The 87,727-nt window shown below is 65.5% G+C and carries 70 protein-coding genes and 6 pseudogenes; 30 read left to right on the plus strand and 46 right to left on the minus strand.

Translation table 11 applies throughout. The annotated features are described in order from the left end of the window. Positions 1-784: 784 nt before the first annotated feature. Together EET13_RS15410 and EET13_RS30920 are read right to left on the minus strand one after the other, a co-directional pair. Positions 785-1,876: a DUF2804 family protein gene (locus EET13_RS15410; RefSeq protein ID WP_244603928.1), complete on the minus strand. Its 1,092-nt coding sequence runs from the start codon at positions 1,874-1,876 to the stop codon at positions 785-787. Positions 1,877-2,104: 228 nt separating this feature from the next. Then, the gene (locus EET13_RS30920) at positions 2,105-2,683 is read right to left on the minus strand and encodes a hypothetical protein (RefSeq protein ID WP_211189075.1); all 579 of its coding nucleotides are present in this window, start codon (positions 2,681-2,683) and stop codon (positions 2,105-2,107) included. 501 nt (positions 2,684-3,184) lie between these two features. Here EET13_RS30920 and bioB point away from each other — a divergent pair. From bioB to EET13_RS31535, 8 genes and pseudogenes are all read left to right on the plus strand, one after another. Further along, positions 3,185-4,276 (plus strand): biotin synthase BioB, encoded by a 1,092-nt coding sequence (gene bioB, locus EET13_RS15420; protein ID WP_244603929.1) that lies wholly within the window; start codon positions 3,185-3,187, stop codon positions 4,274-4,276. After that, complete coding sequence (locus EET13_RS15425; protein ID WP_122443111.1) at positions 4,273-5,964, plus strand: FAD-dependent monooxygenase; 1,692 nt, start codon at positions 4,273-4,275, stop codon at positions 5,962-5,964. The genes bioB and EET13_RS15425 overlap by 4 nt, the downstream gene beginning before the upstream one ends. A 38-nt stretch (positions 5,965-6,002) precedes the next feature. Continuing rightward, positions 6,003-6,185, plus strand: coding sequence for a hypothetical protein (locus EET13_RS15430; RefSeq protein WP_122443112.1), 183 nt, complete (start codon positions 6,003-6,005; stop codon positions 6,183-6,185). A gap of 92 nt (positions 6,186-6,277) precedes the next feature. Continuing rightward, positions 6,278-6,772: pseudogene (locus EET13_RS15435) on the plus strand (enoyl-CoA hydratase/isomerase family protein); the annotation flags it as partial. Positions 6,773-7,225: 453 nt separating this feature from the next. After that, positions 7,226-7,459: a hypothetical protein gene (locus EET13_RS15440; protein ID WP_122443169.1), complete on the plus strand. Its 234-nt coding sequence runs from the start codon at positions 7,226-7,228 to the stop codon at positions 7,457-7,459. Then, entirely contained in the window at positions 7,449-7,760 is a 312-nt protein-coding gene (locus EET13_RS15445) for a type II toxin-antitoxin system PemK/MazF family toxin (protein ID WP_122443114.1), read from the plus strand. The genes EET13_RS15440 and EET13_RS15445 overlap by 11 nt, the downstream gene beginning before the upstream one ends. Positions 7,761-7,931: 171 nt before the next feature. Further along, positions 7,932-8,243, plus strand: coding sequence for a hypothetical protein (locus EET13_RS15450; protein ID WP_122443115.1), 312 nt, complete (start codon positions 7,932-7,934; stop codon positions 8,241-8,243). A gap of 282 nt (positions 8,244-8,525) precedes the next feature. Beyond that, positions 8,526-8,594, plus strand: a pseudogene (locus tag EET13_RS31535) (helix-turn-helix domain-containing protein); the annotation flags it as partial. A gap of 24 nt (positions 8,595-8,618) precedes the next feature. Here EET13_RS31535 and EET13_RS32320 read toward each other — a convergent pair. Then, positions 8,619-8,753 carry a hypothetical protein gene (locus tag EET13_RS32320; RefSeq protein WP_280177708.1) on the minus strand — a complete coding sequence of 45 codons (135 nt, stop codon included), beginning with the start codon at positions 8,751-8,753 and terminating at the stop codon, positions 8,619-8,621. 38 nt (positions 8,754-8,791) lie between these two features. On the opposite strand from EET13_RS32320, the gene EET13_RS15460 reads away from it, so the two are divergent. Continuing rightward, the gene (locus EET13_RS15460; RefSeq protein ID WP_122443117.1) at positions 8,792-9,304 is read left to right on the plus strand and encodes a hypothetical protein; all 513 of its coding nucleotides are present in this window, start codon (positions 8,792-8,794) and stop codon (positions 9,302-9,304) included. A 1,091-nt stretch (positions 9,305-10,395) separates the two neighbouring features. Here the strand turns inward: EET13_RS15460 and EET13_RS15465 are convergent. Beyond that, entirely contained in the window at positions 10,396-11,121 is a 726-nt protein-coding gene (locus EET13_RS15465; RefSeq protein WP_122443118.1) for a haloacid dehalogenase type II, read from the minus strand. Between the two features lie 351 nt (positions 11,122-11,472). Then, positions 11,473-11,850: a nuclear transport factor 2 family protein gene (locus EET13_RS15470; RefSeq protein ID WP_122443119.1), complete on the minus strand. Its 378-nt coding sequence runs from the start codon at positions 11,848-11,850 to the stop codon at positions 11,473-11,475. Between the two features lie 412 nt (positions 11,851-12,262). Between EET13_RS15470 and EET13_RS32820 the strand changes: the two are divergent. From EET13_RS32820 to EET13_RS15480, 3 genes and pseudogenes are all read left to right on the plus strand, one after another. Beyond that, positions 12,263-13,060 (plus strand): annotated as a pseudogene (locus EET13_RS32820) (PPE family protein); the annotation flags it as partial. Positions 13,061-13,072: 12 nt separating this feature from the next. Further along, entirely contained in the window at positions 13,073-13,618 is a 546-nt protein-coding gene (locus EET13_RS32825) for a hypothetical protein (protein WP_425294246.1), read from the plus strand. A gap of 270 nt (positions 13,619-13,888) precedes the next feature. Next, positions 13,889-14,500 carry a TetR/AcrR family transcriptional regulator gene (locus tag EET13_RS15480; RefSeq protein WP_122443121.1) on the plus strand — a complete coding sequence of 204 codons (612 nt, stop codon included), beginning with the start codon at positions 13,889-13,891 and terminating at the stop codon, positions 14,498-14,500. Between the two features lie 122 nt (positions 14,501-14,622). On the opposite strand, the gene EET13_RS15485 is transcribed toward EET13_RS15480, so the two are convergent. Further along, positions 14,623-15,483 carry an alpha/beta hydrolase fold domain-containing protein gene (locus tag EET13_RS15485; protein WP_244603930.1) on the minus strand — a complete coding sequence of 287 codons (861 nt, stop codon included), beginning with the start codon at positions 15,481-15,483 and terminating at the stop codon, positions 14,623-14,625. Positions 15,484-15,852: 369 nt separating this feature from the next. Between EET13_RS15485 and EET13_RS15490 the strand changes: the two genes are divergently transcribed. From EET13_RS15490 to EET13_RS15505, 4 genes are all read left to right on the plus strand, one after another. Next, positions 15,853-17,334, plus strand: coding sequence for an NAD(P)-binding protein (locus EET13_RS15490; RefSeq protein WP_280177709.1), 1,482 nt, complete (start codon positions 15,853-15,855; stop codon positions 17,332-17,334). Beyond that, positions 17,318-18,082, plus strand: coding sequence for an acyl-[acyl-carrier-protein] thioesterase (locus EET13_RS15495; RefSeq protein ID WP_122443124.1), 765 nt, complete (start codon positions 17,318-17,320; stop codon positions 18,080-18,082). Before EET13_RS15490 ends, EET13_RS15495 begins: the two co-directional genes overlap by 17 nt. Positions 18,083-18,194: 112 nt before the next feature. Then, complete coding sequence (locus EET13_RS15500; RefSeq protein ID WP_122443125.1) at positions 18,195-19,523, plus strand: acyltransferase family protein; 1,329 nt, start codon at positions 18,195-18,197, stop codon at positions 19,521-19,523. A 130-nt stretch (positions 19,524-19,653) separates the two neighbouring features. Further along, positions 19,654-20,574: a universal stress protein gene (locus EET13_RS15505; RefSeq protein WP_122443126.1), complete on the plus strand. Its 921-nt coding sequence runs from the start codon at positions 19,654-19,656 to the stop codon at positions 20,572-20,574. 402 nt (positions 20,575-20,976) lie between these two features. Here the strand turns inward: EET13_RS15505 and EET13_RS15515 are convergent, their stop codons facing one another. Next, positions 20,977-21,648, minus strand: a complete 672-nt coding sequence (locus tag EET13_RS15515) for a TetR/AcrR family transcriptional regulator (RefSeq protein WP_168991287.1) — start codon at positions 21,646-21,648, stop codon at positions 20,977-20,979. Positions 21,649-21,828: 180 nt separating this feature from the next. Here EET13_RS15515 and EET13_RS15520 point away from each other — a divergent pair, with 180 nt between their 5' ends. Together EET13_RS15520 and mbp1 are read left to right on the plus strand one after the other, a co-directional pair. After that, positions 21,829-23,631, plus strand: a complete 1,803-nt coding sequence (locus EET13_RS15520; protein ID WP_122443127.1) for a thiamine pyrophosphate-requiring protein — start codon at positions 21,829-21,831, stop codon at positions 23,629-23,631. Between the two features lie 368 nt (positions 23,632-23,999). After that, complete coding sequence (gene mbp1 / locus EET13_RS15525) at positions 24,000-24,233, plus strand: microaggregate-binding protein 1 (protein WP_036395802.1); 234 nt, start codon at positions 24,000-24,002, stop codon at positions 24,231-24,233. A gap of 63 nt (positions 24,234-24,296) precedes the next feature. On the opposite strand, the gene EET13_RS15530 is transcribed toward mbp1, so the two are convergent. The 4 genes from EET13_RS15530 to EET13_RS15545 form a co-directional block, all read right to left on the minus strand. Beyond that, the gene (locus EET13_RS15530; protein ID WP_122443128.1) at positions 24,297-25,004 is read right to left on the minus strand and encodes an HAD family hydrolase; all 708 of its coding nucleotides are present in this window, start codon (positions 25,002-25,004) and stop codon (positions 24,297-24,299) included. An 8-nt stretch (positions 25,005-25,012) separates the two neighbouring features. Then, positions 25,013-25,396, minus strand: coding sequence for a hypothetical protein (locus tag EET13_RS15535; protein WP_244603931.1), 384 nt, complete (start codon positions 25,394-25,396; stop codon positions 25,013-25,015). Between the two features lie 169 nt (positions 25,397-25,565). Beyond that, positions 25,566-26,234 carry a UdgX family uracil-DNA binding protein gene (locus tag EET13_RS15540; protein WP_122443129.1) on the minus strand — a complete coding sequence of 223 codons (669 nt, stop codon included), beginning with the start codon at positions 26,232-26,234 and terminating at the stop codon, positions 25,566-25,568. Positions 26,235-26,371: 137 nt separating this feature from the next. Beyond that, positions 26,372-26,758 (minus strand): MerR family transcriptional regulator, encoded by a 387-nt coding sequence (locus tag EET13_RS15545; RefSeq protein ID WP_122443130.1) that lies wholly within the window; start codon positions 26,756-26,758, stop codon positions 26,372-26,374. A 146-nt stretch (positions 26,759-26,904) separates the two neighbouring features. Between EET13_RS15545 and EET13_RS15550 the strand changes: the two genes are divergently transcribed. Next, positions 26,905-27,342, plus strand: coding sequence for an Hsp20/alpha crystallin family protein (locus EET13_RS15550; RefSeq protein ID WP_122443172.1), 438 nt, complete (start codon positions 26,905-26,907; stop codon positions 27,340-27,342). A 777-nt stretch (positions 27,343-28,119) separates the two neighbouring features. Continuing rightward, the gene (folE, locus tag EET13_RS15555) at positions 28,120-28,842 is read left to right on the plus strand and encodes a GTP cyclohydrolase I (RefSeq protein WP_244603932.1); all 723 of its coding nucleotides are present in this window, start codon (positions 28,120-28,122) and stop codon (positions 28,840-28,842) included. On the opposite strand, the gene EET13_RS15560 is transcribed toward folE, so the two are convergent. After that, positions 28,839-29,726, minus strand: coding sequence for a universal stress protein (locus EET13_RS15560; RefSeq protein ID WP_122443131.1), 888 nt, complete (start codon positions 29,724-29,726; stop codon positions 28,839-28,841). The two genes, folE and EET13_RS15560, sit on opposite strands and share 4 nt — an antisense overlap. Positions 29,727-29,872: 146 nt before the next feature. After that, a complete protein-coding gene (locus EET13_RS15565) occupies positions 29,873-30,757 on the minus strand; it encodes a universal stress protein (protein ID WP_122443132.1) in 885 nt (294 codons plus the stop codon). A 286-nt stretch (positions 30,758-31,043) separates the two neighbouring features. Here EET13_RS15565 and EET13_RS15570 point away from each other — a divergent pair, with 286 nt between their 5' ends. Next, the gene (locus tag EET13_RS15570; protein ID WP_211186447.1) at positions 31,044-31,301 is read left to right on the plus strand and encodes a cold-shock protein; all 258 of its coding nucleotides are present in this window, start codon (positions 31,044-31,046) and stop codon (positions 31,299-31,301) included. 11 nt (positions 31,302-31,312) lie between these two features. Here the strand turns inward: EET13_RS15570 and EET13_RS15575 are convergent, their stop codons facing one another. The 8 genes from EET13_RS15575 to EET13_RS15610 form a co-directional block, all read right to left on the minus strand. Then, entirely contained in the window at positions 31,313-32,188 is an 876-nt protein-coding gene (locus EET13_RS15575) for a formate/nitrite transporter family protein (protein WP_122443133.1), read from the minus strand. A 38-nt stretch (positions 32,189-32,226) separates the two neighbouring features. Then, positions 32,227-32,781, minus strand: a complete 555-nt coding sequence (locus tag EET13_RS15580) for a flavin reductase family protein (protein WP_211189076.1) — start codon at positions 32,779-32,781, stop codon at positions 32,227-32,229. Beyond that, positions 32,778-33,044 carry a hypothetical protein gene (locus tag EET13_RS15585; RefSeq protein ID WP_122443134.1) on the minus strand — a complete coding sequence of 89 codons (267 nt, stop codon included), beginning with the start codon at positions 33,042-33,044 and terminating at the stop codon, positions 32,778-32,780. Before EET13_RS15585 ends, EET13_RS15580 begins: the two co-directional genes overlap by 4 nt. Next, positions 33,041-33,655: an RNA polymerase sigma factor gene (locus EET13_RS15590; RefSeq protein WP_122443135.1), complete on the minus strand. Its 615-nt coding sequence runs from the start codon at positions 33,653-33,655 to the stop codon at positions 33,041-33,043. Before EET13_RS15590 ends, EET13_RS15585 begins: the two co-directional genes overlap by 4 nt. Positions 33,656-33,674: 19 nt before the next feature. After that, entirely contained in the window at positions 33,675-34,742 is a 1,068-nt protein-coding gene (locus EET13_RS15595; protein ID WP_122443136.1) for an acyl-CoA dehydrogenase family protein, read from the minus strand. Next, on the minus strand, positions 34,739-35,215 hold the full coding sequence (cynS, locus tag EET13_RS15600; protein ID WP_122443137.1) for a cyanase: 477 nt from the start codon (positions 35,213-35,215) through the stop codon (positions 34,739-34,741). The genes EET13_RS15595 and cynS overlap by 4 nt, the downstream gene beginning before the upstream one ends. A 10-nt stretch (positions 35,216-35,225) precedes the next feature. After that, a complete protein-coding gene (locus EET13_RS15605) occupies positions 35,226-35,750 on the minus strand; it encodes an OsmC family protein (protein WP_122443138.1) in 525 nt (174 codons plus the stop codon). A gap of 182 nt (positions 35,751-35,932) precedes the next feature. Beyond that, positions 35,933-36,769, minus strand: coding sequence for a DUF3097 domain-containing protein (locus EET13_RS15610; RefSeq protein WP_122443139.1), 837 nt, complete (start codon positions 36,767-36,769; stop codon positions 35,933-35,935). 213 nt (positions 36,770-36,982) lie between these two features. Between EET13_RS15610 and EET13_RS15615 the strand changes: the two genes are divergently transcribed. From EET13_RS15615 to EET13_RS15625, 3 genes and pseudogenes are all read left to right on the plus strand, one after another. Continuing rightward, the gene (locus EET13_RS15615; protein ID WP_122443140.1) at positions 36,983-37,306 is read left to right on the plus strand and encodes an ArsR/SmtB family transcription factor; all 324 of its coding nucleotides are present in this window, start codon (positions 36,983-36,985) and stop codon (positions 37,304-37,306) included. Further along, positions 37,303-37,767 (plus strand): annotated as a pseudogene (locus EET13_RS15620) (SRPBCC family protein); the annotation flags it as partial. The gene EET13_RS15615 and the pseudogene EET13_RS15620, both read left to right, overlap by 4 nt. Before the next feature lie 30 nt (positions 37,768-37,797). Next, on the plus strand, positions 37,798-38,436 hold the full coding sequence (locus EET13_RS15625) for a maleylpyruvate isomerase family mycothiol-dependent enzyme (RefSeq protein ID WP_122443176.1): 639 nt from the start codon (positions 37,798-37,800) through the stop codon (positions 38,434-38,436). Positions 38,437-38,562: 126 nt separating this feature from the next. On the opposite strand, the gene EET13_RS15630 is transcribed toward EET13_RS15625, so the two are convergent. From EET13_RS15630 to EET13_RS15665, 8 genes are all read right to left on the minus strand, one after another. Beyond that, positions 38,563-39,522 (minus strand): alpha/beta fold hydrolase, encoded by a 960-nt coding sequence (locus EET13_RS15630; protein WP_211189077.1) that lies wholly within the window; start codon positions 39,520-39,522, stop codon positions 38,563-38,565. A 10-nt stretch (positions 39,523-39,532) separates the two neighbouring features. Next, positions 39,533-40,507 (minus strand): patatin-like phospholipase family protein, encoded by a 975-nt coding sequence (locus EET13_RS15635; protein WP_122443177.1) that lies wholly within the window; start codon positions 40,505-40,507, stop codon positions 39,533-39,535. Between the two features lie 47 nt (positions 40,508-40,554). Beyond that, positions 40,555-41,625, minus strand: a complete 1,071-nt coding sequence (locus tag EET13_RS15640) for an ABC transporter ATP-binding protein (RefSeq protein ID WP_122443141.1) — start codon at positions 41,623-41,625, stop codon at positions 40,555-40,557. Positions 41,626-41,629: 4 nt separating this feature from the next. Then, on the minus strand, positions 41,630-42,472 hold the full coding sequence (locus tag EET13_RS15645; protein ID WP_122443142.1) for a carbohydrate ABC transporter permease: 843 nt from the start codon (positions 42,470-42,472) through the stop codon (positions 41,630-41,632). Next, on the minus strand, positions 42,459-43,418 hold the full coding sequence (locus EET13_RS15650) for a carbohydrate ABC transporter permease (protein ID WP_122443143.1): 960 nt from the start codon (positions 43,416-43,418) through the stop codon (positions 42,459-42,461). The genes EET13_RS15645 and EET13_RS15650 overlap by 14 nt, the downstream gene beginning before the upstream one ends. Further along, entirely contained in the window at positions 43,415-44,731 is a 1,317-nt protein-coding gene (locus EET13_RS15655; protein ID WP_122443144.1) for an ABC transporter substrate-binding protein, read from the minus strand. The genes EET13_RS15650 and EET13_RS15655 overlap by 4 nt, the downstream gene beginning before the upstream one ends. A 151-nt stretch (positions 44,732-44,882) precedes the next feature. Further along, a complete protein-coding gene (locus EET13_RS15660) occupies positions 44,883-46,142 on the minus strand; it encodes a ferritin-like domain-containing protein (RefSeq protein ID WP_122443145.1) in 1,260 nt (419 codons plus the stop codon). 16 nt (positions 46,143-46,158) lie between these two features. Continuing rightward, positions 46,159-47,298, minus strand: coding sequence for a ferredoxin--NADP reductase (locus EET13_RS15665; RefSeq protein ID WP_122443146.1), 1,140 nt, complete (start codon positions 47,296-47,298; stop codon positions 46,159-46,161). A 143-nt stretch (positions 47,299-47,441) separates the two neighbouring features. On the opposite strand from EET13_RS15665, the gene EET13_RS15670 reads away from it, so the two are divergent. Next, positions 47,442-48,071, plus strand: a complete 630-nt coding sequence (locus EET13_RS15670; RefSeq protein WP_122443147.1) for a TetR/AcrR family transcriptional regulator — start codon at positions 47,442-47,444, stop codon at positions 48,069-48,071. A gap of 23 nt (positions 48,072-48,094) precedes the next feature. On the opposite strand, the gene EET13_RS15675 is transcribed toward EET13_RS15670, so the two are convergent. Further along, positions 48,095-48,892, minus strand: coding sequence for a ketosteroid isomerase family protein (locus EET13_RS15675; RefSeq protein WP_122443148.1), 798 nt, complete (start codon positions 48,890-48,892; stop codon positions 48,095-48,097). Next, positions 48,892-49,452, minus strand: a complete 561-nt coding sequence (locus tag EET13_RS15680; protein ID WP_122443178.1) for an isochorismatase family protein — start codon at positions 49,450-49,452, stop codon at positions 48,892-48,894. Before EET13_RS15680 ends, EET13_RS15675 begins: the two co-directional genes overlap by 1 nt. Positions 49,453-49,548: 96 nt before the next feature. On the opposite strand from EET13_RS15680, the gene EET13_RS15685 reads away from it, so the two are divergent. After that, positions 49,549-50,397 (plus strand): DoxX family protein, encoded by an 849-nt coding sequence (locus tag EET13_RS15685; RefSeq protein ID WP_122443149.1) that lies wholly within the window; start codon positions 49,549-49,551, stop codon positions 50,395-50,397. On the opposite strand, the gene EET13_RS15690 is transcribed toward EET13_RS15685, so the two are convergent. Genes EET13_RS15690 through EET13_RS15700 form a run of 3 tightly spaced genes read right to left on the minus strand, consistent with a single transcriptional unit; the run spans position 50,366 to position 54,383 of the window. Further along, a complete protein-coding gene (locus EET13_RS15690) occupies positions 50,366-50,872 on the minus strand; it encodes a gluconokinase (protein WP_122443150.1) in 507 nt (168 codons plus the stop codon). The genes EET13_RS15685 and EET13_RS15690 overlap by 32 nt on opposite strands. 17 nt (positions 50,873-50,889) lie before the next feature. Then, positions 50,890-52,875 carry a DUF7064 domain-containing protein gene (locus tag EET13_RS15695; RefSeq protein WP_122443151.1) on the minus strand — a complete coding sequence of 662 codons (1,986 nt, stop codon included), beginning with the start codon at positions 52,873-52,875 and terminating at the stop codon, positions 50,890-50,892. A 2-nt stretch (positions 52,876-52,877) separates the two neighbouring features. Beyond that, positions 52,878-54,383: a carboxylesterase/lipase family protein gene (locus tag EET13_RS15700; protein ID WP_122443152.1), complete on the minus strand. Its 1,506-nt coding sequence runs from the start codon at positions 54,381-54,383 to the stop codon at positions 52,878-52,880. 78 nt (positions 54,384-54,461) lie between these two features. Between EET13_RS15700 and EET13_RS15705 the strand changes: the two genes are divergently transcribed. Further along, positions 54,462-55,184, plus strand: coding sequence for a hypothetical protein (locus EET13_RS15705; RefSeq protein WP_122443153.1), 723 nt, complete (start codon positions 54,462-54,464; stop codon positions 55,182-55,184). A 23-nt stretch (positions 55,185-55,207) separates the two neighbouring features. On the opposite strand, the pseudogene EET13_RS15710 reads toward EET13_RS15705, so the two are convergent. From EET13_RS15710 to EET13_RS30925, 4 genes and pseudogenes are all read right to left on the minus strand, one after another. Beyond that, a pseudogene (locus tag EET13_RS15710) lies at positions 55,208-56,420 on the minus strand (HNH endonuclease signature motif containing protein); the annotation flags it as partial. 75 nt (positions 56,421-56,495) lie between these two features. Further along, positions 56,496-59,117, minus strand: a complete 2,622-nt coding sequence (locus EET13_RS15715) for a sugar epimerase family protein (RefSeq protein WP_122443154.1) — start codon at positions 59,115-59,117, stop codon at positions 56,496-56,498. Between the two features lie 43 nt (positions 59,118-59,160). Next, entirely contained in the window at positions 59,161-71,646 is a 12,486-nt protein-coding gene (locus EET13_RS15720) for a type I polyketide synthase (RefSeq protein WP_122443155.1), read from the minus strand. Between the two features lie 369 nt (positions 71,647-72,015). Further along, on the minus strand, positions 72,016-72,417 hold the full coding sequence (locus tag EET13_RS30925) for a hypothetical protein (protein WP_122443156.1): 402 nt from the start codon (positions 72,415-72,417) through the stop codon (positions 72,016-72,018). A 148-nt stretch (positions 72,418-72,565) separates the two neighbouring features. Here EET13_RS30925 and rbpA point away from each other — a divergent pair, with 148 nt between their 5' ends. Further along, on the plus strand, positions 72,566-72,901 hold the full coding sequence (rbpA, locus tag EET13_RS15730) for an RNA polymerase-binding protein RbpA (RefSeq protein ID WP_007170328.1): 336 nt from the start codon (positions 72,566-72,568) through the stop codon (positions 72,899-72,901). Here the strand turns inward: rbpA and lnt are convergent. The 3 genes and pseudogenes from lnt to EET13_RS15750 all read right to left on the minus strand — a co-directional run bounded on the left by lnt (position 72,858) and on the right by EET13_RS15750 (position 77,911). Beyond that, positions 72,858-75,728: pseudogene (lnt, locus tag EET13_RS15740) on the minus strand (apolipoprotein N-acyltransferase). The gene rbpA and the pseudogene lnt overlap by 44 nt on opposite strands. Next, entirely contained in the window at positions 75,721-77,316 is a 1,596-nt protein-coding gene (locus EET13_RS15745; protein ID WP_425294247.1) for an amidohydrolase, read from the minus strand. The pseudogene lnt and the gene EET13_RS15745 overlap by 8 nt, the downstream one beginning before the upstream one ends. A gap of 52 nt (positions 77,317-77,368) precedes the next feature. Continuing rightward, complete coding sequence (locus EET13_RS15750) at positions 77,369-77,911, minus strand: FxsA family protein (protein ID WP_122443160.1); 543 nt, start codon at positions 77,909-77,911, stop codon at positions 77,369-77,371. Between the two features lie 72 nt (positions 77,912-77,983). On the opposite strand from EET13_RS15750, the gene EET13_RS15755 reads away from it, so the two are divergent. Further along, on the plus strand, positions 77,984-78,685 hold the full coding sequence (locus tag EET13_RS15755) for a dienelactone hydrolase family protein (protein ID WP_122443161.1): 702 nt from the start codon (positions 77,984-77,986) through the stop codon (positions 78,683-78,685). A 37-nt stretch (positions 78,686-78,722) separates the two neighbouring features. On the opposite strand, the gene EET13_RS15760 is transcribed toward EET13_RS15755, so the two are convergent. The 5 genes from EET13_RS15760 to cobN form a co-directional block, all read right to left on the minus strand. Then, on the minus strand, positions 78,723-80,072 hold the full coding sequence (locus EET13_RS15760; RefSeq protein WP_122443162.1) for a PPE family protein: 1,350 nt from the start codon (positions 80,070-80,072) through the stop codon (positions 78,723-78,725). Then, positions 80,069-81,418 (minus strand): PPE family protein, encoded by a 1,350-nt coding sequence (locus EET13_RS15765; RefSeq protein WP_483237990.1) that lies wholly within the window; start codon positions 81,416-81,418, stop codon positions 80,069-80,071. Before EET13_RS15765 ends, EET13_RS15760 begins: the two co-directional genes overlap by 4 nt. A gap of 467 nt (positions 81,419-81,885) precedes the next feature. Next, entirely contained in the window at positions 81,886-82,275 is a 390-nt protein-coding gene (locus EET13_RS15770; RefSeq protein ID WP_122443164.1) for a PPOX class F420-dependent oxidoreductase, read from the minus strand. Positions 82,276-82,372: 97 nt separating this feature from the next. Continuing rightward, complete coding sequence (locus EET13_RS15775) at positions 82,373-82,801, minus strand: hypothetical protein (protein WP_136623168.1); 429 nt, start codon at positions 82,799-82,801, stop codon at positions 82,373-82,375. Positions 82,802-82,809: 8 nt separating this feature from the next. Then, positions 82,810-86,409 carry a cobaltochelatase subunit CobN gene (cobN, locus tag EET13_RS15780; protein ID WP_122443166.1) on the minus strand — a complete coding sequence of 1,200 codons (3,600 nt, stop codon included), beginning with the start codon at positions 86,407-86,409 and terminating at the stop codon, positions 82,810-82,812. Between the two features lie 624 nt (positions 86,410-87,033). On the opposite strand from cobN, the gene EET13_RS15785 reads away from it, so the two are divergent. Next, positions 87,034-87,727, plus strand: a 694-nt coding sequence (locus EET13_RS15785) for a PE family protein (protein WP_136623169.1), incomplete at its 3' end; no start/stop codon positions are given.

Raw genomic sequence — 87,727 nt, forward strand, 5'->3', positions numbered from 1 at the left:
CAAGGAAAGCCCGCCCCACCCCGCGACACGGGACACCCCTCCATGCCAGCACGCGAAAATACCTACCCAGCAACACAATTCAACGACTGAGCGCCCTCAGCATCAATTCGATGCAAAATCGAGGCTAGCACCGGTAATGACGATCGTCCTTGCTGACACGCTGGGAGCATATCGCGGCACCTGACGCCAGAAGACGACAATGCTGTTCAAATACCACTGGCGAAATCCGTCAATCTCGGCCGGCCGATCGGGACGACCTGGCCTTTCACGCTGGACGGTAGGGGAGTCCCCGCCAGCAAACGGCGCTCGTGATGGCTGGGCCACGGAGCGTCAGCAGGTCGCGGGTAAGTTCGGGCGGTTAGTGCTATGGCTCCGACATAGAACCGTGTCTATCAGACATGAAACGGAGAGATTTACTGGTAACCCGCCATATTCGTGTCCGTCGTATTGTTGCCCGAGCAGTCCCGCGGCTTTTGGCGCGTCGATCGAGAAACTCTGCACAATCCAGCCCAACCCGCGCGAGAACTTGGCGCATGTCGTACCGAAAGCCTGCACGCGCGTTCGTTTACTTGACGCCAGAGACAATCCTCGAGCGACCGGATCGGCCGACGGTCATCATCCCGATTACACCGCCAGTTACCGGCTGCGAAGCCGTGCCGAACTTGCGCCAGAAAGCAGCGGGCTAGACCTTAGCTCTTTGCTCGCTGCGACCGACCGACCGACCGACCGGCTCAGCTCAGCCCTCGTGATGAACAACCCAGCCCTGCTCCCGGGGTCCGCTGGTTCAGACGCGGATGAACTTCTGTTCGCCCATGCCGAACATCCCGTCGACGGAAAGGTCGACGTCATCGGTGTGGATCCGGCCTTCGTACCAGCCGAAGGGGCCGTAATACTCGGCAAGCCATCGGCGCGGGCCGACGTGCAGCTCGGAACGGACGGTCGGCGTGAACCGCACCTCGACCTGCCCCGACCCGTCGGCATCGCGCACGATCCAGGAACCCCAGGGCCCGTCGGGCCGTTCCACATGGACGGCGGGCAAGCGGTGGACCCGGTCGCCGAGCCAGACGGCGTTCTCGTTGTAGCGCTGCGGGTCGCGCACCTGGTTGTCGGTCAGGTTGAAGCCCTCGATGCGGCCCTCATCGCTGCGGCGCACCGCGGTCACCCAGTCGTACTGCATAGGCGAGGGGTAGTCCCCGTGGTGGTCGTCGAGGATCATGAACGAACGGTCGGGGTCGAACACGGTGAGCTCAGCGCCGGCGCGGAGCGTGCCGGCGAACGGCATCATCGTCTTGTGCGAGTAGAGCGCACGATCGTCGGCGAAGGGGTGGCAGATCACTAGGTGTCCCGCCTCTCCGGGGCCACAGCGCCCGGCGCCGTGCAACTCCAGCGGCGGTAGCGCGCCGCGCCCAGGGTGGCTGGCGTCCACCGCGACCACGCCCGAGTCCATCTCGTTGGTCAGCTGCAGCGAGAAGCGTCCAACGTGACCGTGAGACCGGGTGTGGTTCAGGCCACGAGCGACGTGCACCATCGAGGTCGGCACCTTCTGCTCCCACCGACGGATCGTGGCCGCCTGCTTGTCAACGACCAGCACTTGCAGCAGCGAGATCGACTTCGTGTCGTAGACGGCGCCGAGCACGAACACCGCGTCGTCACCGAGCTGGAACGCCTCCCACTCCTTGAGCCGGGCGTTGCGCGCAGCGCGTTGCAGGCGACCACGAGCTCCGGTGGCGGCGACAACGTCGAGTGGGTTGATCCGCGCGATCGGGCCGTTGTAGGTGCCGAACCGGTAGCGACCATCGAGCACCAGCTGGGCAGGTGGCGGCTCGTGCGTGCGCACCAGGTCGGACGGGCCGGTGTGCGGGGTCTCGGTGTCCACCGCCGGAGCGTACCGGAGAGGCAGTACCTATGGCGCCATGGACACCTACGGCCGACTCGGGCACGGGTGATTCATCCGATGAACACGACGACGTTTACTGGATATCGGCGATACCAAGATTTGTCGAATTCCTCGGCGCTTGCATATTCACCCGTTCTTGCTGCGAAATGCTCGAAGCGGAAGGCCGCAGCAAGGTAGGTGCCGACCGATCGGGCGATCGCGCCGTCGTCAAATCGCTCGATGCCCGGGCGGGGTCGCGTCTTCGCCGAGGCGTACCCGGCGCACACGGGATCGCAGTTCGGGGTCGGGGTGACGTAGCAACGCGTCCGCGAGCCCAATTGGCCCACCGACACAGCTCCAGTCGTCGTCCCAGAGAGTCGAGACCAGCCAGGACCGGTCCGCAGGAAACATCAGTTCGGGCAGAAGGTAGGGCCGAGCCCGCCTGGCGCCCGAATGGTGCCAGCTTGCGGCTTCGTTGGGGCCGGCCAACACCAGCACGTACGACCAGCCCACGTAAACCGTAACCCTAGGTGCGCCGGGAACAACGATGTCACTCCCGCCGCGATCGAGATATCCCAGCCACCAACGGCGGTCCGGCGACTGGCTTTTGAGAACCGCCATCATCTGCCAATCAGGTTGGGCTTGATCCGCAGCATTTTTGGGCATCACGACAGTTGCGTAATCATCGAATACCGGCGGAATCCCCGCGGTGATCGTCAAGCCGACCGACGTCCCTGTGTTGATCCACGCGACATCCGATGCTGTGCCGACCTGCCAGCTGCGACCGTCCCGAATGACTTCCTCCACGGCTCAAGCATGAACCAACTGCCGTCAAGGCCCCAGTCGACCGCGAGACGCTTGCCTATGACTGGCCCACCTTCGTTGGTGCTGGTGGCCACGGCACGCGATGGCACGAAGGGGAATGCCTGCGCTCTGTTATCGGCGCGGACTGTGCATCGAAACACATTGTGGCACTGAATAATAACGACTAAGCCACCCGTTCGTGTAATCCGCCCTATTCGATCCCGCGGTCCCTCTCCGACTAGAATCGCGAATCCGCCGGGGTCGGTGGGGGATTGCGTCCGCACGTCATGGCAGCAGCGCGGGTTCGGAGCATCGCGCAGAGCAGGGCCTGGTTTTGCAGGTCGCTCGCGTACTTACGCTTGGGCCAATCGACACGTCTCATCTTACCGTGACCTTACTTTTCTCTAAGTTTTCTTAATTTTGGTGTACGGTCACTCGTCGTGGCGAGGCCATCACGGTTTCGGACACCGGATCCACCGCAAACCCGAGGAAGGACGAGCCGGCGTGACTAGTCAGACATGTGACGAGGTGTTGCTCGCGATCGAGGCGCAAGCGGTGTGCAGGGACCGTGTGGACCGTGACAATTTGTTGGCGGTGTTGGCCAGCGGTGATGATGACTTGCTGGATGTGATCGCCGCGGCGGGACGGGTGCGCCGCAAGTTTTTTGGACGCCGGGTGAAGCTCAACGATCTGGTGAACATGAAATCGGGGATGTGCCCAGAGAATTGCGGATATTGTTCACAGCGCCTCGCGTCGAGCGCCGAGATCCTGAAGTACTCCTGGATCGACACCGATGAGGCCGCCCAACACGCGCAATGCGCGATCAATGCCGGAGCCAAACGCATCTGCCTGGTCGCCGCGGGCCGGGGGCCCGCTGATCGTGATCTTGAGCGTGTCGCCGAGACTGTTGCTGCGATCAAGGATTCTGCCCCAGCCGCGCAGGTGTGCGTTTGTCTTGGGCTGCTTAAACGCGGACAAGCCGAGCGGCTGGGGCAGGCCGGCGCTGATGCCTATGACCACAACCTGAACACCAGCGCCGAGGACTACGCGCAGATCTGCTCCACTCACACCTTCGACGACCGAACCGCCACCGTGACCGCAGCCAAAACTGCTGGGCTATCGCCATACTCGGGCGCGGTCGTCGGGATGGGGGAATTTGATGCTGACATTGTCGATGTCGCGTTAGCTTTACGCGAACTCCAACCGGACTCTGTGCCGGTGAACTTCCTCATCCCTTTCCAAGGCACGCCGCTGGGCGAGCATTGGGAGCTGACCCCGCAACGCTGCCTACGCATTCTGGCGATGTTCCGGTTCGCGTTCCCCAATGTCGAAGTCCGGATCGCCGGCGGCCGCGAAATACATTTGCGCACACTGCAACCACTGGCCTTGCACCCGGCCAATTCGATGGTCCTTGGTGACTATCTCACCAGCCAAGGACAGTCCGGTGACGCCGATCGGGCGATCGTCGCCGACGCCGGCTTCGTGATCGAAGGCCTCGACGAACCCAACCCTGCCGATCGAGCGCCACGACCTAGTCCTGGCGCGCCGATGCGGCGCTGGCACCACCATCCCCGCCAATACCTAAACCGCCGATGACGTCGCACAACGAGGTGGACCCAACCATGGCGCACATACCGGTCATCATTGTCGGGGGCGGCCCCGTGGGGCTGGCGGCCGCCCTTGAACTCGCCAGATTCGGCGTTCCCAGCGTGGTTGTCGAGCAACATGATTCGACGTCTTGTCATCCCAAGACCCGCAACCTGAACACGCGGACCATGGAGATCGCCCGAGGATGGGGGAGCGCGGTGTATCACCGGCTGCACGGCATTGATACCCCGCCGGGCTGGAAGAGTCCGATCAGGTTTATGTACACCGCTGCCGGGCAGGAGGGCGCTCAGATCGAGACCCGAGGGTTCGAAGGTCCCGGCCCGACGATTAGTCCGGCACTGCCGATCATGTCGTCGCAGGATCTCATCGAGGCCATCCTTCGGGACGCCGCGCAGGCGACCGGACTTGTCGATCTGCGCTTCGGGCACCAGGTCACCGACGTGCTGACCGGCGGGACCGAACACGACACCCAAGCGGCAGTGGCGGTGCGTATCAGTGCGACGGGGGAAACCTACATGCTGGCCGGGGAAGCGTTGGTGGCCGCCGATGGTGTGCACAGCACGGTGCGCACCCAACTGGGCATCGCGCTGAACGGCGAACGGGCCCTGCATCATTTCGCCAACTGCTACTTCCGTGCCGATATTGAACGCCACCTCGGAGAACGCCGTGCCGTGTTGTTCTTCGTCGCGAACTCCGAGGCCGTTGGAGCGTTGCAACCACTCGACGCGCGCGGGCGCTGGTTGTGCCAGATCGGGGTGCAGCCCGCGGAGTGGGTCCGCGAGCTCTGGGACGATGAGAGGGTACGGCGCTGGGTCCGCGGCGCGGTTGGCGTGTCTGACCTCGATGTCGAAGTCAACGGCGTGGGGCTGTGGCAGATGAACGCCACGGTCGCCGAGCGCCTGGTCTCGGGGCGCGTGGTGTTGTGCGGCGATGCCGCCCACCAGTTCCCGCCCACCGGGGGACTGGGAGTCAATACCGGATTACAGGGCATGCACAACGCCATGTGGAAGCTAGCCTTGTGCGTGCGCGGTCTGGCTGGGTGGTCATTGCTCCAGACCTATGACGACGAACGTCGAGGGCCCACCATCACCACGCTCGCCCAGTCTTTGCAGAACTACCGCAATGTCGGGCGCATCGCCGCGGCGGCCTACGATCCGGCGGGCAGCGACCTCAGCCCCGAGGAACTGCTGCGGGAGACCCGGCGCTACGGCAATCACCTCGGCGTCGAATTCGGCACCGTGTATCGCTCGGCCGCCGTGATCGACGACGGCACAACGCCTCCAGCTGTCGAGGACGGCTACAGCGACTACGTGCCCTGCGCGACGCCGGGCTGCCGGGCCCCGCATACATGGCTGGGCAACGAGGATGAGCCGCTGTCGACACTCGACCTGTTCGGCTCCGGCTTCACCGTGCTCGCCGGCCCAGGTGGGGACGTCTGGCGCAGGGGAGCCGCCGATGCAGCGCGCCAGCTTCGCGTGCCAATCGCCAGCTATGTGATCGGAGATCCCGGCCTCGCCGACGCCAACAACAGGTTCTTCGATGATTACGAGATCGGCCGCGATGGTGCGGTCCTTGTGCGTCCCGACGGATACGTCGCCTGGCGCAACCCCACGGGACACTGCGATGGCGCACCACTGATCCAGGCCGTCGCCCAGATCCTGGATCGCCGCCCGTAACGGGACTTTCCGGACCAGCCGACAAGAACGGAGGGTTTGTGGCCGAGCATGCGGTAGTCGTTGCCGGGGCCGGTCCGACCGGCCTGACGCTGGCCGTCGCGTTAGCGCTGACCGGGTCAGACAATTTGCGCACGTTGTGCCTTGATCGCTGGATTGATCGCTGGATAGGTAGCCATTGGGACGGCGGCGCGTGCCGCGTGGATGTTCATGATCTGGGTTGAGCAGCCAAGCACATCTGATGAACACGGCGACGTCTACTGGTAACCCGCCATATTCGATTCCGCCGTATTCCTGTCGTTGGTGGCGCCTGTAGATGGACGCCGTTTTGATCACCGCCGTCAACGGCGTCACCGCCGGCGCGGGTTTCTCGATCGCAGCCAGCGGCGACATCGTCGTGGCCGCCGAATCGGCGACGTTCACCATGGCCGCCTACACCCGTGTCGGCTTGACACCCGACGGCAGCGCGTCCTACTACCTGCCGCGACTGAACGGCATGCGGCAGACGCAAGAGTTGATGCTGACCAACCGCACCCTGACCGCGCAGCACGCCGCCGAATGGGCGATTGTCACCGAAGTCGTCCCTGATGAGCAGATCGGCACACGGTCAGATGAGCTCGCCGAACTTTTCGCAGCTAGCGCCACGAAATCCAATGCGGGTGTCAAGAAACTGCTCTTGTCGACGTTCAGCAATGGTTTGGAAGAGCAGATGGAACTCGAAGGTCAGATGATCGCCGCGCTGGCCGCCTCTAAAGACGGCCGTGAAGGGGTAGACGCCTTCCCGGACAAGCGAGACCCGAATTACCACTGAAGAACTTTGTTGCAACCCGTGAAACGAAGCGTCGTCGACGCGTGTCGCGGCGGCTGCATCGGCACCGGAGCGTACGAGCCTGGCACAACCTGCTGTAAGCCATTGGTAGCGAGGCACTTTGGCCGAATCAGCGCGATGGGGCAGGCTTCGGATGCCACATGATTCATCAGATGAACATGGCGTACTTTACTGGTAACCCGCCATATTCGATTCCGTCGTATTTCACCTGAATCGAGCATGCGAGCGCTGGGCCAGGGCTGGAGCCCTTGGTCTTTATAGTGGCACGGGTGCCACTGAGAGCAATGGCCGAGACGATCCAGACCCCGCATGTTGTGTTTGCTACCGGCCACACCGGTTGTCGGTGGGTAGGCGCTGCTGGAGTTGCGGCTGGTGGGTCAAAAAACGCTCATGTGGATCCAGCGACCGTCTTACAAAACGTCGTACACTGTTGCAATGGCTGACACAATCACCTTCAGGCCCGACGAAGACACATCGAAGGCGCTGGAGGTCTTGACCAAAGATGGAACCCCCGTGTCCGTAGCCGTTCGATCTGCTCTTATCGATGCCGCACGACGGAAGGCCGGCGCGGCGATTCGCGCCGAGGCGAAAAGGCTTGCTGAAGACGAGTCCGACCGCGCTGAGGCCATGCAGGTGCTGCGCGACATGGAGACGTTGCGTGCGTGGTGAGGTCTTTCAGTTGCGTGCCCCGCGGGGGAGTCACGGCCATGAGCAGTCCGGTTCCCGCTACGCCGTAGTAGTCCAGTCAGATCAACTGCCCCTGTCGACGTGGCTGGTTGCACCAACATCCACGTCGGCTCGTGCCGCCAGCTTTCGTCCCGAAGTTAAAATCAGCGGCGTAAACAACCGCGTGCTTGCCGAACAGGCCGCCGCAGTCGACCCGGGCCGACTCGGCAAGAGCGTCGGGTTCCTAAGCTTCGATGAGATGCGCCGCGTTGATGCGGCACTGCGCATCGTCCTCGATCTATGAGCGTCGGACAGCCTCGATAGCCAATGGGTGTGCGGTCTGCAGTGCAGAATCAAACCGTGGCTCAGCTGGGCGACGACGATTTCGACGAGGGCGTTGAAACCTTTTGGCGACTATTCGCCGCCAATCTCGGTGAGACGCAAACAGAAAACTATCACGTTGTGGTTCCCGAGAGTGGAGTTCACCGGGGGATCTGCTGCCGGCTACGATCTCGACATCACGGGCTGGCGCGGCAGCATCGCCATGTATGTAGAAGCCGATGGCGTCGCCGAGGAGACCAGCCTCGAGATCGGGTTTCTGGAGCTGTTCACTCTTCCGTTGCACGCCTGCACCGCGGAGTCGCTGGATCGCGTATCAGCAGACACAGCAGCGTATCTGGCGCTGCTGTCTCAGGGCGACGTATCTGATCAGATGAAACGACGTACTTTACTGGTAACCCTCAGTATTCGATTCCGCCGTATTGCTCAATCGCATCGCAATAGTTGAGCGACCGTAAGCGCAGGACCCTCCAGCGGTGCCGCCGGAGGATTCGCGGTGCCGCGGGCCTCGGCGTGCGGACGCTAGCACGGCGCGACATGTTTGCTGGCTACCTGAGCGAACACCTGCAGCTGATCGTCGAGGACGCAACCAGCAGGGCCGGTAATGAACCCGACCGAATGATAGCCGATCGGCTATCATTCGATTATGGCAACGATGGGAACCGCGACAGCCGGCCAAGTGGAACGGCTCGCGGGCAATCTGCTACGAATCGCCCGTGCGCGGGTGGGTATGTCACAGCGAGAGCTCGCTGAAGCTGCAAACGTGCCCCAGTCAACGGTTGCACGTATCGAGTCAGGGGCCCGGCAGCCGTCGCTACCGGTGCTAGCGCGAATCCTGGCCGCCGTCGATTTGGAGTTGCGGATCAATCTCGACACGTACGATCCGCACGATGATGTCCTTGAATTGCACAACGCGCGATTGGATCCGGCAGAGCGCGCTGCTCGCCAGCACGTGCAAGACGCGCTCACCTCGAAGCTGCGCCCGATTCCTATGCCATGACCGCCGACGATGCCTTCGATCCGCGCCGAATCATTGAGGTGCTGAACCAGCACAACGTGGAGTACGTACTTGTCGGGGGATACGCCGCTCGACTGTACGGGGCGCGCAGGCCAACGTACGACATTGATATCGCGCCGTCGATGGAGCTGGACAATTTGCAGCGCCTCTCCGCGGCGCTGCGTGAACTCGGCGCGGGGATCCGCGTCGACGATCTACCGGATGGGCTGCCATTCGACTGCTCCGGCGAATCTCTACGAGGCATGCGGATGCTGAATCTGCGCACACCGGTCGGTGATCTCGATCTGACGTTTGCACCGGCGGGATATCCCGACGGCTATCACGGTTTGCTGCCTGGAGTCCAAGAGCGTGTGATTGACAGCGTCAGAGTCAAGGTGGCCGCATTGGATGACGTGATCGCGTCAAAAACTGCGGCGGCGCGGCCCAAGGATCTCGATGCGCTACCGGAATTGATCGACCTCGCCAGGCGTGATCGGAAAGACAAGTCCTAGGTCGTCTCATTTGATAAATCATTGAATCATCTAATGAATCACTATCACATCGGTGCTGGTAGGTCCATCGTGAAACGAAGGTTCGTCAGCGCGTGTCGCAGCAACCACGCCGGAAGGGGTTCGTGCAGACTCGACCGAATCGACCATAAACCGTTGACGTTCAGGCGAATTGACCAAGTCGACCCAATGAGGCGGGTGAGGGTCACTCAGAACGTCCGTGATTCATCTGATGAAAACCGAGTACAGTACTTGACATAATGTCGCTTATCGGCAGAACTGAGACAAGTTGCATTAGACGAAAAGACTCGCATCCCTTGACGATTGGATGAGTTCTCAGTAGACCTGCGCCGGTGCGACCAGCCGATGCAACCCGCTGCTAGCACGCAACATCGTCGCCGAGAAAAGGATGCAAGGCCCCTGCATGCGGCCCCGGACACCGTCTGGTTCTCGCCGAATCCGGTGCGCGTCGGCCGTGCCCGCCTGCGTGGCCTGCCCGCGGAGGTTCGCCCCCTCTCCCCGCAAAGCTTGCAATACGTCACTGTGACGAATTGCCTTCGGAAGGCATGGCTTTCTGACCAATGCATTGAATAGGCCATTAGGTCCGCAACGGACCCGAAGATGCCCGCTGGCCGGCTCTATGGGCGGGCTGGCGACATGGCTGATGAGCTTCCCGGGTTTACTGCACAGGTCTGCGTCGCGATGACGTCGCGCTGCTATTGCGCACAGAAGGTATCGCCTAAGCGCCCGTAGCCAATCGGGGGTAAATTGACGCGACCCGTCTTATGTGATTGGCCACTGTGTGGCGCGAGTTCCTGTGCATCCGGCTCAGTTTTCTTCGTCGCCAATGGCGATCGAATCTGCACCGTTGCCGACGGTGAGCAGCGGGGCGGTCATGCCGCGGCGGCGGCAATCATGCAGCAGATCGGGCCACTGCGGGGTGGACTCCCGATATTCATCGGTCCTGAGTCAGGACTTGATGTTGTGGACGATCCTTCGGATCATGGCGGCGCGCATCCGGACCGCGGTGTTGAAATATGGTTTGCGCGATCTAACAGGTTGCCTTTGACGTCGCGAGTGACGTAACCGCTGCGTCAGCGGGCAGCGAACTCTTGGAAACAGGCTTCGGCAAAGGCCAACATCGACGGGAACTCCCAGTCCGGCCTGACCGAGGTGTCGGGGCCGGGGGTGGCGCCCCACCCTGGCCGGTCGTGACGGCGGTTGATCCAGACTGTCGCAAGCCCGGCGGCTTTAGCCGGGACGTGGTCATGGAACAGGCTCTGCGCAACGTGCAGCAGCTTGTCGCTGCCAACGCCGCGTTGAGCGGCACAGGCGAGCAGCGCTTCGAAGTTCCGCGCCGACGGTTTGTATGAGCCGACATCTTCTGCGGTGATGATTTCGGTGAACGACACACCGAGGCGCTGATTGCTGCCCGCGAAGGACACGCGGTCAACGTTGGATAAGACGAACAACTTGTAGTGTTCGGCCAACGATGCCAGCGCCTCCTGGGAGTCGGGGAATGCCGGCCAGTCGGGAACCGACGCCGCAAGTTGCCCTGCCTCTGCCCGGTCTACCGGCACGCCGAGATCTTGCCCGACCGCCATCATGGTTCGCGCCACGATGTCGGGGTACGGGGCAGTCGGATTCTGCGCCTCCATTCGTGTTTCGTGCTCGCCGTAGATGGTCAGCAATCGTTCGTCGTCGATGTCACTGCGGTGGCTGCGCGCCCATGGCCCCAGCACGGCGGAGATGCCCTTCTCCCAGTCGATAAGCGTCCCATAGCAGTCGAAGCTCAACGCCTGAAATCCGGACAACATCATTGCACTTCCCCTTGATCCGTTGCGGCGTTCGCGCAGTCTCGCAAATCAGTCAGAATACCTGTGACGCCGGATGATTCGTTGATACTAGGCGCTCAATGAACAAGTGCGGCGTCAGGAACCGCCAGCCCTTCGCGGCCGCGTCGTCGTCCCAGCGCGGTCGTATTGATAGCCGCAGAGATCTTCGCACGATTCACACCTGTTCGATTGTGCTATCACGACTTTCATGGACATACTCCGACAGATCTCCGAACCGCAACGGCAACCGCTCCCCCTGCCCGCGCAATTCACGAGCATACATCACGTCATCGTGACGGAATATGCGCTCGATTCCATCTCACTACTACGACTTGGCTAACTTCCTTGTGGCCGTTGACTGTCCGGGCATAAGTAGGTCGCGTGACCTTCTCGGACGAGGTCACCATCGAAAATCAACACTTCGTTGACGAGCGGGCCGCGCTGGTTTCGGTAATTGACGACGATCGTCTCAATTCCTAGATAGACGGCTTCCACCTCAAAAAGCAGGTCAGGCAGACGCTCAAGGCCGATGGACCAGTATTCGCGCAACCCGTGCTTGCCGTGGATGACGCCGCAGCTATCGGGCAGCCACTCCGCGGCGAATGGCGAGGTGAAAACGATGTCTTCGTGGAAGAAGGCAAGGACCGCATCGAGATCCCGAGCATTCCACGCCGCAGCCCACCGTCTGCAAAAATCGGCCGGATCAGGTGGCATCCATTGATGCTAACTGCCCGCGTTCGACGCACCGCCTAATCAGCCGTTAGGATGCAATGTCCCGAAGTGCGGCGCCCAAAATGCAAGCGTAACAGAGCAATTGCGTCATGCACTCACAGCCGCGTGACATCACCGATCGTGCAGGCTCGCTCCGGCTCGCGAGATCGCCTGAGGACCCACGTGCACTCCACTGTCGGGCCTGGCCCAATGACTTCGATCGCGCCTGGCCGATGCCGACCGTGGTCATGAACCTCGTGCGCCCGAAATCTCGCTACGTTAGCACATCGTATATGTTTACGCATCATATTTGATAATATATCGAATACAGCTACAGATCGGATTTGTACTTGTATCGTGGCGATGACGGCCTCATCGGGGGGCTGCGAGATCGGGCGAGGAAGGTAAGCGAGCAATGAACTTCTCGGTGCTGCCACCAGAGATCAACTCCGCACGGATGTTCTCGGGCGCCGGCTCGGCGCCAATGTTGGAGGCTGCTGCAGCCTGGAATACGTTGGCATCCGAGCTCGATTCGGCGGCAGAGTCGTTTTCCTTGATGACCTCGGGCCTGGCGGCCGAGGCATGGCAGGGTCCGGCGTCCACGGCGATGCTGGCCGCCGCCGCGCCGTATGCAGGCTGGTTGAGAACAGCGGCGTCCCAGGCCGTGGGGGCCTGTGCACAGGCCCAAGCCGTCGCGGGCGCGTTCGAGTCGGCGCTAGCAGCCACGGTCCACCCCGCGGCGGTAATGGCCAATCGTTCCGACTTAGTGTCCCTGGTGTTGTCGAACCTCTTCGGTCAGAACGCGCCAGCCATCGCGGCCGCCGAGAGCGTCTACGAAGAAATGTGGGCGCAGGACGTGACCGCGATGGTGGGCTATCACGCAGGAGCGGCGGCCGCTGTTGCCCAGTTGGTCTCGCCCGCGCAAGCACTACAGAATCTGCCCAACTTCGGCTACGGCAACACCGGCCAAGGCAACATCGGCTTTTTCAACGACGGCACCCTCAACGTCGGCATCGCCAACCTCAGCCCCCACTTCACCCCCACCGACCCCATCACCACCTTCGGCGGCGTCGGCCTGGCCAACACCGGCACCGAAAACCTCGGCGCCTACAACAGCGGCACCCAAAACGTCGGCGCCTGGAACCACGGCATGCTCAACCTCGGCATCGCCAACACCGGCACCGCCAACAGCGGCCTACCCCTGAGCCTGCTGCAAACCCTGGGCATCGCCAACCACGGCACCTACAACCAAGGCCTGCTCAACACCGGCAACCACAACATCGGCATCGCCCTGACCGGCGACCACCTCATCGGCATCGGCCCCCTGCACATCAGCGACACCGCCCTACCCGCCGCCGCAACCACCCTGCCCAACTTCGGCTACGGCAACACCGGCCAAGGCAACATCGGCTTTTTCAACGACGGCACCCTCAACGTCGGCATCGCCAACCTCAGCCCCCACTTCACCCCCACCGACCCCATCACCACCTTCGGCGGCGTCGGCCTGGCCAACACCGGCACCGAAAACCTCGGCGCCTACAACAGCGGCACCCAAAACGTCGGCGCCTGGAACCACGGCATGCTCAACCTCGGCATCGCCAACACCGGCACCGCCAACAGCGGCCTACCCCTGAGCCTGCTGCAAACCCTGGGCATCGCCAACCACGGCACCTACAACCAAGGCCTGCTCAACACCGGCAACCACAACATCGGCATCGCCCTGACCGGCGACCACCTCATCGGCATCGGCCCCCTCCACCTACACAGGTAGATACGGCTCAGAGCTGTCGCCTCAATGCGTTAGCAACGATGCCGCGCGCGGAATGCGATGCCGCAACCGTCGCCCGACAATCGAAACCGCTTGGCCTGTCGGGCGCCTCGGCGGAGGCCTATGGTCTCGGTGGTTCCCGATGTGGGAGTTGCCCATGCACAGCTCCGAGTTTCAGAGTGGTTCTGGGGCGCCCACCGCGTCGGAATGGCTCGTCACGTATCCGATGTGGCAATGTATCGGTTTACACCACCCATTCGGAGGCGAGTACCGATGCCGTCAACGACCACCAGCGCCAAGCCCGTACGGGTCACCAAACGCCGCGCCGAGACCCGCGGCCGCCTCATTGAGGCGGCATTCCGGGTGTTCGCCGACAAGGGATACGGACACGTGACCATCGAGGACGTGTGCGAGGCCGCCGGATACACCCGAGGCGCGTTCTACTCCCAATTCGACAGCCTCGAGGAACTGTTCTTTCTCCTCTACGACCAATGGGCGGCCCGCACCGCCGAGCAAGTCCACGCCGCGATGGAAGGCAGCGAACCCGTCACCGACCTGCCCAGCGTGGTCGAACGCATCGTGGATACCCTGCTGTTCGAACGCGACTGGCTGCTCATCAAAATCGATTTTCTGCTGCACGCTGCCCGCCATCCCGACCTCGCCCACCGCTGGGAGCGCCACCGCGCGCAATTGCGCAAGGTGATCGAAGAGCGGCTGATTGCCAGCGGCATCGAATTCAACCAGTCCCTCAACACCGTCGCCGACACGGCCCGGGCAATCGTCGCGGTATACGACGGCGTCAGTATCCAGCTTCTGCTCGACAGCGATCAGACCGCCGCACGCGCCTGGCTCACCCAACTACTCAACGTGGTCCTGAGTCGCTGAGCCAGAGGACGTTTGCAACGGTGCCGAAGGCAGATGCGGCGCCAAATGGCTCTGCATATCCGATGAGATTGTGACGCAAGGCTTCTGAGATTCAGAGCGTGGCAGACATCAAGCGGAGCGCATCAGTGCGCGCGCAGACGCTCGACGATAACTTCCCGCGCGGCACGGCCTTCCGGGATCGGCATCAGCGGGTAGACATGCAACAAACCAGGTCGCTCGTAATAGTCAACGTCCACACCGGCCGCGGTGGCCTTCTGGACCAGCGCGCGCGCGTCAGGGTTGAGGATGTCGCGCGTTCCGCTGAAAACAGTCAGCGGGCCAAGACCGGCCAGATCCGCCGCCAGCGGACTGACGCGCGGATCGAACGGGACGAGATCGCCACGCCAACACTCCCCGAACACCGACAGCGCTTCGCGCGCCAGCCAAGGATCGGTCAACGCGACCGAGTTGATCATCGGGTTGCTCAACGATATGTCCAGGGCCGGCGAGATCAACACCGTCTGGGGCAGCACCACGCCCTGGTCGTCACGCAGCGACAACGCCGCCGATAAAGCGATTTGACCGCCCGCAGAGTCGCCGGCCAAGCACACGCCGTGCTCGGTCGAGATGTTCTCAGCCGCCAGTTGGGCGACCACGGGCACGACATCGGCAGCCCTACCAAACGGAATCAACGGATAGATCGGTACGACAACTTTCACGCGCGCCCCGGCGGCGATGTAAGTCACCAATCGCCATTGGTGTGAGTTGATTTCGTTGACCCACGCACCGCCATGGAGGTAGACGACGGTGTGCGTGTACGCGTCGTTCTTGGGCACCACGGAATAAATGGGCCAGCCGGATCGACGTGCTACCTCGACCGTCACGTCGGAACGCAGCCGCGCCGGCGGTCCGTACGGCGACGGACGCAGTGCGCGGGCCGTGATGTGTTTGCGGGCATCAGCGGCGGTGGTGTACTGGCGGGTCTTGCCCGTGACGCGAAGCATTGCGGGCATGGTTCGGCTTGCCCAGCTGGGCCCAGCTGTCACGGCTCGTTCCTTTCGCTGATCTCAAGCAGCGGTGTCCCCTCCGCGCCACCATCCAGTGTGGACGTACACCGCCATCTCCGAGTGACTGAAACCTCGCCGCTAGTACCTATCAGACCGTCATACACCGCGATAAGGGGTACGGCCCGCCCCGCATAGCTGGGAGGCAGCCCGGTGCATGCACCGCTTACGGCCAATCGCCGATCGGCCGCGGCGGCGGGCTTAGACTCCATTCGGCCCTGTTACAGCAACACAGATCGTTCCGCGACGGCGCGAACCGGCTCGCTTACCGCTAACGATCGTGCTATCCCAATGGTCGAAGGAGTGCCCGTGAATGAACTAGCGCATGGGGCTAAACATGGGGCTAAACATGGGCTAACGACAGCCATCGACACCGACTACCTGGTGGTAGGTGCCGGCGCAATGGGGATGGCGTTCACCGATACGCTTATCACCGAGTCGGAGGCGACCGTGGTGATCGTCGACCGGGCACATCAACCTGGTGGCCATTGGACCACCGCCTATCCATTCGTACGGCTGCACCAGCCTTCGGCCTATTACGGCGTCAACTCAAGAGCCTTGGGCAACAACACTATCGACGCCGTCGGCTGGAACCAGGGACTCAACGAACTCGCGCCCGTCGGCGAAATCTGCGCCTACTTCGACGCCGTGATGCAACAGCAGTTCCTGCCCAGCGGGCGGGTCACCTACTTTCCTATGAGCGAGTACCTCGGCGACGGTCGATTCCGGACGCTGGGCGGCGCGGAGTACACGGCGCGGGTCCGTCGGCGCATCGTCGACGCGACCTACCTGCAAGCCGTCGTGCCGTCGATGCGGCCAGCCCCGTACTCGGTGGCACGCGGCGTCAACTGCGTTGCGCCCAACGACTTGCCGAAATTCCGCGCGCGCGACCGATACGTGATCATCGGTGCCGGCAAAACGGGAATGGACGTCTGTCTATGGTTGCTGCGGAACGCCGTCACCCCCGAGAAGCTGACCTGGATCATGCCGCGCGACGCCTGGCTCATCGACCGCGCAACGCTGCAGCCGGGCCCGACGTTCATCAAGCAGTTCCGCGACAGCTACGGCGCCACGCTCGAGGCCATCGGCAACGCGACCTCGATCCAGGACCTGTTCGACCGGCTGGAGACGGCCGGAACGTTGCTCCGGCTCGACCCCGCGGTGCGCCCGACCATGTATCGGTGCGCGACCGTGTCACAACCCGAATTCGAGCAATTGCGCCGCATCGACGACATCGTCAGGATGGGCCATGTCCAACGCATCGAGTCCACGCAAGTCGTGCTCGACGGCGGTTCAATGCCCTCTGGTCCTTCGGCCCTGTACATCGACTGCACCGCCGACGGAGCACCGCAGCGGCCGGCCACACCGGTTTTCGACGGCGACCACCTCACCTTGCAGGCGGTGCGCGGCTGCCAGCAGGTGTTCAGCGCGGCATTCACCGCACACATCGAACTTGCCTATCCCGACGATGCGGTGAAAAACGAGCTCTGCGTGCCGATTCCACATCCGGACTCCGATCTGGACTGGCTACGGCTGACCCATTCCGATCTGCGCAACTTTCAGCGCTGGCTCGCTGACTCCGAACTGACCGACTGGCTCGGTTCGGCTCGGTTGAACCTGCTCGCCGAGCTGTTGCCGCCGCTGTCGCACAAGCCACGAGTGCGCGAGCGGGTGGTGTCGATGTTCCAGTCGAGGTTGAATGCGGCCAGCGAGCGACTGGAAAAGCTGCTGAACGACCACGCCGGCGGCGGCGCGGCAACATTAAGGAGCGGGCGTGCTCCGGCACACTGACGTCGACGCACCGCTGGTAGAGGTGCCCGGCTCCGGATACGTCTACCGGACAAGCTGGCGCCTGGCCACCACCGACATCGACGAGCAGCAACGGCTGCGTCTGGATGGCGTCGCACGCTATATCCAGGAAGCCGGCGCGGAGCACCTGGCCGATGCGCAGCTGGCCGAAGTCCATCCGCATTGGATCGTGTTACGCACGGTCATCGATGTCATCGAGCCCATCGAGCTACCCAGCAACATCACCTTCCGCCGTTGGTGCGCGGCACTTTCCACCCGCTGGTGCAACATGCGCGTTCGCCTCGACGGCTCGGCTGGCGGGCGGATCGAAACCGAAGGCTTTTGGATTTGCGTGAACAAGGACACGCTGACGCCGTCGCGACTCACCGATGAGTGCATCGCCCGCTTCGGCAGCACCACCGACAACCACCGGCTCAGGTGGCGACCCTGGCTCACCGAGCCGGTAACCCATGGAATTCAAACGCCGTTTCCCTTGCGCCGCACCGATATTGATCCTTTCGAGCACGTCAACAACACCATTTATTGGCACGGCATAGTCGAGGTACTCGGCCAACTGCCGGCCGGTGCAGACCTGACTGCCGCTCCCTACCGCGCCGTGCTCGAGTACCGCAGCCCGATCAAGTTCGGCGAAGCTGTCACCATTCGTTCCGAGCAACGCGAAGGCCGCATACGCATGGACTTCATGGTGGCTGACGACGTACGTGCGGCGGCTATGGTCCGCAAGCGTTGACCGGTGCTGGATCGGGTGCCCACCGACGCGTCGAAACGGTGTCCGCGCCGATTGTGCGGGTGCCGCCGAGTACCCTCGCGCTAGTGCACGGCGCTGAGCTTTCCCCAATCTGATGGTCCACGCAGGCACCGACCGGCCGGCTCGCGATCTGGCAGTCGACTTCTACCGGGTTTCGGGCGTGGTGGTCATTGTCTTGGGCCATTGGCTGGCCGGGTCGGTGACGTATCACGACGGGCAGTTCGGCCGGCAGAATCCACTTGTCGACCAGCCCTGGACGCAGTGGCTGACGTGGCCTTTTCAGGCCGTGCCGGTCTTCTTTCTGGTGGCCGGTTATGCCGGTGCCGTGTCATGGACGCGCCATTGCGACGACGCCGGTGCGTCGCGGCAGTACTGGCTTCGGCATCGCGCGGCGCGAGTGCTCGGACCCACCGCGGTGTACGTGGGGCTGGTCTCGGCGGTGGTGGTGGCTCTGCAGGCCTACGGCCTGCCCGCTTCGGTGCTTGAGTATGCGGGCTGGGCGGTGGCGATGCACCTGTGGTTCCTCGCGGTGTATCTGGTGGTGGTTTCGCTGACACCCGTTGCGGTAGCCGCGCACCGGCGGTGGGGACTTCTGGTACCGGCGGCACTGGCAGTCGCGCTGGTAGCGGTGGACGTCGCTTCGTTAGCCGGTCATATGCCATCGCTGGGACGCCTGAACTATCTGTTGTGCTGGGGTCTGCTGTACCAGCTCGGGATCTGTTGGCACGCAGGGCTGTTGACTGGCCATCGACCGGTGGTGCTAGCCGGCGGATCGGCGGTCGCGCTGGCCTTGTTCATCTGGGTCGGCCCGTATCCGGTCAGCATGATCGGCGTTCCCGGCCAAGCAGTACAGAACACCATGCCGCCTTCGGCGGCAATGCTGGCGTTTGCCGGCACGCAGGCCGGCATCGCGGTGGCGATAGCACCCGCGCTCAACCGGGCACTTTCTCACGACTCGCTGCGGCGGCTGTTGTCCGCCGTCAACAGCAATGTAATGGCGCTCTACCTGTGGCATATGGTGCCGGTCGTGATCGTCGCGGTCGTCGCCTATCCGGCCGAGCTGTTGCCGCAACCGGCCCAGGGAACGACGGCGTGGTGGCTGGGCCGGCTGGAATGGGAAGCCGTCCTGAGCGTGGTGACGGCCGTGGAGATGGTGTTGTTGTGGTGGCTGCGGCGATTTTTCGCGGCACCGTTGCCGACAGTTCGGATGCCGCTGCCCAACCCGTGGGCCGAACCGGTCTTGCTGGTGGGCGTTCTGATGGCAGCCGCGTTCCTGTGGCTGGTCGCCGCGGCAGGGTTTGCTCCCTCCGGGCAATATCCATGGCTGACCGCGTTGGTGTTCGCGCTCGGATTGGCGCTGGTGGTATGCCGGCCCGACCAAGCCACCCGGCGCTCGATCGATACCGCGGCGGGGACCAATTGAGCTCGAGGCCACGTCTGGACCGGCGGACAAACATCAAAGGGGCCTGAAGACCCACCGACAAAGGACCAATTCCTCGTTCCGCAATGCCGCTGAACCCCTAGCGTTCAAGCGCAAAGGAATGAGGAAACGGATGTCCCAGATCGACAGCCATCGGGGAATCGTCGTCGGCGTCGACGGCTCGCCGGGCTCCCACGCGGCGGTCCGATGGGCTGCCCGTGACGCCGAATTGCGCAAGGTTCCGCTGACCTTGGCTCATGTTCTGCCCGCGGCAGCGGGGACACGGCTGGCCTCGTCGGTCGCAGCCGGGCGAACCCGCGGCCGGATTGACGCCGGGCAGCAAGTGCTCGACGCGGCGCTGCGGATCGCCGAGGAGAGCTGTCAACAGGGTCTAACTCAGATCTATCTTGAAATGCCTAGCGGTACAACAGTTTCCACTCTGACCAAACTGTCCAAAGATGCCCATCTGGTGGTGGCTGGTTGCCGCCGTGTCGGCTCGTTGCGGGGCCGGCACTTGGGTTCGGTGAGTTCAGGGCTCATCCATGACGCGCGGTGCCCCGTGGCGGTCATCCATGACGACGTCCAAATGGCTCCCGATTCTGAGCGTGCCCCCGTGCTGGTGGGCATCGACGGGTCGCCGGAGTCGGAGGTGGCGATCGCCGTCGCGTTCGAGGCAGCCTCACGTCGCAAGGTGGACCTGGTTGCCGTGCACGCCTGGAAAGCTCCCGGCGTGATGGATCCCATCGTCAGTTTGCCTGGTCCCGGCTGGCCGGAACTGAGATCACACGAGGACAAGATCGTCGCTGAGCGCCTGGCTGGCTGGGGCGAACAATACCCCGACGTCGTTGTCCGACGAATGATCGCGCGCAACGATGCAGCCCCCGAACTCGTCGGTACGTCCAAGTCTGCTCAGCTGGTGGTGGTCGGCAGTCGCGGAAGCGGCGGATTCGCAGGGATGTTGTTCGGCTCGGTCAGCGCCGCCGTGGTGATGTTGAGCCATGTGCCGGTCATCGTCGCACGCAAGTCGGTGGCCGAATCAGTGGCAAAGCACTGAATCTACCCGCGAGTTTGACCCGGCGGCCCTGCCGGCACCGTCCCGAACCCGGTTTGGTCAGCTACATACGGGAAGCCTCCTAACTAATCGCAGACGAGGGCTGATTGCACCATGCCGCCCATCGATCCGCACGCCGACGCTTCCCGGCGCGCCTGGCTACCCTGCCCGAATTGCAACTGGGGCCGCAGCTCGTGTTCGCCAGTGCCGCGGTAGCCGTAACCGCACCACCCACTGGCAGTATCTGCTGAGTAACCGCGCTACCGAACTGCACCTGCAGTGCCTCGGTTGCACCGCGTTATGGTCCACCGACACTCGAAATCATCGACAGCGCAAGCAATTTGGCTATCGATGACGCGGCGACCGCACCGGCCACCTTTCCATGCCGGCACGGTGGCACCGACGTCAGACAACAGACCCTGTTTGGCCCCGGGCATCGAGGTCGGGAAGCGGGCGCCGGCAGATGGCACGGGCCTCCTCGGCGCTGAGCCCGAACAGACGCAATAGCCTCTCGGTGACCATGTCGGCGGCCAGCGCACCGTCGCGATGCGGATCCGCGCGCAACAACGCACCCAGTCCCAGCAACGCGCCGCCGGCCGTCACCAGCGCCAGCTCGGGGTCCGCCACCTCAAACCGCCCGGCCTCGGCGGCCGCCTTGATGTCCCGCAGGGCACGAGGTGCCAGTCCGTGCTCAGATGACAGCAGGGCGGGTCCGGTGGCCAGCAGGATGTCGGTCTCCAGCGGCCGCTGGCCAAACAGCCTGCCAGTCAGCCGGAAGCTGACGGCGAACGTTTCAGCGGGGTCCTCGACCGATGCCGCGAGCCGGTCCAGCAACACCCCATGGGTGTCGAGCACGTCGGCTACCGCGGCAGCGAAAAGCTGCTCCTTGCTGTCAAAGTGGTTGTAGAACGAACCCATACCGACGTCGGCGGCCTGGGTGATCTCAAGCACGGGCGCATTGAGCCTTCCCGCGGCAATCAGCCGCTGCGCCGCCTTGATCAGCGCCGCCCTGGTGCGCTGTTTGCGCCGCTCGAGACGATTCGGCGGTTCGGCGGGACCATCACTGAAAGTCGTCACTACAGCAGTATGACTCGATTATGAGGATATCGTCAGAAATCTGCGTCGTGGCGAACCACCTGATTGCCCTATTCGGGGCATCGCGCGCGGCCCGTCACCGTACCTGGACACAGGCGTCTAATCGTGTCCCCGAATGGGTAACCCCTGTCCGGTAAGGCTGGCAACGGAAAGAGGTGTGCAATGGCGGCGACCGAGGTGAGCGACTTTCTGCTGGAGCGACTCCGCGACTGGGGAGTGGAACATGTGTTTGCCTATCCCGGCGACGGAATCAACGGACTCCTGGCAGCGTGGGGCCGGGCGGACAACAAGCCGATGTTCGTCCAGGCGCGACACGAAGAGATGGCCGCCTTCGAGGCAGTCGGTTATGCGAAGTTCAGCAACCGCCTTGGGGTATGCGCGGCGACCTCGGGCCCGGGCGCTATCCATCTGCTCAACGGCCTGTACGACGCCAAACTTGACCGGGTGCCGGTGGTGGCGATCGTCGGACAAACTAACCGCAGCGCGATGGGGGGCTCCTACCAGCAGGAGGTGGACCTGCTAAGCCTGTATAAGGACGTGGCCAGCGACTACGTCCAGATGGTCACCGTGCCCGAACAGCTGCCCAACGTTTTGGACCGGGCCATCCGCACGGCGTTGACCAGGCGAGCACCGACCGCGCTGATCATCCCGTCCGACGTCCAAGAGCTGAAATACTCCCCGCCCGCCCACGAATTCAAGATGGTCCCGTCCAGCCTGGGGTTCCAACGGCCAGCGGTGGAGCCCGCGCGCGACGGCCTGCAACGGGCGGCCGACGTGCTCAACGCCGGCGAGCGGGTCGCGATGCTGATCGGATGCGGGGCCCGCAACGCCGCCCGGGAGATCGTCGAACTCGCCGACGTCCTTGGCGCCGGAGTTGCCAAGGCGCTGCTGGGCAAAGATGTACTATCCGACGAATTGCCCTTTGTGACAGGCGCCATCGGGTTGTTGGGCACCCGGCCAAGCTATGAAATGATGCGCGACTGCGACACCTTGCTCACTATCGGGTCGAGCTTTCCCTATACGCAATTCCTGCCACCGTTCGGAGCGGCTCGGGGCGTGCAAATCGATATCGACCCCGCGCTGATCGGGATGCGATACCCCAATGAGGTGAACCTGGTGGGCGACGCCGCCGCCAGCGTGCGCGCGTTGTTGCCACTGCTGCAACGCAAATCCAACCGAGCTTGGCGGGAAACCATCGAAGGGAATGTGGCCCGCTGGTGGGAGACCATGGCGATGGAAGCCGAGGTGGCGGCCAAGCCGATCAACCCCATGCGGCTGTTCGCCGACCTGTCACCCAAACTGCCGGACAATGCGATTGTCACCGCCGATTCGGGATCGTCAGCGAATTGGTATGCCCGCCAACTGAAATTCCGCGACGGCATCCGGGGTTCGCTGTCCGGCAACCTCGCCACCATGGGGCCCGGAGTACCCTACGGGATCGGCGGCAAGTTCGCCCATCCGGACCGTCCGGTGATTGTCTTCGCCGGAGACGGAGCGACGCAGATGAACGGCTTGGCCGAGTTGATCACGATCGCACACTATTGGAAGCAGTGGTCCGATCCGCGGCTGATAGTGGCGGTGCTGCACAACAACGACTTGAACCAGGTGACCTGGGAAATGCGTGCCATGGCCGGGGCGCCGAAATTCGCTGAGTCGCAAACGCTTCCCGATGTCGACTACGCCGGGTTCGCGGCCAGCCTGGGCCTGGGTTCGGCGACGCTGACTGACCCCGAGCACATCGCATCGGCCTGGGATAAGGCCCTGCAGGCCGACCGGCCGACCGTGCTGGATGTGCACTGTGACGCGGACATCCCGCCAGTGCCACCACACGCCACGTTCGATCAGATGAAAAGCGCCGCCAGTGCCGTGCTGCGCGGCGACGAAAATGCCTTCGGCATCATCAAGGAGGGCGTCAAGATCAAGGCGCAGGAGTCCCTGCCGCACCGCGAAACCAGCAAGCGATAGGCACCTCAGCCGGTGCCCGCCGCAATCGCCGATTGCGGCGGGCACCGGCTGCGTGTTGGAGCAGCCTGCCTGCCGATGAGCTCCCGCGCGGTCCGGTTCAACGTCCCGCGGGTGAAGCGTGGGCTGCCAGCCGCAATCGGGCGGGGGAAAGTTCAGCTGGGCGTGCCGCGGCGGTGGCACAAGCCACATGATTAGGGCCACATGTGTGAGGCCACATGTTTGAGGCCAGAGCGATTCGGAAACCCTTGCAGTGCAGGGAGATTTTGCCTGGGCACGGACAACCGAGGCTCAGTTTGCACCCTGTTGGCTGAGCGCAATCGAGCGAGCGCGAGGTCGCCATGCGAGTAGTAACCGATAGGGAGGAATTCATGGCGGAGAAGAGTGGCCCCCAAGAGGGCGTCGAGGGCGTCGTCGAGGGTGCTAAAGGCAAGGCCAAGGAAGTCTTTGGAGCCGTGACCGGACGCGATGACATGAAGCGCGAGGGGCAGGCTCAGCAGGATAAGGCCGACGCCCAGCGCGACGCGGCCAAGAAGGAAGCCGAAGCCGAAGCCGCTCGCGGCAGCGCCGAGGCGTCCGAGCAGCGTCAAGAAGCCAATCAGTAGCCTGAAAGAGAATGGGCTCGGTCCGAAGTCGGGCCGAGCCCATTCGCTTGCCGGACCGACCCGTTAGCGCAACAGATGCGCGATCGGAGTCTGCCCGAGATGGTCAAGCAAATTTGCAGCGTTCTCGAATACCATTGCTGCACCAGCGTTTTCGAGTTCCTCACCGGACACGCCGCCACTGAGCAGCCCGATGCTCGGCACGTGGGCGCGGGCGCATGCTTCGGCATCCCACACCGCGTCGCCGACGAAGACAGCGCGGGTGTTGTCGACGCCCGCGCGTCGCAGCGCCACATGGATGATGTCGGGCTTGGGCTTTGCGGTATCGACGTCGCCGGCTGACGTGACTTCGGCGACGACATCGTCACTATCGAGTACCCCACGCAGGAGCGCCAATTCGTCTTCTGGGGCCGAGGTGGCCAGCACCACATTGAGGCCGAGGCTTGCCACGCGGTGCAGCAAAGCGCGTGCGCCCGGCAGGGGTCGCAGCAAGTGTGATGATTCGTTGTAGTACCGCGAGTGAAGGTCCTTCAGGCGTTGCTGGATGTCCTCGGGCGCATTGCCCGACAGCGATTTCACCAGCGTCGAACCGTCCGTCCCGATGGACCGGTGGATGCGCCATGTCTCGACGTCGATTCCGACCTCAGCGAAGGCACACTGCCAGGCGTCGACGTGCAGGTAGTTGGAATCGACCAAAGTGCCGTCCACGTCGAACAGGACGGCCGGCGGAGCCGGGCGGGCATCCGCGTGGATTTCGCTGTCCGACAATGCCATTGATCGGCTTAGCTTCTGAACAGGATGGCCGTGACTGCGATGTCGACGGCCAGCAGGGCCAATGCGGACAACGGAACGACAAAACCGCGTCGCCGCGATGCGGTGAAAAAGGAGACGCCGAGCGTTACAGCAGCCACCACCACGGCCCCATACAGCAAGACGCCGTACAGCAAACCGTTGGGGCCAAGGTCAGGACACTGGGCCGAACTACATGCGGCCATGCTCATCGCCGCGCCGATGGCAAATATCATGACCAGCACAGCCGCGGGCACCGTCAGCAACGCCAGTAACCAATTCATCAGGACGCGACGCATCCGGCTGTGATCACCACCCGGTGGCGGCGCGCTGGCATCGGCGATGACTTCGCTGGGCTCTTTGTTCTGCAGCTGCATCAGCGCCTCCCTCCCTGAGATTTCGCATAGCATCCAGCGCCGCAGTAAGTGGCGGCGCACCCCTGATCGCTTCCTGCCCGACTACCCGCGTGGGCGGTAGCGAAACATCCGGGCACGCGATCCATGGCAGTGGCCGGGTTTCTCGGCGCCCCGACGCCTGGCGGCCCAATCAGCGCCTGGCCGGAAAGTCCACGCCGGCCCGCGCGCTCTTGAGATCCTCGACGAACAGCGCGTAGGCCTCGCGGCGGCGCTGGCTACGATCCCGCAGCACCGCCGACGGGTGAACCGTTGCCGTCACCAGCGGTTCAGGGTCGACGTCGAATCGCAAGGCCGACGGCAGGCGCAATCGCTCACCACGATGCGCGGTCACACGAAAGGTACTGCCGAGCAACGATTGCGCGGCGGTCGCACCCAAGCAGACGATCAATTGTGGCCGTACTGACTCGATTTCGGCGATCAGCCAGGGTTTGCAGGCCACCACTTCGGTCCGGGAAGGCTTCTGATGAATGCGCCGCTTGCCTTCCCTGCGGAACTTGAAGTGCTTGACGGCATTGGTCTGATAGGTCCATCCGGGGGCGATGCCGGCGTCATCGAGAGCCCGCTGCAGAAGTCGACCCGCCGGGCCCACGAAGGGAAGTCCCTCTTGGTCCTCGCGATCGCCCGGCTGTTCCCCGACCAGCATGAGCGGCACACCACGCGCGCCATGACCGAAGACCGTCTGGGTAGCGTCGACGTAGAGCGCGCAACCCCGGCAGCGGCCCGCCGCGTCCTCCAAAGCCGTCAATTCCAGATCGTCGGGTAGGAAGCTTCCGGCTCCTGCGGCAGGTGCCGTAGTCATAACCGCCTCCGGCCGGCTGCGCCGGCGTTGACCTCGCTACCTTCGTCCACCGGTATTCCTTCATCGAACGTCCACGTGTCGGGATACCCTCTTCGGCGGTACGCAATCGGGCGCACCAACCGGCGCAAATCCAATCCTCAGGCTTCTCCGCTGGTAGCGACGCGTTTGGACCGTGTCGATTGTGCGGATGCCTTCGCAGCGTTGCGCAGCGAGCGGTTGCTGGCCTGCAAGTCGTTGTTCGCGGCAGCCAGTGCCGCGTTGTCGTCTTCGAGGCTGAGGATGCGCGCTATTCCGGCCAGATTGATTCCTGCGTCGACCAGAGCGCTGATGCGCTGAAGTCGGGCCAAGTCGGCGGCGCTGTACCGCCGTGTCCCACCGTCACTACGAGCCGGCGTCAACAATCCGTAGCGCTCATACAGCCGCAGCGACTGCACGGCAAGACCGGAGAGCTCCGCTGCCACCGAGATGCCGTACACGCCCTGATCGGGCGCCGGGGCACCGACTTCGTCGGGACGGTCAGCCATACACCCTCCCCTCGACCACTAATCGCATAGAAAACCTGTCTATCACACTTGCATTCTTATGTCGATAGTGATATATGAAATCTATGTCGTTAGACATAGATCAGTTCTTCACCGTACCCAGCAGATTGGAGTGAGAGGTGACCACCATGCTGATGCGCACCGACCCGTTCCGCGATCTGGATCGCATCGCCCAGCAGGCGCTGGGCACGGCCGCCCGGCCAGCGGTAATGCCCATGGATGCGTGGCGGGATGGCGAACAATTCGTCGTCGAGTTCGACCTTCCCGGCATCGACGCCAACTCCTTGGACATCGATATCGAACGCAACGTGGTGACCGTGCGAGCAGAGCGGCCCGGCGTCGATCCGAACCGGGAAATGCTGGCCAGCGAGCGGCCGCGCGGTGTATTCAGCCGCCAACTGGTGCTCGGCGAAAACCTCGACACCGAGCGGATCGAGGCGTCCTACCAGGAAGGCGTCCTGAGACTGGTGATCCCGGTGGCCGAGCGGGCCAAGCCGCGCAAGATCTCCGTCGCCCGTGGCAACGGACATCAGGCCATCGACGAGGCTGACCCGAACTCGAGGTGATCGAAGCCTGACCGGGGGATGGCGCGGCGACCGTCAGCGTTATCCAGATACGCCGGGCCGGTCGCCGCGCCGCCGCCAGCTGCCATGTAACGAATAGCTCGACGCGACTGCTAATTCGGCGTGCCGGGCAAACCTGGCGCACAGTCCCTACGCGTTGTTTTCAAGCGCCGTCGGCGTCGGCCACCAGCGCCGTGTATCGCGATGGCGCCGATCTGTGGCCCAGGTCATGCTCCGTCTTTCTCGTGTGCGCACGTTGCGACGGCTGGTCGCGTCCAACGAGCACACTCCGAGGAGGCGATGTTCGCAATGACCCGGACTGGTGACGGCCAGTCGCCCGGCATCGAGCAAGCTTGCCAACGTCAAGCTGCGGCAACTGGCCGAGCAAGTCTGTCGAGATTTCCGCACTGTCAATCAACCGTTCTCGTCGTCGCCGCAATTGGGTCGACTGCTGCGGACCGCGCATCGGCGCCTCGCGGCGCAGACCGGCAAGCGGTGACGCCGCAGGCCGGCCTAATCGGCGCCCGGTGGCTCATGCGGCGCCGGTTTCCCTCGATCGGGGGACGGCAGATTCATCCGGGCGGTGGCCGGTCGGCTGACAGACATCGCCGCAAGACGACGGCATCGTGATTGCCGCAGCAGTCTCCACGTCGGATCCTGCCGCCAAACACCGCGAGCCGGAAGGGTGCACCGTGAAGGTTGGGGCCGGGTCGACCGCCGGACGGGAATCGAAATGAGCAGCTTCGCAATTGCCCCTCAGACCGCGATCCAGTGGGCCGCATGACGGCTATCCCCTCTACGCCGCGCCAGGCCCGCTACCAGATCCCGACGCTCTGGGCGATGACCAACGACGAAGTGGTACCCGGGGATGCCGTGTACCCCAAAGACATTGGTGACCAGTCAGCGGATTCGCCACCGTGGTGGGACACCAACGCGGACGTGGAGCTGCAGCGGGCGGTACAGCAGCTCCTTGCCGCGCTGGGTGTCGACGAGGGCGAACACACCGCCAACACACCCGCACGCGTCGCACGCGCATGGCGGGAGATGCTGTGGGGATACCACGAGGTGCCAGAAGACCACCTTGACACCGATTTCCCCGCTCCCGACGACCCCGGGCTGATCGTGATGCACGGCATCTCGTTTGCCTCCACCTGCGCGCACCACCTGTTGCCGTTCTCGGGCACTGCCACCATCGCCTACCGCCCCCATCCCGGGCAGCGCATCGTGGGCCTGTCCAAGCTGGCCCGGCTGGTTCACGGTTATGCCGCGCGACTGCAGGTGCAGGAGCGCATCGGGCACCAGGCGACGGCAGGGATGATGCGCAAGCTCAACCCGTCCGGGGCCATGTGTGTCATCACCGCGCGACATGACTGCATGCGCTTGCGCGGGGTCCGCGAGCCCGCCGCCGAGGCCACCACCGAGTCCCGCAAAGGCATGTGGCTGGATCGTGAAATAGCGCTGGTCCACCGCCTGCATGCCAGCGGCCGGCCCGGTGCGGGTTAAGCCGACCGCGCCACGATCAGGGGCATCCGCACGGCATGCACCACCGCGTTACTCACCGAACCCAGCAGCATGCCGGTGACGCCGCCGCGTCCATGACTTCCGACCACAACCAGCTGAGCTGTTTGCGACCGCTCGACCAGCTGTCGTGCCGGGCGATCACACACGACCACTCGGCGCACGGTCACATCGGGATAGCGCTCCTGCCAGCCGGCCAGCCGTTCAGCGAGCAGCACCTGGGCTTCTGCTTCCACCGCCGACCAGTTCAGTCCGGGCAGTTCGACCACCTCGAGGTCGCTCCACGCATGCAGCGCGATCAGCTCCGCCCCCCGCCGGGAGGCTTCGTCGAACGCCACCGCCACCGCAGCCTCCGACGCCGGTGACCCGTCGATCCCGAGCAGCACCGGGGCGTGCAACGGATCCGGGATCAATAGGTCTTGGTCACGGATGATCGCGACCGGACACCGGGCGCGTCGCACCAGGCTCGAACTGACCGAGCCGAGCAAGACCCGGCCCAGCGCACCACGTCCGGAACTGCCCACGACGATCATCTCCGCCTCGGCCGACATTTCGACCATGGTGGGCACCGGCGTGGAAAACACGATCTCGCTCTTGACGGTGAGCTTGCGCTCCCCCGCGACCGCCTCGTCGGCGATCTTGTGCGCAGCGGCGAGGACCTTGCGCCCCTCGTCTTCCTGCCACACCGCCCAGGTGTCCGGGTACGGCATCGGAGGCCAGGTCGCCACATCGGTGCTGACCACATGGACGATGGTCAGCTGAACGTTGCGCATCGCGGCATCGCGGGCCGCCCAACATACCGCGGCATTCGAGGCGGGTGAGCCGTCCGCTCCGACGACAACGCCGAGACGCTTTTCCAAAATCGACATTTCGTTGCTCCTCCGATTACCTGACGTGTGTCGGCAAAGCTAAAGCCAAGCTACAGAACACATCCCGCTATGGCGTCTTCCGAACGGCCTGACCACCAGGGACCAAAGACCTTTGTTTCGGGTGTTGCGGGGCACGGGGGCGGCGATCAGGAGGGCCTGACGACGATGACAGGAATTTTCGCCGAGTGTGCCACCGCTGAGCCGACCGAACCCAGGAGCATGCCGGGAAATCCCCCGCGGCCGCGACTTCCCACTACCAGCAATTGCGCGTGCTGCGCCTCTTCGAGCAGCCAGTGCGCGGGCTTGTCGCAGACCAGCGAGCGGCGCACCTGGACGTCCGGATACTGCTCTTGCCAGCCTGCGAGACGTTCGGCGAGCACCTCCTCTCCTTGGTTCTCGCGATCGCGCCAGTCCATTCCGAGGACGGGGAAAACCCCCACGTCACTCCATGCGTGCAACGCGACCAGAGCTACCCCACGACGGGATGCTTCGTCGAAGGCCAAGGCCGTCGCGGCTTCCGAAGCCGGTGAGCCGTCGATGCCCACCACAACCGGCGCGGTGGTGTCGGCAACCACACCGTCGTCGGAATGAATGACCGCTACCGGGCACTGCGCATGGTGCAACAGCGCCGAACTCACCGAACCCAGCAACGTGCGGCCCAGCGCCCCCATCCCCTGACTTCCGACGACGGTCATCCACGCGTCGTTGGAGGCTTCGATGAGCGCCGGCACGATGTTGGAATACACCACCTCGGCGCGGACATCCGGCGAGCCGGATCCGCCCAGGCTATCCCGCAGCGCCTGGTGTGCCCGCTTGATCACAGCGTGCGATTCGTCTTTCTGCCACTCGGGCATTTCGGTGTACAGCTGCCCCACCGGCCAGCCGACAACGATGGGGGCGACACCGTGCATCAATGTGACGGGCAGCTGGTGCAAGATCGCCTCGCGGGTGGCCCAGGCTACCGCCGCGTCGGATTGCTTCGAGCCGTCAACGCCTACCAGAATCCCGTATCGCGTTGCATCCCTTGACATTTCACCCTCCTTGCGGTGGCACCTCGTTACCGGCGGAGACCGGGCCGAATCCTCACCTCAGCGGGGTCCGGGCGGTCGCGAGGCTCGACCTGACGGTATACGACGGCCGACCGGTCCAGCAGAGACCATGGACCTCACTTTGCCGCATTTGGTCCCCGATGGGCTCGCCGGTAGGCCGAATAGCTCACCAAATCAGAGTCGAAGGACCCTACGCCGAGTCCCCTTTCGATCGATACCGTCGGGCACGTCGGGGTCCACCGGCAGTAACGAGGGGAAGGCTGTCACAATGCCCGTCACCAACAGCTACGACGTCGAAGCGATGCTGGATTCGATGGCGACCGTGTCGTATGGCGTTATCAACTGGTTCGATGACGAGCGCGGATTCGGATTCGTTCAACCCGCTGACGGTGAGCGCGACGTCTTCATCGACTCCTCTGAGATCGTCGATTGGCCTGCCGGCGGCGTTCATGAAGGTCAGCATGTGAGCTACCAAACCGGGGGCACCCGGCACTGGCCGCTCGCGCAGGCCGTACACATCCTCTGACGGCGCGCCGGCTACTGCTCCCGCGGCTGAAGCCGCGCGATGACGTAAAACGGCAGCGCCACAAAAACCGTGCCGCCCACCAGATTGCCGAGGCTGGTGACGCAGATATTGGTGACCAAGCCATGGGCTCCCCAGCCCCAGCCGATCCCGCAATGTGGCGCATTCGGGTGAAAAGCATTGAGCAGCAACGGCAATCCCAGGAATCCGACATTGGCCACGACATGTTGGTCGCTGCCGATCACGAACGCGAAGGGCCCGTAGAACGCAAAGCCCATCCGTGCGACGTCGCTGCGTGCCTTGTAATACATGCACATGGCGGTTTGCAGGAACCACGTGCACAGCACCGCCAACAGGAACGCGGTCCAAAAGGGCTGCCCTGCTTTCTGGGCGCCGACGATTGCCGCACGGGTGGCGAACGCACCCAGGTAGGGACCGCCTGCCGCGGCGCACACAGCGACAAAGACCAGTGCGCCAACGATATTGCCGCTCAGGCCGATGATCAGTAACTGTAGGTAGCAGCTGATACGCATGCGTCCTTGAAGCACCGCAAAAAAACCCGCTGCCATGTCAGCGGTGATCAGCGAGGCTCCGGACACCAGGATGAGAACAAAGGACATGCCGAAAGCCAGACCCATCAGCAGGCTGGCGATGCCGGGCGTGGCGACCCCGGTGCTGACGACCAGCGACAGCAACGCGCCGAAGCCCACCATTGCCCCGCCGACCAGTGAACGGATCAGGAAAGCCCACGGGTGGGCGGACTTCTCGAGTGCCATGTCCGCTATTCGGGTCACCATGGCCGGGACGGCGAGTGGCTCGAACACATCGCCGGTGCGTCGATCGTCGCGCACGGGGGCCACGAGGTGTGGGCCCCAATCAAGCTGGGACATGGAGTGCCTATCGGTAAGTTTGGAAAGTGTTGTGTCGCTTAAGACGTCACGGGGCGCACGGTGTCTGACCAGTCGTGCATCCGCCCCGAGTAGTAGAGCAGCGGCAGGCTGCCGCTACGGTGAACGGAGCCGGCGCGGATGAGGAGGATGACGTGGTCTCCCGCGTCATAGATCCGGTCGATGAACCCGCTGATCCAGGCAGCCGCGCCGGCAAGCACCGGGCACCCGCCGGCATCGGTGCCGAATTCGACTCCGGCGAAACGATCCTCGACTTTGCTGGCGAAGCGCCGAGCCAGGCCCGCTTGGTCTCGGGCCAGCACGTTGACGGCCACCGGACTGCCCATCCGAAACGCCGGAAGACTGCCCGCGGTGCGCGCCACGCACTGCAGCAGCAGGGGCGGGTCGATCGACACCGAGGCGAACGAACTGATGGTGATGCCGACCGACCTGTCGCCGAGGCGGGCGGTCAGGACGGTGACGCCGGAGGGAAAGGCGCCCATGGTGTTTCGCATCGAGGTCGAGTCGACGCATCCGCCGGGCGGCCGACTGCCATGGCGGTCCGGTAGCAGCGGCGGGGTGTCGGCGTTGGTCATGGTCGGCCTTTCCTGAAGGTGTTGATCGCGTCGATGACCCCCGTAACGTCAGCATCGCTGAGCTTTTCCCCATTGAAGACGTGGTCGAGCAGGATCTTCAGATCCAGCATTTGCTGGAGATACACCAGGCACGGTGGGCAGTCGTGGAGGTGTTTGGCCACGATCGCTCCCCAGTCGCGCGGATCCGAGTCGACCAGGTCGTCGACGAGTCTGACGAAGTCAACGCAGTCGATGGCGGGAACCGTGTTGTCGTGGACGGTCATCGTTGGTACCGCTTTTCCAATTCGTTTCGGAGGTTTCCTCGGGCGCGGTAGAGCAGGGCACGTTGCCCCTCGGTGGACAGCTCGAGAATCTCGGACGCCTCTTCGGCGGAGGTACCGACCAGGTCGCGCAGGATAATCAGCTGGCGCTGCCGCGGCGGCAGCGCATCCAACGCCGTCCGCACCAACTCGACGAGCTCCTGTGCGACAGTGCGGTCCTCGGGCAGGAACCGCCGCGACGGCGGCACCCTCCAGTGCCCCGCATCGGGGTGACCGGCGGGGTGCATGCGACCCGACAGCGGGTCGGCGTCCTGGGTGGCCAGCACCTCATGCTCGCGGATCCGAGACTCGCGGCGCCGGTGCCGCGACGCGGTGTTCTTGACAATCCCGAACAACCAGGTGACCACCGACGAGCGGCCCTCGAACGAGGCCGACGACTGCATCACCTGAATCCATGCTTCCTGGACCGCTTCTTCGGCCGCTGCCGGTGAATTCACCATTGTGCGCGCAAAACTCACCATTTGGCGGTGGTAGTCGCGCGCCAAGCCGGCCAGCGGAATCCCGCCGACCAGGTGCTCGGATGCGGATCCCGGGGGAACCGCGCTCGGGGTCACCGTCGACCCGAGCGGTTGCTCAACGGCATCCCCCCAGTTCCCAGCGCAGCTGAGCCTCAGACGGCGACTGCACGGGCAGAAATGCGGCCTCCCGGTATCGGCGGCTCGCCGGGGTCCTACTGGCGTAACCCTTGCCACCGGCGGTCCGGATCTCCAGCGCGGCACTGGCGCTCGCGATTTCGGCGGCGCTGAGGCGTAGCGAGAGCAACTCCTTCTTCCTCGGCGGTTGCGGGCCGCCCACCGATGCGGCCACGCTGGCCAGGGTGGTCTCGGCCAGGGCGAGCTTTCCCGCAATCAGGTCGACGTCGGGGACGAAGACCGAATTCACTCCGGTGAGCCCGAGCCTGCTTTGGGTCACCGTGGTCTTGGCCAGCCCGAGGCACATTGCCGACTGCAGTACCAGGAAGGTGGGTCGAACCGCGTCCAGAAACCCGTCGAAGTTGGTGGACAGCACCTGCTCGGCAGCGACGTGCACATCGGTCAACTCCAGGTATGACGAGGCGGTGCTGCCCATGGCCAACAGCTCGAAGTGGTCGCCGATGGCGATACCTGGTGTGCTCAACGACAGGGCCAGGATCAATTTGTCGCCGCGGTCGGTGCGCGCCGCGGTCACCAGCACCGAGTCGGGGTACAGGTTGCTGGCCCACCTGATCGACCCGCTGAGCCGGTAGCCACCCGGGACGGTTGCGGCGGTGAGCTCCAGACTTCCGCAGCCGGCCGCGTCTTTGAAGGCTGCCGCCATTCCGGTGATGCCTAGCTTGGTGCCGGTCAGCAGCGGCTGGACCGCAGTCATGCTGTATTCCGTTGCGGCGGTAAGCAAATACTCAATCACCATCCGGTTGGCCCACACGCAGAACCCGGTGCTCATGCACTCGCCGGAGATCATTCGGATCACGTGGGCCATCTGCGGGAGGCGTCCGTCGGTGTTGCCGGGCGCGCCGACCCCGAGCAGTCCTACGGCGCCCAGTCCCGCAAAGCTGCGACGGGCGGTGTCGTCTCCGCGGTCCAGCACACCGGCGTGCGCGCGGATGTCTGCCAGCAGCTCCGAATCGAATAAGTCGATCGCGGCGTCCACGGTCGCGGTCACGACATCACCTCCTGTTCCGTGTTGTTCCATGTGTAGTCGAGAAACTTGCCGTCGAAGGTCACAATCACTCGATCGCCCTGCGGGTCCGGACGACGCTGCACACTCATCCGGAAGTTGACGGCGCTCATGATCCCGTCGCCGAACTCCTCGGCGATCAGCTCCTTAAGCGCGGGCCCGTAGAGCGACAGCGCTTCATGGAACCGGTAGATCGCCGGATCCGACGACCCCGAAACGCCGGTTCCCCGGTACGGGGTCGACCGCAGCATGGCGACCGCGTCGTCGTCGAGGTCAAGCAGTGCTGCCACGGTCGAGGCGTCGCTACCCGACAGCGGGTGCTGGCCGAGGAGTGCCGCGACGGTCCATACCCGGTCCTTGCCGATCGCGTCGGCGATCTTGGTCCAGGTCAATCCCTTTGCCGCCCGGGCCAGCCTGATGGTTGCGGCGAGCTGCAGCCGGGCCGCGTTATACGTCACGTCGCGACTCCTAGTCGACGGTCAGGGTCGAGTCGACCGTCGCCGGCCGGCGGAAGGTGTTCACCACCGGCGACCAGGCGATCGCGGTGTCGTGGATCTCCTGCAACGTCTCGGGGTCGGCATTCCCGGCCAGGGTGACGTGACAACGCACCCCGGTGAAGCCGAGCACCTTGCCGGCCGGCGTGTCGCCGACGCCCCACACGGCGGAGATGTCGATGTCACCTTCCATCTCGACCTCGATCTTGGTCAGCGTCACGCCACGGTGGGTGGCGTTGGCCAGCAGGCCTACGGAGATGCAGGACCCCAGGGCCGCCAACGTCGTCTCGGACGGATTGGGCGCCGAGTCGTCGCCCAGCAGCGCGGGCGGTTCGCCGACGAGCATCGGTGCCAGGTCGCGGATGTAAGTCATGTTGCGGAAGCCGCTTTCACACACCGTCTTGGCTTTCAGCGTCTTCTTACCCGTGCTGGGATCGGCCTTCGCGTTGCACGATAGCCGGTCCAGGCCTTCGGCATCGATGACAAGCATGTCGGTCATGTCGACTCCTCCAGTTCCTTCCAATTATTTCTCGGGCGGATAGTTTCTTCCGTCATGCTTTAGTGCTCGGCGGTTGTGCATGCGTGACGACGATCGGCAGGCTTTAACACGATCGACACAAAGCTCACATGCGCGAAACATGGCGGGCCGCAGCGTTGCTGCCGCAGACGGAAGTCCGCCGGCTAGGCGGCCGGCTGGGTGACGAAGTCGATGAGTTCTTCGACCCGGCTGATCAGCGCGGGCTCCAGGTCGTTCCAGTCGCGTACCGCTGACCGGATGCGCCGCCAGGCCGTGGCGATGTCTGCCTGATTGGCGTGCGGCCAGCCGAGTGCGTCACACACACCATGTTTCCATTCAATGTGCCGCGGCACGCTCGGCCACGCCTTCAGGCCGAGCCGGTGCGGTTTGACGGCCTGCCAGATATCGACGTAGGGATGACCCACGACCAGGGTGTCCGCGCCACCCGGCCCCTGGCGCACCGCATCGGCAATGCGGGCCTCTTTCGACCCCGGGACGAGGTGGTCCACAAGTACACCGAGCCGACTGCGCGGGCCGGGCCGGAAATCGGCGACGATGCGCACCAGGTCGTCGACGCCACCGAGGTGCTCCACCACAACACCTTCGATGCGCAGGTCCGCCCCCCAGACCTGTGCGATGAGTTCGGCGTCATGACGACCCTCCACGTAGATCCGGCTGGCACGGGCGACGCGGGCGCGGGTCGCGGGGACGGCAACCGATCCGGATGCGGTTCGCTTCGGCGTGACCGGCGCCGGGCGGCGCGGCGCGGTGAGGATCACCGGTCGACCGTCGATGAGGTAACCGGGTCCGAGCGGAAAAGCGCGGGTCCTGCCGTGGCGGTCTTCGAGGTCGATACGGCCGTATTCGACTCGGACCACGGCGCCGACATAGCCGGTTTCGGCGTCCTCGACCACCAGGCCGAACTCGGCGGGATGCTCCACCGACCGCGGGGTGCGCCGACCTGCCCCGGACAAGACGTCGCTTCCATATCGATCGACCACGCCGCCATCCTAGGCAGCCGGTCGTCTGACATGGTGACGGCGCGCCGCGGTTTCCCATCGAAAATGCCTGTACCGGAGCAGGATTGATCCTGCCGCAGGGCGCGGACCGGGCCGGCGGCCATCGACGCGAATCGGCGGCCCAGGCTGCCGTCGCGCCCTCCCGAAAGAGCCGGATCTTGAATCGCCATATCAGTAAGCCTATACTTACGGTTCGTGGTCACTTACGAATCCGGGGCCCAGGCCTGGCAGGCACTGGCGGACGGGACCCGGCGGGCCATCATGGAGCGTCTTGCTCACGGCCCGTTGGCCGTCGGTGACCTGGCTCGCGGCCTGCCAGTCAGCCGGCCCGCGGTATCCCAGCACCTCAAGGTGCTCAAGGCGGCCGGGCTGGTCTGCGACCGCGCCGCGGGTACGCGTCGCGTCTACCAGCTCGACCCGACGGGTCTCGAGGCGTTGCGTGCCGACCTGGACCGGTTCTGGACGCAGGCCCTGACCAACTATGCACAAACCATCGACAGGGAGGGAGACGACGTATGACACGTCCGCACAGCACGGCGATCCACCACCAGATCGTCGTCAATGCCCCGATCGAGCGTGCCTTCAAGGTGTTCACCGCTCGGTTTGGCGACTTCAAGCCCCGCGAGCACAACCTGCTCGGGGTGCCGATCGCCGAAACGGTATTCGAATGTCATGCGGGCGGGCACATCTACGACCGCGGCGTCGACGGCAGCGTGTGCAAGTGGGCACGCGTGCTAATTTGCGAACCGCCCGATCGGGTGGTGTTCACCTGGGATATCGGCCCTACCTGGACACCCGAGTCCGACCTGTCCAAGACCAGTGAAGTCGAGGTTCGCTTCACCGCCGAGTCCACCGAAACGACCCGGGTGGACCTCGAACACCGTCACCTCGACCGGCACGGCCCGGGATGGGAATCGGTGGCAGACGGCGTCAACGGCACGGCCGGTTGGCCGTTGTACCTGGACCGCTATGCCGGCCTGTTCGGGGTACTCGATCTGGGGGTACACCCGATGAGCGCTGACGGTGATGGCGAAGCCACCTTGATGGACATGGCCCGCGCCGAGCGCGCAGAACTGACGAAATTTCTGGCGACTCTGACCCCTCAGCAGTGGGCCACACCCAGTCTGTGCGACGGGTGGAGCGTCAAAGATGTTGTCGCGCATATGTTCAGCTACGAAGAACTCAACGCATTAGGGCTGCTGAAGCGGTTCGTCAAGGGCCGGGTGGTACGGGCCAACGAGGTCGGCGTCCGAGAACTTTCCGCGCTCACCCCGCCGGAACTACTTGAGTTTGCCGGCCGGCACCTCCAACCACGCGGTCTGACAGCAGGTTTCGGCGGAATGGTGGCGCTGGTCGATGGAATGATCCATCACCAGGACATCCGGCGTCCGCTCGGACTGCCCCGCGCCATTGCTCCCGGGCGACTCGTACGCGTGCTGCAGCTGGTGCCGAAGAACCCCCGGCTCGGCGCCCGACCACGCATCAAAGGACTGCGGCTGCGGGCAACCGACGTCGACTGGGCGCACGGCAGCGGGCCCGAAGTCACCGGACCCGGTGAGGCATTGCTGATGGCGATGGCGGGCAGACCGGCGGCGGTGGCCGACCTTGACGGCCCCGGACAACGCACGCTCGCACAACGGCTGAACTGATTGCGTTGTGAGCTGGGTAGCCGAATGACCAACACCCTGGCCCGGCTCGACGCTGCGCTGAGCGACCGGACAGCTAACGTCACGATCGCCACGCGGCGCGGCGACCCATGGATCCTGATGCCTCGCTTAGTGCTTGTCTCCTGATTCAACGACCGCCTTAGCTTGCATCGACGCTTGCTGTTGTGCCTGTTGCATCAGGGACGAATATGGGCATCCGCGCGATCGTCTCCACTGGCGCCCGAGGAGAAGGCGTTGATCCGATCGGGCACATCGCGGCGTCCAACGATCATCTTCCAGCTGTGGTATCTCAGGACGATCGTTACGATCCGCCCCGGTCGTGGCCAGGATCACCTTCGCAACTAGCTGCGGGGCATCGATAAACGCATTGTGGCCGGTACCCGGCAGATCGACCCACTTTGCGCCAGGCAGACGATCGCGGGCGATGCGCCCATAAGGCTCTGCTGGGACGAAGCGGTCGTGTTGCGCCCACGCGAGAGTGATCGGGCAAGGCGGTGGATCGAGCAGCTGGATCTCGTCGGGCTCAACTTCATTCATGATCGTGCAGCCCAACGGATCTTCGAAGAACAGCGCGTACGCGCGTTCCGGACTCAGCCGTTCGCCGTGGCAGACGAAGTTGCGTAGCGCGAGACGCCGGCCCAGGGGTGTTCTCAGAAGCAGCGGTGCCACTGGAGCCATCACGCGAAATACTCTGCCGCCAAGACGAACTAGTCTGATCACGCGGGCCGCGGAGCCGTCGCTTGTGGACCAGAATCCGGCTGGTGAGATGGCACAGACACTGCTCGCCCGCCCGCGGCGGGCCAACTCGATCGCCGCCCCGGCGCCGCCAGAATTTCCGACGAGGTTGGGCCGGTCCAGGTTGTTCTCGTCAAGCCAACGCTCGGCGTCGTCGTAAAGGTCCGCGGTGGTGACTGGCCGACGCTGAGGCGTACGCCCACCCCGGTGGCCAGTGCCAGTCGGCGCGTATACCGTGTGATGGTCCGACAGTAGCGGCACCAGCTCATCCCAGATGCGTCCCGAACTGGTGAACGGATGCAGCAGTACCAGTGGCGGCTTCTGTCCTGTCACCGCGCTTAGCTTAGGCCAACGGCGTGGCGGGGCCGCCGCACGCCGCGATGTAATCGTGGTAGTTCCAAGTCTTCAGAAATTCCTGACCGGCTTGCAAACCGCGCTGGTACAGGGCCTCGCGTTGTTCGGCAGTGATCGTAAAGTCGATCGGACTGACGGTGTCGGCCGGGACGAAGATCGTGCGCCGCACGGTACACGGGTCGTCGATGTAGGCGTTGTCCTGATTGCTGACCAGCGTCTCAATCGCGGCGATTCCCAACGACACCGGCCCGTGCACCGGATGCGTGGGCGGAACGCCCGGATGTGACGACAGCCGGATCCCGAAGGTCGGCCATTCCGGTCCGCCGTCGGATCGATCGAACAACCCCACCGGAAAGTTCGACAGCAATGCTCCGTCGACCCACGTCGCGCCGGCTACCCGAACCGGCTCGAACACGAACGGAATCGCCGAGGAGGCATGGACCGCGCGGGCCACCGAAAAGTCGTCCGGGTCAATGCCATAGGAATCCAGATCCCATGGGATGCGAACCAGCCGGCGCCGCGACAAGTCGCTGGCCGTGACCACCAGCGACCAGGCGAACTGTTCGGGTTGATCGCCGGTACGCAGATCAGCGAACGTGCGCACGCCCAGGTCGGCGAGCAAGCCGCTCAGCAGCTGTTCCAAGTAGGCTCCCTGATACACACCATCCGATGTCAGCAGCGAGAGCACCCCACCGATCAACGGCACGTGTCCGACCAGACTGCGGTCCAGGAACTTCGGGTAGTCGATGCTGCGCATGATCTCGGAAAGACGTGTCAGCGGTTCCCCCGCAACCTGCAATGCGGCGACCAGTGACGCGACGACCGCACCGGCGCTGGTCCCTGCGACGCGGGGAAACGTGTAACCGGCTGCGCCCAGCGCGTCAACCGCGCCTACCAGACCGATCCCCCGGACCCCTCCGCCTTCACAGACGAGATCGACACGTTGCGTGCTCACGACCGTCACCATAGCCGCATCGGTCGGGACCGCCGTTTCACGGCAGCACACCGATGTCAGGCGATCCGGCGGCCGTCGGCCCCGAAGAAGTGCAGCTGACCGGGTCGCGGACGCAGACGCACGCGGCTGCCGCGCGAGGGTGGATCGCGGCCGTCGGTGCGCGCCACGACGGCCGTGCCGCTCGCCTCGTCCGGCCCCACGATCCGGCCGTACAGGTAGGCGTCGGCGCCGAGTTCCTCGACCACCTCGACTTCCATTTCCGCGCCGGCGTCACCCACCTCGAAATGTTCGGGACGCACACCGACGCTGATCTCGCTTGCGGCGGAAGCGATTTCGCGCGGGACGGCGATGAGCCAATCTCCCAGCGACACCGACGAGTCGACGATGGGCAGGGTGAACAGATTCATGGCCGGAGAGCCGATGAATCCGGCGACGAACACGTTCGCCGGGTTGCGGTAAAGCTCCCGCGGCGTCGCGCATTGCTGCAACACTCCGTCGCACAGCACCGCGACGCGGTCACCCATCGTCATGGCCTCCACCTGATCATGAGTCACGTAGACGGTGGTGGTGGCGAGTTGGCGTTGCAAGGCCGCGATTTGGTTGCGGGTTTGTACCCGCAGCTTGGCATCGAGGTTGGACAGCGGCTCGTCCATCAGGAACACGTGCGGACGGCGCACGATGGCGCGCCCCATTGCCACCCGCTGGCGTTGTCCGCCGGAGAGGTCTTTGGGTTTGCGGTCCAGGTATGGTTGCAAGTCAAGCAGTTTCGCTGCCGCCAGCACTCGTTCGCGGATCTCGGCCTTCGGCGTCTTGGCAACCTTCAACGCGAATCCCATGTTCTGCGCCACACTCATGTGGGGATACAGGGCATAGTTCTGGAACACCATCGCGACATCGCGTTCTTTGGGATCGACGGTGGTGACGTCACGGTCGCCGATCAGGATCCGGCCCGAATCCAGTTTTTCCAATCCGGCCACCAGCCGCAGCGAGGTGGTCTTGCCGCATCCGGACGGGCCGACCAGTACGACGAACTCGCCGTCGCCGACAACGAGATCGAGACGGTCCAGCGCTGGCCGGTCCGCACCCGGGTAGCGGCGGGTCGCCGCCTCGAAACTCACCGAAGCCATCGGATCACCCGCCGAGCCCGGTCGCGGCGATACCGCGGATGAAGGAACGCTGCGCCACCGCGTAGACGACTACCAACGGCAGCAGGATCAGTATCGACGTCGCCATGAATACCGGCCAGCGCGCCACGTACTCGCCGCGCAACCGCACCAGGCCAAGTGTCAGCGTAGCCAGGCTGTTGCGCTGGATCATCAGCAGCGGCCACAGAAAATCGTTCCACACATTGACCCAGGTGAGCACCGCCAGCACCATCACCGCCGGTCTGGCATGCGGCAACAGGATCCGCCAATAGATCTGCCAGGGCGAACACCCGTCCAGAATCGCCGCCTCTTCGAGGTCGTTTGGGAGAGTGAGGAAGAACTGCCGCATGAGGTATGTGCCGAAAGCGCTACCGAACAAGCCCGGCACAATCATCGCCCACGGCGTATCCACCCATCCCATGGTCCGCATGAGAATGAATTGCGGGATCACGGTGACCGTCAGCGGCACCATCAACGTGCCCAGATACATCACGAACAACGTGTCGCGGCCGCGAAACTGCAGTCGCGCAAAGGCGTATCCGGCGAGCGAGCAGAAGAACACTTGGCCGGCCGTGACGCATCCGGCATACAGCACGGTATTGAAGAACATTCGCCAGAACGGCATCAGCTTGAACACCTCACCGTAATTGGACCACTGCGGGTGGGCAGGAACCAGCCGCGGTTCACTGACCTCCCCGTCCGCCTTCAGCGAACCCGACAGCGCCCACACGATCGGAAACAGCGCGCACCATGCGATGCCGATCAGCGCGATGTACACCGCGGCCGCGCGAAAGATGTTGCGCGTGACCACCCGATCAGCCGAGCCCACGCGCAACCTCCCAGGAGCGCCGCCGGGTGAGGCGCAGTTGCAGCACGGTCAGCACCAGCAGGATGGCGAACATCACCCACGCCAGAGCAGACGCGTAGCCGAATTCCAGAAATCCGAAGGCATTCTGGAAGAGCATGATGCCCAGCACATAGGTCCCGGTTTCCGGTCCGCCGTTGGCGCCGGTGAGGACATAAACGAGGTCGAAGGCCTGGAACGCGTGGATGATCGAGATGACGACCACAAACGACATGGCGCCCCGGATCAACGGCGCCGTGATCGACGCGAACTGGCGGATCTCACCGGCTCCATCGATTTTGGCCGCTTCGTAGACGCTTTCGGGCACCCCCTGCATGGCGGCCAGCAGGACGACGGTCGCGAACGGCACGCTGCGCCATACGCTGACCAGACAGAGCGAGACCATCGCCCACCGGGGCTCGATCAGCCACGGGATCGGGCCGACTCTCAGCCAGCCGAGCATGATGTTGAGCAATCCGTTGTTGGTGTCGAAGACGAACTGCCAGATCACCGCCATCACCACCGACGAGATGGCCAGCGGCAGGAACGCGATGATGCGAAAGATGCTGATTCCCTTAACTTTCCGGTTCAGCACGCCCGCGATGACGAGGCTGATGAGCAGCGTCGGCAGCACCGTCCCGAGGGTGAAGATGAGCGTGTTGCGCACCGCGATCAAAAACAGCGGGTCAGCGGTGAACAGGTGCCGGAAGTTCCGCAGACCGACGAACCTGGGCGGGGTGAACAGGTCCCAGCTCTGAAAGCTCATGTACAGCGAGAACCCGAGCGGAAAGAGCATGAACACCACGACCGCAACCAGGTTCGGGGCGACGAACAGCCGGCCGGCCCATGACCGTCGGCGCCAAAGGCTATGCCTCCCCGTGCGTTTCGCGGCTACCGGCTCGGGTAGGCGCGGCGACCTGATCGAGCTCATGGACTTCGCAGTACCTCGTCGACGGCGGGCGCCAGCCCGGCCAGCGATGCCGCCGGGCGCGACCCGCGCAGCACGGGTCCGAAGGCGCGTTCCATCAGGGCGTAGACCTTTGGCCACACCGGCGTGATCGGCAGCCCTTGCGAATGCCCCGGTCCACCGGTGAGCACGGCGAGATTGTCGACCCTGCGGTGCGCTTCGGCAAATCCGGCGGAGTCGATCGCGGACCACAAGACCGGTACGAAGAGCTTTGTCTCACCGATCAGTGCCTGGCCGACGGGTCCGGTTGCGAACTTGACGAATTCCCAAGCCTGCTCGGTGCGACGGCTGGTGGCCGCAATGGCCAGTCCGGTGGCGCCGATATTGGAACACGACGCGTGCCCGTTGCGGCCAAGGGGAAGGGTGGTGACGTTGAAGTCCAGGCCGTCGGCCCGGTCGAAAGTCTGGTAGCGCCAATGGCCGCCCAGCGCCATCGCCGCCCTACCCGAGGAAAAAAGTTCGGGCGTGGCCGTCGATTGCAATTCGGATGCGGTGGGCGCCACTTTGTGCGTGGTGATCAACTCGGCGTAGAACTGGACGGCCTCGATGAAGGCGTCCTGATCGAAATTGAGATGGTTCGGGTTCATCTGCGGCGAGGACCACGGTACGCCATTGTTCATGGCGAACAGTCCGGCGGAGAGGGCGGGAACGAAGGTATCGACAAACCCCCACTGGCTGACCCGTCCGGTGGCGTCGCGCTTGGTGAGCGCGCGAGCGGCATTGAGGAATTCGGCGAAACCCCACGGCTGCTCCCAGCTCGTGGGCGGCGGCCGAACCCCCGCCTCGGCGAAGAGTCGCTTGTTGTAGTAGAGGTAATTCCCCGACCACTGCTCCGGCAGGGCGTATTGGGCTCCGTTGTAGGTGAAGGTGTCATACAGGTTCACGATGCTGTCCGACTTCAGCTCCGCTGCGAAACCGCGGTCACGCGCCAGCATGGTGTTGAGGTCCAGAAACGCACCCCGGTCGGCCAGCCCGGCGTGGCTCAACTCCCACGCCATCAGCACATCGGGACACTTCCCCCCCGCGCAAAACGTCGATATCTGCTGCAGGGGTCCCGGCCCGGACAGCAACGCTCGCACCCTGATGTCGGGGTGGCGGCGGCAGAACTCCTCGATGATGCGCATCCGGGCGTCTGCTTCTTCAGGGTTGGCGGCGAAGAAGAAGGTCAGGGCGTCGTCGTCGGAGGCGCAGCCGGCCGTCCACGATGCCAGCGGTGTCGCGGCGAGTGCTCCCGTCGCCTGCAACAGGCGCCGCCGTGCGAACGGCTTGTCGAACATGCTGCTCCCGGTTCTGGGCCTCGATTCCGGTGCCGACTGTATGTGATGGGCACCGATACTGCTGCGGTCTTCCCGGGATGACGATGCGCGGGTGGATTTCCCGTCCGGCGGGTCAGTACCGGCCCACGGGCGCGATCTGCGCCACCCGGCTTTAGGCCGAGGTTCCCGCGGCCAACTCCTGCAATTCCGCGGGCGTGTCGTCGTGGTCGTAGCCGTGACTCGCGTCCACGGTCAGATCGTCCTCGCTGAGCTGCGTGGCGTTCTTGCCACCCAGATATTGGGTGAGGCCGGACTTTTCGTAATGGGTCTTGATCCGGTCACTCATCAGCCCGATGTATTCGAGGTTGGGTACGAGCCGTTCGAACATGATGCTGCGGAACTTGACCATGCTTGGCGAGTCCAGCATCTGTTCGTCCCAGACCTTCAGCGGCACCTTGTGGGAGAACCACTCTTCGTACACCTCGTGCATCAGGAACCGGTTGCGCATCAGCAGCGCCACCTCATAGACCCAGTCTTCGCGTTCGCGGCGTTCCTTCTCCGAGATGTTCTGGGTGATGTGATCGCGCAGGGCCAGCACGCCGTAGTGCACATGGCGGGCTTCGTCCTGGATCACCATCTTGAGCAACTGTTTGAGCAGCGGCTCGCGCGTCTGCTGGTAAATGGTGGTGAAGGCGCCCAACGCCAGGCCCTCGATCATGATCTGCATGCCGAGGAATTTGAAATCCCAACGGCCGTCGGTCATCAGCTCGTCGATGAGGACGAACAGATTGTCGTTAACCGTGTAGATCTTCTCGAGCTTGGTGTCCAGATAACGCAGGAACACCTCGAGGTGCCGGCCCTCGTCCATGACCTGGGTTGCTCCGTAGAGCTTCGCGTCGGTCCAGTGCACGCACTCGGTCACCTGAGCCGAAGCGAACAGCGCGCCTTGCTCGCCGTGCATGAACTGGCTGAGCAGCCACGCCGCGATGTCCCACGTCAGCTTGCGCTCCTCCAGCGCCGTCAGCCGCACGCCGAACCCCTCGATTTCGGTGAACGGTACGAAGCTGCGCGGCAGGATCTGCGCGTCCGGGTTGTCCGGGGTGACGTCCAGCTCCCACGGCAGGTCGGCCTCACCGTCCCATTGCTTGGATACCGCGCGCCGGTACAGCTCGTACATCTCGGTGAAGTCGCTTTGGTAGTTGAGCCGGAAATGGGCGCTGTGGTGGGCCGGCATGTCCACGTGGTCACCACGCTTGCCTTTGCCCAGCACCAGTCCACGCACGGCCGAAGGCGCCATGGAGAGAGCGACTTTCGGGTTCTGCACCGACAGCATCACCCCCACACTGTCGAGGGTTTTGTGAATCTTGTTCTGCGCCTTGATCGGCAGGCCGCGCACCATCGATTCCACCGAAGTCTTCACTGCCGAAGTCATCTCCAACCTCCTGCGGTCACGCGTCGAGGACGACGCTTTCTTGGGCGTATGCCGAGCAGCTGAGGATGTAGCCTTCCGACCGTTCCTGTTCGCTCAGGCAGTTCGGTTCGTCGACGGCCACCGCGCCGCTGATCACCTTGAGCTTGCATGCGGCGCAGCCACCGACGGTGCAGCTGAAGTTGAGCTTCAATCCGCCGCGCAGGCCCGCCTCCAGAATCGTCTCGCCGGGCTGCTGGGTAACGGTACGGCCCGAGGCGCGGAACTGAACGTCGTGCGGTTGGGTCGGCACCGTGCGGGTGTGCTGGGGCGCGGCATAGAAGCGTTCTCGATGGATGCGACTGACCGCGACGCCGGCGTCGGTCAGCGCTGCCGTGGTACTGTCCATCAATCCTGTTGGGGCACAAAGAAATATCTGGGCATCCCGGCGTGGCGCCAAGAGCGCGGCGGCACGCTCGCCGGTGAGCCGCCCGGCCTCCCCCGGCCATTCCGGCGCTGGCTGCGAGAGCACGTGCACCACCCGCAGCCGCGGATGAGCGGCGGCCAATGCCGACAGCCGCCGCGCGAAGATGATCTCGCTTTGCCGCCGCGAGGCATACACCAGCGAGATCTCGCGTTGGGGCTGCTGTCGCAGCTCGGTTTCTATCATGCTGATCACTGGTGTAATGCCGCTGCCGGCGGCCAAGAATGCCAGCGGCACGGAGTCATTTTCGTCGACGTCGGGAAGGACGAACTCGCCCGTTGGCCCCAGCACCGCGTACTCGTATCCGGCAGCGACCTTGCGGTGCACGAAGCCCGACACAACGCCGCCGTCGATCGCCTTGACGGTACAGGCCAGCCGATCACCCTCGGCGGCGCAGATCGAGTATGCCCGTTTGACGGTCGCGCCGTCGATGTCGAAGCAGTGCGTCAGGTACTGCCCGGCGCGAAACTCCAGTGGGCGGCCGTCGGTCACCTCCAGCACCAGCGTCACTGCATCGACGGTCTCGTGGATCACCTCGGCAACGCGGACGTGACGTCGCGCCGGCGTCGTCGCCGACTGTGCCCACCGCCGAGAGGGGCCATCGGGACGCGCCACGGTGACCGGAAGTGGCTTCCTGCGGTGTAACTGGGCAACCCGTGCAGCCAACGATCGCGGCACGGTGGGAAGGCTCGGCATCGGGTCCCCTGCCACAAAGTAGGAACGGAATCGTTCCGACAATATTGACAGGTGTCATGTTTTGGCCGTAGGGCCGAAAGTCCCTAAAGCGGACGCCTCGGTCCCAGCAACTCAGGCGTGCGACGCTGTGCCAAGATGGCGTCGTGATCCCCGTCGTGCGGCCATTTCGCGGCGTCAGCGCGGAGGCGCGACGCGATCAGCGCCGCAATCAGTTGCTCGATGCGTGCCTGGAAGTCGCCGGGACCGCCGGGATGGCCGCAACGACCGTCGAGGCGGTCAGCCGGCAGGCCGGTCTGTCGAAGCGGTACTTCTATGAGAGCTTCCGCACCCGTGACGAGCTTTTCGAGGCCCTGGCGCAGCGTTTGCTCGCCGAAATCACCGGCGGCGTCCTCGATTCGATGGCCGATTCGGCCGCGGAGCTGATAGATCGCGCGCGGGTCGGCATCGGGCGGGTGATCACCGTGCTGACCGATGATCCGCGCAAGGCGCGCTTGTTCACCGAGCTGATCGGCGGTGAGTTGGTCAAGGACACCGTCGGCGGGGCCGAGCACGAACTGGCCGAGCTGCTGACCCAGCTGCTGCTCGCCGGGACCGGCAGCGACAAGAGCCAATACCATCGTCTGCGGCTCGCCACCCTGGTGATCGTGGCCGGCACCGCCAAGGCCGTCACCAGTTGGCTCGACGGAAAGCTCACCGTGTCGCGCGACGACCTCATCGAAGAGATCGCGCAGATGTCGGTCGCCGCGGCACACACCGTGCGCAGCGACCTGTGAGAGCTACCGACGGCCTGACCGAATCACGCTGGAAAGTACCGGATCCGGTTGATGTGGTTGCCGCGCCTCGATAGCTCGGCAAACAGTATCCCGCGCCCGTGATCGGATGCCAGCGACACCGTCACCGTTGAGCCGGCGCCGTTGATCTTCGTCGAGCTGGCGCGGTCGAGCTGGTGTGCCAGTTCGGCCGGGTCCAGTATGTCGTCATCGCCCAAAGTCATTGCCGCAGTTGGCGACAGCATATGTCCCGCGGTGTCCGTGTCGCCGCGTCCCACCGCGTCGAGAAAGGTCGTCACCAGTTTTTTGTGCCGCGTCCCCGCCCGGCGAAATCCGGTCAGGAAGCCGGCGGTGCCACGCAGGCCCTGGTTGCCCAGCAGCCCCTGCGACAGCTTCAGCGCGGGCAGTATCGCAGGTGATCCGGTTCGCAGAAACTGCAACATCATCGCCGGTAGGTCCCAGTAGGCCCGCAACACGGCAATCTTCCAGTCGCCGTTGACTTTTCGCAGATCGTAACGCAGAAAGGCGGGCACAAACATGGTCACCGCGGGAGCCATTGCCACCTCGAGTTCGAGGTCGCGCAGGACGACCGAGCCGCAGACGATGTCGAGGTCGCGATGAAATTTGATATCTCGCGGGGCGATGAACGTGTCGAAGAACCGGCCGATCTGCGCGTGGCCCACGTGCGGCTGCGAACCCACCGGGTCGTAGACCCGGCCGTCGCTGGTAAACAGGCCCACCCAGCCGTCGCGGTCGTGGGCAGCGGCGGCCCGGGGCGACCGCTCGACGGTAGCCAGCAGTTCTTCGCGATCCGGCCGTACCATCAGCGGCTCCGGACCAACTCGATGCCGGCGGTATGCAGCTGGCTCAGCGCCTCGTTGGTGGTATCGGGCGAGGCGCCCGCAGTCAGGTCCAGCAGCACCCTGGTCGTGAAGCCTGCCCGGGCCAGGTCCGCGGCGGTGTGCCGCACGCAATGATCGGTGGCGACACCGACCACGTCGACCTCGTCGACACCGCGCTGGCGCAGCCATTCCGGCAGCGTGACGCCGTGCTCGTCGACACCCTCGGCTCCGCTGTAGGCGGCGCCGTAGGCTCCCTTGTGGAAGACGGCCCCGAGGTGGCCGGTATCGAGCTCGGGATGAAAGTCGGAGCCGCGGCTTCCGGCACGGCAGTGCGCCGGCCACGACGACGAATAATCCGGGTGTTCGGAGAAATGCCCACCGGGATCGATATGGAAGTCCTTGGTGGCCACCACGTGCTCGTAGTCCGGCCGGCCGGCCAGGTAGCCGTTGATCGCGTGCACCAGCCGGTCGGCACCGGGCACCGGCACCGAGCCGCCGTCGCAGAAATCGGTCTGCAGGTCGACGATGATCAGCGCTCGCACGATGTCCACCCTAATCCCAGCGGTTGCGGGCCGCCGCGGGCTCCGGCGGCCGGCGCTGTCGGTTTGCCGGCAGCCGGACCGGGGAATACCCCGCCCATGTTGATTCGCAGAATCGCACGACCCATGTTGTCAGCGGCGTTCATCGGCCAAGGCGTGGAGTCGCTGCTCAACCCCAAGCCCGCGGCGGAAGCCGCCCAGCCCACCGTGAGCGGACTCCGGACACTGCCGGATCCACTCGGCAGCAGTATTCCGTCCAATGCCGAGACCTTCGCTCAGATCAACGCGGCCGTACAGATCGGGGGCGGCGTGCTGCTGGCTACCGGCCGGCTCCCCCGCCTCGCTTCGGCGGCGCTGGCATTGACAGTGATACCGGGAAACCTTGGCGCCCACATGTTTTGGAGTGAACCCGATCCGACGCTCAAGGCGCAGAAACGCCGCGAATTCCTGACCGACCTGAGCTTGCTGGGCGGGCTGATCATCGCGTCGGCAGACACCGCGGGCAAGCCATCGCTGGCGTGGCGCGGCCGGCGCGCCGCGAGCCGGCTCTCCGAAGCCGTGTCCTCCACGCTGCCGGGATCCGACGACATGCCGTTGGGAGCTGAGCTCGGCGACAAGATCGTCCACGGCCTGAAGGCCGGAGCCGAGCGTGGCCGGGAACTGGCCGAAACAGCTGCCGAACGCGGCGCGCCGTACGCCGAAGCTGCGCTGGAGCGCGGTCGCCACCTGGCCGGAACCGCGGCCGAAAAAAGCGCGCCACTGGCCGAGGCGGCGCGGGCGCGCGGTGAAAAGCTGGCCAGTAAGGCTCGCTCGCGCGGCCTGGAGCTCGCCGAGACCGTGCGTCATCAGGGCTCCCAACTCGCCGACACCGCCGCGGCACGCGGCGGCCACGTTGCCGACACCGCACGTGAACAGGTCAAGGGCCAGGGCCGGCGCCTTTGGCGCTAGCCAAGAAGCTTTCGACGATCGCGCTGACGTCCTGGTCTACGTCCACGACCACGCCTGACTCGTCGCCGCCGAGCGGTTCGAGCGTGTCCTGTTGCGATCGCAGGAGCTCAACCGGCATGAAGTGCCCGGCCCGGTTGGCCGATCGGCGGCCGATCACATCCGCGGAGCCGCCCAGATGCAGAAATTCCAGCTGGGGACAATGGGCTCGCAGTTGATCGCGGTAGCTGCGTTTGAGCGCCGAGCAGCTGGCCACCCCACCTCCGCGGTGGGCGGCCAGCCACTGCCCCACCCGCTGCAGCCAGGGGTGGCGATCGTCATCGTCGAGGGGTTCACCGGCGGCCATCTTGGCGATGTTCGCCGGTGGATGCACGGTGTCGGCGTCCAGGAACGGCACCCCCAACCGCCGGGCCAGCGCCGCACCCACCGTCGACTTGCCAGACCCCGAAACACCCATCACCACAACGGGACAACGCATCGGCGACCTGCCCGTGCTCACGCCTGATTGCGGTTCCATTCCAGCCAGCCCACACCACTGCGGCCGTCGGCGGTGCTGACGCCGACCCAGGCACGCGGGAAGTGGCTTACCCGGCCGTCGGCTGCTAACAGCAACACCGGTGCTTGCGCGTGTACCTCGACGTTCGCGGTGAGCTCACCGGGATCGAAGCTCAGCGTCGCGTGCAGCGGTAAACCGTCGGGGCCGAAGCTATCCCGGACGCTCACCGTCTGCAGCTCGGTGAGCCGCCCGGCAGCGTCTTGGATGTAGCCGACGCTGAACGCCGGTGCGCCCGGGATCTGGATCCGGACACCGTGCAGGTGGGCGCCGTCGTCGAGGTGCACGGCACTCCACATCCAATCCATGCTCCACCAATCGCGTACTCCCCAGGAGTGGTCGCGTTGCCCAGGAACGGCGTCAAGACGATAGTCTGCCCCGCCGACGGTGACGAAACCCGAAACGGTGCAAGGGATTTCGTACCGCGACGTCATACGATACTGATACGGAATTCCGTCGGTTGTCCAGACCAGGTGCACCGTCACCTCGACCGGATCTCCGGGCTCACCGCGCAGCAAGGCCGCGGGGTCGGCGTATGCATGACCGCGCGCCCGCAAGTCGACACGATAGGTCTGCAGCGGGGTGGTGACCGCGTGCGCCAGCTCAATGGCATCGGTGCGCACCGACCACGCATCGTCGGGCAGCGGAACGTCGACGCCGACGACGGCCACGGTCGGCAAGCCGGGCCCGCATAACAGCGCGTGCACCCATGCGGTGTGCTGATTGGCAATCCGGCCCAGACGGAACCAGCCGCCCAATCCCTGTGGCGCGTCGACGAAGTCGGCGTACCAACTCTCACTCCACAGCGGTTCGTCGGTCGGTGTGTGGGCGAGTTCGTCGTTTTCCGAAGGCCGCAGCGGCTCAGGTCGCTCCGCTGCCGCCAGTATCGCCAGGGCATCGGTGTCGAGCACGTGATCGCAATGGCGCTGCAGCATCGTCATGAACAAGCGGTCACCCCGCTCGGTGCGTTCGACCAGCATCGACGAGACGATTGCCATCATGACGCCGAAAAAGCTTTGCCCACGGACACCTTCGGCGACATCGGCCAGGCTGATCGACGGTTCGGGCCCCAGGGCTTCGTGATAGGTCCGCAGCAGGTCCTGGTAGTGGGTCCGGCGGTCTGGCGTCGGTAGCGCACAGCCGAGAAAGTAAGCCAGATCGGTCATCGCCGGTCCCCAGGAAACCGTCTGCCAGTCGACCACCGTCAAAGGCCGCTCGGCTCCGACTGCACCGAAAAGCAGGTTGTCCAAACGGTAATCGCCGTGGACGAGCCCCTGGATTCCGCGTCGGACAGCCTCCTGGTAGCCGTCGAACGCGGCCACCAACCGGTCACAGACTGCACGGCACTCGGCAGTGATCTGGTCGCCATAGCGCTCGACGAAGGCGGCGTAGAGTGCGGCGATCATAGCCTGGTTCAGTGGGGCGTCACGGTGCAGCCACGGCGCTTCTGCCAGCGCCGCGTCACCGAGCAGCGGCCCATGCAGCCGTCCCAACTCCCTGACCGCCAGGCGAGCTTGTTCGGTTGTAGCGCCTACGATCTCGTCGCCGACGACAGCCGGTCCGGCGTCACCGAGCAGCAGGTCGAACGCGCCGGTCGAGGCGTCGACCGCCGCGTGATAACAAGGGGCTACCGGTCCGTCAAGGCGTGGCGCGATGTCGCGGTAAAACCGGACCTCACGTTGGTAGAGGCCAAGCGACTGGCCGGTCTGCCGGCTCATCGGATCGGTGGCCGCAACCTTCAGCACCACCGACTGCGGGCCGGCGGCTGCTGCGTATGCCGGCACGACGCGGTAGCACTCGCTCATCTGCCCGGTGCCGATGCGCTCGACGGTGAAATCGGTGACGGCGCCGGCACCGATCATCGCGGTCAGCCACGACGCGGTGAGATCACCCGGTCGTTCAATGACGCGCTCGCTGTCCGAATTCATGATCACTGCACCAGCGAAAAGCCGTCCCAGACCAGCCGGCGGTGCTGGTGCGGATCGAACTCGACGCGGCACTTGCGGTCGATCACCAGCACTGCTCGCCGGTTGCACGTATAGGCCGGCCAGTCGTCGCCTGGCACACCGGTCTGGCTGAAAGACCGCCAGCGGCTCATGACTTCGTCGCTGACCCGCAGCGCATGTCCCCGGTCGGCGGCAGCGGTCAGCACCGCGCCGAAGGTGGTCCGGTAGATGTCGAAGACGGCGAGCAGCTCGGTCGCGTGCGTTGCACCGAAACCAGACCAGCGCAGGGTCCGCGGGGCGTAGTCGTAGCGGTAGAGATAAGTAGGAGCGTGCGCGCCGTGCGCTTCGGCAATCTGCCAAGCCGCCGCGTTGAACGCGAAATCCCCGCCAAGTTGAATGCATGCCGACGGCTTGGGATAGTCCGGGTAGGCCGAGGTTATGCGTTCCCTGGTGGCCGGTTCCGTGTCGGCCAGTAGTTCGTCGATCATCGCCTTGGTGGTCGGCAGCATCTTGAGGAAGCGGGTGAATAACCGGCCCTCTTCAGCGTTGGTGCCCACGATCAGTGGCACCTGGTGGGATTGCCCGGACCGCATCGCCTCGACGGGTTCGACGGGCAGGCAGTCGTCGCCGAAGGTGGGGCCAAGGGGGAAGGCGCCCAAACGTTTCTGCATGCCTTGCTCGATCAGGCGGTGCTGGGCTTGCACCAGCTGGGCCGGGGTTGCCCGCATGAGTGCGCTGGCGGCATCACGCGCACGGGCGCCCAGCAGATCGGCAAAGCGTGCCGCGAACTCGGCGGCCGTCTCGCGGGGACGCACCATTCCCGCTGCGGGGCTTTCTGAAATAGCCTGTGCAAAAAGCCCTTTCGCGGCCGGCACGGCCAGCAATGTAGCGGTGATATGCGCGCCGGCACTCTCCCCGAAAATGGTGACGTTGTCGGGGTCACCACCGAATTGGGCGATGTTGGCCCGGATCCACTGCAAGGCCAGCACCAAGTCGCGCAGATACAAGTTGCCCTCGATGCTGGTGTCGGCCGTCGACAGCGACGACAGGTCCAGACAGCCCAGCGCACCCAACCGGTAGTTGACCGACACGTAGACGCAGCCCCGGCGGGCCAGCGCGGCGCCGTCGTATATCGGAGTGGCCGAGCTGCCCATAATGTAGCCGCCACCATGGATGAAGACCATGACCGGTAGTGATTCCGACGCGGGGGCTTCGGGTGTGACGACGTTGAGGGTGAGGCAGTCCTCGCTTATCGGCTGATACCTGCCCACGCCGAGCATCGTGTAGCGGCGTTGCTGGGGCGCGCAGTTGGTGAACCCGTGGCAGTGCCGCACACCGGACCAGGGTTGCGCCGGCTGCGGCGTCCGGAAACGCAACGGCCCCACCGGCGGCCTGGCGTAGGGGATGGATCGCCAGCGATGCACGCCGTCGCGGGTGAAGCCTTCGACAATGCCGGTGGCCGTGCGTGCGCGGACGGTGCGCTCGTGCATAACCCGACGTTAGCGGATTCTTTGGGCACACCGGATGGGCAGCACCTTTAGCCACGCCGAGGCCGCTAGCCTGAATCGATGCGGATCGCCGTCCTGGTCGCAGTGCCATTGCTGGTTGCCGGGTGCTCGCACGACATCGGCAGCCACCCAGGGCTATCGCGAACCAGCACGCCAACCAGCACGCCAACCAGCACGCCAACCAGCACGCCAACGTCGCCGGTGTCGTCGGCTTCGGCGGCGGGCAAACCGCCAGCCGGGTCCGCCGCGTCGTCGCCGCCGGCGGCGGGTGCCCCGATCTCGGCTGTCATCGCCTGGATAGAAGCAGGTCATCCAGCCGATCCCCGGCGCTACCACAGCATGATCCGCGACGGCGTGACCACCGAACTGGGCGACGACATCGCGTTTGCCGCCCAGGCCGGCAAAGTGTTGTGTCTGACGGACTCCAAGCACACCGGCAGCGCACTGCTCTGCCTGGTCAGCCTGTCTAATCCCCCGCCGGCTCCGGCCACCGCCTACGGCGAATGGAAAGCCGGCTGGGTCAACTTCGACGGGACTACGGCGCAGGTCGGAGCCGCCCGCGGCGATCCGGGGCCGTTCGTCAACGGCAACGGGCCCGAGCTGGCGAACGGGGACTCATTGTCGTTCGGCGATTACCGCTGTCGTACCGATCAAGCCGGGCTGTTCTTCATGAACTACGCCCACCAGTCCGCGGTGCGATTGAGCGTTGGCGGCGTCGAACCGTTTGGTTGCCCGCGCACGGTGCCGCCGCCGGATGGAGTGGGTACGGCCTTCAGCTGTTGACTGCGACGGCGCTCTACGGCGGGGTCGTTTGCATCGTCGTCGGTGAGTACCTTCTCTGGGTGGTGGAAACCATTGGTTCGTGGTTGCCCGTGATCAAGATGCGGCGGCAGCAGCCACTCGATGTCGCCGTTGGCGCGTTTCCGCGTAATCCAACCCTTATCGAGGAGTTTGTGGTCGGGTCCGCAGGCAGGGTGAGTTGGTCGATGTCGGTGCGAGCGGTGCTGGCCCATTCCCGCACATGATGGAACTCGCAGCGATACCCTGGCACGTCACAGCCGGGCGGCGAGCGGGGCGCCGTGCAGCACGATCCTTCGCGTACAAGACAATTCGCTGTCCCGGTGACGCCAGGCGCTTACTGCGATAAAGCGCCAGGGCTTGGCCGCCGTCGAAGATCGCAAGGTAATGATTCGCGTGACGAGCCAGACGCATCACATCTGACATCGGCAACAGGCTGCCAGCGCCGGTCAATCCCTTACCGGATGCCGATTCGAGGTCTTTGAGCGTGGTGGACACGATGATGCTGGCCGGTAAGCCGTTGTGCCACCACAGATTCCGGCTGGCCAACCGCGCGCGCAAGACGGTCATGATCGCGCTGGGCGGTGTTACGGGTGTCGCGTTACGCCACCTCTTCGGGAGGCGGACCATCGACCACCGGACTCTCGTCCTCCGGGATTACACATGCCCGCAGCGGCCAATTTGGCCAACACCGCCTCCGACGTGGCGCGCGCTTCCGGCGCCAGCCAGCCGCTAAGGCACGACATTCCGTCAAGGCCTTGCTTTCCCAAGGTCAATCCGCGTCGCCGTGCCCGGTCCTTATCGGTGAAGGTGCCGTCGAGGTTGAGGCAGTCCATCAGCCGCTGGGCTAGTTTGGCCAGCTGGTCAGGGCCGAACCGGGTCGCCAGGCGGGCCAGATGAGCTTCGGCTTTCTCGCGAATCTCGACGTCCACCTCGACAGGCAGGTGACGAAAGAAGTCGCGGATCACCCGCAGGTGGCCCGCGCCGATATGGCCGTCGCGCTGGGCGGCAGCGGTGGCGCCCAGCTCCTCCTCGCTAGACTGTTCGCCGATCTGGTTGATCAGGGCATGTTGGGCTGCCGGCAACCGGCGCGCCGAGCCTCTCGAGCAATCGCAACCGCTCCGGAGTTGTCAGCGCCTCAAACGACAACTCAGTCAAGTCGTCGATCGCATCGTCGAGCCGGTCAAGCACCGCGACCACCGACTCGCTATCCGAGCGCATGTTCGAATGCTGTCTCGGTGTATCGACAAAATTCCCCGGCCCGAGACTCCTGAAACCATAGTGACGCAAGTGATTTCAGTCGCTCGCCAAGCCCCCGCAAGCCAACTCGAGCACGTGAATCTCCCCCGTGCCGCCGTCGACCTCGACGAGTGCGCCCGGCTGCAGGTATCGCGTTGCGCCCTGGACGTCGACCACACACGGGAAGCCGAACTCGCGGGCCACGACGGCCGCATGGGACATCGGGCCGCCGAGTTCGGTGACCACGGCAGCGGCGTAACAGAAGGCGGCGGTGTAGCCGACGTCGGTGACCTCGGCCACCAGAATTTCGCCCGGCTGCAGGTCATCGATGGTTTCCGGACGCACGATCCGCACCCGGCCGCGGACCCGGCCACCACAAACGCCGACTCCACGCAATGTGTCCCCCGCTCCCAATGCGGACGATGACCCGGCCGATGGTTCCCAACGCCCGCTGAACACAGTAGGCGGAACGACGGCGGTCAGCCTGCGTTGTTCGGCCCGGCGTCGGGCCACCAGCGCGGCGACGTCGTCAGGCAGCGCATCGAGTTCGTCGACCAGCAGATAGAACACGTCCTCGGGGCTTTCGACGACACCGGCCTCGGCCAGCCGGCGCCCATACTCGCGCAGCAGAGCGCGAAGCACCCAAATCGCCCGGACCATCTTGTCGCGCCGGACTTCCCGATCACGCAGTTGGCGCGCCGCGAGCATCGCAATAGCCTTGGCCCGCAATGGGATTGTTGAGTGCTGAGGTTGCGGCGCCGGCGCGCTCAATGCCTTGGCCACCATTCCGACCAGCAGCTGGGGGTTGTCTGCATAGCTGGTCGACAGCATCTCCACCTCGGCCGGACCGCGATGGCCGATCAACGAAAGCTCTTGCCACACCAGGGCGTGAAACTCAGGTGCCGCCACGGCGAGCTTGCCAAGGCGATCCCCCGGCTCGGCCAGCACTCGCAGCACACCGGGGTCCCGCCGGGCCGCCGCCACCAGTCGCTGCACGGCTTCCACCGGACGTGCGCTGACCAATTGCGGTCCGGCGGCCGGCGCGGTGTCTCGACCACACAGGGCGCGCAGCAACACGTTGAAGGCAGCACACAGCATGAATGACCCGGAGGCCAAGACCCAGCCGTGAACCACGTGGTCCCGCGCCAGCAAGATCAGGCTCAGCAGCCGGCGGTCATCCAACTGCGAGATGTCGCGGGTCAAATGTTCTAGACGGTCGACGTCGTCGAGATAGTCGCTGGTGTCACGCGACGAACCGGCACTCAACCCGACGAGGTTGACACCGAATACCCCGATGTTGCGGATGGTGCGCAACAGCCTGTGGGCGCGGCGTGATTCCGACGGCGGGCGCTCCTCACCGAAGATGGGAAGCGAGGCCATGCTGGGGCCGAAGAATCCGCTGTTGCTGACGATCATCGCGGGTTTGGCGAACGGCACGGTCTCGGCCATGAAATGCGCCGACGTGATGGCCCCGTACAGCCGGTGGGCGAACACCGCCACCGTCCGCATCGCGATTTCGCGTTGGATCACCCCGCCCGGCCGCAACCGTTCGGCTATACCCACACCGCCGGCACGAAGGCCGCGCACGGTGACCGACGCCGACGACGGCGAGAACGGACCGGGCAGCGCCTCGGATAAGTTGGTCGCCAGGAAGGTCGGGAACCGCGGGTCGATCGGGGTGTCGAACTCGCCGTTAGCCCCTTGCGGTCCAGCCAGTCTGGGAACGACGCCGTCTTCGGCCGGGGCGTCGACGGCGGGAAGGTCCTGGATAGTGGCCAGCCGCCAGGGCAGGGCGAGCACCCGGCTGCCTACGGAGACCCGGCCGCGCACCGCCAGGACGAAGTCGTCAACGGCCTCCACGGCCACCCATGCCGGCCGGAAACCCCACTCGTCGTTCAGCCGTGACGTGTCCATCGTCGGAACTCGTTGCACCAGTGCAAGTTCGGCGCAGGACGAGATACGCTGTAACGCCCCGGCGGCCACCGGCAGAAGTGGGCGTCCCAGCGCGGCAGCGATCTGGCGGAACGTCGGCTGACCCGCAGCGGCCAGGTTCACCGCACCGCTGTCGGCTCTCAGGATCGCCCGGATCAGTAGCCGAACCACGTCGTCAACGTGGACCACCTGCACAACGGAATCGCCTGATCCGCAGGGGAATACCGGCAAAGCCCAGACCCGGCGCACCCAATTGTCGACGCTGCGGCCGACAATCAGCGCCGAGCGGACCGACACCCACTGCACTCCGGAGTCCGCCAGCATCTGCTCGACCCGCGCTTGGTGTTGGCCCTCAATGGAATTCGGTGCGAGGTCGTCGGTTTCGGTGGCCGGGCTCTGCCCCTGACGGTAGACGTGGGCCGAACTGACGAACACAATCCGTCCCGTCCCGGAGTTGCTCATCGCTTCCAGGACGTTGCGTGTGCCATCGATATTGACCTGCGCACCGATGCGGCTGTCCGGACCCGGACTGCTGGCCCATGCGCAGTGCGCGACGACGTCGGCGCCCGTTATCGCACGCTCGACCGCAGCTGCATCGCGGATATCTGCTGTGATGAAATCGGCTGCACTGAGCCAGCTTTCGGGCCGATGACGGGCGACACCGACAACCTGGTGGCCCTGGCTCAGCAATTTGGCGGCAAGACCCCGGCCGAGTACTCCGCTGGCCCCGGTGATCGCGACTCTCATCGAGCAGTTCGCCCCCACTGCCTCATCGCCGGTTCTCGCATGGCTATTCGTTGTCGTCTTCCATGAACGCGGCGTTGACCAGGTCATCGAGGTCCATGTCGGCAATGTCCTTTTCGACGGTCGCTGCCGGCGTTATGGCCTGACCGTTCACCTCGGTTTCCTGGGCCAGCGCGAGCAACAGGTCCAGCACTCCCGCTTGCCGAAGCCGCTTGATCGGAATAGACGCCACCACACGCTGTAGTTCGGCCTCACCGGGGGCGGTGACCGGGGCCTCGTGCGGCGCCGAGCCCACGAGTTCGCGGTGCATGTAACCGGCCAGTGCAGCTGAGTTGGGGTAGTCGAAGATGAGCGTGGGCGAAAGCGCCAGGCCGGTAGCTGATTTGAGCCTGTTGCGCATCTCGACTGCGGTGAGCGAATCGAAGCCCAGTTCCTGGAACGCCCGGTTCGGGTCAATGGCTTCCGGGCTGGAATTGCCCAGCACCGTCGCGATGTTGGACCGCACCAGGTCCAACAGGATGGCGTGCTGCTCGTCTTCGGCCAAGCCGTCCAGGCGTTGCAGCAGAGCCGATTTCGACTTGGCCGCGGCCAGTGAGTCGTCGACTTGGCGCCGCGCCGGCGCGTTAATCAGGTCGACGAACATCGGTGGCAGGGTGCCGCCGTCGAACTTGACCCGCAACGCGGCAAAGTCGATGTGTGCGGGCAGCATGAAGGGGTCGTCGACGATCATGGCGGTGTCGAGCAATTCCAGTGCTTCTGCTGAGGACATGGCCACGACGCCGTCGCGGGCGAACCGCTTGAAGTCGACGCTCGCCAGCCCTCCAGTCATGGCACTGGCCTGATTCCACAGACCCCAGCCGAGCGATATTGCCGGCAGCCCGCGCGCCCGCCGGTGCACAGCCAACCCGTCCAGGAAGGAATTGGCGGCCGCATAGTTGGCCTGACCCGACGACCCGACCAGCCCGGCCATCGACGAAAACATCACGAAGGCAGACACATCCAGGTCGCACGTCAGCTCATGCAGATTCCATGCCGCATCCACCTTGGCCCGCAACACCGTTTCCATCCGCCCCGGTGTCAGCGAAGTCACCACGGCGTCATCGAGCGCGCCGGCGGTGTGGATCACGGCCGACAAAGGATGCTGGACCGGGATATCGGCAATCACCTTTGCCAACGCCGCCCGATCGGCGGCATCACAGGCGACCACGTGCACCTGCGCGCCGGCGGCACCCAATTCGGCCAGCAGCTCGTCAACCCCGGGTGCGTCCGGACCGCGCCGGCTGACCAAGACCAGTTGACGTACCCCATGACGAGTCACGACATGGCGGGCCAGCGCCGAGCCCGCCATACCGGTGCCGCCGGTGATCAGCACCGTGCCCGTCGCCCACGCGTCCGGCATGGTCATCACCACCTTGCCGACGTGGCGAGCTTGGCTCAGGTACCGCAACGCCGCAGGGGCGCGACGCACGTCGAACGTCGTGACCGGCAACGGCCGCAGCGCCTCGTCGTCGAACAGTGCGGCCAGCTCCGCGAGAATTCGTGCGATGCGGTCCGGCCCGGCCTCGAACAAATCGAAGGCGCGGTAACGCACGCCTGCGTGCTGCTGGGCGACGGCGTCGGCGTCGCGGATGTCGGTCTTGCCCATCTCCAGGAAGACCCCGCCCGCGACAACCAGGCGCAGCGACGCGTCGACGAAATCACCGGCCAGCGAGTCCAAGACCACGTCCACACCGCGCCCCCCGGTAGCAGCGCGGAACTTGTCCTCGAAGTCCAGGCTGCGCGAGTCGGAGATGTGGTTGTCGTCAAAGCCCAAGGCCCGCAACGTGTCCCACTTGCCCTTGCTGGCCGTGGCGAATACCTCCAGCCCCCAATGCCGGGCCAGCTGTACCGCAGCCATACCAACACCGCCGGTGGCGGCGTGCACGAGGATCCGTTGCCCCGGCTGCACTGACGCCAAATCGCGCAGCGCGTAATAGGCGGTGGCGAACACCACCGACGTGGTGGCCGCCGCGGTATGCGACCAGCCCGCCGGGATCTTGACCAGCAGCCTGTGGTCGGTGGTGGCGATCGTTCCGGTGCCTTCGGGGAACAGGCCCATGACCCGGTCGCCGACGGCGAAACCGCCGCCGCCTGGGCCGGTTTCGAGGACCACACCGGAGCCTTCCACGCCCATGACCGCATCGGGATCGGGATAGAGCCCCAGCGCGATCATGACGTCCCGGAAATTCGCGGCCATCGCCGATAACGCCACCCGAACATGTCCGGGCTGCAGCACTGCGTCGGCGTCGGGAATCGGTTCGAGCCTTAGATTTTCGAAGGTGCCGGCTGCGCTCATGCCCAACCGCCACGGGCCGTCGCCCGGGGGCACCAATAGCCCGCCGACCGCGCGGCTGCCGTGGACCCGCGCGATGTAGACCTGCCCACCACGCCACAGCACTTGTGGCTCGCCGGTGGCCAGCACCGCCGCCACAGCCGTTTCGTCCAGGGGCGCATCGGTATCGGCCAGCACGATGCGTCCCGGATGCTCCGTCTGCGCCGAGCGCACCAAACCCCACACTGCCGCGCCCGCCAGGTCGGTGATGTCCTCGCCGGGCAGCGCAACCGCGCCCCGCGTCGTGACCACCAACACCCCGGCGCCGTCGCGAGCGAGCCAGGACTGCACTACGTCGAGGACCGCGTTCGTGGCTGTATACACAGCCGCCACGGCATCCCCGGCCACCGGTGCGGACTCGAAGACCACTGTCGACGGGTCGTTGCCGGCCGTTGTGCCCCAGGCCTGTACGGGCACCGGTTCCAGGTCGGCCGACGGTTGGGCCGACCAGTCCACCTGGAACAGCCGGTCGGGGCCCGACCCGGCAACGGCGGCCCGCAGCTGCTGATCGGTGACGGGCCGTGCCAGCATCGAAGCGACCGACAGCACCGGTAATCCGAGCCCGTCAGCCAGCTCGATCGACACCGCCTTGGAGGCACCGGACGCGCCCGCCGGCGCGATCCGGGCCCGCACCGACGACGCGCCCGCGGCGTGCAACGACACGCCCTGCCAGGAGAACGGAACAAGCACCGAGCCCTCGGCAACCCCGAAATCTCCGGCACCGTTGGACGCCAGAATCACCGCGTGCAACGCGGCATCCAGCAGCACCGGGTGAACCCCGAAACCGGTGACCGACGCCCCGGCGTCCGCGGGCAGGGTTACCTCCGCGAACACTTCATCGCCGCGTCGCCACATCGCGGTCAGCCCGCGGAACGCCGGACCGTAGCCGTAGCCGCGCTCGGCCAATCGCTCGTACCCGTCGGCGACCTCCACGGGCACCGCGCCGACCGGTGGCCATGCCGACAAGTCGGTGCTCGGCTGCGCAGAACCGGTGCCCAGCGTTCCCTCGGCATGCAGCACCCAACTGGCGCCAGCCTCCGCACGGGAATACACCGACACCGCGCGAGCTCCGGACTCGTCCACACCGGCCACGATCACCTGGATGGCAACCGAATTCCCCGTCGGCAACACCAATGGCGCTGCCAGGGTCAACTCTTCGACCACAGCGCAGCCCACTTCGTCGCCGGCACGAATCGCCAACTCCACGAAACCCGCTCCCGGGAAGATCACCACGCCGCCGACAGCATGGTCGGCCAACCAGCCCTGGGCGCGCAGGGACAACCGGCCCGTCAGCACGACACCACCGGAAGCCGGCAGCTCCACCACCGCACCCAGCAGAGGGTGTTCGCCGGGGTCTAGTCCCAGATCGGCGGCGTCGGCCGCTACGGCGTCACTGGACAGCCAGAACCGCCGCCGCTGGAACGCATACGTCGGCAGCTCGACGAAGTTCGCCTGCCCCGCCACCGCGCGCCAGTCCACGCTGACGCCGGAGACGAAGGCTTGGGCCACCGCGTTCGCCAGCGTCACCGGCTCGGGACGATCCCTGCGCAGCGCGGAGATGGTCACGACGCCGGTATCCGGCAGCGATTCCTCAATGGACGCGGTGAGGCCGCTACCCGGGCCGACTTCGAAGAAGCATGTGGCGCCGGCCGATTGGGCAAATCGGACGCTGTCGGCGAACCGCACCGCCTCCCGGACGTGGCGCTTCCAATAGGCGGTGGTGCCGTAGTCGTCTGCGCACAGCTGCCCGGTGACGTTGGAGATGATCGGGACGGTCGGTTGTCCGATCGCCAGACCGCTTGCAACGGTACCGAATTCGTCGATCATCGGATCCATCAGTGGCGAGTGGAAGGCGTGCGATACGGCCAGTCGGTGCACCCGGCGCCCCTCAGCGCGCAGCTGGTCGGCGACCGCGAGCACCGTGTCCTCGACACCCGAAATCACCACCGAGGACGGGCCGTTGACGGCAGCGATGCTGACCTCGGCGCTCAGCAGGGGCGCAACTTCGGCTTCGGTGGCCGCCACCGCGACCATCGCTCCGCCGGGCGGCAGAGCCTGCATGAACCGGCCGCGGGCGGCGACCAGCACCGCGGCGTTTTCCAGGGACAGGACGCCGGTGATGTGTGCTGCCGAGATTTCACCGACTGAGTGGCCCATCACGAAGTCGGGTCGCATTCCCCAGGATTCCAGCAGCCGGTACAGCGCAACTTCCACCGCGAACAGCGCTGGCTGTGCGAATTCCGTTGTGTTCAATAGACTTTCGTCGTGTCCCCAGATGACTTCGCGCAGCGGACGCAGCAGGTGACGGTCGAGTTCGGCGACGACGGTGTTGAAGGCCTCGGCGAACACCGGATAGCCGGCATGCAATCCCATTCCCATGCCCAGCAATTGGGAGCCTTGGCCGGGGAACACGAACACCGTCTTGCCCGCCGGTGTCGCGGTGCCGCGAACCACCGACACCGCCTGCCCGCCGGCCAGCTCGTCCAGCCCGGCCAGCAACCGGTCCCGATCCCCGCCAACCACCACCGCCCGATGCTCAAACATCGAACGCCCCGCCAACGACCACCCCACATCGGCCACATCCAGCCCGTCATGGGCACGCAGGTGCTCGGCCAACCGCGCCGCCTGCGCACACAACGCCGCATCCGACTTCGCCGACACCACCCACGGCACCACCACCGGGGCCGGCCCCACCTCCCGCGACTGCTGCGACGGAACCGCCTCGACAATCACATGCGCGTTAGTGCCACTGATCCCAAACGACGACACCCCCGCCCGCCTGACATGCCCATCAGCCGGCCAGGGCTGCGGCTGCGTCAACAACGACACCGCACCCGCCGACCAATCCACATGCGGACTGGGCTCATCGACATGCAACGTCGCCGGCAACACCTCATAGCGCATCGCCAACACCATCTTGATCACACCCGCCACCCCCGCCGCGGCCTGCGTATGACCCATATTCGACTTAACCGACCCCAACCACAGCGGCTTTTTCCCCGGCTCCGCCCGCCCCTGCCCATAGGTCGCCAACAACGCCTGCGCCTCAATCGGATCCCCCAACGTGGTCCCAGTCCCATGACCCTCGACCACATCCACATCCGCCGCCGACAACCCCGCATTAGCCAACGCCGCCCGCACCACCCGCTGCTGCGACGGACCATTAGGCGCCGTCAACCCGTTCGAGGCCCCATCCTGATTCACCGCCGAACCACGCACCACCGCCAACACCGGATGCCCCAACCGCCGCGCATCCGAGAGCCGCTCCACCACCAAGATGGCGCCGCCCTCGGACCAGCCGACGCCGTCGGCCGCGCCCGCGTAGGCCTTGCAGCGCCCGTCCGGGGCCAGGCCCCGGTGCCGGCTGAACTCCACGAAAACCGTTGGCGTGGCGTTGACGGTGGCGCCGCCGGCCAGCGCCAGGTCGCACTCACCCGAACGCAACGACTGCACCGCCATATGCAACGCCACCAACGACGACGAACACGCCGTATCCACCGACACCGCCGGGCCCTCCAACCCCAGCACATAGGCCACCCGGCCGGAGGCGACACTTGACAGCTGGCCGGTCAGCCTGAAGCCCTCTACCGGCTCGGCCGCGAACATGCCGTAGCCCTGGGTCATTACTCCGGCGAAGACGCCCGTGGCGCTGCCGCGCAGGCTGCCGGGCTCGATTCCAGCTCGCTCCAAGGCTTCCCAGGACAACTCCAGGAACATGCGTTGCTGCGGGTCCATCGCCAGCGCCTCACTGGGGCCGATGCCGAAAAACGCCGGATCGAAGTCGCCTACCCGCTCCACGAAACCGCCGGTGCGGGTGTAGCAGGCGCCGGGAGTGTCAGGATCGGGGTTGAACAGCCCTGCCACGTCCCAGCCCCGGTCGTCGGGGAACTCGGATAACACGTCGCGGCCCTCAACCAGTATGTCCCACAGGTCATCTGGTGACTCGACACCACCGGGATAACGACATGCCATGCCCACGATGGCAATCGGGTCGTCACCCGCTGCGCGTACGGCCGGTACGTGCTTGATTTCCTGGGGAACACCGGCGAGTTCGCCGCGAATGTAGCCGGCCAGGCCGTTGGGGGTTGGGTAGTCGAAGATGAGCGTGGGTGAAAGGCTAAGACCGGTAGCTGTTTTGAGCCGGTTACGCATTTCGACCGCGGTAAGCGAGTCGAATCCCAAATCCTGGAACGCCTTGTCGGCGTCGACGGCCTCTGGAGTGATGTTGCCCAGGACGGTGGCGATGTGAGAGCGCACCAAATCCAGCACCACGGCGTGCTGTTCGGCTTCGGGCAGTCCGTGCAGTCGATGCGCCAGCGCCGATTTCGACTTGGCGGCAGCCAGCGCGTCGTCGACCTGGCGCCTCGTCGGTGCATTCACCAGATCGCTGAACATCGCGGGAACTGCCACCGCGTGGGCCCGCAGCGCGCTCAGGTCGATGCGGGCCGGCGCCAGGAGCGGCTGATCGACAATGAGCGCTGTGTCGAACAATTCCATCGCCTCGTCCGAGGACAATGCCAGCACACCTTCGCGACCCAGCCGGGCACGGTCGCCGGCACCCAGTCCGCCGGTCATGTCGCTGGCCTGCTCCCACAGGCCCCAGCCCAGCGAGATCGCCGGCAACCCGTGTGCCCGCCGGTGCGCGGCCAGCCCGTCCAGGAAGGTGTTGGCCGCCGCGTAGTTGGCCTGACCCGACGAGCCCACCAGCCCTGCCATCGACGAAAACATCACGAACGCAGACACGTCCAGTTCGCGGGTCAGCTCGTGTAAGTTCCACGCCGCAGCCACCTTGGCTCGCAGCACCGCCTCGAGGCGATCCGGTGTCAACGACGTGATCACTGCGTCGTCAAGCACCCCGGCCGCGTGAATCACGGCGGACAACGGCTGTTGCGCCGGGATGCCGGTGATCACCTCGGCCAGTGCGGCACGATCGGCGGCGTCACATGCCAGCACCTGCACCTGTGCGCCGGTGGCGCCCAGCTCGGTGACCAACTCCGCGATCCCGGGGGCATCGGCACCGCGCCGGCTGAGCAACACCAGGTGACGGACCCCATGGCGGGTCACCAGGTGACGCGCCAATACCGAACCCGCCATGCCGGTTCCACCGGTGATCAGCACGGTACCGGCAGCCCAGGCGTCCGGCATGGTCATGACGACCTTGCCGATATGGCGCGCCTGACTCAAGTACCGCAAGGCCGCCGGCGCCCGGCGGATGTCGAACGTCGTCACCGGCAACGGTCGCAGCACCCCGGTGTCGAACAGTGCGGCCAGGTCGAGCATGTACTGGTGCATGCGGGGACGACCGGGCTCGAAGAGGTCGAAGGCGCGGTAGCGCACACCCGGATATTCCTGCGCGATCACGCCGGGGTCACGGATGTCGGTCTTGCCCATCTCGAGGAATACCCCGCCCGGTCCGAGCAGGCGCAGCGAGGCGTCGACGAATTCACCTGCCAGCGAGTCCAATACGACGTCCATGCCGCGCCCGCCGGTGACCGCACGGAATTTGTCCTCGAACTCGAGGCTGCGCGAATCGGAGATATGGTCTTCGTCGAAGCCCATGGCGCGCAGGGTGTCCCATTTGCCCTTGCTGGCGGTGGTGAACACCTCCAAGCCCAGATGCCGAGCCAGCTGCACGGCCGCCATCCCCACCCCGCCGGTGGCGGCGTGTACCAGCACCCGCTGGCCGGGTTGTACGTCGGCCAGATGGACGAACGCGTAATACGCAGTGGTGAAAACGGCCGAGATGGCGGCGGCTTCAGCGTATGACCAGTCGGCGGGCATCGGCAGCAGCAACCGGATGTCTCCGGCTACCAAAGTGCCGCTGCCGTCAGGGAAGAAGCCGTACACCGAGTCGCCGACGGCGAATTCGGTGACTCCGGGGCCGACCTCGACGACGACGCCGGCGCCTTCGCCGCCGATCAGCGCGTCGTGGGTGAACATACCCAGGGTGATCATGATGTCGCGGAAGTTCGCCGCGATGGCGCGCATCTCCACCCGAACCTGGCCGGGACCCAGCGGCGCGCCGGCGTTGGGAACCGGTTCCAGCCGCAGGTTCTCGAAGGTGCCCGCACTGCTCAAACCCAGCCGCCACGGCCCGTCGCCCGGCGGCACCAGGATGTCGTCCACGGCCCGGCTGGCGTGCACCCGCAGGGTATAAGGCTGCCCGTTGCGCAGCAGCACCTGCGGTTCACCGACCGCGATTACCGCCGCGGCCGTCGAATCATCCAGCGGCACATCGGAGTCCACCAGCATGAGTCGACCGGGATTTTCGGTTTGGGCTGAGCGCACCAACCCCCAGACCGCGGCACCCGCCAGATCGGTGACGTCCTCACCCGGCAATGCCACGGCACCGTGGGTGACCACCAGCAGCACTCCTGAGGCATGCTCGCCCAGCCACGCCTGTACCGCCGCCAGCGCCTGGCGCGTGCGCTCATAGGTCGCGGTCACCGGAGCATTAGCGGCGGCAGCGCATTCGAAGACCTGATAGGAAGCTGGTGCATCGGTGCTCGTGGCGGTGGCCGGTGACCAGATGACCTCGAACAGGCGGTCCGGACCCGCGCCGGACAATACGGCGCGCAGCTGTTGCTCGCTGACCGGCCGGGCCACCATCGCGGCGACGGATAGCACCGGCAGCCCGAGGTCGTCGGCGAGCTCGACGGACACCGCTGCGGGTCCGGCCGGCGCGATCCGCACCCGTACCGCCGATGCCCCGCTAGCGTGCAACGACAACCGTTGCCAGGAGAACGGCAGAACCAGTTCGGCGTCCGGGTTCGCCATCACGGCGGCGTGCAACGCCGCGTCCAGAAGTGCGGGGTGCAAACCGAATCCGGTGGCGCCGCCGGCCGCCTCGGGCAACCTCACCTCGGCGAACAGCTCGTCACCGCGGGCCCACATCTCGGTCAGACCGCGAAATGCTGGGCCGTACCCGTACCCGCGCTCCGCCAGCCGCTGGTAACCGTCCGAAACGGCTACGGCGGCGGCGCCCGCAGGCGGCCAGACCGACAGGTCGGCCGCGGGCTCGACGGTGCCGGTGCGCAGCGTCCCCTCGGCATGGCACACCCACACCGATCCGGTGTCGACGTCGGCACGCGAATAGACGGAGACACTGCGCTTCGCCGACTCGGTCGCGGCGCCGACGACCACCTGCAGTGCCACCGATCCTGACGCCGGCAGCAGCAACGGCGTCCGCAGGGTGAGCTCCTCGACCACCGAGCAACCGACTTCGTCGCCGGCGCGGATCGCCAATTCGACGAATCCGGTGCCGGGGAACACCACGACGCCGGATACGGCATGATCGGCCAGCCAGGCCTGGGAGCTGCTGGACAGCCGGCCCGTCAATACGACTCCACCCGATGCCGGCAGTTCCACCACGGCGCCCAGCAATGCGTGCTGGCCGGCCGCCAGTCCCAAACCGGATGCGTCGACGCCCAGACCCTCGCCGGAGAGCCAAAACCGGCGCTTGTCAAAGGCATACGTCGGCAGCTCTACGAACTGCGCCCCGTCCAGTAGCCCACGCCAATTCACCTGCACACCCGAGACGAACGCTGACGCCGCCGACAACAGGAACCTGTCAAGCCCGCCCTCCTGGCGGCCGAGAGTGGGCACGACAACAGGTTCGGAGTCAGGTGCGCAGTCGGTGGCGGTGTCCTCGATACCGGCGATCAACGCGGGGTGCGGGCTGGACTCGATGAAGGTGCGGTAGCCATTCGTACATGCGCTACGCAGCGCCTGCTCGAATTGGACCGTCTGGCGGATATTGCGGTACCAGTAGTCGGCATCCAAATCCGCTGTGTCCAAACGATTTCCCGTGACCGACGAGAAGAAGATGGTCCGCGAGGAACGTGGCTCGATACCCGCGAGAGCGGCGACGAGCTGGTCTCGAATGGCTTCGACCTCTGCCGAGTGGGAGGCATAGTCCACCTCGATCCGTCGGGTGCGCAGCTCACGGTCGGCGCAAACTTGGATCAGCTGCTCGAGGGCAGCCACCTCACCCGAGACCACGACAGCCGAGGGGCCGTTGACGGCGGCAATACTGATCCGAGAGCCGAAGGGCGCCAACAACTCCTGCGCCTGTTCGGCACCACAGGCCAGCGATACCATGCCGCCCGGGCCGGCAAGCCCGGTCAGCAATGCGCTGCGCATGGTCACCACCTTGGCGGCGTCGCGCAGGGAAAGTGCACCGGCGACGTAGGCGGCGGCGATCTCGCCCTGCGAATGACCGATAACGGCATCCGGACGCACGCCGATCGACTTCCACAACTCTGTCAACGACACCATCACCGCAAACAGCGCCGGCTGCACCACGTCCACCCGGTCCAGGCCCGGGGCGCCGGGAGCGCCCCGCAGCACGTCGGTCAGTGACCAGTCGACGAATTCGGCGAACGCCTCACCACACGCCTGGATCTGCTGTGCGAATACCGGTGCGGTCTCCAGCAATTCGACACCCATACCGATCCACTGGGAGCCTTGGCCGGGGAACACGAACACCGTCTTGCCCGCCGGTGTCGCGGTGCCGCGAACCACCGACACCGCCTGCCCGCCGGCCAGCTCGTCCAGCCCGGCCAGCAACCGGTCCCGATCCCCGCCAACCACCACCGCCCGATGCTCAAACATCGAACGCCCCGCCAACGACCACCCCACATCGGCCACATCCAGCCCGTCATGGGCACGCAGGTGCTCGGCCAACCGCGCCGCCTGCGCACACAACGCCGCATCCGACTTCGCCGACACCACCCACGGCACCACCACCGGGGCCGGCCCCACCTCCCGCGACTGCTGCGACGGAACCGCCTCGACAATCACATGCGCGTTAGTGCCACTGATCCCAAACGACGACACCCCCGCCCGCCTGACATGCCCATCAGCCGGCCAGGGCTGCGGCTGCGTCAACAACGACACCGCACCCGCCGACCAATCCACATGCGGACTGGGCTCATCGACATGCAACGTCGCCGGCAACACCTCATAGCGCATCGCCAACACCATCTTGATCACACCCGCCACCCCCGCCGCGGCCTGCGTATGACCCATATTCGACTTAACCGACCCCAACCACAGCGGCTTTTTCCCCGGCTCCGCCCGCCCCTGCCCATAGGTCGCCAACAACGCCTGCGCCTCAATCGGATCCCCCAACGTGGTCCCAGTCCCATGACCCTCGACCACATCCACATCCGCCGCCGACAACCCCGCATTAGCCAACGCCGCCCGCACCACCCGCTGCTGCGACGGACCATTAGGCGCCGTCAACCCGTTCGAGGCCCCATCCTGATTCACCGCCGAACCACGCACCACCGCCAACACCGGATGCCCCAACCGCCGCGCATCCGAGAGCCGCTCCACCACCAAGATGGCGCCGCCCTCGGACCAGCCGACGCCGTCGGCCGCGCCCGCGTAGGCCTTGCAGCGCCCGTCCGGGGCCAGGCCCCGGTGCCGGCTGAACTCCACGAAAACCGTTGGCGTGGCGTTGACGGTGGCGCCGCCGGCCAGCGCCAGGTCGCACTCACCCGAACGCAACGACTGCACCGCCATATGCAACGCCACCAACGACGACGAACACGCCGTATCCACCGACACCGCCGGGCCCTCCAACCCCAGCACATAGGCCACCCGGCCGGAGGCGACGCTGGAGGTCATGCCGGTCAACCGGTAGCCCTCGATCTCCTCGGCGAACATGCCGTAGCCCTGGACGATGAGCCCGGCGAAGACGCCGGTGGCGCTGCCGCGCAACCGGGTCGGGTCGATCCCGGCTCGCTCCAGCGCCTCCCACGACAGCTCGAGAAGCATCCGGTGCTGCGGGTCCATCGCCAGCGCTTCGCTGGGGGCAATGCCGAAAAACGCCGGATCGAAGTCGGCGACACCGTCGACGAACCCGCCGGTACTCGCATACGACTTGTGGGGTGTGTCGGGGTCGGGATCAAAGAGGCTCGCCAGGTCCCAGCCGCGGTCCGTGGGAAACCCCGACATGACATCGCGGCCGTCGGCGACCATCTGCCACATGGCCTCCGGGGTGTCGACTCCACCGGGGAAGCGGCACGACATCCCGACGATCGCGATCGGCTCGCTCGACCGCTCCAGCAACGCGCGGTTGGTCCGCTTCAGTCGCTCAACCTGGACCAACGCTTTCCGCAGTGCTTCGGTTGCATGCTGGAGTTGATCAACCATTACTAACCTCGCCTAACCCTCGCCTAACCCTCGCCTAACCCTGGTCGACCCCGACCAGGGTGCGGCCGTCGCCGAATCACGGAAGTTGCAGCACGAAGCGCCCTCGCCGTTTCGCCGACCAGCGTCGCTTTTTTGATCGGCGTCGTGCTGCGCTCCGAGCGAAGAATGTCGCTGGTGAGTATCGCCAACTGCGGCAGGATTTCAAAACGTCCGATACTCCCAGGTATGAGCGAGCGGGCCGGATGCCCTAGAAGCCGTGTCAGACGCCCTAGGCACCGTCGTGACCCTGCACTGGATTCTTGATGCGCCGCGGCCGCCTGGGTACACCGAACCCGCGGTCCATGGCGCGACTTTACCCGGTTCGCCCGGCTAAACACCCACCCGGCGCCAGCCGTCGGCGGCGCCGGCCGCCCGGAGCAGCCCGTCGCACAGCTCACGCAGTTCGGCCGCGCCGGCACCCTCGTCGAGCGCGATGGCGATGTCCTCCGCCGCGCACCGCACCTGGTAGATGCGATCCGACAGATCAGCCGCCTCATCGGCCGTCAGCACCACCGCGTCGGCGGGCAGGGCCAATGAGGCCCCGGCGTCGCCCCGGGTCATCATGGCCCGCTGCTCGTAGGCCCGCTGCCGGCACGACTGGCGGCAGTACTGGCGGCGACGGCCCATTCCGGCGTCGGCCACGTCGCGTCCACACCAGCGGCACGGCTGGGGCCGGGCTCTTTGACGTCTGGCCGGACTCACGCCTGCCGACTCTAGTCCGATTGGGGCCATGATCCCGGTATCATCGATGGTCGCGGATGGTCGCGTCGCATGTTGGGCGCCAGCCCGGGAACTACGTGGGCGGTTGCGGCGTTCGCTAAAGCGAAGAGAAACACCATACGGAGCCGAACAGCTCAACGAATCCAGAGGAGTAGCGTCGATGGCTGATCGCGTCTTGAGAGGCAGTCGTCTGGGAGCCGTGAGCTACGAGACGGACCGCAACCACGACCTGGCACCGCGTCAGATCGCCCGGTACCGCACCGAGAACGGCGAGGAGTTCGAGGTTCCGTTCGCCGACGACGCCGAGATCCCCGGCACCTGGCTGTGCCGCAACGGCATGGAGGGCACCCTGATCGAGGGCGACCTGCCCGAACCGAAAAAGGTGAAGCCCCCGCGCACCCACTGGGACATGCTGCTGGAGCGTCGTTCCGTGGAAGAGCTCGAAGAGCTGCTCAAGGAACGCCTCGAAATAATCCGGACGCGTCGGCGCGGCTGAACCGGGCGTTACCCGGCCGGCCGGGAGCGGTCGTGAGCGGGGCCGCCCCGAAGGTGTTCACGCCTGCCCTCAATGCCCCACCGGGTCACCTTGAACAATGCCTCGCGGATGTTGGATCCGCTCATCTTTGACACGCCGATCTCGCGCTCGGTGAAGGTGATCGGAACTTCGGCGACGACGAAGCCGCTGTTCACGGTGCGCCAGGTCATTTCGATCTGGAAGCAATAGCCCTTGGAGTCGACGCTGTCGAGATCGATCGTCTCGAGCACTTCGCGGCGGTATGCCCGGTAGCCGGCGGTAATGTCATGAACCCCGACACCCAATGCGAGCCGCGAATAGGTGTTGGCCGTCTTCGACAGCGCCAGCCGGCGCCATGGCCAGTTGCGCACGGTTCCTCCGGGCACGTAGCGAGAACCGATGGCCAGATCGGCCCCCGCCGCCACGGCGTCCAGCAGGCGGTGCAGCTGCTCCGGCGCGTGGCTGCCGTCGGCATCCATCTCGACAAGCACCGCGTACTCCCGGCTGAGGCCCCAGGCGAATCCCTCTAAATAAGCCGCCCCCAAACCGTTCTTGACGGTGCGATGCAAGACGTGGGTACAGCCCGGGTCGGCCTGCGCCAACTCGTCGGCGAGCTGACCGGTGCCATCGGGGCTGTTGTCGTCAATGATCAATACGTGCACGTCAGGGCAGGCGTGTTTGACCCGCCGATGAATCAGCGGCAGGTTCTCCCGCTCGTTGTACGTCGGAATGATCACCAGCACACGCTGGCCGAGACGATTGCCCGGTACCTCGGGCACGGGTTGGCCGCTGGTCATGTAGCTCCTTTAGGTCGCCCCAACTCATGGTGGCCACCCGCGTCGGGCGGCTCCTCCTGCGCGGTCTGCAGGTTGTCCCCGGAATCGTTCCGGAGCTCCGCGTCCACCTCGTCGCCGTCGTCCGGGGTCCCGCCCGACTCGTCAGATCGATGCGGATGCCCGGACAACCGACGCCTTGGACGCATAAGACGTCTTAGGCGTCGTAGCCGCGGGAACCACCCATTGTGCCGTATCGCGACGAGAACGACCGCGCCCGCCGCCCCGGCCAGAATCCACTGCAGCAGCGGACCCCAGCGAGTCGCCGGCGTCAGCCTGGTCTTCAGCCGCACCTGGGTGTCCAGATAGGCGGGCTCGAAAAAGTCGGTACGGACCAGTTCGGCGCCATCTGGGGCGATCACCGCGCTGATGCCCGTGGTACCGGCGACCACGACGTATCGGTCGTGCTCGACGGCCCGCACCTTGCCGAACGCCAGCTGCTGCTCACTCATCGTCTGGTTGAAGGTGGCGTTGTTGCTGGGCACCGTCAGCAGCTGTGCGCCGTTGAGCACCGCCTTGCGCGGGGCGCGGTCGAAGATGATCTCCCAACAGGTCGAGACGCCGACCGGCACCCCCGCGATGCGCACCACCCCGGAGCTCGTGCCGGGAACAAAGTTGCCGGCACGGCTGGCGTATCCGGAAAGGTGGCGGAAAAGCCACGGCATGGGCAGGTACTCGCCAAATGGCTGCACAATTTCCTTGTCGTGGCGGTCGGCGGGCCCAGTGTTCGGATTCCAGACGATCACAGTGTTGGTGAATGCCGAGTCCCCTTGCAGCCGGCCCGGCGCGTCGAGCACGGTTCCGACCAGGATCGGCGCGCCGATCGCCGCCGCCGCCTGCGAGATCTGCTGGGCAGCGTCGGGGTTGAGAAACGGATCGATGTCCGACGAATCCTCCGGCCAGACGACGAATTGCGGTTGCGGGGCACTGCCCGCGCGGACATCCTCGGCCAGCCGCAGCGTCTCCTGAACGTGGTTGTCCAGGACCGCTCGCCGCTGTGCGTTGAAGTCCAGACCAAGACGCGGCACATTGCCCTGCACGACCGCGACGGTGACCCCGGGTTCGCCGCCCGCTCCCGCGCCGGAGTGCCGCACCTGTGGCCACACGATTGCGGCGGCGAACAGCACCAGGCAGATGCACACACCGGGCAGCACCACCGCCGGCGGCGCGGCGGTATCGGCGGTCCGGGTTGTGCCCCCGGTTCGCCACCACTTCTCGATTTCCAGCGCGATTGCGGTCAGGCTGCAGCCCACCAGCACGATCCCCGCTGACAGCAGGGCGACCCCGCCCAGCTGTACCAAGGGCAGCAGCGGACCTTCGGCCTGGCCGAACGCCACCGAGCCCCAGGGGAAGCCACCGAAGGGGAAGATCGATTTCAACCACTCCTGCCCCGCCCACAGCACCGCAAACCAGACCGGCCAGCCTGGCAGCGGACGTACCACGACGGCCAGCAGGCCGAAAAGGCCGGGAAAGAGTGCCGACAACGTCGCCAGCACCAGCCACGGCATCGGTCCCACCAACGAGCCGATCCACGGCAGCAACGGCACATAGAACGCCAGACCGAACACGAAGCCGTAGCCCAACCCGCCGACCGGCGTGGTCGCCCGGTGCATCAGCACCCAGGTCAGCAGCGCGAGCGCGACAATGGCCGCCCACCACCAGTTGATCGGCGGGAAGCTGGCATACAGCAGCAATCCGGACGCGACCGAGACCAGCAGGCGGGGCAGCCGCGGCGGCACCGCGGCCCACAGCTTCGGTAGCCGCGCCACCGCCGCGGTGCCCAGCCCAGACAGACGCTGACGGGCGGCGGCACCCAGCGGCGCGGCCGCGGTCGCAGCGCCGACATCAGCGGGGTGGCCGTCGGATTCCGCGTCCTGGTCGGGATCGGTGTCGGTGGGCTCGAGGTCCGTGCCGTCGGTCGCGGAGTCTTGGCCGTCGATACCCTGCGCTTCGCGGCCGGTCCATCCCTTAGCCATAGATGACCGCACCCCGATGCACGGTTTGACGGCAGCGCGGCAGCACGCCTTGCGGGCTCAACCGCGGCAGCGCGGGCACCCGGGACCGCGGGTCGGTAGACCAGCGCTGAACCGTATCGCGCGGCGCGCTGACCTCAAGTGCGTCGGCCTCCCACACGGCGTATGAGGCCGGCGCCCCCGGGACCAGGGTGCCGGCCTTCCCGTCGCGGACACCGCCGGCCCGCCAACCCCCGCGGGTTGCCGCAGCGAACGCCGCCCGCGGCGATACCGCGCTGCCTGCAGTCCGGTGATTGACTGCGGCCCGCACACTCGCCCACGGGTCGAAGCCGGTTACGGGCGCGTCGGAACCAAGGGCGAGGGGCACGCCTTGGGATGCTAACAGCGCAAGCGGGTTGAGCCGGCAACCTCGATCTGGACCGAGGCGCTGTGCGTACATGCCGTCGGCGCCACCCCATAACGCGTCGAAATTGGGCTGCACGCTGGCAACGACTCCCCACGACCCTAACTTGGCGGCCTGCTCGGCGGTGACCATCTCCACATGTTCCAGACGGTGTCCGCAGCGAGCGACCGCGACCACGCCGAGCTCGGCCACCACCCGTTCGAGTGCGGCGACCACCGCCGACACCGCGGCATCGCCGATGACGTGGAAACCGGCCGTCACCGCAGCCTCGGTGCACGCCCGCAGGTGCGCTTCGATGGCGTCGGGGTCGAGGTGGCAGGTTCCGGTGCAACCGGGTGCGTCCGCGTAAGGCTGGTGCAGCCAGGCCGTGCGTGAACCGAGAGCGCCGTCGATGAACAGGTCACCGGCCAACCCGCGGGCGCCGGTCTGCTTCAGCAGTGCCCGCGCCTGAGTCGGTGTGGTCACTGCCTCGCCCCAGTAGCCGGTCACTTCGACGCCGCGCTGCACAGCGCACAGCGCCAGCCAGTCGTCCAACCCGGCAATCTCGGGGCCGGCGCACTCGTGCACGGCGACAACGCCCGAGGCGGCCAGTGCCTGCAGCGCCGCGGTCCGGGCTTCGGCCAGCTGCGTATCCGTCAGCAAGTCGCGGGCCGCGGCTCGGACCAGGTGGTGCGCGTCGCCGGTCAATGGCTGCTGTGGGGCGTAACCCGCGGCGGCGGGCAGTTGGGGGACCAGCCGCCGCAGTGCCGACGACGCCAGCGCCGAATGCACGTCCACCCGGGCCAGGTATGCGGGCCGGTCGCCGAGCACGGCGTCCAGATCCGCGGTGCTGGGCGCGGTTCGTTCGGGCCAGGCCGACTCGTCCCAGCCGTGTCCCCAAACCGGCCGGCCGGGATGAGCCGCGGCGTAGTCGGCCGCCAGGTGCAAGCATTCGGCACCCGAGGTGGCGCGACGCAAGTCCAGTCCGCTGAGTGTCAGACCGGTAGCGCTCAGGTGAATGTGGCTGTCGACGAAGCCGGGCGCCACGAAACCGCCGTCGAGGTCCTGCACTTCGGCGTTCGGGAACTGCCGGTGGCCGACGTCGTCGCTGCCTAGCCATGCGACCATGTCGCCGCGCACCGCCATGGCGGTGGCGTCGGGGTGGGTCGGGCTATAGACGCGGCCGTTGACCAGCAGCCTGGTGGGCATTTGTGTCACACCGCAAAACTACGTCGGCAACAGGTGGGTCGGGCAGTTCGACCTAGGCCGACGATGCGCGCCGCGTCGGGGCTTGAGTGTCGGCGCGAACCTGGGGCAAGGTCGGTGGTTCGCCGTCGATGACGTCGATGACCTCGCCGTCGATGAAGTCGCGGTCATCAGATGCCTCCCGGCGTTGGAACGCGCCGGCCATGGTGGCGGCTGCACTCGCACTCAAAGGCACCCGTCGCAGGAAGCCACGCACCGCGACCGCGGTCAGTCCCGGGCCGGCGGCCGCGCGGATCGGCGGCGCCAGCAGCAACACTCCCAAAGCGGTGCTGACCAGCCCCGGGACCAGGACCAAGCCGGTGGCCACGGCAACCAGCGCGCCGTCGCCCAGCGCGCTCCGTGGCTCCTGCATGCCCGACCGCAGCTGCATGAGATGCCGACTGAGCTGCCACCCGCCCATCGGAGCCCACAGCACCAACCCCAGAACGAAGGTGGCCAGCAGCACCACCAGTGCCCAGCCGAAGCCGATAGCCGCCGCCAATCCGATCAAGGCCATGAGCTCGACGACGGCGTAAATGAGTAGCAGCCGACCTAACATGACAGGCCAACGTCCGCGGGCTGCGACCGAGTTCCGCGCACGGTCGCGTCACGGCTGCAGTTAGATGACGCTATGACCACGATTGACATCGACACGCCGGCCGGTCCGATTGATGCGCTGCTGAGCATTCCCTCCGGCGAGGGCCCGTGGCCGGGCGTGGTGGTGGTGCACGATGCGGTCGGTTATGCCCCAGACAATGAGGCGACTTCGGAGCGGATCGCACAGGCGGGCTATCTGACGCTCACCCCCAACATGTACGCGCGCGGCGGGCGCGCCCGCTGCATCACCCGAGTCTTTCGCGAATTGCTGACCAAACGAGGTCGCGCCCTGGACGACATTTTGGCCGCCCGCGATCATCTGCTGGGCAGGTCCGAATGTTCCGGCCGGGTCGGGATCGCGGGCTTCTGCATGGGCGGTGGGTTCGCGCTGATCTTGTCGCCCAGGGGCTTTGGCGCCTCGGCACCGTTCTACGGCACGCCGTTGCCGCGCCACCTCGGTGACGCCCTTGACGGGGCGTGCCCGATTGTGGCGAGCTTCGGCAGCCGCGACCCGCTGGGTGTGGGCGCTGCCGACCGACTGCGCACGGTGACCCAGGACAAGGGGATCACCGCGGACATCAAGGCCTACCCCGGCGCCGGGCACAGCTTCGCCAACAAACTTCCCGGCCAACCGCTGATTCGGGTGGCGGGATTCGGCGATAACGAAGCCGCGACCGAGGACGCGTGGCGCCGGGTGTTTATGTTCTTCGGCGAGCACCTGGGTAACGGCAAGTAAGCGGCGCGGAAACGCACCTTTGCCGGCTCGCGTCTCGTCAGAAGAGGACTGTCCCGGCACCTGCCGCGTCCAGCACGGGCGCGCGCCAGCTCGCCGGCGGCATCGGCAGCTGGGTGCCGGCACCGAATTCATTGCCTAAAGCCATCAAACCACCAGGTTCGACCAGGGCATCGCCGCGTGCAGCGCCGGCGAACCCGAAGGTGCCGGCGCCGCGATCGGATGCCGATATCGGCGACTGGCCCGCGCCCCCGTCAGCCGTCGCCGTGGAAACTAGCTGCGCGCGCGTATCGACACCGGCGACACCCAACGGCGACGGCGTCACGCTGTCGACCGCCATCGCTGCCACCGGCGCACCCGCTGTCGGTGCGGCAGCTGCTCCTACTACAGCGCCCAGCCCCGGGGCAGCACCGCCGATCAAAGCTCCGGCTCCAGCCAACGATCCCGACGCAATTCCAAACAAATTGCCAATAATCTGCGCGACGAAATCAACGATCGCGCCGGCAGGCATCAAGATCGGGAGCAGCAGGAGAATCCCAATCGCAACAAACTCGACCGCGATCGCAACCTGAAGAAGTGCCATATAGTATATAAAAGTGAAGGCTGTCCCAAACTCCAGGGTTAAGAATAGGTATGCGATAACGCCCACCAGAAGCGCAATAATAAAGAGCTGAAGGAATATCAGGCCGACAATTATCGGGACAAAAGCTATATCGAGCAGCAGAGCCAAAAAGAACTCGAATATCATTGTTGGTACTAGTAACACAAGTTCGAATAGAATCTGCACCCACGGGGTCGAGGCGAGGGCTTGGGCGGTGGTGGCGGCCGAGTCGGTGGCCGCGCTGACACTGGGTTTGACAATCAGCGGCGCTGGCGAAATGTGTGGAACCGAGACCAACGCCGCCGCAGCGACCGCCTCATAGACGCCCATCGTGGTCGCCGCCTGAATCCACATCCGCACGTAATCGCCCTCGTTCAGCGCGATCGGGATGGAATTGATCCCAAAGAAATTCGTCGCCACCAACACCGCATGAGCGGCATGATTGGCAGCCAACTCGCCCAACGTCGGCATCGCCGCCAACGCACTGACATAAGCCGCCGCGGCACTGTCATGGGCCGCCGCCACCGCGGCACTCTCGGCACTGGCCTGCATCAACCACGCCACATACGGCACATAAGCACCCACACACAACTGAGCAGTGGGCCCCTGCCACGCCCCAGCCTGCATCCCCGCCACCACCACGCACAACTCTTGGGCCACCGACGCATACGCCACACTCATCGACGACCACCCCGCCGCAGCCGCCACCAACGACACCGGCCCCGGACCCGCACCCAACAACGCCGAATGCACCTCCGGCGGCGACGCCAACCACACCCCAGCCGTCACGCCACACCCCCAAAAAACCCACCCGACACCGCCGCCAGCCCATCGCTGACGGCATAACCAGGTGCACTCCAATTCGCCGGCGCCATCGGCACCCGTACGCCGAACTCATCGCCCAGCGTTAGTAACCCACCGGCATGAACCACGGTGCCCTTAGCTGCCGTACCGGCAAACCCAAAGCCCTCAGCAGTGACGACTGTCGAACCGACACGGACCAGCGAAACGGTCGGCGGCGGCAAACCCCCCGCCGCCGAGGGCACCACACTTTCGATCGCTGCCGCAGCTACCGGCGTAGCCGACAAACCCGTCAGCGGTGCGACCGACAAACCCGCCAGTGGTGCAACCGCCGCACCAGCGATACCCGGCAGAAGAGCACCGTAGGTGGCCGCCGCAGCAAACGGACTCAACAATGCGCCGGCTAGATTGCCAACAATCCAATCAACAATAATCTGGGTGACGCCTAATATAGTAACCGGAACCATGAGCGGTATAAACAAAAAGACGGTAGCCAAAGTGATATCAACGATGTTCGCCGCATTTATCAACACACTGACCAGCGTTAGGACCGCGGCGGAGACCTGCCCAGCGACGAGATCGTTGATTATCATGGGTATTCCCATGAGAACCTGGGTGATGGAGTAAGCGAGAATATCCAGAAAAAGTAGGTAGCCGCCGCCGATTTTCTCTAAGAGCTGTATTATTTCGGCCCACGGAAATGGCGTGAGGGCTTGGGCGGTGGTGGCGGCCGAGTCGGTGGCCGCGCTGACACTGGGTTTGACAATCAGCGGCGCTGGCGAAATGTGTGGAACCGAGACCAACGCCGCCGCAGCGACCGCCTCATAGACGCCCATCGTGGTCGCCGCCTGAATCCACATCCGCACGTAATCGCCCTCGTTCAGCGCGATCGGGATGGAATTGATCCCAAAGAAATTCGTCGCCACCAACACCGCATGAGCGGCATGATTGGCAGCCAACTCGCCCAACGTCGGCATCGCCGCCAACGCACTGACATAAGCCGCCGCGGCACTGTCATGGGCCGCCGCCACCGCGGCACTCTCGGCACTGGCCTGCATCAACCACGCCACATACGGCACATAAGCACCCACACACAACTGAGCAGTGGGCCCCTGCCACGCCCCAGCCTGCATCCCCGCCACCACCACGCACAACTCTTGGGCCACCGACGCATACGCCACACTCATCGACGACCACCCCGCCGCAGCCGCCACCAACGACACCGGCCCCGGACCCGCACCCAACAACGCCGAATGCACCTCCGGCGGCGACGCCAACCACACCCCAGCCGTCACGCCACACCCCCAAAAAACCCACCCGACACCGCCGCACACCCCACCACCGCCAGGCTCTCAGGAGCCACCAGCAATGTCACAACCAGGCACCTTCCGACCGATCGCCCCGCCCGGTGCTTATCCGGCCGACCGCGCCACGGATTAAAATCTGGCCGAGCGTAACAATTGTCTTGTAGAAATAGTGTCCTCCAGCTGTAGTACAGCGCTGTCGTCCAATTGGGGGGTTGTGCCCGAGCTTCGCTCCAACCGGACAGGAGCGACCCTGGGAGGCGCGTCCGACGACGCATTGCTCCCGGCAAGACCGACGCTGAAGCGCTCAGTTCCGCCAAGCAGCACATGGCCCTGGCCCGCCCGGCTACGAGGCCAACTCGGGTTGGCGCGCGACAACACATTCCCGCAACCATCGCCCCGGCGTGGACACGCGGCGATCGGCTGTCCATTGGCCACGATCAGCGGCGGGCCAAGCCTCGACGCCCCGTAACGGCACCAAACGCCGCTCGTCGGTGTCAGCTCACTGTGAGTTCGAGCCCGATGTTGTTTTCCATGCCGCCGCGTAGCTTGCTGACGAAGTTGAAGACCTTGCCGGCAATGCCGTACCGCTTGCCGATCGCGTCGTAGACCGCGCCCGTTTGCGAGTCGTCGAGGATTGCCGCGGTGCCCTCGACGGCCTCGCTCTTGGGACGCCCACGCACGTCGCAGATGGCCAGTGTCACTCGCGGAGTGTTTCGGATTCGCTTGACCTTCCACGCCTTCTTCTCGGAGATGACCAGCAGACGGTCACCGCGGTCCTGGCCCAAGGCGGCCCAAACCGGCGTCGGCTTCGGCCGGCCGTCCTTGGTGAAGGTGGTCAGCAGAATGTATCGCGCTTTGGCGAGGTCGGCGAAGGTCGGCGTCACGGTGTCAACCTAGCGCCGAGCAGACGCGGAATCGCACCCGAATGGCCATTCGGGTGCGATTCCGCGTCTGCTGGCCGCGCTCTTGTTGCCCCCGCTATCACGGGACCACGCGATCCTGTCTAACGTCGACGATCACGTCGCCGGAGAAACCCCGGGTCGAGCCGGGCTGGACTTGGATCAACCTATCCGCGCCGCTGTAATCTCGGACGGTCAGCGCAACCGTCACCTTGACACCTGTTACAACCGCCAGCACATTGCGCATCGGCAACCCCTGCGACGGGGCGCCCTCGCCGACCAGGCTTACCGGCGCCGAGTCCGCCACCCACGGGTACGGTTCGAAACACGTCCGGTCTATCAGTTCGGTCAATGGCTCCGGGCAGCCCGCTTCCCAGTGCGCGGCTGTCGCCGGCACCGACGGCGCGACGGGATCATCGGCCGGGACGGCCCACGCCGGGACGGGCTTGGATCCAAGGACACCGACGGCCACGGCAGCAGCCATGGCGACGCAGACAAGGCGTGTCGTCATCGGATGGCTCAACCCTCCAAATCGCCTTCGGTTTCCAGCAATACCTGGCGCAAGCCGTCAAGGGTATCCGGTTGCGGCTGGGCCCACATGCCACGACCAGTCGCCTCCAGCAGGCGTTCGGCCATGCCGTGCAGCGCCCAGGGATTGGATTCCGCCATGAACTTGCGGTTCTCCGGGTCGAGTACGTAGCGCTCGGTGAGTTGCTCGTACATCCAGTCGGCCATCACCCCGGCGGTGGCGTCATAGCCGAACAAGTAGTCCACGGTGGCGGCCATCTCGAAGGCACCCTTGTAGCCGTGGCGGCGCATGGCGGCCATCCACCGGGGGTTGACCACCCGGGCCCGAAACACCCGGGCGGTCTCCTCCGACAGCGTGCGGGTGCGGATGGCGTCGGGCCGGGTGTTGTCGCCGATGTAGGCGGCGGGCGCTTGGCCCGTCAACGCCCGCACCGTGGCCACCATGCCGCCGTGGTATTGGAAATAGTCGTCGGAATCTGCGATGTCGTGTTCGCGGGTGTCGGTGTTCTTGGCGGCAACCGCGATACGGCGGTACTGGCGATTCATGTCGTCGACGGCTTCGCGGCCGTCAAGATCGCGCCCATAGGCGAAGCCGCCCCAGGCGGTGTAGACCTGGGCGAGGTCTGCGTCGTCGCGCCAGTTGCGGCTGTCGATCAGCTGCAGCAGCCCGGCGCCATACGTACCCGGTTTCGAGCCGAAAATCCTTGTGGTGGAGCGACGTTGATCGCCGTGCTGAGCGAGGTCGTCCTGGGCGTGGGCACGCACGAAGTTCTGCTCGGCAGGCTCATCGAGGCCAGCGACCAACCGGACCGCGTCGTCGAGCATCGTCACCACATGCGGAAACGCGTCGCGGAAGAACCCGGAGATGCGTACCGTCACGTCGATACGCGGCCGGCCCAGTTCGGGCAGCGCAATGGCGGTGAGATCCACCACGCGTCGCGATGCGTCGTCCCAGACCGGCCGAACACCAAGCAGGGCGAGCACTTCGGCGATGTCGTCGCCAGCGGTGCGCATCGCCGAGGTGCCCCAAACCGACAGGCCCACCGATTGCGGCCACTGCCCGTAGTCGGCGCGGTAGCGGTCCAGCAGCGAATCAGCCAGGGCCACACCGGCTTCCCACGCCAGCCGCGACGGCACCGCTTTGGGGTCGACCGAGTAGAAATTGCGCCCGGTGGGCAACACGTTGACCAGACCGCGCAGCGGTGACCCCGACGGCCCGGCCGGGATGAAGCGGCCGTCCAGAGCCTTTAATACCTGCTCGACTTCGAAAGCGGTGCCGGCCAGGCGCGGCACCACTTCGGTTGCGGCGAACCGTAGTACGGCTGCGACCTCCGGGTTGTCGGTGAGGCGACCCGCGGCGGCAGGATCCCATCCGCTGGCTTGCAGGTCCGCGACGAGTTGACGGGCCGCCGCCTCGGCCCGGTCGACCGCGGTGCGCTCGTCGGTCCCGTCGTCGGCCAAGCCCAAGGCTTGGCGCAGGCCGGGGATTACGTGCTCGCCGCCGAACAGCTGGCGGGCCCGCAGGATTGCCAGCACCAGGTCGACTTCTTGTTCACCCGCCGGCGGTTGCCCCAGGATGTGCAGGCCGTCGCGGATCTGGACGTCCTTGATCTCACACAGCCAGCCGTCGACGTGCAGCAGCATGTCGTCGAACGAGTCTTCCGGTGGCTTTTCGGTCAGCCCCAGATCGTGGTCCATCTTGGCGGCCCGGATGAGCGTCCAGATCTGCTGCCGAATGGCCGGCAGCTTACCCGGATCCAGAGCGGCCACGCTAGCATGCTCGTCGAGCAGCTGCTCCAAACGTGCTATGTCACCGTATGTTTCGGCACGGGCCATGGGTGGGATCAGGTGGTCCACGAGAACGGCGTGCGCGCGCCGTTTCGCCTGGGTACCCTCGCCCGGGTCGTTGACCAGGAACGGGTAGATCAGCGGCAGGTTGCCCAGCGCGGCGTCGGATCCGCAGGCCGCCGACATGCCCAACGTCTTTCCCGGCAGCCACTCCAGGTTGCCGTGCTTGCCCAGGTGCACCACGGCATGCGCGTTGAAGCCTTCTGGAAACCCTGAGCCCAGCCAGTGGTAGGCGGCCAGATAATGGTGACTGGGCGGCAGGTCGGGGTCGTGATAGATCGCCACCGGGTTGTCACCGAAGCCCCGCGGCGGCTGCACCATCAGCACCAGGTTGCCCGACCGCAGTGCGGCAATGACGATTTCGCCGTCAGGATCGTGGCTGCGGTCGACGAACAAGTCCCCCGGGGGCGGCCCCCAGTGCCGGGTCACCGGGTCGGTCAGTTCGGCCGGTAGAGTGGCGAACCAATCTCGATAATGCTTGGCGGACAACCGAATCGGGTTGCCGGCCAGTTGGCCCTCGGTAAGCCAGTCAGGGTCTTGGCCGCCACGCTCGATGAGCGCATGGATCAGGGCGTCTCCGTCGCCCGGTCCATTGTCAGGGACACCCGGCAGTTCGCCCACCTGATAACCGCGCTCGCGCATCGCCTGCAGCAAAGTGACCGCGCTGGCCGGCGTGTCCAGGCCGACCGCGTTGCCGATGCGGGCGTGTTTGGTCGGGTACGCGGAGAACACCAGAGCCACCCGCTTGTCGGCGGGAACCACGTACCTCAGCCGCGCATGCCGTATCGCCAGACCGGCAACTCGTGCGCAGCGCTCGGCATCTGCGACGTAAGAGATCAATCCATCGTCGTCAATCTCCTTGAACGAGAACGGGACCGTGATGATGCGGCCGTCGAACTCAGGCACGGCAACCTGGCTGGCGACGTCGAGGGGGCTCAGCCCGTCGTCGTTGTCATGCCACTGGTCCCGCGGGCTGGTCAAGCAGAGACCTTGCAGGATCGGAATATCCAGTGCGGCAAGGTGTTCGACGCTCCAGCTGTCGTCCTCGCCGCCGGCTGAGGCGGCGGCGGGCTTGACTCCCCCGGCGGCCAGCACGGTGACCACCATGGCGTCGGCGTCTTTCAGCCTGTCCAGCAGCTCCGGCTCGGCGGTGCGCAGCGACGCGCAATAGACCGGCAGCGCGCGCCCGCCGGCGTCTTCGATCGCGAGGCAGAGCGCCTCGACATAGGCGGTGTTACCGGCCAGGTGCTGGGCACGGTAGTACAGCACCGCGATCGTCGGGCCGTCGATGTTCGACGAGGCATCGGGGCGGGCCAGTTCACCCCAAGTCGGGGTGACAACGGGGGGTGTGAACCCGTAGCCCGTCATCAACACCGTGTCGGACAGGAAGGCGTGCAGCTGACGCACGTTGTCCACGCCGCCATGGGCCAGATAGATATGCGTCTGCACGGCGATGCCGGCGGCGACGGTGGAACGGTCGGTCAATTCCGCATCGGCGGCCTGCTCACCGCTGACCAGCACGGCCGGCACGCCGCTGGCGAGCACCGCGTCGATGCCGCTTTGCCAGGCGCGATAGCCGCCGAGAATCCGCAGCACCGCGACAGCGGCGCCGGACAGCAACTCGGGCAGTTCGTCCTGCGACAACCGGGACGGGTTGGCCCACCGATAGTTTTTGCCGCTGGAACGCGCGCTGATCAGGTCGGTGTCAGACGTCGACAACAGCAAGACGGTCGGCTCGGCCACCCACCATTCGTACCGCAGTGCCGTGGAACCGTCCCGTTGCGGGTCGGGTAAGCCGGGTGGATATCTGCGACCCGCCGCACGGCGCGCACAAATGACATAGCGACGGCGTGTCCGGTAACCATCCGTTCCCGGACTGCAGGCACCCTTCCTGTCCGTGCAATCGGGGCCTCAGCAAGCTAACGCGACAGCTGGCCGGGCGCAGCCGGGATTTCCTCGAAGGTCCGGTCAAAGTCCTTGCAAATAAGTGGATTTCGAGCTGGCAATAGCCTGCGGAGCTTCCGGCGACCCCCGTTGCTATTGGGAAATATTGCCACACGATATATTTCGTGAATCGTGGCGCTCTGTGCCGATGCCGGGTCGACGGACCGGTGGCCGTTCACATGGACGAGAGCCAATCTGAGGCAGTTTTGGTGCTGGTGAAGATCCTGCAGCACACGGCATTATCGGTCGCCTACCGCGAGGAAGGTGCATCCCGGCTGTGGCACCGCTGTCCAGCTGCGAATGGGACGGATGGAAAATGCCGGAACGGCCAGAACGCTGCCATAACCGGCGTACTCTCAGGACACTCGTCATTCACGTTCCGTCAATTCGTCGACGGGTCTACGACGTGGCAGGAGGACAACGATGTCATATCTGACGGCCTTCCCCGAATTACTGGCATCGGCCGCAACGGACCTGTCCAACATCGGCTCGGCGCTGATTGAGGCGAACACCACGGCAGCGGCTCCCATCACCACCATGGTGCCCGCTGCCGCCGATGAGATATCAGCAGCCATCACGGCGTTGTTCGCCAACCACGCGCTGACATATCAGATGCTCAGCCGCCAGGCGAACACGTTTCACGTGCAGTTTGTCGAGGCGCTGAGTGCCGCCAGCGCCTCGTATGCCGCCGCCGAAGCGGCCAACGCGTCACCGTTGGAAGCCGTGGTTCAAGACCTCCTGGGGGTGATCAATGCGCCGACCAACGCATTACTGGGGCGCCCGTTGATCGGTGACGGCGCCACCGGGACCGCAACCAACCCCAACGGCGGGGCCGGTGGCTTGCTGTTCGGCAACGGCGGCGACGGTTACTCCCAACCGGTAAGTTCTACCGCCCCCGGCGGCGCCGGCGGCGCAGCAGGACTGATCGGCAACGGCGGCCGCGGCGGCACCGGTGGGGCCGGCGCGGCCGGTGGGGCCGGCGGCCAGGGCGGGTTCTGGTTGGGCAACGGCGGCGCGGGCGGCGCCGGCGGCCCGGCCTCCCCGACCGTCGGCTTAAACGGCGTCAACGGTGGTGTCGGAGGGGCCGGTGGGGCGGCCGGGCTATGGGGCGCAGGCG

The organism is Mycobacterium attenuatum (assembly GCF_900566085.1).
Taxonomy (GTDB): domain Bacteria; phylum Actinomycetota; class Actinomycetes; order Mycobacteriales; family Mycobacteriaceae; genus Mycobacterium; species Mycobacterium attenuatum.

Coding starts and splice junctions, on each gene's coding strand:
- EET13_RS15425 (WP_122443111.1), top strand. CDS start 4,273: ATGACGTCGCACAACGAGGTGGACCCAACCATGGCGCACATACCGGTC.
- EET13_RS15440 (WP_122443169.1), top strand. CDS start 7,226: ATGGCTGACACAATCACCTTCAGGCCCGACGAAGACACATCGAAGGCG.
- EET13_RS15460 (WP_122443117.1), top strand. CDS start 8,792: ATGACCGCCGACGATGCCTTCGATCCGCGCCGAATCATTGAGGTGCTG.
- EET13_RS15465 (WP_122443118.1), bottom strand. CDS start 11,121: ATGATGTTGTCCGGATTTCAGGCGTTGAGCTTCGACTGCTATGGGACG.
- EET13_RS15470 (WP_122443119.1), bottom strand. CDS start 11,850: ATGCCACCTGATCCGGCCGATTTTTGCAGACGGTGGGCTGCGGCGTGG.
- EET13_RS15480 (WP_122443121.1), top strand. CDS start 13,889: ATGCCGTCAACGACCACCAGCGCCAAGCCCGTACGGGTCACCAAACGC.
- EET13_RS15485 (WP_244603930.1), bottom strand. CDS start 15,483: ATGCTTCGCGTCACGGGCAAGACCCGCCAGTACACCACCGCCGCTGAT.
- EET13_RS15500 (WP_122443125.1), top strand. CDS start 18,195: ATGGTCCACGCAGGCACCGACCGGCCGGCTCGCGATCTGGCAGTCGAC.
- EET13_RS15505 (WP_122443126.1), top strand. CDS start 19,654: ATGTCCCAGATCGACAGCCATCGGGGAATCGTCGTCGGCGTCGACGGC.
- EET13_RS15520 (WP_122443127.1), top strand. CDS start 21,829: ATGGCGGCGACCGAGGTGAGCGACTTTCTGCTGGAGCGACTCCGCGAC.
- mbp1 (WP_036395802.1), top strand. CDS start 24,000: ATGGCGGAGAAGAGTGGCCCCCAAGAGGGCGTCGAGGGCGTCGTCGAG.
- EET13_RS15530 (WP_122443128.1), bottom strand. CDS start 25,004: ATGGCATTGTCGGACAGCGAAATCCACGCGGATGCCCGCCCGGCTCCG.
- EET13_RS15535 (WP_244603931.1), bottom strand. CDS start 25,396: ATGCAGCTGCAGAACAAAGAGCCCAGCGAAGTCATCGCCGATGCCAGC.
- EET13_RS15540 (WP_122443129.1), bottom strand. CDS start 26,234: ATGACTACGGCACCTGCCGCAGGAGCCGGAAGCTTCCTACCCGACGAT.
- EET13_RS15545 (WP_122443130.1), bottom strand. CDS start 26,758: ATGGCTGACCGTCCCGACGAAGTCGGTGCCCCGGCGCCCGATCAGGGC.
- EET13_RS15550 (WP_122443172.1), top strand. CDS start 26,905: ATGCTGATGCGCACCGACCCGTTCCGCGATCTGGATCGCATCGCCCAG.
- folE (WP_244603932.1), top strand. CDS start 28,120: ATGACGGCTATCCCCTCTACGCCGCGCCAGGCCCGCTACCAGATCCCG.
- EET13_RS15560 (WP_122443131.1), bottom strand. CDS start 29,726: ATGTCGATTTTGGAAAAGCGTCTCGGCGTTGTCGTCGGAGCGGACGGC.
- EET13_RS15565 (WP_122443132.1), bottom strand. CDS start 30,757: ATGTCAAGGGATGCAACGCGATACGGGATTCTGGTAGGCGTTGACGGC.
- EET13_RS15570 (WP_211186447.1), top strand. CDS start 31,044: ATGCCCGTCACCAACAGCTACGACGTCGAAGCGATGCTGGATTCGATG.
- EET13_RS15575 (WP_122443133.1), bottom strand. CDS start 32,188: ATGTCCCAGCTTGATTGGGGCCCACACCTCGTGGCCCCCGTGCGCGAC.
- EET13_RS15580 (WP_211189076.1), bottom strand. CDS start 32,781: ATGACCAACGCCGACACCCCGCCGCTGCTACCGGACCGCCATGGCAGT.
- EET13_RS15585 (WP_122443134.1), bottom strand. CDS start 33,044: ATGACCGTCCACGACAACACGGTTCCCGCCATCGACTGCGTTGACTTC.
- EET13_RS15605 (WP_122443138.1), bottom strand. CDS start 35,750: ATGACCGACATGCTTGTCATCGATGCCGAAGGCCTGGACCGGCTATCG.
- EET13_RS15625 (WP_122443176.1), top strand. CDS start 37,798: ATGAGCGCTGACGGTGATGGCGAAGCCACCTTGATGGACATGGCCCGC.
- EET13_RS15640 (WP_122443141.1), bottom strand. CDS start 41,625: ATGGCTTCGGTGAGTTTCGAGGCGGCGACCCGCCGCTACCCGGGTGCG.
- EET13_RS15650 (WP_122443143.1), bottom strand. CDS start 43,418: ATGAGCTCGATCAGGTCGCCGCGCCTACCCGAGCCGGTAGCCGCGAAA.
- EET13_RS15655 (WP_122443144.1), bottom strand. CDS start 44,731: ATGTTCGACAAGCCGTTCGCACGGCGGCGCCTGTTGCAGGCGACGGGA.
- EET13_RS15660 (WP_122443145.1), bottom strand. CDS start 46,142: ATGACTTCGGCAGTGAAGACTTCGGTGGAATCGATGGTGCGCGGCCTG.
- EET13_RS15665 (WP_122443146.1), bottom strand. CDS start 47,298: ATGCCGAGCCTTCCCACCGTGCCGCGATCGTTGGCTGCACGGGTTGCC.
- EET13_RS15675 (WP_122443148.1), bottom strand. CDS start 48,892: ATGGTACGGCCGGATCGCGAAGAACTGCTGGCTACCGTCGAGCGGTCG.
- EET13_RS15685 (WP_122443149.1), top strand. CDS start 49,549: ATGTTGATTCGCAGAATCGCACGACCCATGTTGTCAGCGGCGTTCATC.
- EET13_RS15690 (WP_122443150.1), bottom strand. CDS start 50,872: ATGCGTTGTCCCGTTGTGGTGATGGGTGTTTCGGGGTCTGGCAAGTCG.
- EET13_RS15695 (WP_122443151.1), bottom strand. CDS start 52,875: ATGAATTCGGACAGCGAGCGCGTCATTGAACGACCGGGTGATCTCACC.
- EET13_RS15700 (WP_122443152.1), bottom strand. CDS start 54,383: ATGCACGAGCGCACCGTCCGCGCACGCACGGCCACCGGCATTGTCGAA.
- EET13_RS15705 (WP_122443153.1), top strand. CDS start 54,462: ATGCGGATCGCCGTCCTGGTCGCAGTGCCATTGCTGGTTGCCGGGTGC.
- EET13_RS15715 (WP_122443154.1), bottom strand. CDS start 59,117: ATGAGAGTCGCGATCACCGGGGCCAGCGGAGTACTCGGCCGGGGTCTT.
- EET13_RS15720 (WP_122443155.1), bottom strand. CDS start 71,646: ATGGTTGATCAACTCCAGCATGCAACCGAAGCACTGCGGAAAGCGTTG.
- EET13_RS30925 (WP_122443156.1), bottom strand. CDS start 72,417: ATGGCCCCAATCGGACTAGAGTCGGCAGGCGTGAGTCCGGCCAGACGT.
- rbpA (WP_007170328.1), top strand. CDS start 72,566: ATGGCTGATCGCGTCTTGAGAGGCAGTCGTCTGGGAGCCGTGAGCTAC.
- EET13_RS15745 (WP_425294247.1), bottom strand. CDS start 77,316: ATGCCCACCAGGCTGCTGGTCAACGGCCGCGTCTATAGCCCGACCCAC.
- EET13_RS15750 (WP_122443160.1), bottom strand. CDS start 77,911: ATGTTAGGTCGGCTGCTACTCATTTACGCCGTCGTCGAGCTCATGGCC.
- EET13_RS15755 (WP_122443161.1), top strand. CDS start 77,984: ATGACCACGATTGACATCGACACGCCGGCCGGTCCGATTGATGCGCTG.
- EET13_RS15775 (WP_136623168.1), bottom strand. CDS start 82,801: ATGACGACACGCCTTGTCTGCGTCGCCATGGCTGCTGCCGTGGCCGTC.